At 66.0% G+C, this 115,343-nt stretch carries 98 protein-coding genes and 3 tRNA genes (1 of these 101 running past the window's edge); 69 read left to right on the top strand and 32 right to left on the bottom strand.

The features are described 5' to 3' along the window. A tRNA-Arg gene (locus VVS03_RS09045) sits at positions 1–10 on the bottom strand (it extends 63 nt beyond the left edge of the window). Between the two features lie 68 nt (positions 11–78). Further along, positions 79–1,017: a LysR family transcriptional regulator gene (locus VVS03_RS09040; protein WP_368534360.1), complete on the bottom strand. Its 939-nt coding sequence runs from the start codon at positions 1,015–1,017 to the stop codon at positions 79–81. A 73-nt stretch (positions 1,018–1,090) separates the two neighbouring features. On the opposite strand from VVS03_RS09040, the gene VVS03_RS09035 reads away from it, so the two are divergent. From VVS03_RS09035 to VVS03_RS09010, 6 genes are all read left to right on the top strand, one after another. Next, positions 1,091–3,169: a cytochrome c oxidase assembly protein gene (locus VVS03_RS09035; protein WP_368534359.1), complete on the top strand. Its 2,079-nt coding sequence runs from the start codon at positions 1,091–1,093 to the stop codon at positions 3,167–3,169. 200 nt (positions 3,170–3,369) lie between these two features. Further along, positions 3,370–3,954 (top strand): single-stranded DNA-binding protein, encoded by a 585-nt coding sequence (locus VVS03_RS09030; RefSeq protein ID WP_368534358.1) that lies wholly within the window; start codon positions 3,370–3,372, stop codon positions 3,952–3,954. A gap of 134 nt (positions 3,955–4,088) precedes the next feature. After that, entirely contained in the window at positions 4,089–5,759 is a 1,671-nt protein-coding gene (gene ettA, locus VVS03_RS09025; RefSeq protein WP_296206630.1) for an energy-dependent translational throttle protein EttA, read from the top strand. A 32-nt stretch (positions 5,760–5,791) separates the two neighbouring features. Next, a complete protein-coding gene (locus tag VVS03_RS09020) occupies positions 5,792–6,196 on the top strand; it encodes an acyl-CoA thioesterase (RefSeq protein WP_368520371.1) in 405 nt (134 codons plus the stop codon). Continuing rightward, on the top strand, positions 6,197–6,835 hold the full coding sequence (locus VVS03_RS09015) for a hypothetical protein (RefSeq protein ID WP_368534357.1): 639 nt from the start codon (positions 6,197–6,199) through the stop codon (positions 6,833–6,835). A gap of 116 nt (positions 6,836–6,951) precedes the next feature. Continuing rightward, entirely contained in the window at positions 6,952–7,950 is a 999-nt protein-coding gene (locus tag VVS03_RS09010) for an HNH endonuclease signature motif containing protein (RefSeq protein ID WP_368534356.1), read from the top strand. A gap of 101 nt (positions 7,951–8,051) precedes the next feature. On the opposite strand, the gene VVS03_RS09005 is transcribed toward VVS03_RS09010, so the two are convergent. Beyond that, a complete protein-coding gene (locus VVS03_RS09005; protein ID WP_368520368.1) occupies positions 8,052–8,441 on the bottom strand; it encodes a globin in 390 nt (129 codons plus the stop codon). Beyond that, on the bottom strand, positions 8,442–9,452 hold the full coding sequence (locus VVS03_RS09000) for a mechanosensitive ion channel family protein (protein ID WP_368520367.1): 1,011 nt from the start codon (positions 9,450–9,452) through the stop codon (positions 8,442–8,444). Positions 9,453–9,618: 166 nt separating this feature from the next. Here VVS03_RS09000 and VVS03_RS08995 point away from each other — a divergent pair, with 166 nt between their 5' ends. Beyond that, entirely contained in the window at positions 9,619–10,782 is a 1,164-nt protein-coding gene (locus tag VVS03_RS08995) for a cystathionine gamma-synthase (RefSeq protein WP_368534355.1), read from the top strand. On the opposite strand, the gene VVS03_RS08990 is transcribed toward VVS03_RS08995, so the two are convergent. Continuing rightward, entirely contained in the window at positions 10,774–12,600 is a 1,827-nt protein-coding gene (locus VVS03_RS08990) for an FAD/NAD(P)-binding protein (protein WP_368534354.1), read from the bottom strand. The two genes, VVS03_RS08995 and VVS03_RS08990, sit on opposite strands and share 9 nt — an antisense overlap. A 123-nt stretch (positions 12,601–12,723) precedes the next feature. Here VVS03_RS08990 and VVS03_RS08985 point away from each other — a divergent pair, with 123 nt between their 5' ends. The 7 genes from VVS03_RS08985 to VVS03_RS08955 are packed head-to-tail and all read left to right on the top strand — an operon-like array spanning position 12,724 to position 20,380. After that, positions 12,724–14,346, top strand: coding sequence for a TIGR04028 family ABC transporter substrate-binding protein (locus tag VVS03_RS08985; protein ID WP_409338396.1), 1,623 nt, complete (start codon positions 12,724–12,726; stop codon positions 14,344–14,346). Next, positions 14,346–15,317: an ABC transporter permease gene (locus VVS03_RS08980; RefSeq protein WP_368520364.1), complete on the top strand. Its 972-nt coding sequence runs from the start codon at positions 14,346–14,348 to the stop codon at positions 15,315–15,317. The genes VVS03_RS08985 and VVS03_RS08980 overlap by 1 nt, the downstream gene beginning before the upstream one ends. Next, positions 15,310–16,116, top strand: coding sequence for an ABC transporter permease (locus tag VVS03_RS08975; protein WP_368534353.1), 807 nt, complete (start codon positions 15,310–15,312; stop codon positions 16,114–16,116). Before VVS03_RS08980 ends, VVS03_RS08975 begins: the two co-directional genes overlap by 8 nt. A gap of 19 nt (positions 16,117–16,135) precedes the next feature. Further along, a complete protein-coding gene (locus VVS03_RS08970; RefSeq protein WP_368534352.1) occupies positions 16,136–17,728 on the top strand; it encodes a dipeptide ABC transporter ATP-binding protein in 1,593 nt (530 codons plus the stop codon). Between the two features lie 55 nt (positions 17,729–17,783). Further along, on the top strand, positions 17,784–18,974 hold the full coding sequence (locus VVS03_RS08965) for an alkylhydroperoxidase domain protein (protein ID WP_368534351.1): 1,191 nt from the start codon (positions 17,784–17,786) through the stop codon (positions 18,972–18,974). A 19-nt stretch (positions 18,975–18,993) separates the two neighbouring features. Beyond that, on the top strand, positions 18,994–19,653 hold the full coding sequence (locus VVS03_RS08960) for an SDR family oxidoreductase (protein WP_368534350.1): 660 nt from the start codon (positions 18,994–18,996) through the stop codon (positions 19,651–19,653). A 49-nt stretch (positions 19,654–19,702) separates the two neighbouring features. Next, entirely contained in the window at positions 19,703–20,380 is a 678-nt protein-coding gene (locus VVS03_RS08955; RefSeq protein WP_368534349.1) for a GntR family transcriptional regulator, read from the top strand. Between the two features lie 25 nt (positions 20,381–20,405). On the opposite strand, the gene VVS03_RS08950 is transcribed toward VVS03_RS08955, so the two are convergent. Beyond that, positions 20,406–21,791 (bottom strand): anaerobic C4-dicarboxylate transporter, encoded by a 1,386-nt coding sequence (locus VVS03_RS08950; protein WP_368534348.1) that lies wholly within the window; start codon positions 21,789–21,791, stop codon positions 20,406–20,408. A 160-nt stretch (positions 21,792–21,951) separates the two neighbouring features. Then, the gene (gene pepN / locus VVS03_RS08945; protein ID WP_368534347.1) at positions 21,952–24,459 is read right to left on the bottom strand and encodes an aminopeptidase N; all 2,508 of its coding nucleotides are present in this window, start codon (positions 24,457–24,459) and stop codon (positions 21,952–21,954) included. Positions 24,460–24,583: 124 nt separating this feature from the next. Here pepN and VVS03_RS08940 point away from each other — a divergent pair, with 124 nt between their 5' ends. Both VVS03_RS08940 and VVS03_RS08935 read left to right on the top strand, forming a co-directional pair. Next, complete coding sequence (locus VVS03_RS08940) at positions 24,584–25,201, top strand: disulfide bond formation protein DsbA (protein ID WP_368520356.1); 618 nt, start codon at positions 24,584–24,586, stop codon at positions 25,199–25,201. 22 nt (positions 25,202–25,223) lie between these two features. After that, complete coding sequence (locus VVS03_RS08935) at positions 25,224–25,697, top strand: ribose-5-phosphate isomerase (protein WP_368520355.1); 474 nt, start codon at positions 25,224–25,226, stop codon at positions 25,695–25,697. A 91-nt stretch (positions 25,698–25,788) separates the two neighbouring features. Here VVS03_RS08935 and VVS03_RS08930 read toward each other — a convergent pair whose 3' ends face one another. Further along, positions 25,789–26,592, bottom strand: a complete 804-nt coding sequence (locus VVS03_RS08930) for a DUF1542 domain-containing protein (RefSeq protein WP_368521404.1) — start codon at positions 26,590–26,592, stop codon at positions 25,789–25,791. Between the two features lie 215 nt (positions 26,593–26,807). On the opposite strand from VVS03_RS08930, the gene VVS03_RS08925 reads away from it, so the two are divergent. The 9 genes from VVS03_RS08925 (at position 26,808) to clpX (ending at position 34,758) form a co-directional block, all read left to right on the top strand. Continuing rightward, positions 26,808–26,882: transfer RNA gene (locus tag VVS03_RS08925), tRNA-Gly, on the top strand. 107 nt (positions 26,883–26,989) lie between these two features. Next, positions 26,990–27,595 carry a CadD family cadmium resistance transporter gene (locus VVS03_RS08920; protein ID WP_368520353.1) on the top strand — a complete coding sequence of 202 codons (606 nt, stop codon included), beginning with the start codon at positions 26,990–26,992 and terminating at the stop codon, positions 27,593–27,595. A gap of 28 nt (positions 27,596–27,623) precedes the next feature. Beyond that, positions 27,624–28,457 carry an aldo/keto reductase gene (locus tag VVS03_RS08915; RefSeq protein ID WP_368520352.1) on the top strand — a complete coding sequence of 278 codons (834 nt, stop codon included), beginning with the start codon at positions 27,624–27,626 and terminating at the stop codon, positions 28,455–28,457. 143 nt (positions 28,458–28,600) lie between these two features. Next, positions 28,601–28,674 (top strand) — tRNA-Pro (locus VVS03_RS08910). A 105-nt stretch (positions 28,675–28,779) separates the two neighbouring features. After that, a complete protein-coding gene (gene tig / locus VVS03_RS08905; RefSeq protein ID WP_368520351.1) occupies positions 28,780–30,135 on the top strand; it encodes a trigger factor in 1,356 nt (451 codons plus the stop codon). A gap of 182 nt (positions 30,136–30,317) precedes the next feature. Next, the gene (locus VVS03_RS08900; RefSeq protein ID WP_070769070.1) at positions 30,318–30,917 is read left to right on the top strand and encodes an ATP-dependent Clp protease proteolytic subunit; all 600 of its coding nucleotides are present in this window, start codon (positions 30,318–30,320) and stop codon (positions 30,915–30,917) included. 44 nt (positions 30,918–30,961) lie between these two features. Next, positions 30,962–31,585, top strand: a complete 624-nt coding sequence (locus tag VVS03_RS08895) for an ATP-dependent Clp protease proteolytic subunit (RefSeq protein WP_368520350.1) — start codon at positions 30,962–30,964, stop codon at positions 31,583–31,585. Positions 31,586–31,856: 271 nt separating this feature from the next. After that, positions 31,857–33,377, top strand: a complete 1,521-nt coding sequence (locus VVS03_RS08890; RefSeq protein ID WP_409338395.1) for a peptide MFS transporter — start codon at positions 31,857–31,859, stop codon at positions 33,375–33,377. 79 nt (positions 33,378–33,456) lie between these two features. After that, on the top strand, positions 33,457–34,758 hold the full coding sequence (gene clpX, locus VVS03_RS08885) for an ATP-dependent Clp protease ATP-binding subunit ClpX (RefSeq protein WP_368520348.1): 1,302 nt from the start codon (positions 33,457–33,459) through the stop codon (positions 34,756–34,758). A gap of 119 nt (positions 34,759–34,877) precedes the next feature. Here the strand turns inward: clpX and VVS03_RS08880 are convergent, their stop codons facing one another. Then, complete coding sequence (locus VVS03_RS08880) at positions 34,878–35,594, bottom strand: TetR family transcriptional regulator (protein WP_368534345.1); 717 nt, start codon at positions 35,592–35,594, stop codon at positions 34,878–34,880. 252 nt (positions 35,595–35,846) lie between these two features. On the opposite strand from VVS03_RS08880, the gene VVS03_RS08875 reads away from it, so the two are divergent. The 6 genes from VVS03_RS08875 to ndk all read left to right on the top strand — a co-directional run bounded on the left by VVS03_RS08875 (position 35,847) and on the right by ndk (position 42,511). Beyond that, positions 35,847–36,866 (top strand): malate dehydrogenase, encoded by a 1,020-nt coding sequence (locus tag VVS03_RS08875; RefSeq protein ID WP_368520346.1) that lies wholly within the window; start codon positions 35,847–35,849, stop codon positions 36,864–36,866. A 75-nt stretch (positions 36,867–36,941) separates the two neighbouring features. Beyond that, positions 36,942–39,674: a valine--tRNA ligase gene (locus tag VVS03_RS08870; protein ID WP_368520345.1), complete on the top strand. Its 2,733-nt coding sequence runs from the start codon at positions 36,942–36,944 to the stop codon at positions 39,672–39,674. A 62-nt stretch (positions 39,675–39,736) separates the two neighbouring features. After that, the gene (gene folC / locus VVS03_RS08865) at positions 39,737–41,242 is read left to right on the top strand and encodes a bifunctional tetrahydrofolate synthase/dihydrofolate synthase (protein ID WP_368520425.1); all 1,506 of its coding nucleotides are present in this window, start codon (positions 39,737–39,739) and stop codon (positions 41,240–41,242) included. Further along, the gene (locus tag VVS03_RS08860; RefSeq protein ID WP_368520344.1) at positions 41,239–41,676 is read left to right on the top strand and encodes a DUF4233 domain-containing protein; all 438 of its coding nucleotides are present in this window, start codon (positions 41,239–41,241) and stop codon (positions 41,674–41,676) included. The genes folC and VVS03_RS08860 overlap by 4 nt, the downstream gene beginning before the upstream one ends. Positions 41,677–41,686: 10 nt before the next feature. Beyond that, positions 41,687–42,019 carry a hypothetical protein gene (locus VVS03_RS08855; RefSeq protein WP_368520343.1) on the top strand — a complete coding sequence of 111 codons (333 nt, stop codon included), beginning with the start codon at positions 41,687–41,689 and terminating at the stop codon, positions 42,017–42,019. Positions 42,020–42,100: 81 nt separating this feature from the next. Beyond that, positions 42,101–42,511, top strand: a complete 411-nt coding sequence (ndk, locus tag VVS03_RS08850; RefSeq protein ID WP_368520342.1) for a nucleoside-diphosphate kinase — start codon at positions 42,101–42,103, stop codon at positions 42,509–42,511. Positions 42,512–42,622: 111 nt separating this feature from the next. Here ndk and VVS03_RS08845 read toward each other — a convergent pair whose 3' ends face one another. Continuing rightward, on the bottom strand, positions 42,623–43,399 hold the full coding sequence (locus VVS03_RS08845; RefSeq protein ID WP_368520341.1) for a hypothetical protein: 777 nt from the start codon (positions 43,397–43,399) through the stop codon (positions 42,623–42,625). Positions 43,400–43,659: 260 nt separating this feature from the next. On the opposite strand from VVS03_RS08845, the gene VVS03_RS08840 reads away from it, so the two are divergent. From VVS03_RS08840 to VVS03_RS08735, 22 genes are all read left to right on the top strand, one after another. Beyond that, positions 43,660–47,151 carry a translation initiation factor IF-2 N-terminal domain-containing protein gene (locus VVS03_RS08840; RefSeq protein ID WP_368534344.1) on the top strand — a complete coding sequence of 1,164 codons (3,492 nt, stop codon included), beginning with the start codon at positions 43,660–43,662 and terminating at the stop codon, positions 47,149–47,151. A gap of 226 nt (positions 47,152–47,377) precedes the next feature. Further along, entirely contained in the window at positions 47,378–47,683 is a 306-nt protein-coding gene (gene rplU / locus VVS03_RS08835) for a 50S ribosomal protein L21 (protein WP_290222882.1), read from the top strand. Positions 47,684–47,728: 45 nt separating this feature from the next. Further along, positions 47,729–48,007, top strand: a complete 279-nt coding sequence (gene rpmA, locus VVS03_RS08830) for a 50S ribosomal protein L27 (RefSeq protein ID WP_368520339.1) — start codon at positions 47,729–47,731, stop codon at positions 48,005–48,007. Between the two features lie 371 nt (positions 48,008–48,378). After that, positions 48,379–49,914: a SpaH/EbpB family LPXTG-anchored major pilin gene (locus VVS03_RS08825; RefSeq protein ID WP_368520338.1), complete on the top strand. Its 1,536-nt coding sequence runs from the start codon at positions 48,379–48,381 to the stop codon at positions 49,912–49,914. 71 nt (positions 49,915–49,985) lie between these two features. After that, positions 49,986–50,882, top strand: coding sequence for a class C sortase (locus VVS03_RS08820; RefSeq protein ID WP_321113375.1), 897 nt, complete (start codon positions 49,986–49,988; stop codon positions 50,880–50,882). Positions 50,883–50,906: 24 nt separating this feature from the next. Beyond that, positions 50,907–52,313 carry a hypothetical protein gene (locus VVS03_RS08815; protein ID WP_368520337.1) on the top strand — a complete coding sequence of 469 codons (1,407 nt, stop codon included), beginning with the start codon at positions 50,907–50,909 and terminating at the stop codon, positions 52,311–52,313. 67 nt (positions 52,314–52,380) lie between these two features. Beyond that, positions 52,381–58,392, top strand: coding sequence for a DUF5979 domain-containing protein (locus VVS03_RS08810; RefSeq protein WP_368534343.1), 6,012 nt, complete (start codon positions 52,381–52,383; stop codon positions 58,390–58,392). A gap of 20 nt (positions 58,393–58,412) precedes the next feature. Next, positions 58,413–59,300: a class C sortase gene (locus VVS03_RS08805; protein ID WP_035107383.1), complete on the top strand. Its 888-nt coding sequence runs from the start codon at positions 58,413–58,415 to the stop codon at positions 59,298–59,300. A 52-nt stretch (positions 59,301–59,352) separates the two neighbouring features. Beyond that, a complete protein-coding gene (gene obgE / locus VVS03_RS08800; protein ID WP_368520335.1) occupies positions 59,353–60,882 on the top strand; it encodes a GTPase ObgE in 1,530 nt (509 codons plus the stop codon). Positions 60,883–60,988: 106 nt separating this feature from the next. Continuing rightward, complete coding sequence (gene proB / locus VVS03_RS08795) at positions 60,989–62,245, top strand: glutamate 5-kinase (RefSeq protein WP_368520334.1); 1,257 nt, start codon at positions 60,989–60,991, stop codon at positions 62,243–62,245. Positions 62,246–62,310: 65 nt separating this feature from the next. Further along, the gene (locus tag VVS03_RS08790; protein WP_368534342.1) at positions 62,311–63,246 is read left to right on the top strand and encodes a D-isomer specific 2-hydroxyacid dehydrogenase family protein; all 936 of its coding nucleotides are present in this window, start codon (positions 62,311–62,313) and stop codon (positions 63,244–63,246) included. A 3-nt stretch (positions 63,247–63,249) separates the two neighbouring features. Continuing rightward, positions 63,250–64,176, top strand: coding sequence for a D-isomer specific 2-hydroxyacid dehydrogenase family protein (locus VVS03_RS08785; protein WP_368534341.1), 927 nt, complete (start codon positions 63,250–63,252; stop codon positions 64,174–64,176). 82 nt (positions 64,177–64,258) lie between these two features. Continuing rightward, the gene (locus VVS03_RS08780) at positions 64,259–65,557 is read left to right on the top strand and encodes a glutamate-5-semialdehyde dehydrogenase (RefSeq protein WP_368521407.1); all 1,299 of its coding nucleotides are present in this window, start codon (positions 64,259–64,261) and stop codon (positions 65,555–65,557) included. A gap of 22 nt (positions 65,558–65,579) precedes the next feature. Further along, on the top strand, positions 65,580–66,191 hold the full coding sequence (gene nadD, locus VVS03_RS08775) for a nicotinate-nucleotide adenylyltransferase (RefSeq protein WP_368534340.1): 612 nt from the start codon (positions 65,580–65,582) through the stop codon (positions 66,189–66,191). Between the two features lie 100 nt (positions 66,192–66,291). After that, entirely contained in the window at positions 66,292–66,762 is a 471-nt protein-coding gene (gene rsfS, locus VVS03_RS08770; protein WP_368520329.1) for a ribosome silencing factor, read from the top strand. Positions 66,763–66,776: 14 nt separating this feature from the next. Further along, positions 66,777–67,475 carry a histidine phosphatase family protein gene (locus VVS03_RS08765; RefSeq protein WP_368534339.1) on the top strand — a complete coding sequence of 233 codons (699 nt, stop codon included), beginning with the start codon at positions 66,777–66,779 and terminating at the stop codon, positions 67,473–67,475. Further along, on the top strand, positions 67,475–68,359 hold the full coding sequence (locus tag VVS03_RS08760; protein WP_368520327.1) for a DegV family protein: 885 nt from the start codon (positions 67,475–67,477) through the stop codon (positions 68,357–68,359). Before VVS03_RS08765 ends, VVS03_RS08760 begins: the two co-directional genes overlap by 1 nt. Positions 68,360–68,529: 170 nt before the next feature. Then, entirely contained in the window at positions 68,530–69,312 is a 783-nt protein-coding gene (locus tag VVS03_RS08755) for a ComEA family DNA-binding protein (RefSeq protein ID WP_368520326.1), read from the top strand. A 14-nt stretch (positions 69,313–69,326) separates the two neighbouring features. Then, positions 69,327–71,024 (top strand): ComEC/Rec2 family competence protein, encoded by a 1,698-nt coding sequence (locus tag VVS03_RS08750; RefSeq protein ID WP_368534338.1) that lies wholly within the window; start codon positions 69,327–69,329, stop codon positions 71,022–71,024. Between the two features lies 1 nt (position 71,025). Next, positions 71,026–72,003 carry a DNA polymerase III subunit delta gene (holA, locus tag VVS03_RS08745; protein WP_368520324.1) on the top strand — a complete coding sequence of 326 codons (978 nt, stop codon included), beginning with the start codon at positions 71,026–71,028 and terminating at the stop codon, positions 72,001–72,003. A gap of 52 nt (positions 72,004–72,055) precedes the next feature. Beyond that, positions 72,056–72,436 (top strand): ankyrin repeat domain-containing protein, encoded by a 381-nt coding sequence (locus VVS03_RS08740; RefSeq protein ID WP_368520323.1) that lies wholly within the window; start codon positions 72,056–72,058, stop codon positions 72,434–72,436. Beyond that, on the top strand, positions 72,433–73,083 hold the full coding sequence (locus tag VVS03_RS08735) for a LysE family translocator (RefSeq protein WP_368534674.1): 651 nt from the start codon (positions 72,433–72,435) through the stop codon (positions 73,081–73,083). Before VVS03_RS08740 ends, VVS03_RS08735 begins: the two co-directional genes overlap by 4 nt. Here the strand turns inward: VVS03_RS08735 and VVS03_RS08730 are convergent. From VVS03_RS08730 to VVS03_RS08715, 4 genes are all read right to left on the bottom strand, one after another. After that, the gene (locus tag VVS03_RS08730; RefSeq protein WP_368534337.1) at positions 72,979–74,448 is read right to left on the bottom strand and encodes a type II restriction enzyme; all 1,470 of its coding nucleotides are present in this window, start codon (positions 74,446–74,448) and stop codon (positions 72,979–72,981) included. The genes VVS03_RS08735 and VVS03_RS08730 overlap by 105 nt on opposite strands. Next, positions 74,445–75,299, bottom strand: a complete 855-nt coding sequence (locus VVS03_RS08725) for a DNA adenine methylase (protein WP_368534336.1) — start codon at positions 75,297–75,299, stop codon at positions 74,445–74,447. Before VVS03_RS08725 ends, VVS03_RS08730 begins: the two co-directional genes overlap by 4 nt. Positions 75,300–75,463: 164 nt before the next feature. Then, positions 75,464–75,727, bottom strand: coding sequence for a 30S ribosomal protein S20 (gene rpsT, locus VVS03_RS08720; protein ID WP_070769038.1), 264 nt, complete (start codon positions 75,725–75,727; stop codon positions 75,464–75,466). A 208-nt stretch (positions 75,728–75,935) separates the two neighbouring features. Further along, positions 75,936–76,499, bottom strand: coding sequence for a type II toxin-antitoxin system PemK/MazF family toxin (locus tag VVS03_RS08715; RefSeq protein WP_368534673.1), 564 nt, complete (start codon positions 76,497–76,499; stop codon positions 75,936–75,938). Between the two features lie 86 nt (positions 76,500–76,585). Here VVS03_RS08715 and lepA point away from each other — a divergent pair, with 86 nt between their 5' ends. Continuing rightward, a complete protein-coding gene (lepA, locus tag VVS03_RS08710) occupies positions 76,586–78,433 on the top strand; it encodes a translation elongation factor 4 (protein WP_368520318.1) in 1,848 nt (615 codons plus the stop codon). On the opposite strand, the gene VVS03_RS08705 is transcribed toward lepA, so the two are convergent. Beyond that, positions 78,430–78,744: a hypothetical protein gene (locus VVS03_RS08705; protein ID WP_368534334.1), complete on the bottom strand. Its 315-nt coding sequence runs from the start codon at positions 78,742–78,744 to the stop codon at positions 78,430–78,432. The two genes, lepA and VVS03_RS08705, sit on opposite strands and share 4 nt — an antisense overlap. 106 nt (positions 78,745–78,850) lie before the next feature. On the opposite strand from VVS03_RS08705, the gene VVS03_RS08700 reads away from it, so the two are divergent. Together VVS03_RS08700 and VVS03_RS08695 are read left to right on the top strand one after the other, a co-directional pair. Beyond that, entirely contained in the window at positions 78,851–79,096 is a 246-nt protein-coding gene (locus VVS03_RS08700) for a hypothetical protein (protein ID WP_368534333.1), read from the top strand. A gap of 100 nt (positions 79,097–79,196) precedes the next feature. Further along, positions 79,197–80,606, top strand: coding sequence for a M20 family metallopeptidase (locus tag VVS03_RS08695; RefSeq protein ID WP_368534332.1), 1,410 nt, complete (start codon positions 79,197–79,199; stop codon positions 80,604–80,606). Here the strand turns inward: VVS03_RS08695 and VVS03_RS08690 are convergent. Next, the gene (locus tag VVS03_RS08690) at positions 80,488–81,459 is read right to left on the bottom strand and encodes a type II CAAX prenyl endopeptidase Rce1 family protein (protein WP_368520315.1); all 972 of its coding nucleotides are present in this window, start codon (positions 81,457–81,459) and stop codon (positions 80,488–80,490) included. The two genes, VVS03_RS08695 and VVS03_RS08690, sit on opposite strands and share 119 nt — an antisense overlap. A gap of 85 nt (positions 81,460–81,544) precedes the next feature. On the opposite strand from VVS03_RS08690, the gene VVS03_RS08685 reads away from it, so the two are divergent. The 3 genes from VVS03_RS08685 to VVS03_RS08675 are packed head-to-tail and all read left to right on the top strand — an operon-like array spanning position 81,545 to position 84,383. Then, positions 81,545–82,678 carry a sensor histidine kinase gene (locus tag VVS03_RS08685; RefSeq protein WP_368534331.1) on the top strand — a complete coding sequence of 378 codons (1,134 nt, stop codon included), beginning with the start codon at positions 81,545–81,547 and terminating at the stop codon, positions 82,676–82,678. Further along, positions 82,675–83,307, top strand: a complete 633-nt coding sequence (locus tag VVS03_RS08680) for a response regulator (RefSeq protein ID WP_368520313.1) — start codon at positions 82,675–82,677, stop codon at positions 83,305–83,307. The genes VVS03_RS08685 and VVS03_RS08680 overlap by 4 nt, the downstream gene beginning before the upstream one ends. Positions 83,308–83,327: 20 nt before the next feature. After that, positions 83,328–84,383, top strand: coding sequence for an LD-carboxypeptidase (locus VVS03_RS08675; protein WP_368534330.1), 1,056 nt, complete (start codon positions 83,328–83,330; stop codon positions 84,381–84,383). Here the strand turns inward: VVS03_RS08675 and VVS03_RS08670 are convergent. Further along, the gene (locus VVS03_RS08670) at positions 84,346–84,777 is read right to left on the bottom strand and encodes a hypothetical protein (RefSeq protein ID WP_368520311.1); all 432 of its coding nucleotides are present in this window, start codon (positions 84,775–84,777) and stop codon (positions 84,346–84,348) included. The genes VVS03_RS08675 and VVS03_RS08670 overlap by 38 nt on opposite strands. A gap of 69 nt (positions 84,778–84,846) precedes the next feature. Further along, a complete protein-coding gene (locus tag VVS03_RS08665) occupies positions 84,847–86,715 on the bottom strand; it encodes a BCCT family transporter (RefSeq protein ID WP_368520424.1) in 1,869 nt (622 codons plus the stop codon). A gap of 250 nt (positions 86,716–86,965) precedes the next feature. Here VVS03_RS08665 and VVS03_RS08660 point away from each other — a divergent pair, with 250 nt between their 5' ends. Next, positions 86,966–88,333, top strand: a complete 1,368-nt coding sequence (locus VVS03_RS08660) for a YeeE/YedE thiosulfate transporter family protein (RefSeq protein WP_368520310.1) — start codon at positions 86,966–86,968, stop codon at positions 88,331–88,333. Between the two features lie 185 nt (positions 88,334–88,518). Here the strand turns inward: VVS03_RS08660 and VVS03_RS08655 are convergent, their stop codons facing one another. Then, on the bottom strand, positions 88,519–90,207 hold the full coding sequence (locus tag VVS03_RS08655; RefSeq protein WP_368520309.1) for an FUSC family protein: 1,689 nt from the start codon (positions 90,205–90,207) through the stop codon (positions 88,519–88,521). Between the two features lie 214 nt (positions 90,208–90,421). Between VVS03_RS08655 and VVS03_RS08650 the strand changes: the two genes are divergently transcribed. Both VVS03_RS08650 and VVS03_RS08645 read left to right on the top strand, forming a co-directional pair. Beyond that, positions 90,422–90,889, top strand: coding sequence for a hypothetical protein (locus tag VVS03_RS08650; protein WP_368520308.1), 468 nt, complete (start codon positions 90,422–90,424; stop codon positions 90,887–90,889). A gap of 169 nt (positions 90,890–91,058) precedes the next feature. Then, positions 91,059–91,427, top strand: coding sequence for an HNH endonuclease signature motif containing protein (locus tag VVS03_RS08645; protein WP_368534672.1), 369 nt, complete (start codon positions 91,059–91,061; stop codon positions 91,425–91,427). A 128-nt stretch (positions 91,428–91,555) separates the two neighbouring features. Here the strand turns inward: VVS03_RS08645 and VVS03_RS08640 are convergent, their stop codons facing one another. The 5 genes from VVS03_RS08640 to VVS03_RS08620 are packed head-to-tail and all read right to left on the bottom strand — an operon-like array spanning position 91,556 to position 97,016. After that, on the bottom strand, positions 91,556–92,962 hold the full coding sequence (locus VVS03_RS08640; protein ID WP_368534671.1) for an ATP-binding cassette domain-containing protein: 1,407 nt from the start codon (positions 92,960–92,962) through the stop codon (positions 91,556–91,558). Then, positions 92,959–93,750 (bottom strand): ABC transporter permease, encoded by a 792-nt coding sequence (locus tag VVS03_RS08635; protein ID WP_368534670.1) that lies wholly within the window; start codon positions 93,748–93,750, stop codon positions 92,959–92,961. Before VVS03_RS08635 ends, VVS03_RS08640 begins: the two co-directional genes overlap by 4 nt. Then, positions 93,750–94,694, bottom strand: coding sequence for an ABC transporter permease (locus VVS03_RS08630; protein WP_368521686.1), 945 nt, complete (start codon positions 94,692–94,694; stop codon positions 93,750–93,752). The genes VVS03_RS08635 and VVS03_RS08630 overlap by 1 nt, the downstream gene beginning before the upstream one ends. Further along, complete coding sequence (locus VVS03_RS08625; protein WP_368521687.1) at positions 94,691–96,202, bottom strand: ABC transporter substrate-binding protein; 1,512 nt, start codon at positions 96,200–96,202, stop codon at positions 94,691–94,693. Before VVS03_RS08625 ends, VVS03_RS08630 begins: the two co-directional genes overlap by 4 nt. Positions 96,203–96,260: 58 nt before the next feature. After that, positions 96,261–97,016, bottom strand: coding sequence for a GntR family transcriptional regulator (locus tag VVS03_RS08620; RefSeq protein ID WP_368534329.1), 756 nt, complete (start codon positions 97,014–97,016; stop codon positions 96,261–96,263). A 598-nt stretch (positions 97,017–97,614) separates the two neighbouring features. Here VVS03_RS08620 and VVS03_RS08615 point away from each other — a divergent pair. Next, on the top strand, positions 97,615–99,402 hold the full coding sequence (locus tag VVS03_RS08615; protein ID WP_368520301.1) for a BCCT family transporter: 1,788 nt from the start codon (positions 97,615–97,617) through the stop codon (positions 99,400–99,402). On the opposite strand, the gene VVS03_RS08610 is transcribed toward VVS03_RS08615, so the two are convergent. From VVS03_RS08610 to VVS03_RS08595, 4 genes are all read right to left on the bottom strand, one after another. Further along, on the bottom strand, positions 99,399–100,385 hold the full coding sequence (locus VVS03_RS08610) for an LLM class flavin-dependent oxidoreductase (RefSeq protein ID WP_368520300.1): 987 nt from the start codon (positions 100,383–100,385) through the stop codon (positions 99,399–99,401). The genes VVS03_RS08615 and VVS03_RS08610 overlap by 4 nt on opposite strands. A 53-nt stretch (positions 100,386–100,438) precedes the next feature. Continuing rightward, the gene (gene brnQ, locus VVS03_RS08605) at positions 100,439–101,776 is read right to left on the bottom strand and encodes a branched-chain amino acid transport system II carrier protein (RefSeq protein WP_368520299.1); all 1,338 of its coding nucleotides are present in this window, start codon (positions 101,774–101,776) and stop codon (positions 100,439–100,441) included. Between the two features lie 159 nt (positions 101,777–101,935). Beyond that, positions 101,936–103,057 carry a MalY/PatB family protein gene (locus VVS03_RS08600; protein WP_368520298.1) on the bottom strand — a complete coding sequence of 374 codons (1,122 nt, stop codon included), beginning with the start codon at positions 103,055–103,057 and terminating at the stop codon, positions 101,936–101,938. Between the two features lie 20 nt (positions 103,058–103,077). After that, positions 103,078–104,964, bottom strand: coding sequence for an ABC transporter ATP-binding protein (locus VVS03_RS08595; protein ID WP_368520297.1), 1,887 nt, complete (start codon positions 104,962–104,964; stop codon positions 103,078–103,080). Between the two features lie 167 nt (positions 104,965–105,131). Here VVS03_RS08595 and VVS03_RS08590 point away from each other — a divergent pair, with 167 nt between their 5' ends. Both VVS03_RS08590 and idi read left to right on the top strand, forming a co-directional pair. After that, positions 105,132–105,680 (top strand): hypothetical protein, encoded by a 549-nt coding sequence (locus VVS03_RS08590; protein ID WP_368520296.1) that lies wholly within the window; start codon positions 105,132–105,134, stop codon positions 105,678–105,680. Then, the gene (idi, locus tag VVS03_RS08585) at positions 105,677–106,243 is read left to right on the top strand and encodes an isopentenyl-diphosphate Delta-isomerase (protein ID WP_368520295.1); all 567 of its coding nucleotides are present in this window, start codon (positions 105,677–105,679) and stop codon (positions 106,241–106,243) included. The genes VVS03_RS08590 and idi overlap by 4 nt, the downstream gene beginning before the upstream one ends. On the opposite strand, the gene VVS03_RS08580 is transcribed toward idi, so the two are convergent. Next, complete coding sequence (locus VVS03_RS08580) at positions 106,216–107,352, bottom strand: carboxylesterase family protein (RefSeq protein ID WP_368520294.1); 1,137 nt, start codon at positions 107,350–107,352, stop codon at positions 106,216–106,218. The genes idi and VVS03_RS08580 overlap by 28 nt on opposite strands. Positions 107,353–107,370: 18 nt before the next feature. Here VVS03_RS08580 and VVS03_RS08575 point away from each other — a divergent pair, with 18 nt between their 5' ends. Further along, positions 107,371–107,553 carry a hypothetical protein gene (locus tag VVS03_RS08575; RefSeq protein ID WP_368520293.1) on the top strand — a complete coding sequence of 61 codons (183 nt, stop codon included), beginning with the start codon at positions 107,371–107,373 and terminating at the stop codon, positions 107,551–107,553. An 11-nt stretch (positions 107,554–107,564) separates the two neighbouring features. Beyond that, a complete protein-coding gene (locus tag VVS03_RS08570; RefSeq protein WP_368520292.1) occupies positions 107,565–107,855 on the top strand; it encodes a hypothetical protein in 291 nt (96 codons plus the stop codon). On the opposite strand, the gene malQ is transcribed toward VVS03_RS08570, so the two are convergent. Continuing rightward, positions 107,836–109,947 (bottom strand): 4-alpha-glucanotransferase, encoded by a 2,112-nt coding sequence (gene malQ, locus VVS03_RS08565; RefSeq protein ID WP_368520291.1) that lies wholly within the window; start codon positions 109,945–109,947, stop codon positions 107,836–107,838. The two genes, VVS03_RS08570 and malQ, sit on opposite strands and share 20 nt — an antisense overlap. Positions 109,948–110,069: 122 nt before the next feature. On the opposite strand from malQ, the gene VVS03_RS08560 reads away from it, so the two are divergent. After that, a complete protein-coding gene (locus VVS03_RS08560; RefSeq protein WP_368520290.1) occupies positions 110,070–111,905 on the top strand; it encodes a long-chain fatty acid--CoA ligase in 1,836 nt (611 codons plus the stop codon). A gap of 122 nt (positions 111,906–112,027) precedes the next feature. After that, positions 112,028–112,714, top strand: a complete 687-nt coding sequence (locus VVS03_RS08555) for a hypothetical protein (RefSeq protein ID WP_368520289.1) — start codon at positions 112,028–112,030, stop codon at positions 112,712–112,714. Here VVS03_RS08555 and VVS03_RS08550 read toward each other — a convergent pair. Together VVS03_RS08550 and VVS03_RS08545 are read right to left on the bottom strand one after the other, a co-directional pair. After that, complete coding sequence (locus VVS03_RS08550) at positions 112,711–113,889, bottom strand: PepSY-associated TM helix domain-containing protein (RefSeq protein ID WP_409338212.1); 1,179 nt, start codon at positions 113,887–113,889, stop codon at positions 112,711–112,713. The two genes, VVS03_RS08555 and VVS03_RS08550, sit on opposite strands and share 4 nt — an antisense overlap. Positions 113,890–114,165: 276 nt before the next feature. Then, positions 114,166–115,110, bottom strand: coding sequence for a hypothetical protein (locus tag VVS03_RS08545; protein ID WP_368520288.1), 945 nt, complete (start codon positions 115,108–115,110; stop codon positions 114,166–114,168). Positions 115,111–115,343: the final 233 nt, after the last annotated feature.

Genomic DNA, 115,343 nt, shown 5'->3' with positions numbered 1-115,343 from the left:
CTATAGGGGCGAGGCCGGCGCCAGCCGCCAGCAGGACAGATTTTACTCGACCCGTCCGGGCCGGCGGCGCACGGGCGGCTAGCTGGTCGCGGCGCCGTTTTCGGCGCGCTCCTTCCCGACCTTCTTGACCAGCTCCATAAGCCTGCGGGCGGCCGGGGAATAATCCGCGTCGCGCCGCGAGAGCAGGATGCCGCTCATCATCGGCAGCTCCTCCTTGAGCTGGCGGTAGTGGATGCCCTCGGACTTGAAGGTGCGGGCGGTCTCCGGGAACAGAGCCACGCCCAGACCGCCGGAGACCAGCGGGATGGCGGTCTGGAGGGTGGAGATTTCCTGCCGGCGGGCGGGCACGGCATCGGGGTGGGCCTCCCAGAGCTCGTCGAGCAGCTCCGCGAGCCCGATAAATTCCGGGTTGCGGGGCACGACGACCCAGGTCTCGTCTTGGATGTCGTACAGCGAGACCGGATCGGGCAGATCGGACAGGCGCTCGGGCAGGCCGACCACCCAGGGGAAGCGGGCGAACTCGACGACGTCGAGCTGGCGGGAGAAGCGCCGCGCGACCGCCGCGGGGTCGGTGACCGGCAGCAGACCGAAGTCGACGGTGCCGTCCAGGACCCGCTCGAGGGTGAGGCTGGGGGAGGGGTCTTCGACGTAGACCTCGACGTCGGGGGTCTCCTGCAGCATCTGGTGCAGGACGGCGGGCATGACGGTCCAGTTGAACTCGGGCGCCGAGCACACTGAGACGGAGCCGGCCAGCCCTCCGGCCATTTCCTTGATGCGCTGGGCTGTCTGGGACAGCAGGGCGTCGAGCTTGACTGCGCTCTTGTAGAGATAATCGCCTGCTTCTGTCGGGGTGACGCCGGCGCGGCTGCGCTTGAGCAGCTGGATGCCGAGCTCGTCCTCGAGCTTGCGGATGGATAGGCTCAGCGAAGGCTGGGTCATCTCCATCGCCACCGCGGCATGTGTGAATGCGCCGTGGTCAACCACGCTGCGGAAGTAGTGGAGTTGCCGAGAATCCATAAATCCCATCGTGCCAGAAAATAGACCATTAATCATTTTCGTTATGGAAACGTCGCCGAAGTAGAATAGCGGCATGTCTTTCAGCCACGCCACCGACGCGGATGCGACGAAGAAGCCTCGCCCCAGTTCCGGCACCCCAGCGGTGCGGTCCAGCTGGGGTATTTACGCGGCAGCCACGGTCTTTGCCGGGGTGGTCGGAGGGTTCATCTCGATGTTCTTCCTCGCCGACTCGCTGCAGGCCCTGGGCATTCCCGATCCGGGCCGCCTGACCACCGTCGGCCTGCCGGCTTTCCGGGGTGCGGCCTGGATGCTCATGGCCCTGGCCGTGGGCTCCTACCTGACCTCGGCGTTCCTCATCTCCCCGGCCGTGCCGGAGGGGGACAACGAACGGCTTATCGATGCCCCCTTAACCGTCGACGGCCACCTCGCCGCCCGCACCGGCATGTTTGCTTCCTTCGGCGTGGCCATTGTCTCCCTGCTGGAAATCCCGCTGGTCATGTCGGACGTTTCCGGCACGCCTTTCGTCCAGGTCCTAAGCCCGGACATGCTGGGCCTGGCGCTGTCCCAGGTGGCCACCGCTCAGGCGTGGCTGGCCACCGCGGTGATCGCGGCGCTGGTCGGCGTGCTGACCCTTTTTAGCCAGCAGTGGTCCCTGCAGCCGGTGCTGCTCTTTTTGTCGATCACCATGGTGGTGCCCCTGGGGTTTGACGGGCACTCGGCCTCCGGCGGCGATCACGACTACGGCACCAACTCCTACCTCTGGCACCTGTTGTTCGTGGTGCTCTGGGTCGGCGGCCTCATGGCGCTCATCGCGCACGGCCGGCGCCTGGGCCCGGAGATGGGGCAGGCGGTGCGCCGCTATTCCACGCTCGCGCTCGTCGCCGCGCTGGCTATGGCCGCCTCCGGCGTGGTCAACGCCGCCATCCGCGTGGAGTGGTCGGACTGGCTGACCACCCGCTACGGGCTGATTATCACCACCAAGACGGTGCTGCTGGTCGTGCTGGCCTTTCTGGGCTTTGTCCACCGCCAGCTGACCATCCCGCAGCTGGACAAGCGCCCGCGCCTGTTCCTGCGCGTGGCGGTGGTGGAGGTGGCCGTCATGGCCGCCACCGTCGGCGTGGCGATTACCATGGGCCGCACCCCGCCCCCGCCGCCGCGGGATCCCAACTTGAACTCCATGCAGATCCAGCTGGGCTACGAGCTCTTCGAGCGACCCACCTTCTGGAACGTGTGGACCTTTTTCCGCTTTGACATCATGTTCGGGGTTATCGGCCTGGTGCTGGCGGGCCTGTATATCTACGCCCTCTACCGGCTGCGCAAGATCGGGCTGAGCTGGTCGCCTGTGCGCACCACCTGGTGGATGCTCGGCTCGCTGGGGATGACCGTCGTGATGTCGACGGGCATCGGCCTGTACTTCCCGGCCATGTACTCCATGCACATGTTGGGGCACATGGTCCTGTCCATGGTCATCCCGTTGTTCCTGGTGCTCGGCGCGCCGCTGACCCTCATCATGGAGGCCTTCCCCGCGGGGCGCCCGGGCCGGCCCAGCCTGCACGACTACGCCGCGGCGGTGACGAAGTCGCGGATCCTGCGCGCCATCACGCACCCGGGCGTTAACCTCCTGCAGTTCCTCGTGGTCTTCTACGCCATCTACCTCTCCTTCGACTTCTACGAGTTCGCGATCTCCGAGCACGCCGGCCACGTCCTGATGAACTGGATGTTCCTGCTGTCCGGCTACCTCTACTTCTGGGAGGTCATCGGCCCGGATCCGCTGCCTCACCGCGCGCCGGTGCACATCCGGCTATTCGTGCTCTTTTTGTCCATGCCGGTCCACCTCTACATGGGCGTCTACCTCATGCAGCTCAACGCCATTCTGGGCGAGGAGTTCTACAATTCTCTGAACCTGCCGTGGGACATCGACCTGCTGGCGGACCAGCGCGAGGGCGGCGGCATCGCCTGGGGCTTCGGGCAGTTCCCGCTGGTCATCGTCTTCGGCAAGCTCTTCGTCGACTGGCTGCGGGAGGATCGCAACACCGCCGCCCGCCACGACGCGAAGGCGGACGTGGATCACGACGCCGATTTGGAGGAATACAACCGCATGTTGGCCGGGCTGAGCGAGGATGGTGACATTAGTCGTTTCCGGCAGATGTAGGTACCTCACCAGCACCCATAGTGCTTAACGATGCCACCCCGCCCCAGACATAGGCATATTTCTTGCCGTGGGGGCGGGGTTTATCCACAGGTGCGGCTGGCGGCGGTTTACAGCCGCGGCGACCTCGGCGAGCATGAACACCAGCGGCCCGCGACCGCGGGGCGCGAAGAACACTATTTGCTCGAGGGGAATCCAACCTAATGTCTCAACTTTCTATCACCGTTTTCGGCCACCTCACCCACAACCCGCAGCTGGTTAAGTTCAACGACGAGACCATGAAAACCAACCTGCGCGTCGCCTCCTCGCGGCGCGTGCGCGACAACTCCACCCAGACCGCCGACACCTGGAAAGACTCCGACCTGGTGTTCATGGACGTCGAGGTCTGGGGCCAGCTGGCCCAGTCCTGCCGCATCACCTTGCAGAAGGGGATGCCGATCATCGCCGTCGGCTCGCTGGTGACCAGCCAGTGGACTACCGAGGCCGGCGAGGCCCGCAGCCGCATCTACCTGAAGGCCTCCTGGCTGGGCCTGGACATGAACCGCTGGGTCATCGGTGCCCGCAAGATCGAAACCGTCACCAACGCCGCCGGGGTGGAGATCCCGGGCGAGAGCGTTTTGGACTACCCGGTGGACAAGGACCTGTCGAAGTCCGCGCCCAAGCCGCCGGAGCCGGCGGAATCCGCAGAAGCTGCGGAGTCCGGGGACGATGGCAACGGGGAGGGGGATACCGCTACCGATACCGCCGGGGACCGCGCCGCCGCCAGCGCGCGCAGCGTCCTGAACTAAAACACCACCTACGGAAAAGACCCGTCAGCGCCGAGCGGCGCGGGCGGGTCTTTGCCTTAAGGGGTAGCCAGCGGGCGACTTGCGGTAGTGTTTGTGGTGATAAAAACCTGACCCAATGGACGAAAAGGGGAATGATGGGCGAGTTCATCTACACGATGAAAAACGTGCGCAAGGCTATCGGCGACAAGGTCATCTTGGACAACGTCACCATGGCCTTCTACCCGGGCGCCAAGATCGGCGTCGTGGGGCCAAACGGCGCCGGCAAGTCCTCGATCTTGAAGATCATGGCCGGGCTGGACCAGCCCTCCAACGGTGAGGCTTTCCTGGATCCCGGCGCCACCGTCGGCATCCTGCAGCAGGAGCCGCCGCTGAACGAGGAGAAGACGGTCCGCGAGAACGTCGAGGAGGGCCTCGGCGACATCTTCGAAAAGAAGCAGCGCTTCGAGCAGATCGCGGAGGAGATGGCCACCAACTACACCGACGAGCTCATGGAAGAGATGGGCAAGCTGCAGGAAGAGCTCGACGCCGCCGACGCCTGGGAGGTCGACTCCAAGATCGAGCAGGCCATGGAGGCCCTGCGCTGCCCGCCGTCCGATGCCCCGGTTACCAACCTCTCCGGTGGTGAGCGCCGCCGCGTCGCGCTGGCCAAGCTGCTGCTGAGCGAGCCGGACCTGCTGCTGCTCGACGAGCCCACCAACCACCTGGACGCCGAGTCCGTCCAGTGGCTGGAAAAGCACCTCCAGGACTACCCGGGCGCCGTGCTGGCCGTGACCCACGACCGCTACTTCCTGGACCACGTCGCCGGCTGGATCTGCGAGGTCGACCGCGGCAAGCTCTACCCGTACGAGGGCAACTACTCGACCTACCTGGAAAAGAAGCAGGAGCGCCTCGAGGTTGCCGGCAAGAAGGACGCCAAGCTGCGCAAGCGCCTGAAGGACGAGCTGGCCTGGGTGCGCTCCGGCGCGAAGGCCCGCCAGGCCAAGAACAAGGCCCGTCTGGAACGCTACGAGGAGATGGCTGCCGAGGCCGAGAAGTACAAGAAGCTCGACTTCGAAGAAATCCAGATCCCGACCCCGCCGCGCCTGGGCAACAAGGTCGTCGAGGTCAAGGACCTGGTCAAGGGCTTTGGCGACCGCGTGCTCATCAAGGACCTGTCGTTCACGCTGCCGCGCAACGGCATCGTGGGCGTTATCGGCCCGAACGGCGTGGGCAAGACGACCCTGTTCAAGACCATCGTCGGGCTGGAAGAGCCGGACGCGGGCTCCGTGGAGGTCGGCGACACCGTCAAGCTGTCCTACGTGGACCAGAACCGCGAGAACATCGACCCCGAGGCCACTGTCTGGGAGGTCGTCTCCGGCGGCTTGGACTACATCCACGTCGGCCAGAACGAGATGCCGTCCCGCGCCTACCTGTCCGCCTTCGGTTTCAAGGGCCCGGATCAGCAGAAGCCGTCCAAGGTGCTCTCCGGCGGTGAGCGCAACCGCCTGAACCTCGCGCTGACCCTGAAGGAGGGCGGCAACCTGATCCTCCTGGACGAGCCGACCAACGACCTCGATGTCGAGACCCTCGGCTCCCTGGAAAACGCCCTCGAGAAGTTCCCGGGCTGCGCCGTGGTCATCTCCCACGACCGCTGGTTCCTGGACCGCACCTGTACCCACATCCTGGCGTGGGAAGGCAACGTCGAAGAGGGCAAGTGGTTCTGGTTCGAAGGCAACTTCGGCGACTACGAGAAGAACAAGGTCGAGCGCTTGGGCGAGGAAGCCGCCCGCCCGTCCCGCGTGACCCACCGCAAGCTGACCCGCTAGACAACGCAGTTAACCGCAGTTAAAGGAGCAGGATGTCCATCCACACCCACGAGGTACCGGTCCGCTGGTCGGATTTCGACCGCTACGGCCATTTGATGAACGCGAACTACGTCGAGCTCGCCCAGGAAGCGCGGCTGGCGTTCGCGGAAGACAAGTTCTACTCGCAGGGGCACGAATTCGCGGCTTTCGTGCGGCACCTGGACCTGGACTTCCGCCTGCCCATCGAGCCCCGCGGCACCACCTCCGTGGTGGTCGAGACGCAGGTCGTCGAACTGGGCAACAGCTCCCTGACCACCCGCCAGGAGATCAAGGACAAGAACGGCCGGGTCGCCTGCGTGGTGGAATGCGTACAGGTCGCCGTGGATCTTAAGACCCAGCGCCCGCGCCCGCTCAGCGATGCCGAGCGCGACATCCTCACCCAGGTAGGGGAAGAGTAGGTGCCGAACGAGTCGCTGGACCTGCGCAACGGGGGCAAGGGCCTCCAGGTGCTGGTCAGCCGGGCGATCGGCGTTGATGGCGGGTGCTCCGCGCGGCTGCGCCAGCTGACGGAGCACGAGGTCGATGTCTTCGTCACCACGCCTTTCGAGGTCGTTGTCTCGCGCCGCGTGGAGGGGAAAGTCTCCCGCGACGGGGCCGTGGTCTCCGCCTATCTGCTGCAGCAGGAGCTGCTGAAACACAACGCCGCCGGCAAGCTGGAGCTGGGCCCGGCCCGCGATCCGGTCTGGCCGGGCGCGCTGCCGCCGATGAACGGCTTCCGGCTGCTGGACCATCTTCCAGTGGAGGTCGTGCGCGAGCTTGCCGATGCCGGCCAGGACCTCGCGCGCCAATTTTCCGGTCCGCTGGGCCCGCCGTCGAGCCTGCTCAACCAGACCGTGGTGACCGTCGAGGGGCAGGGCAAGCAGGTCGAGGTGCCCATGCGCATGATTTTCGCCTGCACCAGCCTGGGCCTCATCCCCGGGGTCTCCGCGCCCATGGAGGTCCCGCGGCACCTGCGGGTCGCGGCGAAGGGGCGCTGGGTGCGCCTCGATGCCCCTTTCGGCACCGTCTACCACTCGAATCGCCTGTCCTTGTTCTAGGTAGTCCACAGGCCGTGGTTCCCGAGCGTTAACTATTTCACTCGGTCGGTGGAGTTATCCACAGGCGCGAATTTGTGCCCTTGTGGGGGTTGACGCGTGCTTCTAGCGTGTGGGGCATGACAGCAACGACAGCCATGGACACTTTGAAAGCAGCGCACTCCATCTTCGCGGACGGGATCTCCTACGTGGGCCTGTGCCGCGAGCTGAGCCTGCCTGCCCTGAAGGCTGTCATGTCCGACGTTGCCGCGGCCGCCCACTACCGCGCCTGCCAGACCTTCTTCGGACACACCACCTACACGAGGAAGCAAGCCGCCGCGAGGAAAGGCGCCGCGGAATCCGGACACCACCTCGACACACTGCTGGTGTTGGACAACGCCTTCCGCCGGGTGCGCAACCAGGGCGAGGCCTGGGCCATGCTCATCGAACTGTGCAACACCCCCGGCACCACCAAACAACTCCGTCGCCTTGCCAACCGCAAGGTCCTGGAGCTTAACCGCCCGGCCCCACCGGCCGAAGGCGTGCGGGTCACCCGCCGCAAAGACGGCCCCAGCACGTTTTCGGTGACCGGGGACCCGGAGTTGGTGGAAAACCTCTGGGCGTCAATTAAGACCATCCCCGACGTCGAAGCCTTGTTTAGCGGCGGGCTGAACAAGCAGCCGAAGGCCACGCACGTGGTCATCTCCCTGCCCGACTGGGTACGCATCCTGTCAGGTGACGGGGACGAAATCACCCTGCAGCTAACCAACGGCACCACGATGACGGGTGCCGAATACGTCCGCCAATGTCTTCTGGATGCGGGTCTTGCCACGCTGGTGGATCCGAGGCGTGGCCCGGTCAACCAATACCGCTACCAGCGCCATGCTTCCTCCAAGCAGAAGGACATGGCCAAGGCCGAGACCACCACATGTGCCTGGCCAAACTGCCGCAAGCCGGCCGACGAGTTCCAGGTCCACCACATCCACCCGTGGGCCGATGGCGGTGAGACCAACCAGGAGAATCTCACCTTGTTGTGTGAGTTCCATAATTCGTGGAACGACGACGACCCGGCCTACCCCAGGCACGGCCGGGTCAACCGAAGACACGGCCACATCACCTGGGATCCTCCCTGGGGCTGACATAAAGTCAGCCGAGCCCCACGGCTGTCGGGCCACTAGCAAAGGCACAAGAAAAGGCGCCACGGAAACTACTCCGTAGCGCCTACTCGGCGTGCCCGAGGCTAATCCGGGCGGTTGATGAGCATCGCGGCGACGCGCTGCATGTGATCCCAGATCATCGCGCGGTACGCCGGCGGGATGGTCTCCTCCTCGATCTCGTCCAGGGAGGCACCCATCAGGTCCAGCCAGCGCTGGGCGGCGGCGGAATCGATGGGGAAGGAGAAATGCCGCATTCGCAGCCGCGGGGCGCCGCGGTTGGCGTTGAACTCGGCGGGGCCGCCCCAATACTGGGCGAGGAACCACTGCAGTCGCTGCGCGGCGCCGTCGAAGTCATCGGCCGGGTACATGGGCGCCAGGATGTCGTCGTCGCGCACGCGGGCGTAGAAACCTGCGACCAGGCGGCGGAAGGTCTCCTCGCCCCCGATGGCATCGTAAACGCTGCTGGGCTGCATCTAGCTCTCGTCCGCCTTCCGCATGATGCCCACGCCGTAGGGGTACGGGGTGGAAATGCCGGCCTCCTGCATGGCGTCCAGGATGTGCGCCTGGGCGTGGCGCTGGACGTGCCACTGCTGGCCGGGCATCGTCTTGATGGAAATGCGGTAGGAGATGTAGTCCGGCTCCCAGTCGGAGATGCCGTTGATGACGGGCTCGTCGATGACCTCGTTGACAATCTCCGGGTCCTTGACCGCCTCGGCGACGGCCGCCTCGATGACGCGCCAGGCCTCCTTCGCGTTGTTCGACAGGCCCACCGGGATCTGCAGGCGGCAGATGGCGTAGTGATCGGAGAAGTTACCGATGCGCAGGATCTCGCCGTTGCGGACCGTCCACAGGGTCCCGTCGATGTCGCGCACCTTGGTCACGCGCAGGGTGATGTCCTCGACGTCGCCGATGATGTCATCGCCCACGTCGATGGTGTCGCCGATGCCGTACTGGTCCTCCAGCAGCATGAAGACACCGGACAGGAAGTCCTTGACCAGTGACTGGGCGCCGAAACCAAGGGCGACACCAACCACACCGGCGGAAGCGATAAGCGGCGCGATATTCACGCCGAGCTGGTCCAGTATGAGCAGGGCGGCCAAGCTCCAGATGACGATGCCCACGGCCGACTTGCTGACCCCGGCCAGCGTCTTGATGCGGGACTTGCGCCGGTTTTCCTGGCTGCGGTTCATCGCGGCCTGCTGGCGGCTTTCCTCTTCGCGCTGCGCCTTGGTGGGCTTAACGGTCAGGGGCAGCCGCGGGATGGCGGCGCCGCTGGGGGTCTGCGCGGCCTTGCTGGCCAGCTTGTTGATGACGCGCCGCAGCACCCACTGCGAGACGACGGCGATCAGCAGGATGACCACGATCTTGACGGGGCGTTCGATGACCCACGAGCGGACCTGTTCGTCCTCCCACCAGTTGCTGACCGTGTCGACGGCGTCGACGGCAGTCGTGCCGGCGGAACTAGCTAACACTGTGAGACTCATGCACTCTCTTTCTCTTAGTTGACTCGTTGATCGATTGTAATTGCCGGCTCTGAGTGCCGACTGAATGATGGGGGCGGCGCCGCTGGCTGCCGGATGAATAACCGGATGAATAAAAGGGCGGCAGCGGCGGGCCAAAACTGGACAGCTTGGTCTAGGGTTGGGTGGCATGACGCAGCAGACGAAGCAAGACCTCGCCCAGGGATTTACTTCCCGCGCCATCCACGCCGGCTACCACCCGGACGGACACATGGGGTCCATCAACGTGCCCATCTACGCCTCCACGACGTTCGCGCAGGACGGCCTCGCGCAGCTGCGCGGCGGCTTCGAATACGGCCGCGTGGCCAACCCGACGGTCCGCTCCCTGGAGCAGACCCTGGCGGCCCTGGAGGACGCCAGCTTTGCCCGCGTGTTCTCGTCGGGCATGGCGGCCATCGACACGCTCATCCGCATCCTGGCCCGCCCCGGCGATCACGTCATCCTGGGCAACGACGCCTACGGCGGCACCTACCGCCTGCTGCACCACGACTTCGGGGAGTGGGGCATTCAGCTGAGTGTCGTGGACACGACCAACCCGGACGAGGTCGCGGCCGCCGTGCGCGACAACACCCGCATCATCTGGCTGGAAACGCCCAGCAACCCGGCGCTGTCGGTCACGGATATCGCGGCCGTAGCGGAAGTGAAGAAGCACGCCGCGCTGGTGGTGGACAACACCTTCGCCACGCCCTACCTGCAAAACCCGCTGGCCCTGGGCGCGGATCACGTGGTCCACTCGACCACCAAGTACCTGGGCGGCCACTCCGACGTCCTCGGAGGCGCCGTCATCACTAACGATGCGCACGTCGACGAGCGCCTCCTGTACTTCCAGGGCTGCGTCGGCGCGGTGTCCTCGCCTTTCGATGCCTACCTCACCGCCCGCGGCATCAAGACCCTGGGCGTGCGCATGGAGCGCCACTGCTCCAACGCGCAGGCGGTCGCCGAATACCTGGCCGCCCGTCCCGAGGTCAGCCAGGTCTATTACCCGGGGCTGGAAGACCACCCCGGCCACGCGACGGCCGCGGGCCAGATGCGCGGCTTCGGCGGCATGCTCTCGGTTCGCTTCCACAGCCCCGAGCACGCGGAGCAGTTCTGCCTGAACACCCGCCTGATTTGTCTGGCGGAGTCGCTGGGCGGGGTTGAGTCCCTGGTCGAGCACCCGCAGAAGATGACGCACGCCTCGGCGGAAGGCTCCGAGCTGGTCCCGCCGGCGGATATGGTGCGCTTGTCGATTGGTATTGAGGACGAGGCCGACCTGCTGGCCGACCTCGCCCAGGCGCTGGACGCCCTAAGCTAGCAGGTCGCCGGCCGTGCGGTCGGTCTCCTGCAGCATCAGGGGATCGGTCCCCGGCATGGGGGAGATGGTGGTATCCGGCCACTGGGCATAGGTGGGGATACCAATGATGTGCAGCCGCTCGTCCACCGCGCCGTCGGGGTGGACGGTGCGGCGCTGCCACGTGGTCTCCGGCGAGCCCGTCGGGTGCCCGTGGTCGTAGAAGGGCCGCGTGCGCGCCTGGATCGACACCGACATCGGGTCGACGGCGTGGCGCACGTCGGGCTGGTGCATCCAGGCATCGACGAGCCAGTCGGAACTGGCGGCGCCGAAACGGGTGCGCAGGGTGAACTCGTCGCCGATTTCCAGCTGCGGGTGATCGCCTAAGAAGGTGACCAGGCCGGCATCGATGAGCGCGAGCAGTTGCTGGGTGCGGAACAGCGGCGGGCCGGAGCCAATCATCTGGCCAAAGGCCATGAATTCGCGGTAGGAACCCGTGCGCGAGTCCCAGCTCATGCGGCCTTCCGAGCCCGCAATAGAGGCGGGCTTGCGCGCTGCCGAAATCGCCCACAGGGCGGCCTTGAGGTGGGAGTCGCGCCCGGCCTGGGACTCGGCGATGTCGCGCTCCAAGCCGGCGGCGATGAAACCGGTCGGGTCGTCGCCGTCGTAGGCGGCCAGCGGGTTCATCCAGTAGTCGAGGCGGAACTCGCAGCCCAGCGCCGCGGTGAGCTCGGCGGCTAGGGCGGGCAGGGTGTCGGCGTGCAGCTCGGCGGCATCGATGTCGGCGGCGCGCTCCGGGTAGTAGGCGGCGTAGGCGTCGCGGACCAGGGCGGGCAGGACCTCGGCGCCGAAGTCGAAGTCGTCGCTCAGGCCCGCCAGTGCGGCCTTAAAGCGGGACAGATCGGCCTTCGGCGGCAGGGAGTGGTACTGGGACTTCGGCAGGTAGGGGTAGCCGCGTCCGGAGGAAACGACCAGCTGGGGCTCGCGGCCGGACGGCTGGTAGCGCAGGCCGCCGCGGGCGGAGTCGTCGGCGACGAACTCGCCGCCGCGGTTGATAGTCACCAGCGCCATGACGTCGAAGAAGCCCATACCGAGCCCGCGCACGAGCACCTTCTGGCCGGCCGGGATCTCCTCGACGGGCTGCTCGACGGGGTTGTCGGGGCGCACCCAGTTGAGGTCGGCGGCGGCGGCCAGGCGCTGCTCTTCGTCGTTAGCCGCCGGCACCTGCCAGCCGTAGGCCAACACCGTCTTGTCGGCGGTGACCTGGGAGCCGTCGGCCAGGGTCACCACGTCGTGGTCTCCGGCGTCGGCGATGCCGGTAGCGCGGCTGAAGTGGTGGACCACCTGGACGTCATCGGGCAGCTGCGCCAGCGCGACGGTCAGCACCCAGCGCAGGTAGGCGCCGTAGAGGGCGCGGGAGGGGTGGGACTCGGGCCGGGACTCGTCGAGCTCGGTGGCAAAGGCGCGGTCGACGGTGGGCGGGAACTGGCGGAACAGCTTCACCTTGGCGTCGCTGATGCCGGCCGCGGCCGGGTCGTCGCCGCGCAGGAGCTGGATCCACTCGTAGAGGATGGGGCCTTCCAGCGCCGGGGCAGAAAGGGTGGACTCCGGCTCGGTGAACAGGGTGACCGCGCCGGCCAGGGTGTTCATGCACAGGGTGCGGGTCTGGTCGGTCTCCCAAATGCGGCCGGCGCCGTGCTCGGCGTCGTCGATGATGTGCAGGGTGATAGGTGGGGTGGAGGGGTGCTCGTGGAGGTGAGCGGCGAGGCGTTCAATGACGGAGATTCCCCGCGGGCCCATTCCCACGATGGCCACGGCTAACGGTGCTGACAATGTCTTCATCCTTCAGAGACGAGAGAATAAATTAGACTAGTTGGTCTACAGTAATGATACTAAACGGTCTAAACTGTGTTAAATTCGCAGACAAGTTAAGAGTTGAACTAAACCCGAAGAAGCATCATCACCGTGAAACTACTCAGAACCCTCACCAGTCTAGTCGCCTCGGCAGCGCTGGCCGCGGGGTGCGCCACCGCGCCGGATGGGGAAGGCGGCAGCTCCGACAACGTCCTGACGTACCTGGAGCCGCAGTTCTTCCGCACGCTCTACCCGCCGGCCGCCGGCTTCTACCCGAACGGCGGCGTGGTCAACCAGATCACCGACCGGCTGCTCTACCAGGACCCGGAAACCCTGGAGCTTTCTCCCTGGATCGCCACGGAGCTGCCCGAGGTTAACGAGGACGCCACCGAATACACCTTTAATATCCGCACGGACGTGACCTATTCCGACGGATCCCCGCTGACGGCGGAGAACGTCGTGGCGAATTTCGACCTCTACGGGCTGGGCGACAGCGACCGCACGCTGACCGCCTCCGAGCAGATCTCCAACTACGAGCGCGGCGAGGTCATCGACGAAGACACCGTGCGTTTCCACTTCTCCGCCCCCTCGCCGGGCTTTTTGCAGGCCACCGCCTCGTACAACTCCGGCCTGCTGTCCGATGAGTCGCTCAAGCTGGACAACGAGGGCTTCGGCCCCGGTAACGCGCGCAACGTCATCGGCTCGGGCCCCTTCGTCGTCGAGCACGAGGAGATCGGCACCGACCTGGTGCTCAAGACCCGCGAAGACTACGACTGGGCGCCGCCTCAGGCGCGCCACCAGGGCCGGGCCGCCATCGATGGCGTCCACTACATCCTGGCCGCCGAGGAATCCGTGCGCACGGGCGCGGTGCTGTCCGGCCAGGCGGATATCGCCCGCCAGATTTCGGCGCCGCAGGAAAGCCTGCTGGAATCCCGCGGGGTGAATATCGTCACCCGCGGCACCAACTCGATGAACAACCAGCTGGCCTTCCGCTTCGACCACCCGCTGCTGCGCGACCAGCGGGTGCGCGAGGCGATTATCCACGGCATCGATAGGCAGGAAATCCTGCGCGTGCTCTTCTCCGACTCCTACCCGCTGGCGACCTCCACCGTGGCCGAAACGGGGCTGGGCTACAAGGACCAGGGCGACGCCTATGCCTACGACCCGGAGGCCGCGCGCGAGCTGCTGGCAGAAGCCGGTTGGGAACCGGGCCCGGACGGCATCCGGGAAAAGGACGGCAAGCGCCTGGTGCTGCGCTCGAACACGGCGCTGCCGCAGCCGCGCTCCAAGGAGGTCATGACGATGATTCAGGACCAGCTGGGGGGGCTCGGCATCGGCGTGGAGATTAACGCCGGCGACCAGGCCACGCAGAACGCGGACGCCAAGGACATCGACAAGGTGCAGCTGTACCACTCCATGGTCGCGCGCGCCGACTACGACGCGATTACGTCCTTCTACAGCATCAACAACCGCGACGCCTTCCTCAACCAGGATTCCGCCGGCGAGCCCATCGACGCCCACCTGGAGCAGCTGCTCGACCGCGTCGTCTCCGTCACCGGCACCCAGGAGCGCGAGCAGGCGGTCCAGGAAGCCCAGGATTACATCACGGAGAAGGCCTACGCGCTGCCGCTGTTCGAGGAGCCGCAGGTTTACGCGGTCGCCGAGGGAGTGGAAGGTTTCCGGCCGGAGGCGGTCGCCCGCCCCTGGTTCTACGAGGTGGAGGAGATTAACTAATGACCGGAAAGCAGATTTTGGCCCGTCTCGGGCAGGCAGTGCTGGTGCTGCTGATTACCTACACGGTCGCGTTCTTCCTGCTGTCCGCGCTGCCGTCCGACGCCGTGCAGTCCCGCTTCGGCGACCCGGCGCTGGGCCTGTCGCAGGCCGAGATTGACGAGATCCGGGACTCGATGGGCATCGATAAGCCCCTGTGGGTCCAGTTCTTTACCTCGCTGGGCGGGTTCCTGGTCGGCGAGTTCGGCAACTCCACCGAGTCCGGCGCGCCGGTGGCCACGCTTATTGCGGACGCGCTGCCGCACACGCTGGCGCTGGCGGCCTCGGCGATCGTGGTCTCTGTCATCGTCGCCCTGCTGGTCGCTTTCGCCGCGACGCTGCCGGGCCTGGGTTGGATCGGCTCCTTCTTCCGCGGGCTTCCCTCCCTGCTGGTCTCGCTGCCGGGCTTCTGGGTGGGCATCCTGCTCATCCAGGTCTTCTCCTTCCAGCTGGGCTGGGTGCGCGTGATTGAGCCGGGCAGCATCGAGGGTCTCATCCTGCCCACGCTGACGCTGGCGGTGCCGATCTCCGCGCCGCTGACGCAGGTGCTCATCCGCTCCATCGAGCAGACGCAGGGCCAGCCCTTTGTCAACGCGGTGCGCGCCCGCGGCGCCTCGGAGTCCTGGATCTTCTGGCGCAACGTGCTGCGCAACTCCTTGCTCCCGGCGCTGACGATGGCCGGCCTGCTCTTCGGCGAGCTCGTCGGCGGCGCCGTGGTCACCGAGACCGTCTTCGGCCGCACCGGCCTGGGGCAGATGACCGCCCAGGCCGTGGCCAACCGAGACACCCCGGTGCTGATGGCGGTAGTGGTGATCGCCGCGGCCGCCTACGTCATTATCAACCTGGTCGTGGACCTGTTGTACCCGGTCCTGGACGTCCGCCTGCGGGGCCAGAAGGCCCCGGCCCGGGTGGCAGGAAGGAAGACCCATGTCTAAGCCCCACAATCCCTGGACCCGCCCGACGTCGATCGTGGCGATTGTCGTCCTGGTCATCGCCGCCCTCGCGGCGCTGTGGCCCAGTCTGCTGGCGAGCTCGGACCCGTACGCGGGCACCGACGTCGCCCTGCTGCCGCCGAGTTCCGAGCACTGGTTCGGCACCGACGCCGTCGGCCGCGACCTGTATGCCCGCGTCGTCTACGCCGCCCGCCAGTCCCTGGTCGGCGCCTTCATCGCCGTGGCCGTCGGCCTGGTGGTCGGCACCATCATCGGCGTGCTGGCCGGCAGCCTGCGCGGCTGGGTGGACACGGTCCTGATGCGCGTGGTCGACGTGCTGCTGTCCATCCCGGGCATCCTGCTGTCGCTGTCCATCATCATCGTGCTGGGCTTTGGCTCCGTCCAAGCGGCGGTGGCCGTCGGTGTCACCAGCATCGCGGCCTTCGCGCGCCTGGCCCGCTCCCAGGTCATCAGCGTGGCCGGGGCGGATTACGTCGAGGCTGCCTACGGCTCGGGCGCGCGCCCGCTGCAGGTGATGGTGCGCCACATCCTGCCCAACTCCCTGACCCCCGTGGTGGCCCTGGCGACCCTGCAGTTCGGCTCCGCAATCCTGCAGTTGTCCATCCTGGGCTTTCTGGGCTACGGCGCCCCGCCGCCCACGCCGGAATGGGGGCTTATCATCGCCGAGGGCCGCGACTTCATGGCCACGGCCTGGTGGCTGATTGTCATCCCGGGCTTGGCGATTGTCGCCGTCGTCATGGCCGCTAACCATCTCTCCCGCAACATTCGGGCGCAGGCCTAAACCACAAGGAGCGGAACTCGTGTCACTGTTAACTGTTACTGACTTGAACGTCTCCTACGACGGCTCCCCGGCGGTCCAGGGCGTGAACCTTGAGGTAGAGCCGGGCCAGATGACCGCGATCGTCGGTGAGTCCGGCTCGGGCAAGTCCACCTCGGCGCTGGCCATCCTGGGCCTGCTGCCGGACAACGCCGCCGTCGACGCCGGCTCCGTGACCTTCCAGGGCCGCGACCTGACCGGGCTGAGCCGCAAGCAATGGCGCAGCATCCGCGGCGCCCACATTGGGCTGGTGCCGCAGGACCCCAACAACTCCCTGAACCCGCTGAAGACCATCGGCGCCGCGGTGGAAGAGGGGATGGAAATCCATGGCCGCGCTGATCGGCGCGCGCGGGCGCTGGAGCTGCTGGAGCGGGTCGGCATCGATGACCCGGAGCGCCGCTACCACCAGTACCCGCACGAGCTGTCCGGCGGCATGAAGCAGCGCGTGCTCATCGCCGCGGCGGTGGCGCTGGAGCCGGAGCTTATCATCGCCGACGAGCCCACCAGCGCCCTCGACGTGACGGTGCAGAAGACGACCCTGGACCTGCTGGACGACATGCGCGCAGAGCTCGGCCTGGGCCTGCTGTTTATTACGCACGACCTGGCCGTGGCCGGCGACCGCGCGGACCAGATCGTGGTCATGGAGGCCGGCCAGGTCCGCGAGTCCGGCCTGGCAGCCACCGTGCTCACCGACCCGCAACACCCGTATTCCAAGCGCTTGCTCGCCGATGCCCCCTCCCTGACCGCAGCTGATTTCACCCGGCAGCAGGCCTCCCCGGTCGCGGCCGGGGCGGAGCCGCTGCTGCGGGTCGACGGCCTGGTGCAGCGCTTCGGCGATTTCACCGCCGTCGACGGGGTCAGCTTCGAGGTCGCCAAGGGCACGACCCACGCGCTGGTGGGGGAGTCGGGCTCGGGCAAGACCACCACCGGCCGGTCGGTGGCGATGTTCAACCAGCCGACCGCGGGCAGCATCCGGCTGGGCGGGACCGAGCTGACCGAGCTGGATGCGGCCGGCCGGCGGGAAGCCCGCCGCCAGGTCCAGCTGGTCTACCAGAACCCGTATAGCTCGCTGGATCCGCGGCGGACTATTGCGGATACCATCGCCGAGCCGCTGGTCAACTTCCGGGGGATGAAGCGGGCGCGGGCGCGCGAGGCCGCGCGCGAGTTCATGGAGCTGGTCGCCCTGGACCCGGACATGGGCCAGCGCCTGCCCGCGCGCCTGTCCGGCGGGCAGCGCCAGCGCGTGGCGATCGCGCGCGCCATGATCATCGAGCCGGAGCTGGTCGTCCTGGACGAGGCGGTCTCCGCCCTGGACGTGACCGTCCAGTCGCAGATCCTGCGCCTGCTCGACGACCTGCAGCAGGAGCTGGGGCTGACCTATATCTTCATCTCCCACGACCTGGCCGTGGTCAACCAGGTCAGCGACACCGTCAGCGTGCTGGGATCCGGCCAGCAGGTCGAATACGGCCCGACCGCCCAGGTCTTTACCAACCCGCAGGCGGATCTCACCCGCCGGCTCATCGAGGCCATCCCCGGCTCCCGCTACCGGGGCGGCGACCTAAACTTGGGCCTGTAAGAGCGAAAACGAAGCGAAGCAACAGCAAGAAGAAGCGAAGAACAGAGGAGAAATAATGACCGATATCATCGACGAGCTGGCGCAGACCAGCACCCAGGTGGGCCAGCTGCGCAACGCCCGCCCGGCGGCGCGCGACAACGCCCAGCTGAGCTTCGAGGCCCTGCTGGAGCCGGCGGAGGCGGGCGAGTTTAGCCAGGCCGAGCGCTACGCCGTGGCCGGCTTCGTGGCCGGGATTACGCAGGCCGGCCGCCCGGCGGAGTTCTATCTGGATCTCCTCGGCGACGAGGACGAGGAGCTTCTCGCCCCGGTCCAGGAGGCCATCGCGGCCGGCCAGCACCGCGGCCCTTACGCGGGCGGGGGCCATAGCACCTTCGCAGGCCTGGGCGAGCGCCTGGGCGCGGCCTTTGACTTCGCGCACCTATTGGTCTTCCACCCGAAGGACGCGGATCCGGCGGCCATCGGCCACCTGGACGCCAGCGGGTGGGGGCCGACCGGCATGGTCAGCCTGGCGCAGTTGATTAGCTTTTTGGCTTTCCAGCTGCGCGTGGTGCGCGGCATCGCGGTACTCAGCGGCGAGGAGCCGGCTGCGCCGGGGGTCGTGGCAGATACCCCGCAGGAGCGACCCGACTGGGAGGTCACGGGCGGGGTAGAGACCCCCGAGGTGGTCCACCCGGGCCGCTTTGTCAACCACGCGCTGGGCTGGAAGCCCTGGGTGCCGGGGCTGAGCAAGGAAGACTTCACCGATGAGCAGCGCGAGGCGCTGATCAAGCCGGAGCGCATCGAGCAGCCCTACTTCCGCCTGCTGGCCCGCGACCCCGCCGCGCTGAAGGCCCGCACCCTGACGGACCTGGACATCTTCTACAACACCGACGGCGGGCTGGGCCGCGCGGAGCGCGAGCTGGCCGCCACGGTGGTCTCGCGCCTCAACGGCTGCGAGTACTGCGCGTCGGTGCACCAGCAGCGCTTCGTCGACGAGGGCGGCGACCGGGAGACCATCGACCGGCTCCTCGACGACGGCGTCGACGTCGACCTGGGGCAGGCGGACTGGGCCGCCATCCGCGAAGCCTCGGTGGCTATCAGCCGGACCCCGCTCGAATTCGGCGCCGAGCACGTCGACGCGCTGCGGAAGGCGGGCCTAGACGACCAGGCGGTCCTGGACGTTATCTACTCCTCGTCCTTCTTTAACTGGGCGAACCGCCTGATGCTGACCCTGGGCACCCCGGACGTGCCCCGGCGCTTCCGCTAGAGCGCCTAGACTGGCCGGTATGACTAACCAAGAACAGACCAAGACCGCAGTCGTTACCGGCGCCACCGGCGGGATGGGCCGCGAGATCGTCGCGGACCTGTCCCGCGATCACCACGTAATCGCCATCGGCCGCAACGCCGAGCGCCTGGCGGAGCTGGAAGGCCCCGGCGTGACCTGCGTGCGCGCGGACCTGACCGAGGACTTTGACCTGCCGGAGTTGGACCGCGTTGACGTGCTGGTCCACGCCGCTGCGATTGCGCAGCGGCGCTCGGTGGCATCGGCCAGCCGGGAGGACTGGGAAGGCCACCTGTCCATCAACGTGGTGGCCCCGGCCATGCTGACCCAGCGCCTCCTGCCGGCGCTCAACCGCGCCGGCGGTACCGTGGTGTTTATCAACTCCGGCGCCGGCCGTGGCGGCTTCGGCGACAACGTGGTCTACGCGGCCACCAAGCACGCGCTCTACGCCCTGGCCGACGGGCTGCGCAAGTCCGAGCACGGCATCCGGGTAAGCACCGTCGCGCCGGGGCCCACCGATACCGAGATGCTGCAGGGGCTGACCGACTACAACCGCGACGAGGTCATCGCCCCGGTGGAGGTAGCCCGCGCTATCCGCGCCGTCGTCGATGCCGGCCCGACCACGCAGCTGACCGAAATTCAGGTGCGCCCGCGCGTGGAATAGGCCGCGTGGGTCGAACAACTCGGGCAGATTCATGCGCTAAACTTAATCTGTGACTAACCAGCCCAGTTCTAAACCGGCGTACCTGGCTATCGCGGATGCTCTGCGGGGGCGTATCGAGCGCGCCGAGCTGCGACCCGGCGATCGTTTTCCCACCGAGCGCGCCCTCGTGCACGAATTCAACGTCGCGCGCATGACGGTGCGCCACGCCCTGGACATCCTCCAGCTGGAGGGGCTTATCGATCGTCGCCGCGGCCGCACCGGCGGCACGTTCGTGCGCACTACGGCGCCGGTGGTGTTTTTGAGCCGCGTCCAGGACCTGGGCGCGCAGCTGAGTAACGACGAAAACGAGCTCGTCATTGACGAGCTCGAGGAATCTCACGTGCAGGTGCCGCCGGCCGTGGCCGAACAGCTAGCGATTGCGGAGACCGAGCGGGTGTGGTCGGTTAAAAGGCTGCACACCGTCGACGGGACGCCGGCGCTGTATTCCCACCATTTCGTGCCGGCGTCAGATCTGCAGGCCCACTGGGCCGGGCGGGAGCCGGCCAGCTACCGGCAGTCTTTGGAGCCGGCGCTGCCGAACGCGGTGGAACAAAAGGCGCTGCGGCTGTCGCGCACCACGCCGATTTTGCGGGTGCAGCGCTGCGCACTCGACGCCGCCGGCCGCCCCCTGGATTTCACCGAGATGGCGTTGCGCGGCGACGTCGCGGAGCTGCACCTAGATATTTAGGGGCGGGCGCTGGCCCGCGCAGGGGCTAGAGGAGCACCTGCGCCAGCAGGGAACCGACCACACACGAGGTCAGCACGGAGATGGCACCCGGGATGATGAACGAGTGGTTGATGACGAACTTGCCGATACGGGTCGTGCCGGTGCGGTCGAAGCCGATGCAGGCCAGGTCCGACGGGTAGGTCGGCAGGATGAAGTAGCCGTAAGCCGCGCCGTAGAAGCCGACGATGACGGCCGGGTCGATGCCCAGCTGCAGGCCGATGGGGGCGATGGCGACCAGGGCCGCGCCCTGGGAGTTGACCAGCTTCGAGACGATAATCAGCACGACGGCGTAGGCCCACGGGGCTTGGGCGACGACGTCGCCGAGGCCGGCCTCCAGGGCATCGATGTGCGCCTGGAAGAAGGTGTCCGCCATCCAGGCCACACCGAAGACGGAGAAGACCGCGGTCATACCGGCCTTGAAGACCGGGGTGCTGGCAATCTTTTTGTGGTCGACCTTGCAGCTCATCAGGATGACGGCGCCGGCGACAAGCATGACCATCTGGATGACCAGGTTCATCGACACCGGCGAGAGCTCGCCGTCCTCGCCCGGGACGAGCGGGCGCAGGAATTCGAAGGCACCGAGGAAGACCACGCAGACGATGGCGACCAGGAAGATGACCACGGAGCGCTTGGCTTCCTTGGGGAATTCCACGCCGATGAGCGAGTGGCTGGTGTTCTTGATGGAGTCCGCGAACTCGGGGTCCTTCATGCGCTCCTGGAAGACCGGATCCTTATCCAGGTCCTTGCCGCGGCGCAGGGACCACAGGGCGGCCAGGAGGACGCCGGACAGGGAGGCCGGGATGGCGACCATGAGGATCTGCGGGATGGAGTAGGCCTGGTCGATGACGCCGGCGTGCTCAGCCAGGATGGAGGCCAGCGAGACGGTAGCGACCGAGACCGGCGAGGCGGTAATACCCATCTGGGCCGAGGTGGAGGCCACGGCCATGGGGCGCTCGGGGCGGATGCCCTTCTTCAGCGCGATGTCCTCGATGATGGGGAACATCGTGTAGACGACGTGGCCGGTACCGCAGAGCACGGTGAGGAACCACGTGGTGAGGGGAGCGAGAATGGTGATGCGCTCCGGGTGGGCGCGCAGGATCTTCTCGGCGAATTGCATCATGACTTCAAGGCCGCGCGCCTGTTGGAGGGTTGCGGCGCAGCCGATGACTGCGATGATGGTCAGCATCACCGATACCGGCGGCTCGCCCGGGGCCAGTCCGAAGACGAAGACCATGAGCAGCAGGCCGATACCGGAAATCAGGCCCAGGCCGAGCCCGCCGTAGCGGGTACCCAGCACCAGGGCAACAAGGATAATGACCACTTGCAGCACGATCGCCAGGACGGAGTCCGGGGCGAGGACAGTGGCTAACATCGAGGTGCCTTTCCACTAATAACAAACAAGGGGGACAGTAAAAATATTATCGAAGCGGACACAATCGGACATAATGAAAGCGGCGAGCTAATAATCACAGCTCGCCGCTTAGTAGTTTCGGGACCAAATCTGCTAAAATCCCAGCGTAACGCCCATACTGTTAGCTGGCGTCCACCGCCCGGTTGCGCACGGCGCGGGCGGTGCGGTCACGCTGTTCGGTGACCACGCGGCGCAGCCCGGTGGGCAGATCGCGGCGCAGGAATTCCTCGGCGCGATCCACGGTGTCCTGGCTGACGTCCCAGGACGGGAAGAGGCCGGTGACCGTCGCCAGGGCGATTTCGTGGGACTGGCCGTCCCAGATCTTCTCCGCCACCTCGAAGTAGTCCTCGCTGGGCAGGTTGTCCTCCGCTCCGGGGAAGACCAGGCCGGCCAGCTTCGAGCCGGTGTCGCGGTTGCCCAGCTGGCCGTCGACGAGCTCGCGCCAGACCGCCTGCTTGTTCTCCGGGGTGTTGACGGCGGCGCGGGCCTTGAGGGAGGCCTGGTAGCCGGTGGCGGAGTTGTCGCGCTCGAGCTCGGCATCGATGAGCTGGCCCGCGTCCTCCCCGGCGCCGTCGGCGACCAGGGCGGCCAGGGCACGCCAGCGCATGCCGTTGTCCTCGGACGTTTCGGTAACCTCGCGGAAGTAGTCGCGGGAGGCCTCGGTCAGCGGCAGGGTGCCCAGGGCCTTGGCGAAGACCAGGCGGCGCTGCTCATCGTCGCTGCGGGCGCCGGCGACCAGGGCATCGGCCAGCAGGGACGAGTCCTGGGCCCAGGCGGGATCGGCGTAGCGCAGCTGGGCCTGCACGGCCTGGGTGAGGATGCGCTCGAGGACCGACAGCTCGGTCTCGGCGGCCGCGCCGCGGGCGACCAGGGCGATGAAGTCGCGGGCGCGCATGCTGCCCGCGCGGGTCATCTCCCAGGCGGCGGACCAGCACAGCGTGCGCGCCATCGGATCGGCGGTCTTGTCGATGTGGTCCACCACGAAGTCGCGGGAGGCCGGGTCCAGATCCTGCAGGGCGTAGGTCAGATCGTCGTCGTTGACCAGGACCAGATCCGCGGCCGGGGCGCCGACCAGTTCGGCGACGTCGGTGCTGGCGCCGTCGATGTCCAGCTCGACGCGCTGGTAGCGGGTGACCTTCTCGCCGTCCAGCCGGTAGAGCCCCACGGCCACGCGGTGGGTGCGCAGGGTATCCCCGGTCTGCTCGACGGCGAAGTCGGTGTAGGCGCCGTCGGCGACGTTAAAGCGGGCCTTGAGCGAGTTCACGCCGGTGGTCTTGAGCCACTGCTGGGCCCAGAAGGAAAGATCGCGGCCGGAGGCCTCGGTCAGGTGGCGCAGGAGATCGTCGAAGGTGGCGTTGCCCCAGGCGTGCGCCGAGAAGTGGCGGCGCACCCCAGCGAAGAAGTTCTCCCGGCCGACGTAGGCCTGCAGCTGCTTAAGCACGCTGGCGCCCTTGGCGTAGGTAATCCCGTCGAAGTTCTGCTCGACGGTCTCGATGTCCGAGGCGTCCGTGGAGATGGGGTGCGTGGTGGGCAGCTGGTCCTGCTGGTAGGCCCAGGCCTTTTCCACGTTGGCGAAGGTCACCCAGGCCGTGTCGTACTGGGTCTGCTCCGCCTGGGAGATGGCCGCGGACCAGGTGGCAAAGGATTCGTTGAGCCACAGGTCGTTCCACCACTGCATGGTCACCAGGTCGCCGAACCACATGTGGGCCAGCTCGTGGAGGATGGTGTCCGCGCGGCGCTCGTACATGTAGTGGGTGGCCTGGGAGGCGAAGACGTACTCGTCGCGGATGGTCACGCAGCCGGCGTTTTCCATGGCGCCGGCGTTGAACTCCGGCACGAAGACCTGGTCGTACTTGCCGTAGGGGTAGGCGAAGCCGAAGTTGCGGTGGTAGAAGTCGAAGCCCTGCTTGGTCTCGGTGAACAGGCGCTCGTGGTCCAGGTGCTCGGCCAGGGACTGGCGGCAGTACAGGCCGAGCGGGACCTCGAGGTCCTGGGCGGGCTGGCCCTCCGGGTGGGCGGTAAGCTGCCCGCGCCAGGTGTCGGTGAATTCGACGTACGGACCAGCGCATACGGCGATGAGGTAGGTCGACAGTGGGTAGTCCAGGTGGCAGCTAAAAGTGTTGCCGCGCTGGGTGGCCGGCCCGTTGGTGATAACCCGCCAGCCCTCCGGCACGGCGAAGGATAGGTCGTAGGTCGCCTTCAGGTCGGGCTGATCGAAGCAGGCGAAGACCCGCTTGGCGTCGGCGGTCTCGAACTGGGTGTACAGGTAGGGCTGGTCGTCGGCTGGGTCGACGAAGCGGTGCAGGCCCTCGCCGGTGCGGGAATAGGGGATGCGCGCGGTGACCTCGACGGTGTAATCGGCGACCTGCAGGCCGGACAGCGGGATGCCGTACTCCGGCTCGTAGGCGGCGGTCGGCAGGGGAGCCCCGCTCAGCCGCACGTCCAGGATTTCCTCGGCGCGCAGATCGAGGAAGGTGCTGCCCGGGCGCAGGCACGAAAAGTCCACGCGGGTGGTGGAGATGAAGTGCGTGTCCGACTGCGTCAGGTCCAAAGCGACGTCGTAATGGTTGACTCGCAGCATCTGCGAGCGATGCTGGGCCTCGTCGCGAGTCAGGTTTGTCGAGGTCATAGCTGTTTTACCTCCTAGGTGGTGAATTTTAGGCTACGGTCCAGCCTAGCCGTCGCCTAGGCTGGGGCGCGCGGAATCCCCATAACCACTACAACAGCCTCTAGAAATTAGGAGAAAAACGATCATGACTCAGCAGGTGAAGTTCTGGTTCGACGTCTCGTGCCCGTTCGCTTGGGCCACCTCGCGGTGGATCAAGGAGGCCGAGAAGGTCCGTGACATCGAGGTCACCTTCGTGCCGATGTCCCTGTCCGTGCTCAACGAGGGCCGCGACCTGGACCCGGCCTACATGGAGGCCATGGAAGCCAACTGGGGTCCGGCCCGCGTCTTCGCCCGCGTGGCCACCCAGGAGCCGGCCAAGGTCGACGAGCTCTACACCGCGATGGGCACGCTGGTCCACGTCGACGGCAACGCCGGCAAGAAGGGCTACGGCGCTTACGACGAGATCATCGCCCAGGCCCTGGACCAGGCCGGCCTGGACGCGGCTTACGCCGAGGTAGCCAACACCACCGACGCCGACGCGGAGCTGAAGCGCTTCCACCAGGAGGGCATCGACTCGGTCGGCGAGGACGTCGGCACCCCGGTGGTCAAGCTGGGCGAGACCGCCTTCTTCGGCCCGGTCATCACCCGCATCCCGCGCGGGGAGGAGGCCGGCGAGCTTTTCGATGCCGCCGTGAAGCTCGCCGAGTTCCCCTATTTCTTCGAACTCAAGCGCACCCGCACCGAGATGCCGGCGGCCGAGTAGGCCCGGCGGTAGGATAAAGATTATGCGCGTATACCTAGGAGCAGATCACGCAGGTTTTGAGACCAAAAACCTGATTGCACAGCACTTGTCCGACGCCGGCCACGAGGTCATCGACTGCGGCGCCCACACCTTCGACCCGGAGGATGACTACCCGGCGTTTTGCATCGAGGCGGCCCAGCGCACGGTCAACGATCCGGGTTCTTCGGGGATCGTGCTGGGCGGCTCCGGCAACGGCGAGCAGATCGCGGCCAACAAGGTCGAGGGCGCGCGCTGCGCCCTGGCGTGGTCGGAAGAGACCGCGCGCCTGGCCCGTGAGCACAACAACGCCCAGCTCATCGGCATCGGCGGCCGCATGCACACCCCGGAGCAGGCCCTGGCCATCGTGGACGCCTTCTTGGATCAGGAATGGTCGGGCGCGGAGCGCCACCAGCGCCGGATCGACATCCTGGCCGACTACGAGCGCACCGGCATCGCCCCGGAGGTCCCGGAGGACTAGGCAACTAGAGTCACCCAGCCAGACAAAAGGCGCCGGGGAGAAGAACTTCAGTGGTTCTTTCTCCCCGGCGCCTTTGAGCGGACGCTCCGGCTTAGAAGTCGAAGTCGAAGCCGTCGCCGCCGAGCAGGCCGCCGTCGAAGATGCCGCCGTCGAACAGGCCACCGCCGTCGCCGCCCATATCGCCAGCATCCCCCATGTCGTCGCCGTCGCCCATATCGCCGGCATCCCCCATGTCGCCGCCGTCGCTGAAGTCGCCCGCTGCGGCCTCCTCGCCGGAGTAGCCGACGCCGGCCATACCGGCGAACATGGCGTTAAACATCATGGAATAGCCCATCATCCACACGCCGGTAGCCATGGCGTCGGCCCACCACGGGCGGGAGTACCAGCCGGCCGGGACCGGGCGGCCGGCCACGGTGCCGCCGGGGTAGTAGTTCGGGGTCTCGTCGGACGCGTACGGGGAGGCGGTGATCTCCTGACCGCCGGCGTCGACCGTGCGGCGCTCGGTGACCTTGCCGGCCTTGCGCTGGCCCTCCAGCGGCGGCAGCTCCGGGCCCGGATCCATGCCCATGATTTCGCGCGCCGCGTTGACGTAGTGCAGGCCCTCCAGCGCGGACTCGCGGGCCAGCTGCGCCTGCTTGGTGGTATTCGCCCGGGAGATGGCGGAATTGGCCGCGGTGAAACGCTCCGAAGCATCCGCCATCGCCTGCTGGGAGGCCTTGTCGGTGCCGGACAGGCTCATCACCTGGCCGCCCAGGCGCTCAATCCAGCGCCGCGCCTCAGCCTGGGCGTCTTCTAATTGCTGCTGCTGGCGCTGCTCGGCCTTTTTCTTGTTGTTGCTGCTGGCCCACCAGGCCACGCCGCCGCCGACCACGATAAGAAGGATGAGCAAATCCATGTCTTAAAAGTTCACTTCCCGATAATCGAGGGTTGTCTCCCGCACCCGGCGGGCCGAGGCCCCGGCGCGGGGTACTTCTCTGGGTACTTACTAGGTTAAACGCCAGCCTATCCCGAAAAGTTCCCTCCCGTTAAGCTTCCGGAGCCGCCCGGGCGGTTTTGGGCGCGGCCCAAACCATGCGCTATTATTGTTCCCACGCCTTTAAACGGGGCAGTGGGAATGTCGTATAGTGGCTAATACCTCAGCCTTCCAAGCTGAAGACGCGGGTTCGATTCCCGTCATTCCCTCCACGCCAACGCCGGAGAAGACCGCACTGGAAAAATCCAGTAGCCTGGTCTCCGGCGTTTTTGATGTGCGGGCCCGAAGCCGAGCCCGCTGTGCTGGGAAGGGGAGTGCGGTGGAGACTATCGTGACCGCGGTCTTGGTGTTTATCTCGACCTCGATAGATTACCTCGTCGTGCTGACCATCCTGTTCGCCACGCAGGGTGCCCGCCACGGCCGGGCCATCTACGGCGGGCAGTACTTGGGCACCGGGATCCTGGTGGCGGCCAGCCTGGTCGCGGCGTCGTTGATGAACCTCATCCCGCACGACTGGATCATCGGCCTGCTGGGGCTTATCCCCATCGTGCTCGGCATCCGGGTGCTGCTGGTGGACGAGGACGTCGACGAGGAGGAGATCGCGGACAAGGTCCGCGGTAGCGGATCGAAGCTGGCCGCCTTCACCGCGCTGACCCTGGCGCTGGGCGGGGACAACCTGGGCGTCTACGTGCCCTACTTCAGCCGGACCAGCGGGGCGCAGATCCTCGTCATCCTGGCCGTCTTCGCGCTGGGGATCTTCCTGCTGTGCCAGCTGGCCCAGCGGCTGGCCGCCGTCCCGGCCATCGGGGAGACGGTGGAGAAATATGAGAAAGTCATCGTGCCCGTGGTCTTCATCGGGCTGGGCGTCTACCTGCTCATCGAGAACGGGACCGTCGACGTCCTCTGGGGCGCGCTGACGTCTTAAAAAGCGCGGTTTCAGTACAGTGGGGCGCATGAACGTACCAATGATTGAGCTCAACGACGGCAACCGCATCCCGCAGCTGGGCTACGGCGTCTTCCAGGTGGACCCGGACCAGACCGAGGAGCTGGTGGCCGAGGCACTGCGCCAGGGCATCCGGCACATCGACACCGCCGCCATCTACGGCAACGAAGAGGGCGTGGGCCGGGCGATTGCCGCCTCCGGCATCCCGCGAGACGAGCTGTTTATCACCACCAAGCTGTGGAACGACAGCCAGCTCAACGCCGAGGAGGCGTTGGATACCTCCCTGGGCAAGCTGGGGCTCGATTACGTCGATCTCTACCTGATCCACTGGCCGGTCCCGGCCGACGGCAACTACGTCGAGGCCTGGAAGCAGCTGATTGAGCTGCGCCAGGCGGGCAAGGCCAAGTCCATCGGCGTGTCCAACTTCTTGCCGGAGCACCTCGACCAGCTGGAGATGAACACGGACGTCACCCCGGCCGTCAACCAGATCGAGCTGCACCCGTACTTCCAGCAGTGGAAGGACATCGACGCCGCCCGGGCCCACGGCATCAAGGTCGAGGCCTGGGGCCCGCTGGGCCAGGGCAAGACCGATATCTTCGAGCAGCCGGAAATCACCGATCCGGCCGAGGCCCACGGCGTCAGCCCGGCCCAGGTGATTATCCGCTGGCACCTGCAGAACGGGACGATCGTCTTCCCGAAGACCGCCACCCCGGAGCGCATCCGCGAAAACTTCGATGTCCTCGGCTTCGAGCTCAGCGAGGACGAGATGGCCGGGATTACCTCGCTGGACCGCGGCGAGGAGGGCCGGGGCGGCGCGCACCCGGCAGAAATGGACGCGAAATAGCGGCTAGACGGCGCCGTCGCGCACCCGGAGCCTGCGGAAACCCGGCCAACCGGGACCCGAAGTTGGGCATTGCGTGGCGGCATCGGTAAGCTAAGGCGAGCAACGCCGGCGCGGGGGCTTCCGCGCTGGCAGGGCAAGCTATACGGGGCGTGGCGCAGCTTGGTAGCGCACCTGCTTTGGGAGCAGGGGGTCGCAGGTTCAAATCCTGTCGCCCCGACGTATAGGGGCCTGTCAGCCACCCTCATGCGAGGTGCTGCCGGGCCCCTTGTTTATACTCTGTACCAGAAATCCTTCTACCAATTGAGAGCCAGGAGAGTTACTCGTGAAGACTACCGTCGACAAGCTGAGCGACACCCGCGTTAAGCTCACCGTCAACGTCCCGTTCGCAGAGCTGGATAAAGAGATTGATCAGGCCTACGCCGCAATCGCCCAGCAGGTTGCCATCCCGGGCTTCCGTAAGGGCAAGGCGCCGCGCCAGCTTATCGATGCCCGCTTCGGCCGCGGCCCGATCCTAGAGCAGGTCGTCAACGACATGCTGCCGTCCCGCTACGAGCAGGCCGTCACCGAAAACGACCTGAAGGTCATCGGCCAGCCGGACGTGGATATCTCCAAGATCGAAGACAAGGACTTCGTGGAGTTCACCGCCGAGGTCGACGTCCGCCCGGAGATCGAGGTTCCGGATTTCTCCGAGCTGTCCGTCACCGTCCCGGCCCTTACCGTCGAGGACGCCGACGTGGACAAGGAGCTGGAGAACCTGCAGGAGCGCTTCGGTGAGCTCAAGGACACCAAGCGCAAGATGAAGACCGGCGACATCGCCGTCATCGACCTGACCGCTGAGGTCGACGGCAAGAAGATCGACGAGGCTTCCACCGAGGGTCTGAACTACCGTATCGGCGACGACGACCTCATCAAGGGTCTGGACACCGCCCTGCGCGGCCTGAAGACCGACGAGGACGCCGAGTTCACCGCCAAGCTGGAGTCCGGCGAGCACAAGGGCGAAGAGGCCACCATCAAGGTCCACGTCCAGCAGACCAAGGAGCGCAAGCTGCCGGCCCTGGACGACGAGTTCGCCCAGCTGGCCAGCGAGTTCGACACCATCGACGAGCTGCGTGAGGCCACCAAATCCCAGGTCGAGGAGCAGAAGAAGGCCCAGCAGGCCGGCAACATCCGCGACGAGGTCCTGAAGGCCGCCCTGGACAAGGTCTCCTTCGAGCTGCCGGAGTCCATCGTGGAAGAGCAGGCGCACGCCCAGCTGCACCAGGTCCTGGGCCAGCTGGCTCACGACGAGAAGGCGCTGGCACAGCTGCTCGAGGCGCAGGGCACCACCCGCGAGGAATTCGACGCTGACGCCCGCAAGTCCGCCGAGGAGTCCGTGCGCACCCAGCTGTTCCTGGACACCGTCGCCGAGCAGGAGCAGCCGGAGGTCTCCCAGCAGGAGCTGACCGACCACATCCTGTTCACCGCGCAGTCCTACGGCATGGACCCGAACCAGTTCGTCCAGCAGCTGCAGTCCAACGGCCAGATCGGCAACCTGTTCGCCGACGTCCGCCGTGGCAAGGCCCTGGCCGCCGCCATCTGCCGCGTTGACGTCAAGGACGAGGACGGCAACAAGGTCGACGTCGACCAGTACTTCGGCGAGATCGACGAAGACGAGGACGAGGCAACCGACTCCGAGTAAAGGCCTTGGCCCACCGCCCCTAGCGGGCGCGGTGGGACCGCCTAGCCCAGCTTCGGCTGGGCTTTTCGTCTGTCTGCGGCGGCTGCAACGCTGACAGCGAACACGTCCCACGGGAGGCGGGAAAGGCAGTATCGTGGGTCGTATTAAGACAAAGATCCGTCACCAAGGAGATTATGAATTCTATGTCTGACAGTATTCAGATGACCTCACCGGCACCGGGCATGAACCTGGGCGACAGCGTCTACGAGCGCCTGCTGCGCGAGCGCATCATCTTCCTGGGCACCCAGGTCGATGACGAGATTGCCAATAAGCTCTGCGCCCAGATCCTCCTGCTGTCTGCGGAGGACCCGACGCGCGATATTTCGCTCTACATTAACTCCCCGGGTGGCTCGGTGACCGCCGGCATGGCCATTTACGACACCATGAAGTACTCGCCGTGCGACGTCGCCACCTACGGCATGGGCCTGGCCGCCTCCATGGGCCAGTTCCTGCTCTCCGGCGGCACCAAGGGCAAGCGCTTCGCCCTGCCGCACGCCCGCATCATGATGCACCAGCCCTCCGCCGGCGTGGGCGGCACCGCCGCGGACATCGCCATCCAGGCCGAGCAGTTCGCCGCCACCAAGCGCGAGATGGCCGAGCTGATCGCTGAGCACACCGGCCAGACCTTCGAGCAGATTACGAAGGACTCGGACCGCGACCGCTGGTTCACCGCCGCGCAGGCGAAGGACTACGGCATCGTCGACCACGTCATCGAGACGGTCAACGGCCCCATCAGCAACTAGGTAGCACCCACCACTAAAGCTCAGAAGCAAGGAGAATTTTTAATATGACGCAATCGCAGATGCCTTCTTCCCGCTACGTGCTGCCGTCGTTCATCGAGCAGTCCGCGCAGGGGACCAAGGAGACCAACCCGTACTCGAAGCTCTTCGAGGAGCGCATCATCTTCCTGGGCACCCAGGTCGATGACACCTCCGCTAACGATGTCATGGCGCAGCTGCTGGTCCTGGAGGCCCAGGACCCGGACCGCGACATCACCATGTACATCAACTCGCCGGGCGGTTCTTTCACCGCGCTGATGGCTATTTACGACACCATGCGCTACGTGCGCCCCGACGTGCAGACCGTCTGCCTGGGCCAGGCGGCCTCCGCCGCCGCGGTCCTGCTGGCCGCCGGCGCACCGGGCAAGCGCGCCGCACTGCCGAACGCCCGCGTGCTGATCCACCAGCCCGCCACCCAGGGCACCCAGGGCCAGGTCTCCGACCTAGAGATCCAGGCCGCCGAGATCGAGCGCATGCGCAAGCTGATGGAAAACACGCTCGCCGAGCACACCGGCCGCACGGCTGAGCAGGTGCGCATCGACACCGACCGCGACAAGATCCTGACCGCTCAGGAAGCGAAGGAATACGGCATCATCGACCAGGTCTTTGAGTACCGCAAGCTGAACTCCTAAATTTAGGGGTAGTTCAGGCCCGTCTCCGGAATAGCATCCGGCGGCGGGCCTTTCGCATGGGGTAGTGGGGCAGCGGCTGCCCCCGTGCCGGGACGGTTACTACCCAAGCGAAAACTATTAATGATCCGCGAAGTTGCCTGCTCAGCCCCGGCGCCGCTGGCTGCAGCGGCCCGTCCCACCGGGTGGGAAGGGCGAGGTAGGCTACCGGAAAATGGGGGTGGAGGATCTCACATTAATTGCGTTGTGGCGTGGAAGGTGGCTATATATTTCTATGTCACGAATCACAAACGCTCACTCAGTGTCAGGTGCGTCCGGCGACGCCTCGGCGGTTGGACAACCATCAGAAAAGGAACGGCAGTTCTTCGGCCACCCGTGGGGGTTGGCCAACCTCTTCGGCGTGGAGATGTGGGAGCGTTTCAGCTTCTACGGCATGCAGGCGCTGGTCCTGCTGTACATGTACTACTCCGTGTCCGAGGGCGGTCTGGAGATCCCCAAGGCGGCGGCGACCTCCATCGTCGGCGCCTACGGCGGCTTGGTCTACATGGCCTGCCTGCTCGCCTCCCTCGTGGCCGACCGCGTCCTCGGCGCGGAGCGCACCCTGTACTACTCGGCCATCATGGTCATGCTGGGCCACCTGGCGCTGGCCTTCATCCCCGCGGTGACGGGCCTAGCCATCGGCCTGGTGCTTATCGCCGTCGGTTCCGGCGGCGTGAAGACCACCGCGCAGGTCGTGCTGGGCGCGCTCTACTCGCGCGATGATCCCCGCCGCGATGGCGGGTTCTCCATCTTTTATATGGGCGTCAACATCGGCGCGCTCTTCGGGCCGCTGATCACCACGCTGCTGTGGGGCTGGCAGGGCTTCCACTGGGGCTTCGGCATCGCCGCCGTCGGTATGTTCTTCGGCCTGGTCCAGTACACCCTCATGCGCGGCAGCACCATCAAGGAGGCCGGCCACGAGGTCCCGAACCCCGTCTCGCGGCAGCAGCTGCTGGTGGCCCTGGCCCTCCTCGCCGTCATCGTCGTTGTGTGCGTGTGGCTTATCGCCTCCGGCGTGGTCAAGCTGGAGTGGCTGTCCAACATCGTCACGGTCGTGGCCTTCCTCGCCGCGGTCACGCTGTGGCTGCAGATGTACCGCTCCCGTCTGACCACCCCGCAGGAGCGCGGCCGCCTGCTCGGCTTCATCCCGATGTTCGTCTCCGGCGTGCTCTTCTTCGGCATCTTCCAGCAGCAGTTCACCGTGCTGACCATCTACTCCGATATGCGCCTGGACCGCCACATCTTCGGCATCGAGATCCCGCCGTCGATGGTCCAGCTCATCAACCCCATCTTTATCGTTATCTTCTCCAGCGTCTTCGCCTTCATCTGGACCAAGCTGGGCGACCGCCAGTGGTCGACGCCGACCAAGTTCGGTATCGCCAACGTCATCATCGGCGTCTCGCTGTTCTTCTTCCTGCCGTTCAGCGGCGGCGGACCGAACTCCACCCCGATGTTCGCCATCATCTGGATCCTCTTCCTGTTCACCATGGGCGAGCTGCTCCTGTCGCCGGTGGGCAACTCCCTGGCGACCAAGGTCGCCCCGGAGGCCTTCCCGTCGCGCATGATGGCGGTGTGGATGATGGCCGTGGCCATGGGCACCTCCCTGGCGGGCACGCTGGCCGGCTTCTACAACCCGGACAACGCCGGCGCGGAAAACACCTTCTTTATCACTCTGGGCATCGTTTCCATCGCGCTGGGCGTGGTTTTGTTGGCGCTCGCCAAGTGGGTCGTTAGCAAGTTCGCTACCTTCCGCTAAGGCGCGCCGGCTGCGTCGGGTGGGCGTGGTACGGTTGCTGGGATAAAGGAAATTGTGCCCTATGTGTTGAGAGGGTTTAATGGCACGTATGCAAGAAAGCGCGGATCTGCTCAAGTGTTCCTTCTGCGGCAAGAGCCAGAAGCAGGTTAAGAAACTCATCGCCGGCGGCGGTGTGTACATCTGCGATGAGTGCATTGAGCTGTGCAACGAAATTATCGAGGAAGAGCTGGGCGCCGCCCAGGCCGAGCAGGCCGAAAAGGAAGAAGTTCGGCTGCCCCGGCCCTCGGAAATCTCGGCCTTCTTGGATAACTACGTCATTGGCCAGGATCAGGCCAAGCGGGTGCTGTCCGTGGCGGTCTACAACCACTACAAGCGCATCAAGGCGGAGGAAGCTGCCGCCGCGCGCGGCGGGAAGCGGGCCAAGAAGGAACCGGAAGACACGGTCGAAATCGCCAAGTCCAACATCCTGATGCTGGGCCCGACCGGCTCCGGCAAGACCTACCTCGCCCAGACCCTGGCGCGCATGCTGGACGTGCCGTTTGCCATCGCGGACGCGACCTCCCTGACCGAGGCCGGCTACGTGGGCGAGGACGTGGAAAACATCCTGCTGAAGCTGCTCCAGGCGGCGGATTTCGACGTGGAAAAGGCCCAGCGCGGCATCATCTACGTCGACGAGATCGACAAGATCTCCCGCAAGTCGGACAACCCGTCTATCACCCGGGACGTCTCGGGCGAGGGCGTGCAGCAGGCCCTGCTGAAGATCCTGGAGGGCACCGTCGCAGCCATCCCGCCGCAGGGCGGGCGCAAGCACCCCAACCAGGAATTTATCCAGCTGGACACCTCCAATATCCTGTTCATCGTGGCCGGCGCCTTCGCCGGGCTGGAGAAGGTCATCTCCGAGCGCGTGGGCAAGAAGGGCCTGGGCTTCGGCGCCAAGCTGGAGACCCAGTCGGAGCAGGAGCGCGTCGACCTCTTCGAAGAGGTCCGCCCCGAGGACCTGGTCAAGTTCGGCCTCATCCCGGAGTTCATCGGCCGCCTGCCCGTCGTGGCGACGGTGGACAACCTGGATCAGGAATCGCTCATCCGGGTGCTCACCGAGCCGCGCAACTCCCTGGTTAAGCAGTACCAGGCCCTGTTCGTCATGGACGGCGCGGAGCTGGAGTTTGATACCGGCGCGCTCGAGGAGATCGCCAACCTGGCGCTGGAGCGCAAGACCGGCGCCCGCGGCCTGCGTGCCATCATGGAGGAGCTGCTGGTGCCCATCATGTACGACATCCCGGACCGCGAGGACATCACCGGGGTACGCATTACTGCAGACGTCGTCCGCGGCGAGGACGGCCCGGAGTTCATCTACGCCGACGCCGAGGAGCAGTCGGCCTAAGCCCCTGACCCCAGCAACACTGTATAGACGTCTATATAGCTGGAGGCAGAAAATTAGCCGGCCCGCGTTTTCGAAAAAGGAAGCGCGGGCCGGCTTTGCGTTTGTACGGCGGGGGAGGGCTAGCCGTAGATGTCGCTGTTGTTGTCGGCGGTATCGACGGCCTCGCGGGCGGTGAGGTAGGAGGCCTCGCCGCTGTCGGGGATGTTGGCGGTCAAAAACGCGAGTACCGCGTCGACCACCATGCGGTGCAGACCGGCGGTGTTGGCCTCGGACTGCATGTCGATCCCCAACAAGTTGTCGATCATGTTGTGGTTGGTCACCCGGTACATGGTCAGCGAAGAGATCAGGGTGAAGATATCGTCCGCCGAGATCCCCGGCCGGAAGGCGCCGGAGTCCTGCCCGTGGAGCAGGAGCTTGTCCAGGTGCAGGGCCACGCCGCTGACGTCGTTGACCGGCTGCCGGCCGACCACGCCGAAGACCTGCTGGGTGGTCTCCATCGCCAGCATGCGCACGGCCTCCGGATGGGCGATGTGGCAGGAAAAGAGGGCATCGACAAGCTTGCGCACGCCCTCGACCGGGACCGCGGAGTCGACCTCGAGATCCTCAATCGGGGGATTGAGCCGTTCTACCGCGGCCTCGAGGGCGCGCTGGTAGAGCCCGCGCTTGTCGCCGAAGTGGTAGTGCAGCATGCGCTTGGACAGGCCGGAGAGGTTGGCGATGGTCTCCATCTTGGTTTCGGTGAAACCGAACTGGGAAAACTGCTCGAGCGCGACGTCGACGGCGCGCTGGGCAGACTCGGCTCCCGTGACGGCGGTGGGAGAATCGGAGTTACCCATAGCAACATGCCCCTCTTTTTAAGAATCGCTTAGACGGATTGGTTCATTCCCTATCGTGCCGCAAATTCGCGAACCCGTCTGCGAATTGCCCCCGGGGGAGGTAAAACGCCAGCACAGACGAGCGAAAGGTGTACTTCTGCTACCTCAATTTGAGGGCAATCAACCAGAACCTGTCGCGTTATCGTTTCTGCGTCTAGACTAGGGAGTTCAGCAAAAACTCGAGGTGTTTTTCTGGGAAGGATGGCACACACTATGTCGAAGCTAACAGCACAGGCTGCACCGAAGCACAACGTTTCAGAACCCGTCAATGTCACGGTCACCGGCGCCGCCGGGGCTATCGCCTACTCGCTGCTGTGGCGGATCGCGGCCGGCGAGGTCTTTGGCAAGGACCAGCCTGTTCGTCTGCGCCTGCTGGAGCTCGACTCCGCGGTGCGCGCCGCAGAAGGCGTGGCCATGGAGCTGCAGGACTCCGCCTTCCCGCTGCTGGCCGGCGTGGAGATCACCGCTGACGAGGACACCGCCTTCGCCGACGCGAACGCCGCCTTCCTGGTCGGCGCGCAGCCGCGCTCCAAGGGTATGCAGCGCGCCGACCTGATTTCGGCCAACGCGGAGATCTTCTCCCGCCAGGGCGCGTCCCTGAACCGGGTGGCCGCCCGCGACGTGCGCGTGCTGGTAGTGGGCAACCCCGCCAACACCAACGCGCTTATCGCCGCCCACCACGCGCCCGACCTGGACGACTCCCAGTTCAGCGCCCTGATGCGCCTCGATCACAACCGCGCGGCTGGGCTCCTGGCCCAGCGGGTGGGCGTGCGCCCGGACGCGATTGAGAAGCTGGCCGTCTGGGGCAACCACTCGGATACCCAGTTCCCAGACATCACCTTCGCCACGGCGGATTCCCGCCCGCTCGCCGAGGCGGTCGAGCAGTCCTGGTACGAGGAGACCTTCATCCCGACCGTGGCCGGGCGCGGCTCCGAAATCATCGAGGTGCGCGGGTCTTCTTCAGCGGCCTCGGCGGCCTCGGCGGCCGTGGACCACATGCACGACTGGCTCTTCGGCACCCCGAACGGCGACTGGCGCACCGCGGCGATTGTCTCGGATGGCTCCTACGGCGTGGACGCCGGCCTGGTGGCGGGCTTCCCGACGGTCAGCCGGGACGGCCGCTGGGAAATCGTGCAGGGCCTGGAGCTTAACGATGTCCAGCGCGCCCGCATCGACGCCTCCGTGGCGCAGCTGCGGGAGGAAAAGGAAGCCGTCGCCCACCTGCTGGGCTAGGCCCGTCAGAAAAACCCGGGGTCTCGACTGGGTGGGGCCCAAAGGGGTTTGACCGACAGGGTAGAATTGGTCGGCGTGACTGAGCGTAAAAATGAGGAACTAGTAGGTACCAACCGCGCGGACGCGCTGCCCAAGTCCTGGGAGCCGCAAGAACAGGAGACCGCCCTGTACGAGGGCTGGGTCGACGCGGGGTATTTCACCCCGGACGCCCACTCCGACAAGCCCGCCTATTCCATCGTGCTGCCGCCGCCGAACGTGACCGGCCAGCTGCACATGGGCCACGCGCTGGACCACACGCTCATTGACTCCATCATCCGCCGCAAGCGCATGCAGGGGTATGCGACGCTGTGGCTGCCGGGCGCGGACCACGCCGGTATTGCCACGCAGACCAAGGTCGAGGCCGCCCTCAAGGAGTCCGAGGGCAAGACCCGCTGGGACTACGACCGCGACGAGTTCATCGGCAAGGTCTGGGAGTGGAAGGAAAAATACGGCGGCACCATCCAGTCCCAGATGCGCGCCATCGGCGACTCCGTGGACTGGTCCCGCGAACGCTTCACCCTGGACGACGGCCTGTCCAAGGCCGTGCAGACCATCTTCAAGATGCTCTACGACGCCGGCCTGATCTACCAGGACTACCGCCTGGTCAACTGGTCGCCGGTGCTGGAGACCGCCGTGTCCGACATGGAGGTCGTCTACGACGACGTCGAGGGCGAGCTGGTCTCCATCCGCTACGGCTCGCTGGACGACAACGAGCCGCACCTGGTCGTGGCCACCACCCGTGTGGAGACCATGCTGGGTGACGTCGCCATCGCCGTCCACCCGGACGACGAGCGCTACGCCGACCTGGTGGGCAAGGAATTCCCGCACCCGTTCCGCGATGACCTGAGCCTGAAGATCTTCGCCGACGACTACGTCGACATGGAATTCGGTACCGGCGCGGTCAAGATCACCCCGGCGCACGACCCGAACGACTACGCCATGGGCCAGCGCCACGGCCTGGACATGCCCATCATCATGGACAAGACCGGCCACATCGCGGATACCGGCACCCAGTTCGACGGCATGACCCGCGAGGATGCCCGCGTCGCCATCCGCGAGGCGCTGGCCGAGCAGGGGCGAATCGTCAAGGAAATCCGCCCCTACGTCCACTCGGTGGGACACTCGGAGCGCTCCGGCGAGGCCATCGAGCCGCGCCTGTCCAAGCAGTGGTTCGTCAACGTCAAGGAGATGGCCAAGTACTCCAGCGAGGCGGTCCGCCAGGGGGATACCACCATCCACCCGGCCTCGCTCGAGCCGCGCTACTTCGACTGGGTCGACGACATGCACGACTGGTGCATCTCCCGCCAGCTGTGGTGGGGCCACCGGATCCCGATCTGGTACGGGCCGGAGGACGCCGACGGCAACCGCGACGTGGTCTGCGTGGGCCCGGACGAAAAGGCCCCGGCCGGCTACGAGCAGGACCCGGACGTCCTGGATACCTGGTTCAGCTCCGCGCTGTGGCCGTTTTCCACCCTGGGCTGGCCGGAAAAGACCCCGGACCTGGAGAAGTTCTACCCGACCAACGTGCTGGTCACCGCCTACGACATCCTGTTCTTCTGGGTCGCCCGCATGATGATGTTCGGCACCTTCGCCGCCACCCAGACCCCGGAACTGCTGGGGCAGGGCAGCGACGGGCGCCCGCAGGTGCCCTTCGCGGATCTCTACCTGCACGGCCTGGTGCGCGACGAGCAGGGCCGCAAGATGTCCAAGTCCCTGGGCAACGGCATCGACCCGATGGACTGGGTCCGCGACTACGGCGCGGACGCGCTGCGCTTCGCCCTGGGCCGCGGCGCCAACCCGGGCGTCGACCTGCCGCTGGGCCCGGACGCGGCGGCCTCGGCGCGTAACTTCGCCACCAAGCTCTTCAACGCCACCAAGTTCGCCCTGCTCAACGGCGCCGGCGTGGCGGAGCTGCCGGAGCGCGAGGCGCTGACCGATGCCGACCGCTGGATCCTGGACCGCGCCGAGCAGGTCCGCGCCCGCGTCGACGCCTACCTGGACGACTTCCAGTTCGCAAAGGCCAACGAGCTGCTCTACCACTTCGCCTGGGACGAGCTGTGCGACTGGTACGTCGAGATCGCCAAGACCCAGATCGCGCGCGAACCGGCCGACGAGGCCGAAAAGCAGCGCGCCCGCACCACCCAAATCGTGCTGGGCCGCGTGCTCGACGTCGTGCTGCGCCTGCTGCACCCGACCATGCCTTTCGTCACCGAGGTCCTGTGGAAGGCCCTGACCGGCGGCGAATCCCTGGTTGTGGCCGACTGGCCGACCGCCGCGGACACCAACGGCGGCGCCGAGACCGACGAGATCGCCGCCCGCCGCATCCAGGACGCGGAAAAGCTCATCACCGAGCTGCGCCGCTTCCGCTCCGACCAGGGGGTTAAGCCTTCCCAGAAGGTGCCGGGCCGCCTGGACTTCGCTGCTGCGGACCTGGCCGGCCAGGAGGACCTGGTGCGCAACCTGGCCAAGACCACCGAGCCGGGCGAGGACTTTACCGAGTCCGCCTCCATCGAGGTCCGCCTGTCGCAGGCCACCGTCGAAATCACCCTGGACACCTCCGGGGCCGTCGACGTCGCGGCCGAGCGCAAGCGCCTGGAAAAGGACCTAGCCAAGGCCAACAAGGAACTGGAACAGACCACCAAGAAGCTCGGCAATGAGAACTTCCTGTCCAAGGCGCCGGAAGAGGTCGTGGAAAAGATCCGCACCCGCCAGACCGTGGCGCAGGAGGAAGTCGACCGCATCAGCGCGCGTCTGGAGGCGCTCAAGTAGTGACTGACCGTACCGGACACGGCGAGAACGGCCGCGAGAAGGACCAAGAGACCGAATACGAGATCGTCGACGCCCTCAAGGAGGGCACCGATGGCTCCCCGGTGGAAATCACCGAGTCGGGGCTCACGCTCAACCTGGGCGGGGCGGAGGATTATTCCGCGCCCGCGCCGGAGACCGTGAGCGCCGAGGAACTGCGCGAGCTTGCCGAGGTCGAAGAAGAGCTCAACGCCCGCTGGCCGGAGACGAAGATCGAGCCCTCGCTCGAGCGCATCGAGAAGCTCATGGACCTGCTCGGCCACCCGGAGCGGGCCTTCCAGGCCATCCACGTGGCCGGCACCAATGGCAAGTCCTCGACCTCGCGGATGATCGATTCGCTGCTGCGGGCCTTCCACCGTCGGGTCGGCCTGTTCACCAGCCCGCACCTGCAGCGGGTGACCGAACGCATCGGCATCGACGGCAAGCCCATCCACCCGCGCGACTACGTGCGCATCTGGCGCGAAATCCGGCCTTACGTGGAGATGGTCGACGCCGAGTCGCTGGCCGCCGGCGGCCCGGCCATGTCCAAGTTCGAGGTTCTGGTGGCCATCGCCTATGCCGCCTTCGCCGATGCCCCGGTCGACGTCGCTGTCATCGAGGTCGGCATGGGCGGGCGCTGGGACGCGACCAACGTGGTCAACTCCGAGGTCGCGGTCGTCTGCCCGGTGGGCATGGACCACACCGATTACCTGGGCGATACCCTCGCCGAAATCGCCGGTGAGAAGGCCGGCATCATCAAGGCCCGCCCGGACGCCGACGACCCCATCACCCCGGCCGAGAACATCGCCATCCTGGCGGAACAGGAGCCGGAAGCCATGGAGGTCCTGCTGCAGCAAGCCGTGGCCGTGGACGCGGGCGTGGCGCGCGCCGGCAGCGAGTTCGCCGCGCTGGAATCCACCATCGCCGTAGGTGGCCAGCAGCTGCGCATCCAGGGCTTGGGCGGCCTTTACGAGGACGTCTTCGTGCCCCTGGCCGGCGAGCACCAGGCCCGCAACGCCGCGGTCGCCCTGGCGGCCGTGGAGGCCTTCTTCGGGGCCTCGGCCGGGCACCCGCTGGATGCGGCGAGCGTGCGCAACGGCTTTGCCCAGACCATTTCGCCGGGCCGTCTGGAGCGCATGCGGCAGTCGCCGACCACGTTCATCGACGCCGCGCACAACCCGCACGGCGCCCGCGCCCTGGCCCAGGCCCTGGGCCGCGATTTCGACTTCGCCCGCCTAGTCGGCGTGGTCGCCATCCTGGGCGACAAGGACGCCGCCGGGATCCTCACCGCGCTGGAGGACGTGCTGACCGAGGTAGTCATCAGCCAGAACAGCTCCCCGCGGGCGCTGGACGCCTGCGAGCTGGCCGAGCTGGCCCGGGACATCTTCGGCGAGGAACGCGTCTACGTCGAGCCCGACCTGCAGTCGGCTTACGCCCAGGCCGTCGAGCTGGCCGAGGATGCGGAAATCCAGTCCGGTTCCGGTATTGTCATCACCGGATCGGTGGTCACCGCCGGTGAGGCACGCGCGATGTTTGGAAAGGAGCCGGCATGACGGAGCAACCCAAGGACGTCGGGCCCCTGGGCATGGGGCACAAGCCCGTCAAGGACCCGATTAAGGGCTTTAACGGGATGGTCATCTCCAGCACCCTGACGCTGGAGGCGCTCACCCTGGTGCTGGCGCTGCCGATGCTGCGCATGCTCTACAGCGGTGAGCTGTGGACCGGGGTCAACATCGCCATCGTCGTGGCGCTGATGGTCTTCCACCTGGTCATGCTGGTCTTCGCCAGCCGCCGGTGGTCGCTGAATGTCATCCTGGCCGTGCAGGTGCTCGGCATCATCGCCGGCCTGTTTATCCACTGGTCGATCGTGGCCATCATGGTGGTCTTCGGCCTGGTCTGGCTGCTGGCGGCCTACCTGCGCTCTAACCTCATCGCGCGCATGGAGCGCGGCCTGCTGACCACCCAGCACCTGGATCAGAAGGGTTAGGGAGGCCGCCGTGCGCTACGTGTATTCGCTGCTGGCCGCGCTGGCCTGCGTGGTGGTCATCCTGGCGCGCGCTTTTAACTGGCCGGGCGCGGTCATCGTGGTGGGCCTTATCGTGGCGGCCGCCTTCCTGGCGCTGGCCCTGTTCCGCGGGGATCAGGACCGCCCGGGCAAGGACCGGCCGCTGCGTCAGGCGGATTTCTCCCCGGAGCGCGAGGAAGAAATCCGTGAGCTCGTCTCCGCCGGCAAGTACGGCACCGCGGTCAAGCAGGTCCGGCTGTGGTACCGGCACGTCGGCCACGACGAGGCCGAAGCCATGGTCAGCCAGCTGACCACCGGCCGCTAGCGCGACCGCGTTCCGCGGTCGCGGCCGATTTTTGGCGGCTCCAGTGCGAAGGATCGCGCGGTATTCGGTACGATGGCCCGTATGACTGAACGTACTCTTATTCTCATCAAGCCGGACGGCGTCAAGAACGGCCACGTAGGCGAAATCATCTCCCGCATTGAGCGCAAGGGTCTCAAGCTGGTGGAGATGGATCTGCGCACCGCAGACCGCGAAACCGCAGAAAAGCACTACGCTGAGCACAAGGACAAGCCGTTCTTCGGCGAGCTCGTGGACTTCATCACTTCCGCTCCGCTGGTCGCAGGCATCGTCGAGGGCGAAAGCGCCATCGCTGCCTGGCGTCAGCTGGCCGGCGGCACCCACCCGGTCGAGAAGGCCACCCCGGGCACCATCCGCGGTGACTTCGCCCTGACCGTCGGTGAGAACGTCGTTCACGGCTCCGACTCCCCGGAGTCCGCTGAGCGCGAGATCGCCATCTGGTTCCCGAACCTCTAAGACGCAACCTCTTTACTGCCCCCCGCCCGCGGTGCCCCGGAATTCCGGCCGCCGCGCGGGGGTTTCGTGCATTCAAAGCACCACTACGCGGCCACACTGCGGGGCCTGGATTTAGCGCCGCTGCGACTCGGTCAGTGCGTGCACGCCCAGGGGAGTAATACTCATGTCCCAACGGGCGGATTGTCCCTGCCAGGTGGGCGCGCGGAGTTTAATCAGCTTGACGCTGTCTAGCTCCTGCAGGCGCTCGCGCAGCGCCTCCTCGTCTGCGCTCATCGCGGGGTCCAGAATCCATTGCAGCCCCTTCAAGCTCACCTCGTTGCCGTCGACGGCGCCGATGGCGATAAGCGCGGCGAGGATATCAGTATTCTCCTCGGCCAAGCGCTGCGTGGTGGTGGTCAGCTCGGTCAGCTCGAAGTCCATCCGCTGGATGCGCCGGCGGCCGATGCTGAAGGAGCGCCGGAAGAGCACGGTGCCGGAAAGAAACAGCCCCACGCTGTAAAACGCCGCCGTGGACAGCGTGGCAACCGCCGGCGGCACCGAAAAATCCCAGCCCAGCGCCTGCACCGGCAGGACCAGCAGGGGCGCGACGATGGGGATGAACGGGGCGAAGTAGGCGACGGCGGGGTAGTCGCCGTCGCGGAATTCCGTCTGCGGCACGGCCACGGCCTTCGGGAAGTGACGTGCGATTTTGACCCCGCAGGCCACCGCCGCAATCAACAGCAGCGCGCCCAGGACGGAGAAGGCCGCATGGTCCAGGAAGAAAAAGCCCACGCCGAAGCTCGCCGTGGTGGTGAAGGCAAGCAGCTCGCGCGGGTTGAACTCGTTGCGGCGGCGGAAGTGCCGGATCGCTGCTGCCGGTGAGGTGGGCACGAGTTTGCCGTCGGACATGGTCTTAAGCTAACACAGGGCGAAATTCCGCGCGTCCGGGCAGGTGCGCCAAGAAGCGGGCGCCCAAGTGTGCCACAATAGGAGCCAGAGCCTTTAAGACAGGCTTGCAGTTGTGCATAACTAAATACTCAATCTTTAACACTTAAACTTTCGGCGCTGAGAGGGTAGACAGCCCCGCGGTGTGCTTGCCTGCAGCTTGGATGACTTGCGCGGCCCCGCGGCGAGCTTGCCCTCGCGCCACTAGACGTCAGGAGTAGCCCGTGGCTGCAAAGACTAAAAACGAACAGAATACGGATTTATCAGCGGCCGCCGCATTGGCCGAGCGGATCGATCGGAGCCAGCTGGGGGAGAAGACCCGGCTCTACGCCCTCGCGAAGCAGCTGGGGATTTCCTCCAAGGTCCTGGTGGAACAGTTCGCCCAGCAGGGAATCAAGAAGGCCCCGCAGTCCGGCCTGAGCAAGGCGGAGGCCGAGCAGATCCTCGACCACATCCAGGCCGCCGGCTCCCAGGCCCCGGCTAGCGATGCCCCCTCCGAGCCCGCAACCGACGCGGAGTCCGAGGCCCAGGACGCGCCCCCGGCCAAGAAGAAGTCGTCCAAGGCCACCAAGAAGGCCAAGGCGACCAAGAAGACGAAGCGCAAGGCTACGACCAAGAGCAAGCGCGCCGCCGCCCAGGACGAAGAGACCAAGGCCGAGGAAACCAAGACCGATAAGGCCGACCCGGCTGAGGACCAGGCCGAAGATAACACCGCCGACAAGCCTAAGAAGGCCACGCGCAAGCGCGCGTCCCGCAAGTCCACCAAGAAGCGGGCCGTGCGTGCTGCCGCGCCGGCAAAGTCGCAGCAGCCGGAGGAGGAGAAGCGCGAGCAGACCGCGGATACCGAAACCGCTGCCGGCGCCGAGGCCCCGGCAGTCGACGACTCCGGGCAGGAGGACTCGGCCGACGCCGTGGCCACGGCCGCCGAGAAGAAGCTGCGCGACCGCGTGCGCAAGAACGTGGAAAACGAGTTCAACCAGATCGCCGACAAGGTCGAGTCCGAGCTGCAGAACCTCGCCACGGCCGAGGGTGCTGAAGACGGCGGCATCGACAGCGCAGAGGCAGACGACGAGCCCGCCGAGCTTGACCACGACGAGGACCTGGAGGAGCTGGTCGCCGCCCTGACGCCGCCGCACCACGCGGCAGCCAAGGACAACGCCGCGGACTACGCGCCGGTATTCATCGCCCCGCAGGCGAATGCCGCCAAGCCGGCCCGGCAGGCTGAACCCGATGATGCGGACGGCGATGACGACGAGCCGGAGCGCATCGAGGCCCCGCGCGGCATCAAGGGCTCGACCCGTATCGAGGCACAGAAGCGCCGCCGAGCGGAGATGCGCGAGAAGGGCCGCGAGCGCAAGCACATCGTCTCCCAGGCGGAGTTCCTGGCGCGCCGGGAATCCGTCGAGCGCACCATGGTGGTGCGCGAGCGCCAGCGCGTCGACCACGCCGGTTCCGTCACGCAGGTAGGCGTCCTGGAAGACGACCTGCTGGTCGAGCACTTCGTGACCTCCGACTCGCAGGCCTCGTTGATTGGCAACATCTACTTGGGCCGCGTCCAGAACGTGCTGCCGTCGATGGAGGCCGCCTTCGTGGACTTCGGCGAGGGCCGCAACGGTGTGCTTTACGCCGGCGAGTTGAACTGGCGCGCCATGGGGCTCAAGGGCCGCTCCCGCAAGATTGAGCAGGCCCTAAAGTCCGGCGACCAGATCCTGGTCCAGGTATCCAAGGACCCGATTGGGCACAAGGGCGCGCGCCTGACCACGCAGATTTCCCTGGCCGGTCGCTTCCTGGTCTACGTGCCGAAAGGCCGCAGCGCCGGTATTTCCCGCAAGCTGCCGGCTCCGGAGCGCAAGCGCTTGAAGGAGATCCTGCAGCGTGTCGTGCCGGGCGAGGGCGGCACCATCATCCGCACCGCCGCGGAGAACGTCTCCGAGGAGGCCATCGCCACGGACGTGGGCCGTCTGCACGGGGTCTGGGAGGACATCCAGGACCGCGCGGAGAAGGAGAAGAAGTCCAAGGGCGCGAAGCCGGTGACCCTCTACGAGGAGCCGGATATGTTGGTCAAGGTCGTCCGCGACCTGTTCAACGGCGACTTCAAGCACTTGGTCGTGGACGGCAAGAAGGCCTTCAACACGGTCAACGCCTATATCCAGTCGGTCGCCCCGGATCTGGCGGACCGGGTGGAGCGCTTCGATCGGAACAAGCACGGCGGCCAGGACGCTTTCGCGGCCTACCGGATCGACGAACAGCTGCAGAAGGCCCTGGCCCGCAAGGTGTGGCTGCCCTCGGGCGGCACGCTGGTCATCGACCGCACGGAGGCCATGACCGTCATCGACGTCAACACCGGCAAGTTCACCGGCTCCGGCGGCGATCTCGAGGAGACCGTGACCCGCAACAACCTCGAGGCCGCGGAAGAGATCGTGCGGCAGATGCGCCTGCGCGACCTGGGCGGGATGATCGTCGTCGACTTCATCGACATGGTCCTGCCCGAAAACCAGGAGCTGGTCCTGCGCCGGCTGAAGGAGGCCCTGGGGCGCGACCGCACCCGTCACCAGGTCTCCGAGGTCACCTCCCTGGGCCTGGTGCAGATGACCCGCAAGCGCCTAGGCGCGGGCCTGCTGGAGACCTTCTCCACCGAGTGTGAGCACTGCCAGGGCCGCGGCATCATCATCCACGATGACCCGGTCGAGCACACCGACGATCATTCCGGCCACGGGCACCACGACCGCCGCAACCACAAGCACGCGGATACGGGCCAGGATCGCAACCTGCGCTCCCACGAGGAGCAGGACTCCCCGGCGGAGACGCGCGGCGACGCCAAGCAGCTCGACGAGCTGGTAGCCAGCGTGGTCAAGGACGAGGGTGCTGCCAACGACGGCGAAGAGCGCGACGAACGCAACGATAGTGATTCCGAGGACCGCAAGGGCTCTTCCTCGCGCCGTCGCCGTCGCCGCGGCAGTCGGGGCGGGCGCTCGAACCGCTCCCGCGACGAGCAGTCCCGTGACGATCAGTCCCAGGACTCGGTCAGCGACATCGAGAAGATCGCTTTCGCCGCAGCGGACAACGCCGCCGACAGCGACGACGTCGCCGAGTTAAAGGACTACGTGCCGGACGAGGACGTGCAGCCGGCGCAGGCTGGTGGATCCACCACCTACGAGGACGCAATCGAAGAATTCGAGGCCTCCCCGCGCCGCAAGCGCAAGACCCGCGGGAACTCCCGCTCCGATCACCGCCCGCGCCGGGAGGATTTCCCGGACCGCGAACGTCACTCCGTGCCGGCCGACGCTGAGGACAAGGCCGCAGCGCCGGAGAAGGCCGACGCGGGTGCCGACGATGCCGGCAGCTCCCGCGAGGAACAGCCGGCGCGCGGCAAGCGCGGCCGTCGCCGGGCCACTCGCCGCACCGCCGGACAGCGCGGCGGGCGCGGCAATCGCGCCGGCGGCCACGACGCGCCGACGCAGGCCCCAGCAGAGAACCCGCGGGATGATTTCGCCGCCCAGGCAGAAGACAGCACCAAGACCGTGGTGCGCGGGCGCCGCCGCCGGGCCGTGCGCCGCTCTGCCAAGGCCGCCCAGCCGACGCAGTCCGATTCCGGCGGTGGTCGGGAAAGTCAACCGCGGCAAACCGCCCCGGCAGAACAGAACGACGCCGGCGCTGAGTCCCGGAAGCACACCGGCCGGGGCCGCCGTCGGGCGACCCGCCGGAGCGGGAAATAGGCAGAAATTGGTGTGACCGGCGGGTGCAGGAAAGACGCGGTTTGTCTTTTCTGGTCCCGTCGGGGTAGGATTTCCAAGTCGCCGTTTAAGTCCAGTTGAGCCGCGCCAGAAGTCTCATGACTTACGTGTAGCGCTGGCACTGGACTCAAGCGCAAAATGTAATTGTCCATTCAGGGGTTGGGTCTCGCCTGCCCCTGAGCCGAGTTTAGATAAGGGGTAACCCTCTATGTACGCGATCGTCAAGACCGGCGGAAAGCAGTACAAGGTTGCCGAAGGTGACCTCGTTAAGGTCGAGAAGATCGAGGGTGAGCCAGGCTCTGCCGTGGCTCTCACCCCGGTTCTGCTCGTCGATGGCGCGAACGTCAAGTCGAAGGCCGATGACCTGGCTAAGGTCAAGGTCGACGCTGAGATCGTTGATCAGGCCAAGGGCCCGAAGATCAACATCATGAAGTACAAGAACAAGACTGGTTACAAGAAGCGCATGGGCCACCGCCAGCCGCTTACTGTTCTGAAGATTACCGGTATCAAGTAAGCTGCGAGGCTTGCACTAAAGACCCCTTGAAGGAGGGAAACCACAATGGCACACAAGAAGGGCGCATCCAGCACTTCTAACGGTCGTGACTCCAACCCGAAGTACCTCGGCGTTAAGCGCTTCGGCGGTCAGCAGGTCAAGGCCGGCGAGATCATCGTCCGCCAGCGCGGCACCAAGTTCCACCCGGGTGAGAACGTTGGCCGTGGCGGCGACGACACCCTGTTCGCTCTCGAGGCCGGCTCCGTTGAGTTCGGTGTCAAGCGCGGGCGTCGCATCGTCAGCATTGTTCCGGCTCAGGAGGCCGCAGCTGAGGCTTCTGCCTAAGCAATAACTTCTGCTAAGACCCAAGGACTTTTGGTCCTTGGGTCTTTTTCTATGCCCAATCAGTATTAAAGGTCTATCCCGCGTGCATTTCCCCTTGTTAGTAGGTGGATCTCACTTACTGAGAACAACAAGCGAATTTTAATTATCGATACAATGCAAACCTTGCAAAACCTGGTCTTTCACTGACTGCAAGGCTGTACGCTGGGCTAATAAAATCCTGAGATTCATACAAGTTAAAAGGTGTATGAAAATTTCCTCTTGCAAACATGAGCAGATCGCTATATGCTAAGCGCGTAGTTAACACTGGAGAAGGCTGACAAGACTTATTGATTGGCCTTCACTAACCCTGCTTGGAAGGAAAAGGTCGGGTTATGACCTCTCTCAACTCTCGCATCGCCAGCGTCATCACCGCTAGCGCGCTCGCCATCATGGGCACCGGCTTCGCCGCTCCTGTTGCCATCGGCCAGGAGGCAACCCCTACTCCTACTGGGGAAGTAGGTGCTGAGACCACCCCATCCGCTACTCAGAACGCTGACCGCATTGATCCGAATGCGACCGTCACTCTGAATATCCACAAGAAGCTTGGTGACCCAACTAGTGCCGATGAGGCAGCGGGTTTGCCAGGGCTAGAGGGTGCAACGTTTGAGATCGGACGTGTGGCAGACGTGGACCTGACTACTCAGGCTGGTCAGGCTCAAGCGAGCCGACTCGGTGGTCTGGACCAAGCGGAAATTGCTGGTCTAACAGTCGAAAATGTTGTCGAAGTTAAAACCGATGCAAACGGCGAAGCAAATTTCGAGGGTCCTATTGGTCTGTACCGCGTTACTGAGCGTAACAACCAGGGCTACACCACTGCGCCTGCTTTTCTGATTGCGCTCCCGTACGCGAATAGTGACGGCAACTGGACTTACACTCGCGACGTCTACCCGAAGAACCAGCAAATCATTCCTTCTAAGCAGGTTGATGATAATGGTGTCACCCTCGGTGAGGACTTGACCTACACGATCAACGCACCGGTTCCTGCAGGCACCTTGTCCCGTTTCAATATTGTTGACCCGTTGATTTCTGCACTTACCTTGAAGCCAGAAGGCATTGAGGTCGCCACAAGCCCAGTCGGCGCAGTGTCCTTCGATGATGGCGATTACACCGTCACGACCAACGACAACACCCTTAGGGTGGACTTCAGTGAAGCAGGTCGTGAAAAGCTGCAGGAGGCACGTAAGGGCAACCCGGACCTGAAGGTCACCGTTAAGTTCAACGCGACTGTGAACTCGATTCCTGCGAATGGTCAGATTACTAACACCGCGACGATTGAGCTGCCGAATGGTGCATTCGTAAATACCGATGGCCCGGACCCGAATAACCCTGAGGGTGGCGATCAGCCGACCTCGACTACTTTCGGCAATTTGACCATCACTAAGACCTCCCAAAATGGTGATTCCACGCTGAACGGTGCAGAGTTTGAGCTCTACCTCTGCCAGGCTGAAGAAGATGGCACCTACACCTCGCTAGGCGAGGCCTTGCCGGTGGCTACTACTGAAACCGGCAATGTTTTGAACAAACTGACTACCTCTGGCGGTAACGATTCAGGTGGAGACGCTACCGCTAATGGCTATGCCATCCCGATGACCTCCTTCGCAGCGGGTACCGGTGCCGTTGAAAACCAGTACTGCGTGCTGGAGACCAAGGCGCCAAGAAACTACGCACGTAACCCGGAGCTGCAGCCGGTTAACGCTGACATTGAAAACCTCGCTCTGACTGTGTCTGTGGACAACCGTAAGGACACCATTGCGGGCATGCTGCCGGCTACCGGTGCTTGGGGCATCCTGTTGGTCTTCCTGGTTGGTCTGTTGCTGCTGGCCCGCGGTATCTACACCTCCTACAAGGATTCCCGCGCAACTGCGTAAACACTCCCTATGCCGGGGCGCGTTGAGCCTAACCGCTCTGGTGTTCCCGGCCAGGTAGGAAGGAGCACGCCATGGCACGACATAGTCGAAGTGCCGTGCCCGTGGCTTCGCCCGCCCAACCGAAGAAGCGTCGAATTCGCTCAGTGGTGTACTTGCTTCTGGCGCTGTTGGTCTTTCTTACTCCGGTGGTGCTGACCACCTACAAGAATGCAGAGCAGCAGCGGATTGCTGATGAGTACTCCGAAGCGGTTCGTAACTTGGAAGATGGGCAACGCGAAGCAGAGTTCGTCCGGGCGCAGGAATACAACAAGACGCTTCCTGAGGTTGGCGCCCCGGATCCGTGGATTAATGGTGTGGATACGCAGTCGCCGGAATATCAGGAATACGAAGATATTTTGAGCGTGATGTTGCCCATGGCGCGTTTGCGTGCACCCTCGGTAGGCATTGATTTGCCGGTTTACCACGGCACATCCACTGGTGTGCTGGCCCACGGTGTGGGACACCTCTACGGAACTGCACTTCCCGTAGGAGGGGAGGGCACCCGCGCGGTGCTGACTGGCCACACGGGACTGACCACGCTGACGATGTTTGACAACCTCACCCACATGAAAAAGGGTGACGTGTTCACCGTCGAAGTCATGGGTGAAGCACTTGCTTACAAGGTCACAGACATCGAGACAGTGCTGCCGGAGGAAATCGAAAAGATTAAGCCGGTCGAGGGCAAAGACATGCTCACCCTGATTACGTGCACGCCTTATGGCATCAATTCCCACCGTTTGTTGGTTCATGGCGAGCGCACCGAATTGCCAGCCGGATACGACGACAAAGTCAATTCACCGTGGCAGCTGTGGATGACCATCGCGATTGCGATTGCGCTGTTCATCATCCTGTATTTGCTGTGGTGGCTGTACCGCCAGCGCAAGAAGCAGAAACAAGCTGAAGAAGCAGCGATGGCAGTCCAGGAATAGAAGTTCAAGAAAAGGTACAAAGACATGGTGATGAAGCACGCAGAGCGCCGAGGACTACTCGGGTTGTTTCTGGCGTTCGCTGTAGCGTGCCTGTGTGTGGTTCCGGTGGGCAATTCGCCGGCTGCGAATGCACAGGAGACAGGGTCGCTGCGCATCACTAAGGAAGCCGGTAAGGGTTTTAATCCGGCTGTGGACACTGCTTACTTCCAGGCCCGACAGTTGATTGGGTTGAAAGAGACGGACATCGAAAAGCTGGGGGAGTTGTCCCAGCGTCGCCCGGAGCTGCTGACTGCTGAGCCAGGCTACGAGCTGGGCCCGGAGCATGAGGCAGCCACCAACGCCTCGGGCGTGGCGCTGATAAATGGTCTGCCTGCCGGTGCTTATCAGGTCACTGAGGTGGCCAAGCACCGCGGCAACTATTCGTCGGAAGAATCCGCGCCTTTCCTGATGTATGTCACTGCCGGTGCAGTTACTGAGGTCAAAGCCAAGCCGCAGGCATTGTCGGTGAGCAAAGAAGCGCTTATCGATGCCGCCCGCCCCGGCGACGAAGTGCCTTTCAAGGTGAGTGCCAACGTCCCGCGCGTGGATGTCGATGGGCGTCTGCACCAGTACGTTTTCTTCGATGGTTTGGAACCGCGTTTAGCGTTTGAGGCTATTCGCAACGCCGTGATCCGCAATGCGGCCGGTGAGATTCATGCGGCCGGTGAGATTCGCTTGGACCCGAATACGGACTTCCAGGTTCGCCAGGTCGGCAACACCGTGGTGATGTCGCTGACGCAAGCCGGCCTGGACAAGCTGGCTGCGGCACGCGCTGGTCACCCGGAGACCATGGTTGAGTTCGACCTCCTTACGCGCCTGCGCCCGGACGCAACCGGGTCGGCGCCGCTGCGCAATGCCATTAACTTCGCCCCGGATGGTTACTGCATCCCGGACCAAGACATTGCCGATGCCGCCTACACCCGCGATGAGCTTTCTTGCACTGAAGCACACTCTCCGGAGCACTCCGAAGCGGTGACCGTGTTGGTACTGCCAGAAGATTCCGACGGCGGATCCAGCAAGGGTGATCCCTGGTGGGTCATCGTTTTGGGCGCTCTTGGTTTGGGCGCGCTGGTAGGCAGCAGTGATGGATCCTCTGATGGCTCCTCTGGTTCCTCGGAACCAGGTGCCGAAGGTGAGGTGCCTGGCGATGGCTCCACCACCCCTGGCCAGCCAGGTTCTACCGAAGACGGTCAAGTCCCGGGCGAGGCAGGGGAGACGTCGCACAGCGATGGCTCTGATGCCCAGTCCACTCCAGCCCAACTGGCACGAACCGGTGCCGCAGTGATCGGCATCGTGGTTATTGGTCTGCTCGCAGTGCTGCTCGGCATTTGGCTGATGCGACGCAAGACCGACGAAGACGAGGAAGAGGTGGACGCAGCCGATGCCAAGTAAATCTTCCACCTTTATCTTCTTGCCCCAGAACCTTTCACATACGAGGAGAACGACGATGTCCCATAGAATGCAATTACGCCGCGTGATGGCGATGTTTATCACGCTGCTAGTTGTGTTTACCGTCGCGGTATCGCCAATCTCACCGATCAATCAAGCGGTGACCCCGGAGGCCGACGCGCAGACTTCCCGCAATTGGTCTACCAGTGACACCGCCTTCAAGGATTGTTCCTTCCGCCGCGGCACCGCCGAAGCCGGCCCATATGCGAACCAGTTGTGCTGGTTGGATATGAAGGGCTTGCTTAACGGCCTGGGTACGACGCCTAAGCCCATGACGAAGGACTTGGGGCGCTACGAACTTAGCTTTGACGTGAATCTGCTCGACGAGAACAACAACTACCGTGACTGGACTCGTTGGTACACCGATACTGAGCGCCTGTCGGTCTCGAAGGACCGCATGGGTAATTCCGTTTTTGGTGGAAGCGATGGAACCACCGATTACTTCACTCCGTATGCTGACGATACGGTTTCGCCGATAGTGAGCTTTACCGGTGATACCACCGCAATAGACCGCGACCAGATGGCGAAATTCCAATTCCGTAACATCCGTCTGCTGGATAAGGCTACTGGTCAATATGTGAACAACTATCGCATCACTGCTGCCGATGCCCAGATGACCCGCAACCCGTGGGGTGCCAACGCGGAGGCGGTCTCTATGCACGTTCCAAGCGGTGGCCAGAGTATGCGCGCGCTGACGCGTTTTACCCCAAACGGATACCGTCCAGCCTGTGACCCTGCCCGGGATGGCCGTAACGTCTTTGGCCCGGGGGAAGAGGAGTACTACCTCGAAGGTGCTCTGGCGAATGTGAATTTCTTCTGTCGCGAATTCGCTGGCGGGAATACCGGTAGCTACCTCGTTGGTGGCGATGGTGTTAGGAACCTGGATGTTGGTCTGTTCTCCCGTAAGGACATTCAGGCATTTGCACTGTCAATCAATATGGGGCGTATGACCGGTGGCGTGAACCCCGTGGATACTTCCATGGAGCGTGCCGCAACGAACCAGGCAACGCAGTTTGAATTCTCGATGGCGATGCGCCAGGGCGGTACTGATACTCCGGTTCCATGGCAGGGCCAGGGTACGTACACCCAGGCAGTTCGTCAGATGGATCCTGCAGATCCCGTAGGCCGCAATGCAAGCGACTCGATGGTCTTTAAGTCCACCGCTACGGGTGCACAAAAGAACAAAGCCCTGCTGCGTTATACCCCAGAGTGGCGTTGCAACCTCGGTGGCAGCAATAGTAGCAATTTCACTATCCGTGAAGGACAGGTGCCCGCAGGATTTAGCCTGAATAACAACGTGGCGGCGGGTACATCTGAGGTTGTTTATCAGAACCCGCAGTCGCGTCCGACCTCTTGTGTGGTGACTTGGGTTCCGAAGTTTAAGCCATCCTCGCTGACTATGCGTAAGAACGTCACGGGTACCGCTCAAAACTTCAACGATGTGGAGAATCGTCGTTTCGATCTGGGCTACGAGTGCAAGGTGTCGCAAGACTATGCCGCTGCTTATGACGCGATTGAAGCCAAAGATACTCGCCGGGTGGCTTCCGGCGGTAGCTTCACCGTTGCCGGTCTGCCTGCTGGTACCGAGTGCACTCTGACCGAGGGCTTTGCTGGTCAACCACGTGTAGTGGAAGGCAAGCAGTTGACCACGCAGTGGACAGGCACAGGAGTGCAAACACTGTCGGGGACAGATTTGCCGACGGCGAAGATTACGCTGCGCGAGGGTGCCAACAATGCGGTTGGTACGAATGATGTCGCTATTGAGAACAAGTATGACTACCGCCCGGGCACGGTGACTATTAACAAGCACATCCGTGGTGAGGCCGTTAGTGACTTGGGAAGTCCGCGTGAATACCAGTTTGAGCTGGCTTGTGAGGCAACCGATTACTCGCAGATTGCCACGCTGAATGCCACGGGTAGTGGGGATAACCTGGACGGTTCGTTGACCTTTGAAGACGTGCCGGTCGCGCGTGATTGTTCGCTGCGACCACTGTCGGGTCTGTCGAATACGGAAGGCCAGACGATCTTGTTCGAAGGCCGCGATGTGACCGTTAATGGTCAAGCGACCGAGGCTGAAGAAGATGGCTCCTACACGGTGCGTCTACCGGATTACCCGGCAGGTGGCACGCCAACCTCGAGCAACGTCGAGATTCAGGCAAACTACGCCTACAAGACTCGTGACGTTGCCATTGTGAAGGAATTGGCTGGTTCGGCAGCTGGTCTGATGGACAACGACGCTACCTACCCGGTGCGTTATCGCTGTGAGGTGCCAGGGGATAGCTCGAGCCTGCGCGAAGGTCAGATGAACATCACCACTAACTCGGATGAACCTGAGGTCATCCCGGAGGTGCGTGTGCAGTCGGAGTGCTTGGTCTACGAGTCGGATACTCCCGAATCTGACAATGTGGAGCTGGACCGCACGACGATTTCTGCTAGCGACCCGAGCGATACCGTCACCACGTTGACCAATGAGGAAGCTCAGACTCAGCCGGTGCTGTCGGTGAATACCTCGACCGCGCCGACGCAGAACCGCGTGACGGTGACCAACCACTACGTCAACCGCTTGGGCACGGTGAATGTGACCAAGCAGGTCACTTCGGAGATTGCCGCAGGACAGCTGCCGAGCACGTTCGAGCTGGCATTCCGCTGCGGTACCCGTTCGGTGGAGGTTTCCGAAAATAACTACCAGTCGGTCGCACTGCAGGGCACGGTGGAGCTCACCAATGGTGGTAGCGCCACCTTGGTGGGTACTGCGGCAAACCCGAGGTTGGAAGCACTGATTAATGACCAAAACGGCAGTCTCGGTGTGCCTTATGGCAACACCTGTACTTTCACCGAGACCACCCCGCAGGTTGGCTCTGGCATTTTGTGGAGCACCGACGCCGGTGAAATCGATGCCGTTGTTGACTCCGAGCAGGAAAACGTCACCGTCAACAACACCTTTAATGCCGCTGGTAATGGTGTGACCGTCAACCAGCAGCAAACTGGTGTGACGGAGATGTACGAGCCAATCGATTACACGATCCGCTGTACGGATGAGTCCGGCTTGCCGCTGGACCTGGGCCAGTACGCCAACTTCACCCTCGGCGGTGGCGTTAACAGCGTCGAGATACCCGCCGGCGTGATCCTGGAAGGCAGCGAGTGCTCGCTCGAAGAGCAAGGCCGCGATTCGGGTACTCGTACCGATAATGGCGACACCTTCGAGATTGACCGTGATGTCACTGCCACGGTGGATGGTGAAGCTTCCAACTTCGAAGATGAAGCACCGATTGAAGTTTCTAACTTCACTGTCGGTGAGCAGACTGTGGTCTCGATTGCGGCGAACTATGACTACGTCGATCGTCCGGTGAACGTGACCAAGAACGTGCAGTTCGACCCGGCCACCGCGCAGTACATTTCCCAGGTGCGCAAGGACGTGAAGTACAACCGCAAGTTCAACATGACGTTGATTTGTACGGTGCCGTACTCCGATACCCCGCTGAGCTTGGGTGGTGTGGTCAGCTCCCCGCAGTCGAATGACCCGGCATCGCAGCGCCTGGAGTTCGACAACATTCCCGATGGTGCGAACTGTACTGCCACCGAAGGTGCAACCACTGCTGCTGAAGGCATTGACTTCACCCAGGAAGTTGCTGCTGGTGGCAACCGCGGTAACAGGACCGTCGACTTTGTAGTCGGCACAAACAATGACGTGGAGTTGATTAACACCTACTCCCGTCGTCTGGCAGACGTGCAGGTCAACAAGATTGCTAATGCCCCGATTGATATTGAAGGCGCACTTCCGGAGAAGTCGAAGGAAGAGATTTACTACACCCACAACTTCAACCTGGTGTGCCGTGACCCAGAAGGTGACGCCAATGGCAGCGGCAACCTGCCGGTTATTCCTACACAGACCATCACTGGCCCTGGAACGACCACGTTTACCAACGTGCCAGTGGGTGCTGAGTGCGACATCACCGGTGATCAGTTTGGTCAGTTGGACCTAACGAAGGATGATCCGTCTGGCCGTACGCTGGAGACGTTGCTGAAGCCGAACCAGGTTATTTGGCAGTTGCGTCGTGACGACCAGTCAGCATTCACGGATACGGATCTCGATGATGGTGAGACGACTTCACCGAAGATGACCGTGGATGACAATGTGGGTTCCGGCGGCGACGGTAACGTCGTGGACCTGACCAACTACTACCAGTTCGTCCCCACGCAGATGCAGATGACGAAGAAGGTCAACGCCAGCGACAACGCATGGCAGAAGCTGCAGGAAGCAGATACCTCCTTCCGCTTTGCTTACCAGTGCCAGGGTGTTGGCTACTCGCTATCGAATGTGGGCCTTCCAGGATCTGTAGGGGTTACTGAGGACGGTAACTTCGACAATGCGGATCGTCGCTTTACCAGTGACACTGTTCAGATTCCTGCCGGTGCATGGTGCACCATGCAGGAGCTGGAGCCGGAGAACAAGCCAGCTGCGCTGGATTGGGAAGCTGACGAAACTGAGATTTCCAAGCAGGTCGGACGTGCCGAAGATGACGTTGAGTCCTATGACTTCGTCAACAACTTCGACCAGCGCACCGTTCCGGTTCGCTTGGCTGCGTTGCAGGATGGCTACATCGCTGGTGCGGAGGATGCTTCCTACAACTTCAACATCCGTTGTACTGATGAAGAAGGCACGACCCTGACTGAGAACTTCACTGTTGGTCAGGCATACTCGTCGGCGACCGTGGCTGACGATGCCCCACCAATTAGCAACCGCGTCGTCCAGCTTCCGGTGGGCGCGGACTGCACCTTGGACTTGAATGATTCGTCGGCACTCGCTGCCCGCCCGCATTTGGAGGTCACCAATGGTGCGCGTACGCCTTACGTGGCCTTCGGTAAGTGGGTCGGCGGTGTCGCCGAAGAGGACAACCCGGATACCAAGCTGGTCGACCTGAAGGCAGATCAGGTGGGGCAGAACCTCAAGAACTACTCTTACGACTTCAGCGTCAGCGATGAGCTGGTATCGGCTAATGGTGCACCTGTGATGACGATTGCTGCTGAGGCAATGCACCTGCGCGCCAAGGTGGATGTCAGCTTCAAAAAGACGTCAGAAGGTGCTGCTGGTGAGGGACGACAGTTCCACTTCAGTACTACCTGTGGATCGGACTTCAACCTGACTGCCAACCAGACGCAGCTGCTTCGCGACATCGAAGTCGACCGCGATTGCTTCATCCAAGAGCGTCCTATCCTGACGGGAGATACTGAGGAAGGCGCCGAAGAAATCAATGCTGTCGCCAGTGTGGAAAGCGCTGGTGCGAACTTAGGCGACTCGACGGCGGGCAATCTGACTGCCACTGAGGATGGGCGCCTAGGTGCGGCATTCTGGAACTTTGGTGTGCAGCCAGTGGGCAACGCCAGTGACACTAGTCGTTCGGGCCCGCCGTGGACCCTGGTGGCGAAGAACTCCTTCCCAGGCTTTGAGTTAGACAAGCACATCGAAGGTGCGCCGATTAGTGCGGTTACCGGTGCGGTGGCTGATACGGCGGTGCTGCCTGATGAGGCAGAGACCATGCGCTTTAACTACACCGTTCGAAACAATGGTGCAGTTCTTGCCGGGGAGTTCAGCATCCGCGAGCCGGAACTGGCTGGCTACACGGTCCGCGATGCCGCCGGTGGCGAGTATGTCATCGATGACAACGGCACTATCCCGGCTGAAGTGTGCAACCTCAACGATGGTGGCGAGTTGCCCAAGGGTGAAGAGCGCACCTGTTCCTTCGATGTGGTGATTAACGCCCCAACCGATGAGTCCTATAGCTACCGCGGTACTGCGGTAGTCACGGGTACGGCTGCGGGTGCGACCTTCACCGCGGAAGATACTTATGGTGCGTTCCGCCTGAGCGCGGCTCTGGGCTTCCTGCTGCCGGATACCGGTATGCAAACTCTGGTCTGGGTGCTGCTTATTGCACTGCTAGTGTTGGGCCTGGGACTGTGGTCTTACCTGCGCAATCGCAATGAGGAAGACGAAGAGCTGGCTGCACAGACCAGCGAGCAGTAATCGAGAAACCAGGATGGTTGATGGCTAATTCCACGAAGGTGCAGCGTCCGCCGCGCAAGCGGCGGCGCTCACTGTGGCTGATTCTGGCCGGCATTCTGCTTCTGCTGTACCCGATCGTCGCCACGCAGATTAACGACTACAACCTGCAAAAACAGGCAGAGTTGTACGAGGATTCGGTGCGCCAGATTGACCCGCCGAGCCAGCGCGAGCAGTACCTGCGCGAGGCAGAGGAGTACAACGAGTGGCTGGCCGGCCAGGGCCACCACGCGTACCCGCCGTTACCAGGTTCACCAGGCTATGAGCGCTACATGCAGACCCTGGATGCGCCGGAGACCCACGGTGTGATTGCGCGTCTGCGCATTCCTTCCATTGAGGTTGACCTGCCCGTTTATCACACCACGGCACCAGACGTGCTTTACGATGGCGCCGGGCACATGTTTGGCTCCTCCCTTCCTGTAGGCGGCGAGGGCAACAATGCAGTGTTGTCAGCGCATACCGGCATGGTGGATGCCTCCATGTTTGATAATTTGCCGCGGCTCAAAGATGGCGAAATTGTCAGCATCGAAGTCATGGGCCGGGTGCTGCACTACAAGGTCACCGGCCGCGAGGTCGTCGCCCCGGATGACTACGAGGCGGTCGAATACGTCGAAGGCGAAGACCGCCTGACGTTGATTACGTGTACGCCTTATGGCATCAACACCGATCGCCTGCTGGTACACGCAGAGCGCGTGTACCTCGGCAACGAACTTGACGATGGCGGTTGGGTACCGAAGCTGTCCTGGTGGATGATCGCCGCACTCATCGTCATCGCGTTGGTGCTGTTGATTGTCGCCTGGAACGAATACCGCCGGAAGCGCCGTGCCCGTGCGGCGAAGGAGGCCCGCGAGGCTTCGGAGGAAGCCGAATAGGCTGCTAGACTGGGGCCTTCACGTTTTAGATTTTTGCGGAGGAATTTCTACCATGGCTCGTTTTATTGACCGCGTCGTGCTGCACTTGCAGGCAGGCGACGGTGGGCACGGCTGCGTGTCCGTCCACCGCGAAAAGTTCAAGCCGCTCGGCGGCCCGGACGGCGGCAACGGCGGCCACGGCGGGGACATCGTCCTGGAGGTCTCCAACCAGATCCACACGTTGATGGACTTCCACTACCGCCCGCACATCAAGGCCGAGCGTGGCGGCAACGGCGCGGGCGATAACCGCAACGGCGCCCGCGGCAAGGACCTGGTGCTGGAGGTGCCCGCCGGCACCGTCGTCCAGGACACCAAGGGCCGCGTGCTGGCGGATCTCACGGTCCCGGGCACGCGCTTCATCGCGGCCGAGGGTGGCTACGGCGGCCTGGGCAACGCTGCGCTGGCTACCGCCCAGCGCAAGGCCCCGGGATTTGCCCTGCAGGGTGAGCCGGGGCAGGCGCACGACCTGGTCCTGGAGCTGAAGTCCATGGCCGATGTCGGGCTGGTCGGCTTCCCCTCGGCCGGCAAGTCCTCGCTGATTTCGGTGCTTTCCGCCGCCAAGCCGAAGATCGGTGACTACCCGTTTACCACCCTGCAGCCCAACCTGGGCGTGGTGGACATGGGGGATTCCTCCTTCACCATCGCGGACGTGCCGGGGCTTATCCCGGGCGCGTCCCAGGGCAAGGGGTTGGGCCTGGACTTCCTGCGCCACATCGAGCGCACCGCGGTGCTGGTCCACATCGTGGACACGGCCAGCATCGAGCCCGGCCGCGATCCGGTCTCGGACATTGAGGCGCTGGAAAACGAGCTGGCCCAGTACAAGTCCGTGCTCGACGAGGACACGGGCCTGGGCGATCTGCGCGACCGCCCGCGGCTTATCGTCCTCAACAAAGCCGACGTGCCCGAGGCCGCGGAGCTGGCGGAATTCGTCAAGGAGGACCTGGAAAAGCAGTTCGGCTGGCCGGTATTTATCATCTCCGCGGTGGCCCGCAAGGGCCTGGATCCGCTGAAGTACGCCCTGATGGAAGCGGTGGACAAGGCCCGCCGCGAGCGGCCGAAGAAGAAGGCCGACCCGAACCACACGGTCATCCGCCCGAAGGCGGTCGGCCCCCGCACGGGTGGTTCCTTCGCCCAGTTCACGGTCGAAAAGGATCCGGAGGTCGAGGGCGGCTTCATCGTCGAGGGCGACAAGATCGAGCGCTGGATTACCCAGACCGACTTCGAAAACGAAGAGGCCGTGGGCTACCTGGCCGACCGCCTGGCCAAGGCCGGCGTGGAAGACCAGCTGCGCAAGGCCGGTGCCGTCGAGGGCGCGCCGGTGACCATCGGCGGCATCACCTTCGAGTGGGAGCCGATGACCGCCGGGGATCCGACCCTGGCCGGCCGCGGCCACGACGCCCGCCTGCAGGGCACCTCGCGCGTATCTGCCGCCGAGCGCAAGCGCGCCTCCCAGGCCCGCCGCGGGCTTATCGACGAATACGACTACGGCCAGGACGAAGAAGTCACCCGCGAGGGCGCCAACCGCGACCGCTGGCAGGGCTAGTCAATGCCCTTTTTCGCCAGTGCGGGGGCCGTGCTGGCGCGGCGAGGTGGGCCAAAAGTAGGTAAGGCCTGCACACCGGCGCGGTAGGTTTGTATGATCGGTGGGCATGACTGCGCAATCGGACAATCACAGTACTTCTGCCGACCAGCCTTCCCGGCCCCTGCCGCTGGAACCGTATGCGGACCAAGCTCCGGAGACTCCCTTCCCGGATCCGGCGCCGCAAGCCGACGAGTCCCTGGCGATGGGGCACGAATCCCAGCTGCGCGAGGAGATCGCCAAGGCCAAGCGCGTGGTGGTCAAAATCGGTTCTTCCTCTCTAACGGGCGATGATTTCTCGGTCGCCCCGGAAAAGATCGACCGGATCGTCGACGCCATCCAGGCCCGCATGGAGGTCTCCGACGTCATCGTGGTCTCCTCCGGCGCCGTGGCCGCGGGCATGAAGCCGCTCGGGCTGACCCAGCGCCCCACGGACCTGGCCACCAAGCAGGCCGCCGCCGCGGTCGGCCAGGTGCACCTGGCCTACGAGTGGTCGCGGTCTTTCGCTCGCTACGGCCGCACCGTGGGCCAGGTCCTGCTGACGGCTTCCGATGCCGGCAAGCGCGACCGCGCCCGCAACGCCCAGCGCACCATCGAGCGCCTGCGCCACCTGCGCGCCGTGCCGATCGTCAACGAGAACGACACGGTGGCCACCTCCGAGATGCGGTTCGGCGACAACGACCGGCTCTCCGCCCTGGTCGCCCACCTGACCTCGGCGGACGCGCTCTTCCTGCTCTCTGACGTGGACGGGCTCTACGACCGCAACCCGGCGGAGCCGGACGCCCAGTTCGTTGACGAGGTCCGCACCGGCAAGGATCTCAAGGGCGTGGCCGCCGGCGACGGCGGAAAGGTGGGCACCGGCGGTATGGCCTCGAAGGTCTCGGCCGCGCGCCTGGCCGCCCGCGGCGGGGTGCCGGTGCTGCTGACCTCGGCCGATAACATCGGCCCGGCCCTGGAGGATTCCCGCGTCGGGACGGTCTTCCACACCCGCGAGGAGCGCCGCCTGTCCGCCTGGAAGTTCTGGGCGCTGTACTCGGCGGACTCCGGCGGAACCCTGCGCTTGGACGCCGGCGCGGAAGAGGCCGTCACCCGCGGCGGCAACTCCCTGCTCGCGGTCGGTATCACCGACGTGGACGGCGAGTTCCGCGCCGGGGAGATCGTGGACATCGTTGGGCCGGAGTCCAAGGTCATCGGCCGCGGTGAGGTCAACTTCGACTCGAGTACGCTGCGCGAAATCATGGGCCGGCACACCGACGAGCTGCCGGTGGAGATGCAGCGCGCCGTCGTCCACGCGGACTACCTGTCCAACTACGCCTCCCGCCTCTAAGGCGGCGGCGAAAAGAATGCGCAAGGCGCCAGCGCGAGCTGGCGTCGTCGCGTAGCGTGGGGCCCATGAAGTACTTTATGGGCCCCTATATTTGGGAAGAGACGGTTGCCGATATCGACGCCGCCGGCCATGAGCGCGTCGACCGGCTGGAGGACGCGGAAGCGTATATCAACACCTCGCCGAACCCCGCCAAGATTCCGCAGATGCCCGACAACATCGGCTTTGTCCAGCACTGCTTCACAGGGGTGGAGGGCCTTATCGAGGCCGGGGTGATTAGTGAGGGCGGGCTGCGCTGGGCGAATTCGGCCGGCGCCTTTGCCACCCCGGTCGCCGAATCCGCGCTGGGGCTGCTACTCTCCCAGGCCCACCAGCACAAGGCCTTCGCCCTGGCCGCGGACTGGAGCGTGGCCGGCGAGCTGGACAAGCAGCAGGCGTGGCTCTACAGCCCGGGCGGCCGCGACCCAAAGACGGTGGTGGTGCTGGGCGCCGGCGGCATCGGCAAGCGCCTGATTGAGATGCTCGCCCCGTTCGGCATGCACGTTATCGCCGTGAACAATTCGGGCCGCGAGGTCGCCGGCGCGGGCGAGACCTTCGCCCTCAGGGAATCCGAGCAGGTCTGGGGCCGCGCCGATTTCGTCGTGAACATCCTGCCGCTGACGCAGGAGACCAAGGGGCTTATCGATGCCTCCTTCTTCGCTCGCCTCAAGCCCAGCGCTATCTTCATCAACGTCGGCCGCGGGGCCACCGTGGTCACCGACGACTTGGTGCAGGCGCTGCAGGACGGCACCATCGCCGGGGCCGGCCTCGAGGTCGTGGACCCGGAGCCGCTGCCGGACGGGCACCCGCTCTACGCGCTGCCGAACTGCACGATGACCCCGCACATCGCGGCCTCCCAGCGGGTGGCGCGCTTCCACATGGGCCCGGTCTTCGACGCGAACGCCCGGGCCTTTGCCGCCGGCGAGCGCATGCCCACCGAAGTCAACCCGGAAGCAGGTTATTAGGCCATGAAATACGTGATGCACCCGCAGCGCTGGGAGGCGGCCCAGGCCGCCTTCGACGAGGCCGGTTTCACCCAGCTGGGCATGGACCAGCTAGGCGAGGCGGACTTCCTGTTTTTCACCGGCGGCGCCGAGGATCTGCCGGATAGCCTGCCGGAATCCCTCGGCTTCGTGCAGCTGCCGTTTGCGGGCGTGGACGCGCTGCTGCCGCAGATGCGCGAGCTGACCCGCACTTGCGGCACGCGTTGGTCGAACGCGGCCGGGCTCTACGATGAGACCGTGGCCGAATCCGCCATCGCCCTGCTGCTGGCGCAGCTGCACGCCCACCGCCGCGTGGGGGATAGCTGGGGCAACCGCGATGAGGTGGAGGCGCACACCTCCTTCCTCTTCGAGGACAGCACGGTCGCTATCGTCGGCGCCGGGGGCATCGGCAAGCGGCTGATCGAGATGCTGCGCGGTTTCGGCCCAAAGATCATCGCGGTCAACCGCAGCGGCAAGGACGTGCCGGGCGCGGACCGCACCATCCCGACCGATCAGCTGGAGAAGGTCTGGCCGGCAGCCGACTACTTCGTTCTCCTGCTGCCGCTGACCGATGAAACCCACCACGTGGTGGATAGCCACGCCCTGGAACTGATGCCGGAGCACGCCGTGGTCATCAACGTTGGCCGCGGGCCCCTGGTGGACACGGATGCGCTGGTTAAGGCCCTGCGCGAGGGGTCCATCGCCGGCGCCGGCCTGGACGTGACCAACCCGGAACCGCTGCCGGACGGGCACCCGCTGTGGGAGATGCCGCAGGTGGTCATCACCCCGCACGTGGCCAACCCGCCGTATTCGGTCAAAAAGCGCAGCGGCGCCCACACCGTCGAGGTGGCCCGGGCCTTCGCCCACGACGGCAGCCTGCCCACCGAGGTCGACGTGGACGCCGGTTATTAACGGCGCGGAGGCGACAGCTTCCGTGTGACCCAGTGCATCAATCCGGGGGATGAGCGGGCGGGGGTTACGTACACTGGGACGCATGACTCAATCTACGGATGAACTGAGCCCAGAACGCCAAGCCGAGCGCGACGAGGTGCTGACCAAGGCCCGCGCGGCCAAGGAGGTCGCCGCGCAGATCGCGCAGCTGACCACCCCGCAGAAGAACGAGATCCTGCGGCAGGCGGCGAAGGACTTGGTCGCGGCCACCGAGGAGATCCTCGCGGCCAACCAGAAGGACATCGACGCCGGCCGCGAGGCGGGCATGTCGGATTCGCTCATCGACCGCCTGAGCCTGGACGCCGACCGGGTCGCCGGCATCGCCGACGGCCTCAACCAGGTGGCCGGCCTGCAAGACCCGGTGGGGGAGGTGGTGCAGGGCCGCACCATGGATAACGGCATCCAGATGCGCCAGATCCGCGTGCCGCTCGGTGTCATGGGCATGGTCTACGAGGCCCGCCCGAACGTCACCGTCGACGCCTTCGGCCTGGCATTGAAGTCCGGCAACGTGCCGCTGCTGCGCGGCTCGAAGTCGGCGCGCAACTCGAACGAGAAGCTGGTGGAGATCCTGCAGTCCACCCTGGAGGGCGCGGGCCTGCCGCGCGCCGGGGTCCAGCTGCTGCCGTGCACCACCCGCGACTCGGTCCAGGACCTGATTACCGCCCGCGGCCTGGTCGACCTGGTCATCCCGCGCGGGGGCGCCGGCCTGATTAACGCCGTGGTCACCGGCGCGACCGTGCCGACCATCGAGACCGGCACCGGCAACTGCCACTTCTACGTGGACGCCTCCGCGGACCTGGACAAGGCCATCGACATGGTCATCAACGGCAAGACCCGGCGGACCTCGGTGTGTAACTCCACCGAGTGCGTGCTGGTCGATGCCGCCCTGCCGGCCGCCGACCAGCTCCGCGTCATCCAGGCCCTCCAGGACGCCGGGGTGACCATCCACGGCGACACCGAAGAGCTAGCCGCCCTCGGCGTCGAGGGCGCGGTGCAGGCCAGCGAGGAAGACTGGGCGGAAGAATCCCTCTCGATGGATATCTGCGCCAAGGTCGTCGACGGTGTAGGCGGGGCCATCGAGCACATCCGCCGCTATTCCACCGGCCACACCGAGGCCATCGCGGCCCAGGACGCGGACGTCCTGCTGCGCTTTGCCAACGAGGTGGACGCCGCCGCGGTCATGCTCAACGCCTCGACCGCCTTTACCGACGGCGAGGTCTACGGCATGGGTGCGGAGATCGGCATCTCCACGCAGAAGCTGCACGCGCGCGGGCCCATGGCCCTGCCGGAGCTGACCTCCACCAAGTGGGTGCTGCAGGGCAACGGCCACACCCGCCCCTAGCCGGGACGTATACTCATCATCCATGAGCAACCGTATAGGGATTATGGGTGGGACCTTCGATCCCATCCACCACGGCCACTTGGTGGCCGCGAGCGAGGTAGCGCACCGCTTCCAGCTGGACCAGGTGGTCTTCGTGCCCACCGGCCAGCCCTGGCAGAAGGCGGACCGGCAGGTAACCCCCGCCGAGCACCGCTACCTGATGACGGTGGTGGCCACCGCCTCCAACCCGCGGTTTACCGTCTCCCGCGTGGACATCGACCGCGGGGGGCCGACCTATACGATCGACACCCTGCAGGACCTGCGGGAGTACTACCCGGAGTCCGAGCTGTTCTTCATCACCGGCGCGGACGCGCTCAGCTCGATTATGAGCTGGCGGGACTGGGAAAAGATGCTGCAGATGGCCCGGTTCGTCGGCGTGACGCGCCCGGGCTACGAGTTGACCGATAAAATGCTGCCCCGCGAGTCGCGGCAGGGGATAGAGTTGGTGGAGATCCCCGCGATGGCTATTTCCTCCACCGACTGCCGTGAGCGCGCCGCCGCCGGCCGGCCGGTGTGGTATTTGGTCCCGGATGGGGTAGTGCAATATATTGCCAAGAACAATCTCTACCGGATCAACCCCGATCAGCCGCTCTAGCAGCGCGCCGCGAGTAGGAAAATGTCCGAAAACGTGGGACACTAGTATCGATAATTGGTAGAAATTAACGTCTGCAGAATTTGTTAAAGGATTTCCCGCATTGTCTATTACTGACGTAGCCCGGAGCATGGCCGAGGTAGCCGCGCGCGCTGCCCAAGAGAAGCTGGGTGGCAACATCGCCGCTATCGACGTCTCCGACGTGCTGGCGGTCACCGAGGTCTTCGTGATCGCCTCCGCCGATAACGAGCGCCAGGTCCGTTCCATCGTGGACGAGATCGAAGACGAGATGACCGCGGCCGGCTACGAGCCGAAGCGCCGCGAAGGCAATCGGGAAAACCGCTGGGTGCTGCTGGACTACGGCAACGTCGTCGTCCACGTCCAGCGCGAGGGCGAGCGGGACCACTACGGCCTCGACCGCCTCTACCACGACTGCCCGCTGGTGGAAATCCCGGGCGTCGAGGCCCCGCAGCGCCCCGGCCAGTGGGCCGACGAGGTCAACCCGCGCGAGGCGGAATCCGTCGCCGACCTCCCGCTGGCTGACAAGGCCCCGGGCGAACACGAAGAGATCTAGGTAGTCCCCGCATCATGAGCCGCCGCCTGATCCTGATTCGCCACGGACAGACCACCTATAACGCCACGGGCCGCATGCAAGGGCACCTGGATACGGAGCTGTCGGAGACCGGCTACGCCCAAGCCCGGGCAGCCGGCGAGTTGTTGCGCGGGGAAGGCGTGGCCAAGATCGTCGCCTCGGACCTGCGCCGCGCGGCGGAGACCGCCCGCGTCGTGGGCGAGGCCCTGGGGCTGGACTACCAGACCGATCCGCGCCTACGGGAGACCAACCTGGGCAACTGGCAGGGGATGAGCTCCGCTGAGGTGGACGAGCAGTTCCCCGGCGCCCGCGCCCTGTGGCGCCACGATGCCACCTGGGCCCCGCCGGAGGGTGAGTCCCGCGTGCAGGTAGCCGAGCGCGCCCGGCCGGTCATCGACGAACTCATGGAGTCGTTCCACGACTGGAATGACCAGGCGCTGCTGGTGGTGGCCCACGGCGGGGCTATCGCGGCGTTGACCTGCCACCTGCTCGGCCTGGAGCACCGCCAGTACGGCACGCTGTCCGGGCTGAAGAACACCCACTGGGCGCAGCTGACCGCCCGCCCGGTCTTCGACGCGGCACGTCCGCTCGCCCCCGTGCACTTCGATCCCGCCCAGCCGGCTAAGGCCACCTGGTACTTCGATGGCTGGAACATGGGAGGGCGCGTCGTCGGCGACGGCGGGGCTGATATCTAGTGGCGGTACGCGTAGTTACGGATTCTTCGGCCGGGTTGCCCGAGGAGATCGTGGCGGAGCTGGGCATCGGTGTGATCCAGCTCCACGTCATGGACGGCGAGGGCAAGGACGGCACCGAACAGTCCACCGCCGGGGTCAGCGCCATCGAGCTCGCGGCGTTCTACGGCCGCCAGATGGAGCGCGCGGCCTCCGCCGGCGGCGAGGAAGCCGTGCTGGCCATCCACCTGTCGAAGGAACTGTCCTCGACGTATTCTTCCGCCGTGACGGCCTCCGGCGCCTTTGCCGCCGATGCTCTGGCGGTCATCGACTCCGGCTCCACCGGCATGAGCATGGGCGCGGCGGTCATGGCGGCCGCGCGGATGGCGCAGGACGGCGCGGACCTGGCGGAGTGTCGGGCCGCGGCCGAGGACACGCTGGCTCGCTCCAATACCTGGGTCTACCTGTCCAGTACGGACGATCTGCGCCGCTCTGGCCGCATGTCCACCGCCACCGCGATGCTCTCGACCGCGCTGCTGGCCACCAAGCCCATCATGGAGCTCGTCCACGGCAAGGTGGACCTAGTGGGCAAGACCCGCACGCAGACCAAGGCCTTTACCAAGCTGGTGGAGCTGGCCGTCGAGCGCGCCGAGGGCGAGCCAGCCTTCGTGGCCATCCAGCACAACGGCGACGAGGAGGCCGCGGAACGCCTCCAGGACCTGCTAGACGGGGCGCTGCCGGAGGGCTCGTCGTTCATGCTGCTCCCGCTCGGCGGGGTGCTGTCCGTGCACGTCGGCTCCGGCGCCATCGGAGTGTCTGCGGTCTTTGCCACCGAAACCCCGGTTCCGGCCCCGAAGCCGAAGAACCCCTTGGGAACCTTCGCCGCCCGCCACCAGCGCGAGCAATAGCAGCGAAACAGCAATGTAGCCAAGGAGGCCGAAATTTTTCGTGCCTGGATGGGACCATTGCGAGTAACCGATAAAAGGACTTTTATGGTTTCGGGTTAAATTTCGTTTTGTGGCCGGTGTCCTGGGAAAATCCCTTCCCTTTCCGGTGCGGGGACTTTAGTCTCGGCGGCATGAGCGCACCGCATTTGAGCGATAGATTAAGAGAACTGACCCGGCCCACCGGGACCGAGGAACTCATGGACGTCTCCTTCCCGGCTCCCCGGTTTCGCATCCCCGTGGCCCCTGCCGCCGTCCTCGGCGTCGTCCTCATCCTCGGCCTGGTGGTGTGGGTGGGGTGTAGCGCCCTGCGCGACGACCCGGCCGAGGAGGCGCACCTGGCCTGGGAGGAGGGCGGTCCCGAGATCGAGGAATCCAACCTGGCGCTTAGCGCCCACCCCGCCGAGGCCGGCGGGGCGGAGGCAACAACAACTGACCAGGCCGCGCCGACCACCGGCCCGGTGGTGGTCTCCGTGGTGGGCAAGGTCGCCCGGCCCGGTTTGGTCACGCTGGAGCCGGGCGCCCGGGTGGCGGATGCGCTCGCCGCCGCCGGCCCGCTCCCGGAGGCGGACCTGGCGCAAGTCAACCACGCGCAGGTACTCCAGGACGCCCAGCAGATCCACGTGGTCGGCCCCGGCGAGACCCCCGTGGAGCCCGGCGGCCTCCAGGGCGGGGAAGGCGGCAGCGGCGGTGCCAGTACCGACGGCTCCTCGGAAGCCGCCGGAGGGGCGGTGAATATCAACACCGCCAGCGCCAGCGAGCTGCAGACCCTCAGCGGGGTGGGGGAGGTCACCGCCGCGGCCATCGTGGACTACCGCGACAGCATCGGTGGGTTCAGCGCGGTGGACCAGCTGCTGGAGGTCAGTGGGATCGGGCCGGCGAAGTTCGCGCAGCTGGAAGGGCAGGTGACCGTGTGAGGGAGCTGCGCTTAGTGCCCGCGGCCGCCAGCGTCTGGGCGGCCACCCTGGCTGTGGTCCTGGGCTGGCCGCTGGTGGCCCTGGGCGTGGTGGGAGCAGTGGTCGTGGCCGCCGCGCTGCGCCGGCACGTCGGACAGGCGTTGGTCGTGGCGGCAACCGGCGGCGTGGCGCTGGCGGTGGCGCTGGTGCGGCAGGCTCGGGCCGCGAGGTTTTCGCCGACCGGGCGGGTGGAAGGCGAGCTGCAATCGGCTCCGGTGGCCCTGGACAGCGGTGGGTGGCTGCTGCGCCTGGACGTGGACGGGGTGCCGGGAACGGTGCCGGTTTTTAGCGAGTCCCTTCCCACGGTCGACGGGTTTAAAAACCCGCCGGCGGGCACGCGGGTGGCCGTGGAGGGCACTGTGAGTGAATCGAACCGTCCCGGCGTGGTGGAGGTCGTGATAAACGGCGACGCCGCGGCCCTGGCCGCCCCGCAGGGCTGGGCCGGCTGGGCCGCCGGGGTGACCGAGAAGTTCCAGGCCGTGGTGCTGGACACGGTAGGCCCGGCCAGCCAAGGCCTGCTGCCCGGGATGGTCCTGGGGGACGTGGGGTTGCAGGACGCGGCCGAGCGGGCCCTATATATCGAGACCGGCCTGAGCCACCTGTCGGCGGTCTCCGGGGCCAACGTCGTGGTGGTCACCGCGGCGGCGGCCCTCGTGGCGCGCTGGGCGCGGGCCTCGCCGCGCGGGCAGGTGCTGAGCGCGCTCGGGGCGCTGGCCGTCTTCGTGGCTTTGGTGGGCGCGGAGCCTTCCGTGCTGCGCGCGGGAGTGACCGGCCTGGTCGGGCTGTTGGCGGTGGTCAACTCGTCGCGCATGGAACCTGTCCACGGCCTGTGCCTGGCGATCATCGGTCTGCTGTGGTGGGACACGGAGCTGGCGGTCAACTACGGCTTCGCCCTCTCGGTGGCGGCGACGGCGGGGATCGTGGCGCTGCAGCCGGTCTTTTATCGCTGGCTGGCCCCGCTCGGCCTGCCGGACCTTATCACCCGCGCCTTCGCGGTGGCGGTGGCGGCCGATATCGTGACCATCCCTATCGTGGCGCTGATGGCCGGGGAGGTCTCGGTGGTCTCTATCGTGGCGAACGTGGCCGTCGCCTCGGCCACCGCGCCGGTGACGGTGGTGGGGCTGGCGGCCGCCATCGCGGTTAACATCCCGGGGATCGGGGCGCCGTTGGCGGGCGTGCTGCTCAAGGTGATAGAGCCGTGCACGTGGTGGATCAATTCCGTGGCGTACGCGGTGCGGGATTTGCCCCTGGCGGTGGTGAGTACCGGCCCGGTGGCGGTCGCGCTGGTCTACGGGTGGGTCGTAGCCGGCTTCCTCTTCCACCGGCCGCGACTGACCGTCACGCTGGTGCTGAGCCTGGCCGCGGTGCTGGGGATTGCGGGGTCGCTGGGGCACGCGCCCGCCTGGCTCCAGGCCCGGGGCGGGGCGCGCGTGCACACCAGCGCCCCGGAAGTTAACCTGGCGGACCTGCGCGCGCACGTGGTGGACACGGACGACGACATCGAGCCGGTCCCGCCCGGCACGCAGGTGATCGTGGTCTTATCCGGCGAAGGCCCCGCGGCGGACCGGCCCACGCGCACGCCGGACTATATCCCGGTGCTCTACCCGGCCCGGGACGGTCCCGTGCGGGTCTATGTGGACGGCACCCAGCACGCGGTGGACGGGAGGTTCTAAGATGAAGGGCATGCCAGCTTCACCGGTCCACCTCATCGTCGGCGACGACGAATTCCTCACCGAACGCGCCCGCCGCACCATCACCAAGCAGGTCGCGGCGGATACCGGACAGACCCCGGAGACGACCACCCTGCGGGCCAGCGAGGTCACCGAAGGCGAACTGGCCGAGGCCACCAGCCCGTCGCTATTCGGCGACAACCGGCTCATCGTGGTCACCGACGCCGAGAAGGTCGGTAAGGAGCTGACCGGTCTGCTGATCAACTGCGCGAAGCAGCTCGCCCCCGGGATGACCCTGGTGGCGGTCTACAGCGTGACGGCCAAGACGCTCAAGAACAAGAAGAAACAGCCCGAGCTGATCACCGCATTCCAGAAGCTGGGGGAGCGCCACGACGCCTTTTCCCTCTACCCGAACGAGCTGGGCCGCTGGGTGACAAAGGAATTCTCCCGGCACAAGGTGCAGCCGACCCCGGACGTGGTCAACGCGGTGCTCCAGGGCGTGGGCTCGGACTTGCGTGAGCTGGCCTCAGCCGTTAGCCAGCTGGTCGCGGACACCGGCGGCAATGTCACCATGCAGGCGGTCCAGGAATACTATTCCGGGGTGGCCGAGGTAGCCAACTGGGATATCGCGGACGCCGCGGTCGCGGGCAAGACCAACACCGCGGTCGCCACCTGTCGGCGCGCGCTGCAGCTGGGCGCTAGCCCGGTGGCCATCGCCAGCGCCCTGGCCAACAAGGTCAGCGCCATCGCCAGGCTGTACTCCGCCCGCGGCGACCAGTATTCCCTGGCTAAGCAGACCGGCCTGAACCCGTACGTGGTCAAGCTGACCCAGCCGGTGGCCCGCCGCTGGTCCGGCCGCGCGGTCACGGAGGCCGTCATCCTCATCGACGAGCTCGACTACGACGTCAAGGGCCAGTCCGGCAAGGACCCGGACTTCGCCGTGGAGTCGGCGGTGCGCCGGATCGCGGAGCTAGCCGGATGAAAACCCGGGCCTAAGGCCGGCCCGCCGGGGGCAAAAGATTAGGCTTAGGGGCATGACTGCACCCGGACCGGAACTCCAAGACCTCGTTAACCGCCTCTTCGACATGGCCCGCCAGGGCGATAAGACCCTGCTGGACTACATCCACCAGGGCGTGAACATCGACCTGGTCAACCACGAGGGGCAATCCTTCGTCATGCTCGCCGCCTACCACGGCCACGCTGAGCTGGTCGCCGCCCTGGCGGAGGAGGGCGCAAACGTGGACCTCCTCAATGATCGGGGCCAGTCGCCGTTGGCCGGCGCCATCTTTAAGAAGGAAGACGCGGTTATCGACGCCCTCCTGGCCGCCGGCGCCGATCCCCAGGCCGGCACCCCCAGCGCCCTGGATACCGCGCGCATGTTTGAGCGCACCGACCTGGTCGAGCGCCTTTCGTGAGCTGGTCATCGTTTCTCGCGATCATCGTGATGAACCTGGTCGGGGCCGCCAGCCCCGGCCCGGACGTCATCCTGGTGACCCGGTACGCCACTAAGTCCCGCCGCCACGCCATTGCCGCGGCCGCGGGCATCCAGGTCGGGGTGCTGATGTGGTGCACGCTGACCGTCTTCGGCGCAGCCGCGCTGCTGAGCACCTTCCCGTCCGTTTTAGGCTTCGTCCAAGCCATCGGCGGTGCCTTCCTGGTGTGGATGGGCTGGAAGACCATGCGTTCCGGGTTGGCCGAGCGCCGCAACCCGCTGCAGAGCTTGGATGACGCCGTGCAGCGGCTGGGCCGCATGCGCCAGGCCTTCCGCCTGGGACTGGCGACCAACCTGTCCAACCCGAAGATCGTGCTGTTTTTGGCCGCGATGATCGCCCCGCTGCTGCCGGCGCACCCGCCGCTGGGGCTATCGGTCGCGCTGGTGCTGTCGCTGTCGCTGTCCAGCTTCCTTCTCTTCGTCGCGCTAAGCTGCGTGATTTCCACCAACGCGGTCCGGCGGAAGCTACTGGCGGCCGGCCCCTGGATCGACATCGCCGCCGGTGCCTTCTTCCTCGTGGCCGGCGTCCTGTTGGCCGTCAACGGCCTGCGGGAGATCCTCTTCCCATAGGCCCGGCTGCCCGGCCGCGGGCTCGGCCTGGGCGGCCTGGGCCAGGTCCCGGACCCACTCGGTCCAGGCGGCGACGGTGGCCGCGCGCCGCTTGAGGGTGCTCTCGCCCAGGCCCAAGTCTGCGGTGCGCATGATCTCCGCGGCCTCGTCGCGGCCTATTTTCTCCCCGCCCAGCGCACGCCGGGCGGCTGTGCGGAAGACCCCGCGGGCGGCCAGGCGCTCCACGATGGCGAAGTTGCGCGCGTCTAGGTCATCGAGCGCCATGACCTGCTCGCCCAGCTCGGTCAGGGCCACGCCCTGCGCGTCGATGCTCACCAAGCCGAGGTAGGCCGCCGCGTTCCCGTAGTAGTCCGCCTGCCGGGAGGTAAAGCCGTAGGCGGTGTGGATATAGTCCTTCGTCAGCGGCTCCTCGCTGGCGGCGAGCAGCTCGCACAGGTTGACCACGCGCGCGAAGGCATCCGCCTGCGGAAAGGGGGCTGCGGCCGGCTCAGGTTCCACGCGGGTGCGCTCGATGGCGTCGAGGAGCGAGTCGGCCGACAGCTGCGTGCTGCCCAGGCAGTAACGCGCCGAGCGCACCTGCCGGATGCTGCGCGGATCGTTCTCGTCGTCGAAGGCGTAGAGGAACAGGTGGAAAACGCCGTTCGAATAAAGCAGGTAGACCGGCAGCACCGGTTTGGAGACCACCTGCCGGAAGCGCCGGTAGGGGAAATACAGCTGGCGGATGTTGAAGTCCTCGGGCAGGTGGTTTTTCGCCTCGATGAGCACCAGGCAGTCCGCGGACTCGTAGCCGCCGTCGATCTCCATCTGCGCGCGGTCCACGGTGAAGTCCCGGCCTGCCAGCCGCAGCAGGATCTGGTGGGTGGACATGCGCCCCGAGACCGTCGAGCGCAGGGGGCTGCTGCCGATGAAGTCTTCCAGAATGCCGCTGAGATCCGCCGCAGCCAGGGCCAGCGACTCGGAGGTGATTTGGGAAAAGTCCAGGGACTCGATGTCCGCCGGCACCGGCAGGCGCCGGGTCGGCTGCGGCCCGCGCTCGAATGCCTGATAGAGGCCGAACTTGCCGACCAGGTAGGAATCGCGCGACAGCGGCACCACGGACAGGCCGTGTTTCCGGAATGGCCACGGCCGCGAGCTGGAGTAGTCGTGCTTGGCCATCAGCCGGGGCTCGCGGCGGCTGATCTCCTTCAGGCGGGAGGCGGTAATGCAGGCGAAGCCGTCGCGCTCCAGGGGCCCGGCGAATTCCTCGGCGGCGAAAACGCGCAGCCAGCCGATGTCGTTGACGCCGAGTTTGGTGTCCTTGCTGATCTCGAAACGGTCGCGCAGCTCGGCTATTTCGGCGGCCTCGGCGTCTGTAGCCCGGCTCATGCGGTGCCTCCTCCCACAGTGTCGGTGTAGTTGCGGACCAGGACCTCATCGACCTTCCCGCGCTTGGAAGCCACGGAGTTGATAGCCCGGGTGGCGCCCACAATCTCCGTGGGGTAGTCCGCATACAGGTCCCGGATGAAATCCGTGGCGGAGTTCGACAGGAGGAAATTGACCCCGCGCGCGTCCAGCTCGTCGCAGGCCTGCTTGAGGCGTTCCTGCTGGCTGCGGTCGAAGCCGCCGGCGGCGTAGCCGGTAAACGAGCTGGTGACGTTGACCGGGTCGTAGGGCGGATCGAGGTAGACGAAGTCGCCGGCCTGGGCCGCCTCCAGCAGCACCGCGTAGTCGCCGTTGAGCAACTCGACGTCGTTGTCGCGCAGGTAGGCACCCACCGCCCGCAGGGTGGGCTCGTCGCAGATGGTCGGGTTCTTGTAGCGGCCGAAGGGCGCGTTGAACTGGCCGGCGGAGTTGACCCGGTACAGGCCGTTGTAGCAGGTCCGGTTCAGATAGACCGTGCGGGCGGCGCGCTCGACGTCGCTTAGCGCCGCGAAGACCTCCGGGTCGCGGTCCAGGGCGCGCAGCTCGTAGAAGAACTCCGGGGTGTTCGGGTAGCCCGCCAGCAGGCCGATGAGCTCGTCGACGTGGTCGCGGGCGACCCGGTAGACGTTGATGAGCTCGGTATTTAAGTCGTTGACCGTGGCCTTTCCCGGGGCCAGCGCGAGCAGTACCGCGCCGCCGCCCAGGAAGGGCTCGAAATAGCGCTGAAACCCGGCCGCGGGGAGGGCGGACCGAATGGCTGGTAGGAGCTGGCGTTTGCCGCCTACCCATTTCATCAAAGGCTTCAGGTTGTTCATCGTGGCAATATCTTAGCGCCCCGGCCGACCCGCCGGCCGCGCGGCCCGCCTTGCGGGGAACAGGTGTTCGCCTGGAGGGTTAAAAATAAAGGGGGCCAGCCCGCGGGGAGGAATCCTCCTTACCGTGCGGGCCGGCGGCCAGTATTTATGAAGCCGGGGTGGGCCTAGGCCATCTTGTTGAAGGCGTTAGCCATGCCGGACTTCTTGTTAGCAGCGGTGTTGCGGTGGAACACGCCCTTGGACACGGACTTGTCCAGGGAGCGGGAAGCAACGCGCAGCTGCTTCTCAGCGGCAGCCTTGTCACCGGAGGCGACAGCCTCGCGGAACTTGCGGATCTCGGTGCGGACCGCGGAGCGGATGCCCTTGTTGCGACGGCGAGCCTTCTCGTTGGTGATGACGCGCTTCTGCTTGGACTTGATGTTAGCCATAGCTGAAAATACCTCTTAAGTAATCGATCTGATTGACAACGAAACTTGGGGCACTCTCCGGACATGGCTCCAGGCCACAGATGCAGCCGCGGCGCCGGCGTACAAGGCGAACCCAAGGTCCTGCCCGCCCGGCCGACGCGCCCGGAGTCCAAGTAACCCGGCTATCTTAGCAGCCGGGTGCCTGCCCGGACAAAACGCACTCTAGCGCCTACGCCCAGTGGTAGACGGCGCGCAGGCGGTTGGCGATCCGCTCGAAGCGGCGCTGCGGGAACAGGATGCCTTGGCGGCGGACTTGCTCCTCGCTGATTTCCAGCAGGCGGTCCAGGCGGATCCAGCACTGGCGGCCGGACTCGTCCCATTCGCCGGAGCCGATCTCCAGCCAGCAATCGTCCTCGGCGTGCTCCGGGTTGGGGGAGATGAGCAGGCCTAGCACCGTGGTGCGGGTGCGGCCGACCACGAGGACCGCGCGCTCGGTGGGCGGGGACTGCGCCCCGCCGGTCGGCGCCCAGACCCAGACGACCTCCCCGGAGTCGGCCTGGCCGTCCATGTCCGGGGCGAAGAAGATGGACCGCGCGCGGTCCTGGGTGGCCTCCACCCGGATGTCGGCGGGCTTGCGCGGCTCCCAGCTCGTGCGGTGTCCGTGCAGGCCCAGGCTCTGGTTGATGTGGCTTAGGCCCTTGTCGATGGGTTCCTTGTCGCCCACGCCCAGCGCGTGCAGGACTTTCCGGCCCCAGGAGGGTGAGGAGGTGCGAGCAGACTCGGGGTTAACCATGTGTCTATCCTACTTGCCGGTAGCGCCCGTGTCTTGGGTAAGCTGGGACGGACTACCTATTTACTCGAGGAGATTAAGGGACATCGTTGTCTGAGAATTTTGCGGCCACTACGTTCACGGATCCGTCCAAGATCCGGAACTTTTGCATCATTGCTCATATCGACCACGGGAAGTCGACCCTGGCCGACCGCATTCTCCAGCTGTCCAAGGTGGTAGAGGAGCGCGACATGCGCGACCAGTACCTCGACAACATGGACATCGAGCGCGAGCGCGGTATCACCATCAAGGCCCAGAACGTGCGCCTGCCGTGGGTCCCGCAGTCGGGCGAGCTGGCGGGCACCCAGATGGTCCTGCAGATGATCGACACCCCGGGCCACGTGGACTTTTCCTACGAGGTCTCCCGCGCGCTCGAGGCCTGTGAGGGTGCCATCCTGCTTGTCGATGCCGCCCAGGGCATCGAGGCCCAGACCCTGGCCAACCTCTACCTGGCCATGGAAAACGACCTGGAAATCATCCCGGTGCTCAACAAGATCGATCTGCCGGCTGCCGATCCGGATAAGTATGCCCTCGAGCTGGCCAACATCATCGGCTGCGAGCCGGAGGAGGTCCTGCGCGTGTCCGGCAAGACCGGCGAGGGCGTCGTCGAGCTGCTCGACCGCCTGGTCGACCTGGTGCCGGCCCCGACTTCGGAGGGCGGCTCGGATGCCCCGGCCCGCGCGCTGATTTTCGACTCCGTCTACGACACCTACCGCGGCGTGGTCACCTATATCCGCATGATGGACGGGACCCTGAAGCCGCGTCAGAAGGTGCTCATGATGAACACGGGCGTGGAGCACGAGATCCTGGACATCGGCATCGTCTCGCCCACGCCCACCTCCTGCAAGGGGCTGGGCCCCGGTGAGGTCGGCTACCTGATTACCGGCGTGAAGGACGTGCGCGAGACCAAGGTGGGCGACACCGTCACCTGGGCCAAAAACGGCGCGGACAACCCGCTGCGCGGCTACGAGGACCCGAAGCCGATGGTCTATTCCGGTCTGTTCCCCATCTCCCAGGCGGACTTCCCGGACCTGCGCGACGCGCTGGACAAGCTCCAGCTCAACGACGCCTCCCTCACCTTCGAGCCCGAGACCTCCGTGGCGCTGGGCTTCGGCTTCCGCTGCGGTTTCTTGGGCCTGCTCCACATGGAGATCACCCGCGACCGCCTGCAGCGCGAATTCGACCTGGATCTCATCTCCACCGCGCCGTCGGTGACCTACCGCGTGGTCAAGGAGGACGGGGAAGAACAGATCGTGCACAACCCCTCCGACTGGCCGGGCGGCAAGGTCGGCGAGGTCTACGAGCCCATCGTGAAGATGACGGTCATCGTGCCGGAGGAATTCGTCGGCCCCACCATGGAGCTGTGTCAGTCCAAGCGCGGCCAGATGGGCGGCATGGATTACCTGTCCGAGGACCGCGTCGAGCTGCGCTACACCATGCCGCTGGGCGAAATCATCTTCGACTTCTTCGACATGCTCAAGTCCCGCACCAAGGGCTACGCCTCCCTCAACTACGAGGAGGCCGGCGAGCAGCTGGCCGACCTGGTCAAGGTGGACATCCTGCTGCAGGGCGATCCCGTGGACGCCTTCTCGGCCATCGTGCACCGCGATCACGCCCAGCACTACGGCAACAAGATGACCAAGAAGCTCAAAGAGCTCATCCCGCGCCAGCAGTTCGAGGTGCCGGTGCAGGCGGCCATCGGCTCGAAGATTATCAGCCGTGAAAACATCCGCGCCATGCGCAAGGACGTGCTCGCCAAGTGCTACGGCGGCGACATCTCGCGTAAGCGCAAGCTGCTAGAAAAGCAGAAGGCCGGTAAGAAGCGCATGAAGTCCATCGGCTCGGTCTCCGTGCCGCAGGAAGCCTTCGTCGCCGCGCTGTCGACCGACTCCGACTAGTAGAACGCCACGCGCGCGTTATTCCCGCCGGTGCACTCCATGGACTTATCTCCCAACACGCTGCACTGCATGTTATAGGTCTGGCCAGTGGCCGGGCTGGCCACGGAGATTTCCGGCTGGTAGAAGTCGCGGACGTTCTCGCCGGTGGGGTTGTGGCCGGCGGTCTGGGCGTCGAAGACGGCCCTGCCGAATTCGCAGCTGGTGTTCTCGCCGGCCAGGACGGTGTTAATGCCGAAGCCGTCGCCTAAGATGCAGACCTCGTAGTAGGTGCCGGCCACGGTGGCGGTCTGACCGGGGTTGGGGTTGTGCATGACCAGATCCATGTAGTCGGAGGCAACGTAGTCGACCGCGCGGTTGCTCGCGCCGGCTCCGGCACCCGCTCCGGCTTCCTGGTTGTTCTCGGCGGCGGGTTCCTGGGTGCTGTCGGCAGCCGCGGTGTTGTCGGCGGAGGCCTCGGCGTCGGCATCGCCGGCTTTGGAGCTTTTTTCTTTGGCCTTCGAGCTGGACTGGGTGGAGGACTGGGCGGAGTTCTCCGCCGCGCTGGATTCCTGCGTGACGGTGCTGCCGGCCTCGGGGGTGGGGGTGTCTTGGGCGGATTCACCGGAGGAACAGGCGGCGACGAAGAAGAGCGGGGCGAGGGCAAAAGTGTTATACGTCTCATAAAAGGCAGATTAGTGTGTATACAAGTGAGATAAAAGGGTAAGCGAGAAAAACTTGGTACGCTCGGTTGCTAAACGCCAGTAACAAGGAGTGAGAAGTCACGATGACGGTGCCTCAGTCCCCGCACCAAAAGGACTCGCGAACCGCCTACCGCACCGGCCCCTACCGGCAGCCCTCCCCGGAACAGTCCGTGCCCCGGCAGGGCCAGCAGCTGCCCCCGCTGCCGGTCACGCAGGCGACCCTGGGCGAGCGCCCCGCCGGCGAGGTCCTGCGCGAGGACGGAGCGCAGCTGCTCGAGCAGCTGCAGGTGCTGCGCCGTGACCTGCACCAGAACCCGGAGATCGGCAACCACGCGCCCTATACCCAGGCCAAGGTGCTCGAGGAGCTCTCCGGCCTGCCGCTGGAAATCACCACGGGCGTCTCGGTGACCTCCGTGGTGGCCGTCCTGCGCGGCGGCAAGCGCGGCGAGCACCCGGTCTCCGTCCTACTGCGCGCGGACATGGACGCCCTCGAGGTCGCCGAGCGCACCGGCTCGCCGTTCGCGGCCACCAACGGGTACATGCACGCCTGCGGCCACGACCTGCACACTGCCGCACTGGTCGGCGCGGCCAAGCTGCTGAGCCAGCACCGCGAGGAGATCCCCGGCGACGTCATCTTCATGTTCCAGCCCGGCGAGGAGGGCCCGGGCGGGGCCCGCCCCATGATCGAGGAGGGCGTGCTGGATGCCGCCGGCCGCCGCCCAGTGGCCGCCTACGGCATCCACGTCGGCCCGCAGGACTACGGCAACTTCTACCACGTGCCCGGCCCGCTGATGGCCTCCTCGTCCAACCTGCGGCTGACCGTCCACGGCAAGGGCGGGCACGGCTCCCGCCCGCACGACGCCATCGACCCGGTCGCCGCCATGGCCGAAATCCAGGTAGCCCTGCAGACCGCCGTCACCCGCCGCTTCGACGCCATGAACCCGGTGGTCATCACTGTAACCAACCTGTGGGCCGGCGACGGAGCCATCAACGCCATCCCGGACAAGTGCGGCTTTTCTGCCACGGTCCGCGTGCTGGACGATGCCGCCATCGACCGCGTCCGCCAAGTCATCACCGAGGTGGCCTCGAACGTGGCGGCGGCGCACCGCTGCGCGGTGGACATCGACTTTGAGATCCTCTATCCGACCACCAAGACCAACCCGCGTGAGAACGCCTTCGCCGCGGGCGTATGGTCGCGCCAGTTCGGCTCGGACCGGGTGGTACCGATGCGCTCGCCGATGATGGCCAGCGAGGACTTCGGCTTCGTCCTCCAGCAGGTGCCGGGCACCTTCGTGTGGCTGGGTACCGCCAACCCGGAGACCCCGCAGTCCAAGCGCGAGTGGAACCACTCGCCGCTGGCGCGCTTCGACGACTCTATTCTGGGCGATCAGGCCGCCGCACTTGCCGGGGTGGCCTTTGAGCGGCTGGTGGCCGAGGAGCTGCTCCCGTCGCCGACCATTCACGCGGCCCGGCAGGCAGCCCAGCAGGGCTAGCCGCCACCAGCTGCGGGCGGCGGCGCACGAGGTAGAGAATCCAGGCAGTCGCGCCCACGGAGAAGACGACCTCGGCGCCGACGGAGGCCCAGCTCACCTCCACGGCGTTGGGGTCCGAAATGCCCACGGCCGCGGTGCCAAAGGCCAAGACGTTGCCCACGGCATGGACCACCGCGGCGGCCTCGATGCCGCCGGTGGACCACGTCAACACGGTCGCGGCCGCGGCGAAGACTGCGATGGCGGCCAGCCCCTTGGCATCGTAGGCATGCCCGGCGATAAACAGCCCGAAGCCGGGCAGGTAGGCCAGCCACGGCGAGCGGATCCAGCGCCCCAGCCACTGGGGGAGGAGTGCGCGGAAGATGAGTTCTTCGCTGAGCGCCTGCAGCGGAACCAGCGTCACCGTGAGGGCCAGGAGTACGGCCGCGGTGGAATCCCACCGCGGGGAATGGCCCTCGATGACCGTGATTGGGAGGTAGGCCACCGCCCAGGCGACCACGGCCGGCAGCACGGCCCGACCTGCCAGCCCCCAGCGCACGCGGCCGGCAACCGACCACAGCCCGCGGGCCCCGCGCCGGGCAGCGGGCACGTTCCGACCGCGGCGGCAGATGCTCGCCGCCACCCAGGCGGCGGCACCGAGGGCGATGATAAGCCCCAGGCTGACGGCGAAGGGGCCGGGCCGGGACATGTCATCGATAGCGTCGATAGCCTCGCCGCCCAGGCTGAGCCCGGCGACCAGGGCGAAGCCAAAGAAAAAGACCACCGCGATAGCGATGAAGACTGCGGCTTCTAGCAGCGGGCGCCACCAGCTGCCCGGCAGCACACGGTGAAAAGAACTCTGCGTTAATTCGTCCATACCTTCTACGGTGTCAGGTTTCGGGCCGCGGAGTCTCCTCCCCGGGGAGGATTTCGCGGCCGGGGACGCGGCCTATACTGAGCCCATGACTGTGGGACCGGAGACCGTGCGCCGGATAGGCATCGTTGTGCTGTGCGCCCTGTGCGACCTGGTGGTGGGCCTGGTGCTGGTGGGCATTGACCTGGAGGATTCGCCCGCCGCCGACACGCCGGAGTTCGACGCCTACGTGGCTATCATGGCGCTTTTTGGCGTGGCGGGCTGGCCGCTGCTGTTTATCGGCCTGCGCCACGAGCCGGGAGAAGATTCCGCCCACCCCGGCCCCCGATCAGCGCTGGTCTGCAGCGCGCTGGTGGCCTTGGCCGGCTTCTCCTATTTCGGCTGCGTCTCCTCCGCGGTGGCGTTTATCTCCCTGGTCGGGCGCGGTTCCACGCGGTGGTCCGTGGTCGGGGTCCTCGCGATGGTCGGGGGTGTGCTGGTGGATTGGGCGTTTAACCCGAGCGGCGCCCCGCCCCTGGACGACTGGTATTTCCTGGCCGCGCTCGCGGTGGTCATGGTGCCCATGCTGCTCGTTGGCATGGGGCGCGCGGCCAGCAAGCGGGACCAGCGCGCCCGGTTCGCGGCCGCCGCCACCGTCGAGCGCGAGCGCCTGTCCCGCGACCTGCACGACAGCCTCTCGCACCGGCTCAGCCTGATCTCCCTCTACGCCGGGGCCCTGGCCGAGCGCGAGGACTTGAGCCCCGAGCAGCAGCGCCGCTCCGCCGAAACCATCCGCACCGAGGCCGCCCACGCCGTCGACGACCTGCGGGAGGTACTGCGGTCCATCACCTCGCGGCAGGCCCCTGGCCCCGGCGTCCGCGAGATCATAAGCTCCGCTCAGGAGGCCGGCGATGCCATCACCTTTACCAGCGACGGCGCCACCTCGCGCCTGTCCACCGCGGCTGCCCAGGCCCGGGCCCGCGCGCTGCAGGAATGCCTGACCAACGCCCGCAAGCACGCGCCCGGCCAGCCGGTCACCGTGGTCGAGGCCACCGAGCCCAAAGCCGGCACCTACACCTGCCGCGTCAGCAACCCGCTCCTGGCAGGCTCGAAGGGGGCAGGCACCGGCCGCGGGCTGGACGGCATGCGCCAGCGGCTCAAGCTGGTCGGCGGTAGCCTGGACATCCATCAGGGCCGCGAGTTCTGCGTGGGCATCACTCTGCCGCTAAAGGAGGCGCAATGATAAGGGTCGTCATCGTCGACGACGAGGAGCTGGTGCGCGGCGGCGTCCAGCTGGTGGTGGAATCCGATCCGGAGATCCGGGTCGTCGGCGAGGCCAGCAACGGCCGCGACGGGGTGGCGGTCGTCGCCGACCTGCAGCCCGACGTGGTGCTCATGGACATCCGCATGCCGGTGCTCGACGGCATCGCCGCGGTGGAAAAGATCGACCCAGCCGTGCCGGTCATCATGCTCACCGCCTTCGACACCGACGAGTTCATCGCCGCCGCCCTGCGCGCCGGGGCCGTGGGATTTCTGCTCAAAAACACCCCGCCGAAGGCCCTGACCTCCGCGGTGCGCGCCGCGCACGAGGGCCATCAGATCCTCTCGCCCGGGGTGGTGGGATCGCTGCTCGAAGCCGAGCCCAAGGCCACCCCGAAGCAGGACGCCGCGCGTGCGAAGCTGGCCAACCTCTCCGAGCGCGAGCTAGAAATCGCCCGCCTAGTCGCCAAGGGGCTGAGCAACGCCGAGATCGCCGCGGCCGAGTTCGTCTCCATCACCACGGTCAAAACCCATGTCCAGCACATCCTGCGCAAGCTGCCGGCGCGCAGCCGCATCCACATCGTCATCACGGTGCTGGATGCGGGACTATAGAGAAGTGAAGGCAGAACAACATGACTGAACTGCATTCATTAGTCATCAACGGCAAGGGCTACGTTGCGGTCGTGGCGCCGTCGGTGGCGGTCTCCGTCATCGGCCCCGCAGTTCACCGGCAGGCCATGGCCCGCGTGAAGGAACTATTCCGCCTGCCGATCAAGGAGGGCGCCTCCGTTTGGGACGGGGCTAGCCCCGAGCAGCGCGCGGCGGAGATCAACCACGCGATGACGGATCCTGAGTGCGCGGCGGTGCTGGCCGTAGCCGGCGGCAACGACTCCATCCGGCTGCTGCGCCACCTGGACCCTGAGGCGCTGGCCGGCAGCGCTGTTCCCTTCATCGGCTACAGTGACAACACCGCCATTCACAATTTCCTCTGCCGATTGGGGAAGCGCTCGTTCTACGGCGGCTCCACCCAGGTGCAGGTGGGGCCAGGGCCGGGGATGGATCCGGAACACGTGGCATCGTTGGGTGCCGCCGTGGCTGGTCGGGGAGCAATAGAACTGTCTGCGCCCGCGGCATATGAAGTCCGCGGCGTTGAGTGGCAGAATCCGCGGGCGTTGGACAGCTACGGTAACCGCGTGGAGTTTCCGCCCTATGTCTGGGAAGGGGCCCGCAGGGCAGTGCGCGGTCGCACGTGGGGAGGATGCCTCCAGACGTTGGTGCAGCTGGCCGCGATGGGGCAGCTTCCGGAGCCGTCCGAGCTTGCGGGGGCCGTTATGTTCCTCGAGCTTTCCGACGAGCCGCTCGGAGATGGCAACGTGTGCAAGCTCGTGCGTGCCCTAGGCGAGGCGGGGTATTTCGACGCGGTCGCGGCCCTCGCCCTGGCCTTGCCCCCGCACTCCGTGACCGGCCCCGGCGGGCAGGTGAGTCCCGATCCGGCGAAAGCACACGCGTTGCTGGCCGAGATGTCCGAGCAGGTCGGCGCCTATAACCCGGATCTAACCCGGGTGCTAGGGCTGCCCATCGGGCACCAGCGCCCTCAGTACGTCATCCCCTACGGCGGCGAGCTGCTCATCGATGCCCGCCGCCGGGAGGTTACGGCCTTCTACGGCGACGGCCCCGCGGGCCAATGATGAGGACGATAAGCGCGGCGACGAGGCCGATGGCCGCTATCACCACCGACGCCCACCCGGCCGCGCCCCAGTAGGTGGGGTAGTAGCGCAGGGCGTAGCCAAAGACCTGGCCGTCGTCGAACTGCTGGACCAGCGAGATGGCCAGCCACCACAGCTTCGCCGTGGCCAGCACCGCCCCTACCACCAGGGTGGTGGCGATGCCGGCGCGGCTGCCGCGGCGGAAGGCCCAGCACAAAAGGCCGACGGCCACCAGGACGATGCCTACCATCGTGGCGGCGAACCACAGCGGGGTCTGGATGGAAAACGGCGAACCGTTCAGCAAGAACTCGTGGTCGACGCGGTGCTGGTCAATGAGTGTGAATCCGTCGAGGACGACGTCTGCGGGAAGGCCCATACCTTGAAAGCCTAGCGGCGCCCGCTCCAGCCCGGGCGGGATAGCGCTGTAAGCCTGGCCACTACGGCGCTAGTCTTTCTGGGCTTTCCCGTTGGCCTGGCCGGCGTGGTCTTCTTGGTCGCCGATGTAGTCCGGGTGCGAGGCGTCGTGCTTCGGGTCGTAGCCGTCGGACCAAGTGTTGGTGGAAAAGTCGTAGTCGACGGCGTCGCCGGCCTCGTCGGTGCGCTGGTACCAGCGGGTGTAGCGGCCGGCCGCGGAGTCGAAGTCGGAGCCGGCGCCGCGCCCGTCGGAGGCTTCCTCGACGGAGAACTCAAAGTCGTCGCCGTGCTCCTCGATGCCACGGATCACCGCGTTTTCCACCGCCGTGCGCGCGTACTGGCGGCGGATGAACATCGGGTCGCTGCGCAGATCCACGATGAAGGCGACCATCATCACCAGCAGCACCACGCAGAAGGGAAGTGCGGACAGGATGGTCAGGTTCTGCAGGCCGGACAGGACCTCCTCGCCGCCGGTGAGCAGCATGACAACGGCGATGCCCATCATGCATAGGCCCCAGAAGACCACCAGGGCCTTGTTCGGGGAGGGGTTGCCCTTCGAGGCCATGGTGCCCATGATGACCGAGGCCGAGTCCGCCGAGGTGACGAAGAAGATGGCCAGCACGCCCAGCAGGATGAACGGGGTGATGGTGCCCAGCGGCAGGTTGCTGAACATGTTGAACAGGACGGCCTCGCCGGAGGCGTCGGCGTCGAAGCCCGGGATGCCGGCGTCGTGGAAGGTGATAGACGTCCCGCCGAAGATGGTAAAGGCCAGGATGAGGATGATGGTGGGTGCCAGGATGGTCACCGCCGCGTACTGGCGCAGGGTGCGACCGCGCGAGATGCGCGCGACGAACATGCCGACGAACGGTGCCCAGGCGATCCACCAGGCCCAGTAGAAGGCGGTCCAGTAGGACTGGAACTCGACCGTCTCATCGCCCCAGGACAGCGACTTAGACATCATCGGCAGCAGCTCGTCCAGGTAGGTGACCATGCCGGACGGCAGCAGGTTGAGCAGCAGCAGGGTGGGGCCGGTGATAAAGACGAAGGCCACCAGCGCCAGCGTCAGCGTGATGTTCAGGTTGGACAGGTAGCGGATGCCGCGGGAGACCCCGGAGACCGCCGAGATGACAAAGCCCACGCCGAGCACGGCGATGATGACAAGCAAGATGCGGTTGGGCAGCGGCCCGGCGCCGGAGATGATCTCCACACCCTGGCCGATCTGCACGGCGGACACACCCAGGGTCGCGGCGGTGCCGAACAGCGTGGCGATGAGCGCCATAATGTCGATGACCTTGCCCAGCGGGCCGTCGGTGTCCTTGGAGCCGAACAGCGGCTTGAAGATGGAGGAAATCAGCGGCACGCGCCCGCGGCGGTAAGACGAATAGGCGATCGCCGCGCCGACCAGCGAGTACATCGCCCACGGGGAAATGCCCCAGTGGAAGTGGGACTGCGCGACGGCCTGGTGGAGGGCCTCGACCGTGCCGCCTTCGTCCACGGTGTGCGGCGGCGGGGTCAGGTAGTAGCTCAGCGGCTCGGAGGGGCCATAAAAGAACAGCCCGACGCCGATACCCGCGCCGAACATCATCGCCACCCAGGAGAAGAAACCGAACTCCGGCTGTTCGTCGTCGGTGCCCAGCTTGATGCGGCCCAGCTTCGACAGGCCCACGTACGCCATCACCACGATGGCCAGGATCATCGTGATATTCAGCAGCCAGCCCGCGTTGGTAATAGCCCAGCCAAAGGCCGCCGATGCCGTCTGCGCCACCTGGTCGGGCATCGTCACGCCCCAGGCGATGAAGCCGACGACGAGCACCGCAGTCACGCCGAAGATGATCTTGTCCAGGCCAAAGGTGTTGCGCTGGTCTTCGACCCCGATGCCCGGGACCAGGCCCGGGTGCATGTTGTGGGGGTAGAGGCCCACCGCGGGGCCGGTGCTGCCGGTCGGCCCGGCGTTGCGCGGCTGGGGCTCGCGGGAGGCAGCGGAAGAGGTAGACGGGGTGGACGAGGAGGACGCGGATTCAGGTTCGGATTTCGACACGAAGGTCAATCATTCAGGAAATTGGCATAAGTCACAACTCAGGCACGCCGAGTCGACCGCCTAGTCTAGGCATACTAGACAAGCTCGTCTGTGGAGGAATAGGGTGGGCGCCATGTTGATTTCCGGACTTCTCGTGGGCGGCGTCTTCGGCGCCGTACTGCAGCGCGGGCGCTTCTGCGTGACCGGCATGCTGCGCGATATCTATCTGAACAAGACCTGGCGCGGGTTTACCGCGCTGATGTTCCTCATCTCCGTGCACGCCTTCGGGCTGACCCTGCTGACCAGCCTGGGCGTTATCCAGCCCGAGGTCGCCAACTTCACCCCGGTGGCCATCATCGTGGGCGGCTTCATCTTCGGCCTGGGCATCATCCTGTCCGGCGGCTGCGCCTCTGGCACGTGGTACCGCTCCGCCGAGGGCCTGGTCGGCTCCTGGATCGCGCTACTGCTCTACGGCCTGTCCGCCGCGGCGATGAAGTCCGGCCCGCTGGCCGAGGTCGACGGCTGGTTCAAGCAGTGGGAGATGCCCCTGACCACCATCCACGGTGCGCTGGGGATTACGCCCTGGCTGCTGGTGGCCGTGGTCTGGACCGTGACGTTCATGCTGTGGAGCCACTACCGCCGCAAGGACGCCGGCCGCCCGACCTTGGACCTGGGCCAGCCCTGGTGGGCCCGCCCGCTGTCGCTGAACACCGCGGCCATCCTGGTAGGCCTTATCGCCACCGTGGCCTTCCCGCTGTCGGCCGCGACCGGGCGCAACAACGGCCTGGGCATTACCACCCCGACCGCCGATGTCATGCGCTACACCACCACCGGCGACGGGCAGTACCTCAACTGGGGCACGCTGCTGGTCGTCGGCCTGTTCATCGGCGCCTTCATCGCCGCCAAGGCGACCGGCGAGTTCCGCGTGCGCGTCCCGGACGCCCAGACCGCCTACCGCGCCGTGGCCGGCGGCGTCATGATGGGCGTGGGCGCGTCCCTGGCCGGCGGCTGCACCGTCGGTAACGGCATGGTGGAGACCTCCCTGTTCAGCTTCAAGGGCTGGGTCGCCCTGCTGTTCATGGGCCTGGGCGTGGCCGTCGGCGCCAAGCTGTGGCTCAAGCCCCACCGCGTTGCCGAAACCCCGGCCTCGGCCGAAGACGCCGTGCTTAACGATGCCCCCACGGTCAACCAGCCCTTCCCAGTCGCCACCGGCGCCGTAACCCTCAAGCCGCAGGCAGCCACGTCAACCCAGAAGGCCCGCCCGCTCGGCGGGGGCCGCTACGCGCTCGACACTCTGGGCGCGGTCTGCCCCTTCCCGCTGATCGAGGCCAAGCAGGTCATGGACGAGCTGGAAAACGGCGAGGCTTTGGTCATCGACTTCGACTGCACCCAGGCCACCGACTCCATCCCCGCCTGGGCAAACGATGCCGGCCACCGCATCACCGACTTCCACCGCGCCAGCGATGCCGGCTGGCAGGTTACCGTCGTGAAAGGAGGCTAATCACACGGGTGTGAGTTAGGATGAAGGGGCATCGCAGGCGTTTGTGATGCCCCTTTAACTTTGTCTCAGCGAGGTATCCCACCATGCAGTTCCCAGATTCCGTCGTGGCCGAACTGGAAGAGCTTTTCGCCCCGGTGGCCCAGGAGCATCTCCTGGACGCCTCACTGTTGTTGCAGCCGCGCTAGCTAGCGGGCCTGCGGACTGGCCATACGCACCTTGTCCGCCAACTGCTGGATATCCGCCGCGCTGGGTTGGGTATCCGGCGCCAAGTTACAAAAGTCTAGCAGCTGGTAGCCAGCGTGCTGGATGGCCTCGTGCTGGGCGCTGAACTCGCCCACGCGATCGGGCTGGTTGGCCTCCACCGACTGGATGGAGCGGCGCTCGGACAGCAGCTCGTACTGCAGGTCGCGGCGCTGGCTCAGCGATTGCTGCGGCGTCTCCGTCAGCAGGGCGCCCAGCAGCGCGCCCATCGACTCGTAGCAGCGGATCTGCAGGCGGTGGTGGTTCAGCGCCGCCGATGCCGGCCGGTACAGCCACAGCACCAGCAACGCGAAGAGGATGGACAGGGAAATCTCCGCCATGCGCGCGCCGACGACGGGGGCGAGCTCCGGCGCCTGCGAATTGCCCATCAGCAGCGCCAGCGGGGTGGAGAAGATGACGCAGAAGGCGTAGTTTTTCACCACGAAAATCTCCGCGAAGAACTGGCAGGCCGCCAGTGCGATCAGCAGCGACCAGCCCCACACGCCGAAGTAGTGGAAGGTGGCGAACAGGCACACGCCCAGCACCGAGCCGGCCGCGCGGTGGATGGCGCGCACCGTGCCCGGCACCCGGTCCGGGCCCCACTGCAGAATCAGCAGGACCGAAATGGCACCCCAGTCCGGACGCCCCAGGCCGAGGGCCACGCCCAGCAGCGCGGTGACCAGGCCGGCGAAGAAGACGCGCTCGGTGGTGATGAAGGCGTGCCCGTTGCGCACCGCGGAGCGGTAGAGGCGGTAGGTCACCGTCGGGCGGCTATGCGGGATGACGGTGCGGCTGGGGTCGATGTCGTTGGGGGTGTCGGTGAGCAGAGCCTCGGCGGCGCCGAATTCGTCGCGCAGGTTATGCCTGACGATGCTGCGCTGCGCCGCCAGCGTGCGCCGCACCAGCTCGGACTGGGACTGGTTGATAATGCGCCCACCGCTAACGATGCCCGCATCCGCCAGCGACTGCCACGCATTCGACAGCGCCGTCTGCGCCTGGTGGTGGCGGGCCAGGTGGTCCTTATCGGCGTTGGCGTAGTCTTCGGCCGCGCGCTCCAGGATGGCGACGACGCGCCGCTCCGGGCCGTGCTTGTCCAGCAGCGCCGGGGCCATGCCGAGCAGCCAGGCCGTCGCCGCGCCGACGCAGGCCCACAGGATGACCTCGCCGACGTGAGTGCCGCTGCGGGCGAGCATCGTGGACCCGCCTGAGACCATCACGATGAAAAAGCCGCCCGGCGGGGGCAGGCGCAGGGCGTTTTGGACAAAGGCTGCCGTGGTGGCCAGCACCACGGTAAACAGCGCCGAGAGGATGAGCCACCAGTGCCCGTGGCCGGGCGCGAAGACCAGCGTGCCCACCAGGGTGCCGGTCGCCGATCCGAGGACCAGCAGCGTGCCGGCCACCGCGATGATCCGGGCGCGCGTGCGGTAAGGGTGGCCCTCGCCGTAGATGACGGAGAACGCGCCGGTGGCGATGAGCAGGATGGCGTTGGGATAGCCCAGCAGCAGGGCCACGCAGCCCGGCAGGAGGATGGCCAGCGCGGCGCGCAGCGCGCCGGGCCACCGCGGGGCGGAGGAGTGGAAGGTGGTCAGCAGCTGGAGGGTACTTGGTCTTTGGGGAGTAGGGTTGTCCGTCACGGTGCTGCTACACGTTCCTTTCTCGTATCAAATTTGTTCGGCCTATACAGCGTACTCTTCCTGTGGGTTTTCGCGAACTTTTGTACTCCTAGTTATCTGTTGTCCACAGGCGGTGGTTCCCGAGCGTTAACTATTTCACTCGGTCGGTGGAGTTATCCACAGGCGCGAATTTGTGCCCTTGTGGGGGTTGACGCGTGCTTCTAGCGTGTGGGGCATGACAGCAACGACAGCCATGGACACTTTGAAAGCAGCGCACTCCATCTTCGCGGACGGGATCTCCTACGTGGGCCTGTGCCGCGAGCTGAGCCTGCCTGCCCTGAAGGCTGTCATGTCCGACGTTGCCGCGGCCGCCCACTACCGCGCCTGCCAGACCTTCTTCGGACACACCACCTACACGAGGAAGCAAGCCGCCGCGAGGAAAGGCGCCGCGGAATCCGGACACCACCTCGACACACTGCTGGTGTTGGACAACGCCTTCCGGCGGGTGCGCAACCAGGGCGAGGCCTGGGCGATGCTCATCGAACTGTGCAACACTCCTGGCACCACCAAGCAGCTGCGCCGACTGGCCAACCAAAAGGTCTTGGAGCTCAACCGCCCGGCACCGCCGGCCGAAGGCGTGCGGGTCACCCGCCGCAAGGATGGGCCCAGCATTTTTTTGTTACCGGTGATCCGGAGTTGGTAGAAAACCTCTGGGCGTCAATTAAGACCATCCCGGATGTCGAGGCGTTGTTTAGCGGCGGGCTGAACAAGCAACAGAAGGCCACGCACGTGGTCACCCCCTGCCCGACTGGGTACGCATCCTTGCCGGTGACGGGGACGAAATCACCCTGCAGCTCACCAACGGCACCACCATGACGGGTGCCGAGTACGTCCGCCAATGCTTGTTGGACGCGGGCCTGGCCACCCTGGTGGATCCGAGGCGGGGTCCGGTCAACCAGTACCGCTACCAGCGCCACGCCTCCTCCAAACAAAAAGACATGGCGAAGGCGGAAACCACCACCTGTGCCTGGCCGAACTGCCGGAAACCAGCCGACGAATGCCAGGTCCACCACATCCACCCGTGGGCCGATGGCGGTGAGACCAACCAGGAGAATCTCACCTTGTTGTGCGAGTTCCATAATTCGTGGAACGACGACAACCCGGCCTACCCCAGGCACGGCCGGGTCAACCGAAGACACGGCCACATCACCTGGGATCCTCCCTGGGGCGGCGGGCCCTGACGGCTGACGGCGGACGGCTGACACGGGGGTCAGCCGCAAACCCAAGGAACACACCCAGCCAAAACATGCGAAAGGCGCCACGGACCACGTCCGTAGCGCCTACTCGGCGTGCCTAAATGCCTAAATCCCTAAACCGAGGAATCCTCCACCGCGGCCAGCAACTCGCGCGTGTAGTCGTGCTGCGGGTTCTCCCATACCTCGGCCGTCGGCCCGGCCTCCACGACGCGGCCTTCGTGCATGACCACCACGGTGGGGCAGAGGTAGCGAATCACGGACAAGTCGTGGGAGATGAAGACGACGGTGAGATCGTAGGCATCGATGAGCGAGTCGAACAGGTCCAGCACCTGCCGGCGTACGGACACGTCCAGCGCGGAGACGGCCTCGTCGGCGAGCACGATGTCGGGCCGGCCCACCACGGCGCGCGCGATCGAGATGCGCTGGCGCTGCCCGCCGGAAAACTCGTGGGGGAAGCGGGAGGCATCGCTGGCTTTGAGCCCGACCTGCTCGAGCACGCGGGCGACCTCCTGAGGCCCGGCGCCGCCCTCGACGATGGAGCGGCCCACCGTCAGCCGCGGGTTGAGCGAGCCCTGCGGATCCTGGAAGACCATCTGCACGCGCCCGTCAACGCGCACCGAACCGCTGTCGGGGCGCTCCAGCCCCGCGATGAGCTTGAGCACCGTCGTCTTGCCGGACCCGGAGCCGCCGACCACCCCGACGCGCCCGCCCCGCGGCACCGCCAGGTCGACGTCTTCGACCGCCGCCGCGCCGCCGAAGGTCTTGGTGACTGACTCCAGCGCGATGACGGGGTCTTGGCGCGAGGGGGCGGCATCGCCGGCCGGCAGCCGCGAGGCGCGCACGAGCTGCTGGGTGTACGGGTGCTGCGGGCGGTCCAGCACGTGCTCGCCGGCCTCGACGATGGCCCCGTCGCGCAGCACCGCAATCTCGCCGCACATCCGCTGAGCCACCCGCAGGTCGTGGGTGATAAACAGCACGGCGGTGCCGTTCTCGGCGGCCAGGGCGTCGATAAGATCGAGGACCTCGGCCTGCGTAGTCGCATCCAGGGCGGTGGTCGGCTCGTCGCAGATGAGCAGGTCGGGGGTGCGCGCCATCGCCATGGCAATGAGCACGCGCTGGCGCTGCCCGCCGGAGAGCTCGAAGGGGTAGCGCCGCGCCACCGATGCCGGCAACAGCACCTTCTCCAGCATCTCCGGCCGTCCCCCGGCCAGGCGCAGCTGCCGGCCGATGGTCATCGACGGGTCCAGCGCGCTCATGGGCTCCTGGAAGACCATCGCCATCCGGTTGCCCCGCAACCGCCGATGCCGCTTATCCGCCAACCCCACCAACTCCTGGCCGTCGAAGCGGATGCTGCCGCTAACCGGCAGGTCGTGCAGCCCCATCACCGACAGGGCGGTCAGGGACTTGCCGGAACCGGACTCACCGATAAGGCCCAGGCGCTGGCCGCGGTCCAGGTGCAGGGTGACGTCGTCGACGAGCCTGTCGCCCACGCGCAGGCCCTCGATGGCAAGCAAAGTCATGCGTCCTCCTTCGGATCCCAGGCGTCGCGCAGCCCGTCGCCCAGCAGGTTAAAGCCCAACACGGTCACGGCGATGGCCAGCCCCGGCGCCCACACCAGCCACGGGGCGGTGCCCATGAGCGTCTGGGAGTCCTGCAGCATCCGCCCCCAGGACGCGGCCGGGGGAGCAGTGCCCAGCCCCAGGTAGGACAGGGCGGCCTCGGCGAGCACGGCTAAGGCGAAGTAGACGGAGGCCTGGACGATGATCAGCCCGCGGATATTCGGCAGCACGTGGCGCCAGGCGATCCGCGGCGCGGACACGCCGGAGACCCGGGCGGAGGCGATGTAATCCTGGTGGATGACCTGCAGCGTGCCGGAGCGGGCCACGCGCGCAAACGCCGGGATGCCCGCGATGCCGATGGCCACCATCGCCGTGACCGTCGACGGGCCCCACACGGCGCCGGCAACAATCGCCAGCAGCAGCGCCGGGAAGGCTAGTACCAGGTCGGAGGCGCGCATGATGAGCCAGTCGCCGTAGCCCATGCCGGCCATGATCCCCAGCGGCACGCCCACTACCGCCGCGATGCCGACCGCGAGCACGCCGACCAGCAGCGTGACCTGGGATCCGACCATGATGCGCGCGGCCACGTCGCGGCCAAACCGGTCGGTGCCCAGCAGGTGGTCGGCCCCGGGGCCGACCAAGCGGGCGGCCGTGTCGGCCAGGTCCGGCGGATAGGGCGTCCACACCAGGGACACCAGCGCCAAGACGACGGGGATGGCCACCAGGACGGCGCCTAAGTACTTCTGCATTACGCGGCCTCCTTAACGCCCGCGCGGGTCCGCGCCAGGCGCGGATCAATCAGGCGGTAGGCCACGTCGACAAGCAGGTTCACCGTCAGGGTGAAGGCGACCAGGAGCATGACCAGCGTCTGGACGGTGGTGAGATCGCGGTTGGCGACGGCATCGAGCAGCATACTGCCCAGGCCGGGGACCACGAAGACGGATTCGATGACGACGGCGCCGATAACCAGCGTGGTCAGCTGCACCCCGGCGACAGTCAGCACCGGCAGGGCCGCGTTGCGCAGCCCGTGGCGGATAAGCGCGCGCGTCGGCGAGGCCCCCAACGCCCGGGCGGTGCGGATATAGTCCTGCCCCATGACCTCGCGGACGGCGGCGCGCACATACCGGGTCAGCATGGCCGCCTGCACCAGCGCCAGGGAGACCACCGGCAGGATAAGGTGCGCCACGAACTGGCCGAAGCCCTGGTTGGGAGGCACCCACCCGCCGGCGGGCAGCCAGCGCCCGAAGGCGCTGATGAGCAGCAGGCCGACCAGGAAGTTCGGCAGCGCGATGCCCAGCTGGCTCAGCACGGATAGCCCCGGGTACCGCGCGCTGGCAATCCCCAGCGGCACCGCGATGATAAGCGCCAACAGCAGCGCCAGCCCCACCAGGATGAGCGAGACCTGCGCGCGGTCGAGCACCTGGGCAGTAATCGAGGTCTGCGAGGCCAGCGAGACGCCAAAATCGCCGCGCAGCAGCCCGCCCATCCACTCGGCGTACTGGGCCAGCAGCGGCTGATCCAGGCCGAGGGTGGCGCTGAGCTCGGCGACGGCCTCGTCGGTCGCGTTGATACCCAGCGCCACGCGGGCCGGGTTGCCGGGCACCGCCCGCATCATGGCGAAGATGACCACGCTGGCCACCGCCAGCACGAAGACGTAGCGGCCCACCAGCTTCACGATGCCCCCTGCCCTCACCGCGCGCTCACCTCCGTCAGGTCGACCGAGTCGGTAACCATGTCGGGGCGCAGCCCGGTCACGCCGGGCCGGGTGAGCACGATATTGGGCATGTTCATCAGTGTTACGGCGCCGGCCTCGGCCATGATCTGGTCGACGGCCTGGGAGGTCAGGGCGCGGAATTGCTCGGGAGAGTCGGCGGTATCGGCGGCGGCGAAGAGCTCGCGCACGCGCGGCGAATCGTAGCCCAGGTAATAGTCCGGGCTGCCGAACAAGGTGGTCAGATCGCGCGGCTCGACGTGGGAGACCAGCGAGACTTGGTAGTCGCGGGCGCCCATGACCTGGCCCAACCACACCGCGGGGAATTCCGCGGACTCGAGCCGCACGTCGAAGCCGACCTCCGTCAGCTGCGAGTAGATGAGCTCGGCGGCGGTCTGCGCGTACGGCAGGGTGGGCACGGTGATGGTGATGGGGGCGCCGACGGCTCCGGCATCGTGTAGCAGCTGGCGCGCCCGCTCCGGGTCGAAGGGGTAGTAGTCCTCGCCGCTGAACCAGGGATCGGTAGGTGCCACGGGGGCGGCGCCGGTGTCGGTGGCCAGCCCGCCGAAGAGGATGTCGCTGGCGGCCTGGCGGTCGATGGCATAGGCCACGGCCTGGCGCACCCGCGGGTCGTCGAAGGGGGCGGCCTGGTTGTTCAGCGACAGCAGCACCTCGCCGTTGGTGGTGCCGACTTGCTTTTCGATGCCGTCCGGCAGGTCGTCAAGCAGCTCCGGCGACTGGACCGCCCAGACCACGTCGGCCCCGCCGGAGCGCAGCGCGTTGAGGGCGGTCAGCGAATCCGGGAAGTAACTAATCGTGACCGGCTGGGCGGCCGGGGTGCCCCAGTAGTCCTCGCGGGGGCTTAAGGCCACGAACTCGTTGGGGCTGAACTTGCTGACCGCGTAGGGGCCCGTGCCGACGGGGTGGCTGGCGAGCTCGTCGACGCCGTCGGGAGTCATCATCGCGCCGACGGTGGTGCCCAGCTGCCACAGCCAATTGTTGGAGCGGTGCTCCAGGTCGACGGTGAGCTCGTAGTCGCCGGTCGCGCGGGCGCTGGTCACCACGGCCATCTGCGAGGACAGCGCGTTCGACCAGTGGTTTTTGACGTAATTCAGGCTGAAGGCCGCGCTCTCGGCGTTGAAGGGCGAGCCGTTGGAAAAGCGCACGCCCTGGCGCAGCTGGAAGACGTAGTGGGTGCCGTCGGCGGAGACCTCCCAGTCGGTGGCGAGCTGGGGCACGACTTCGCCGGTCTCGGAATCGATGGCCACCAGGGTCTCGTAGACGTTGTTCATCAGGGCGGCCGGGATGGCCGCGCCGCCGACGGTGGTGAAATCCAACGAGGTGGCGGGGGAGGTGGTGGCGACGGTGAGGGTATCGGCGGCCTGGCCGGCGGGGGCCGGGTCGACGACGGTGGTGTGCCCGGCCGCGCACCCGGACAGCAGGGTGGCGGCGAGTGCCAGCGACGCGCTGCGTCTGCCTCGGAAAGTCATAACGAAAGGTTAGTGCACCGCGTCACTTTTTGGCGAAATTGCCACGCTTTCGCTGCCGCTAGACCCCCGGGAATACCTCCAGTGGGGAGGCGCCGCCGCGCACCGAGGACAGGCTCACCGACAGGGCGTCGGCGCGGTAGCGGTAGACCGCCAGCTCGACGGGGCGGCCCTGGTGGTTGGCGATGAGCAGCTCCACCGTCCAGATGGGGGAGCCGGGCTCGATGTCGAGGGCTTCAGCATCGTCGGCCGAGGCGGCGCCGATGTGGATGCGCCGGTTGACATTGTCGAAATCGACGCCGGCGGCCCGCAGGTGGGCGTGCAGCGAGCCGGAGTCGGCGTCGAAGTTGAGGACTTCCTGCCCGATGTCGATCGGGAAGTAGAGGCGCTCGATGACCAGCGGGCGGCCGTTGGTGCTGCGCAGGCGGTGGACGTAGACTACCTGCTCGTCGGCGCCGATGCCCAAGCGCTGCGCGACGTCCTCCGGGGCGGGGCGGCGGGCCAGCCAGAAGGTCTTCTGCTGCGGGGTGTAGCCGTGTTGGCTGAGCCAGGAGCTTACGGAGATGATGGAGTCGAAGGTTTCGGCGTTGAAGTTGCCGAGCACGACGGAGCGCCGGCCGCGGCCGGAGGAGATGGCGCCCTCGGTGCGCAGGACGGCCATCGCCTGGCGGACGGGGCCGCGCGACGAGTTGAACTGCGCACATAGTTCGGCCTCGCTGGGCAGTTGATCTCCTGGTTGAAGTTCGCCGCTGCGGATCTGCTCCTTCAGATAGTTGCAGATCTTGAGGTGCTGCTTCGGTTCTCGGTGCTGCCTCATTAGTTGTTCGGTACTCCCTTCAATCCAGGCAGGCTGGAAAACGCCGACGCTTCCGCCACCTGGGGTGGCAGGCGTCGGCCGGCCCACGAGCTGGGGAGAACGTGGGTTTTAATAACGGTTTGTCTTAGTTATGTCAAGTGTAACGAATGACGGTTTTATAAAAAACGACATACAAGTAATTATTGGGATGTAGACAGGCTTTGTCTAGGTCAAGGCGATGGGATGGTGTCCATCTGGAGGGGCTTGCCGGCGCGCTGTTCGCCCCCTAGCTAGCGCGATTGCAGGGTTGCTGGGGTGCGTATCTAGGGCGCGAGAGCGTGCGTGAAACTAAGAAAACCTAGAAGGATAGATAAGTCACATAGTCGGCGTGGAGACACCAGGGGTGGGAAGTGTATACAAATCCGCTTCCATGCTGTTTGAGTGTGGCACAACTGTGGCACCTTGATCTGTGTACATATCTACATCTGTAGATTTTTTGCTTCCGTCGGTGGGTCAATCGGGCGGGGGTTGATTATTAATTCTCAGTTTCGTCGATTCGGGCGGTGGCGTCCGCTACTCTGGTAACGAAATATTTCGTCCAAGGAAAGGATCATTCCCCATGTCTTCCGATCGGTCCAAGAGGTTTCTTGGGCTCAAGACCGACCCCTTTGTCTTCTTAGTGGCCGCCGGTTTTATCGTCGTCTTCGTGGCCGGCACCCTGTTGTTCGGGGCCCGGGCCCGCGATCTCTACGCGGTCGCCTCCAATTCCTTGCTTACCAACTTGGGCTGGCTGTACATCGGCGGCTTCTCAATTATTTTCGTCTTTTTGATTGGAATCTTCGTCTCTCGTTATGGCAATCTGCGCCTCGGCGACGACGATGACGAACCCGAGTACTCCCTGCCGGTCTGGTTCTCCATGCTCTTCGCCGCCGGCCTGGGCGCGACCCTGCTCTTCTGGGGTGCGGCCGAGCCGCTCCACCACTCCTTTAACCCGCCGCGCGGGGGACTGGAGCCGATGAGCCAGGAGGCCATCGATCGGGGCTTCCACTTCACCTACTACCACTTCGCGGTGCACATGTGGGTCCCGTTCGCCCTGCCGGGCCTGGCGATGGGTTACTTCGTCTACAAGCGCAAGATGCCCGCCCGCATGTCCTCGGTCTTCTCGCCGCTGCTCGGCAAGCGCGTCTACCGCTGGCCCGGCAAGCTTATCGATGCCCTGTCCATCATCGGCACCGTCTTCGGCCTCGCCGTCTCGGTGGGCCTGGGCGTGCTGCAGATTAATGCCGGCCTGAACATCATGTTCGACGTTCCGCTGGTCGGCTGGGTAGAGGTGCTCATCATCGTGGTGGTTACGGCTATCGCCTCCATCTCCGTGGCGTCTGGCCTAGACCGCGGCGTGAAGATCCTGTCGAACGTCAACATCGTCGCCGCCTTCGTGCTGATGTTATTCGTCCTCGTAATGGGCCCAACGCTGACTCTGCTCAAGCATACGGTGGAGGCCTTCGGCGGCTACGCCAGCTCCCTGCCGGAGCTGATGTTCTGGACGGACTCCTTCGAGGAGAACCCGGGTTGGCAGGGCACGTGGACGGCCTTCTACTGGGCCTGGACCATCTGCTGGGCCCCGTTTGTGGGTATGTTCATTGCACGCATCTCGCGCGGGCGCACGGTGCGCCAGTTCATCGGCGGCGTGCTAGCGCTACCGACCATCGTGGTCGTGGTCTGGTTTTCCATCTTCGGCCGCGCGGCCATCGAGACGGAGCTGGGCAATCCCGGCATTTTGACCAAGCCGGTGGTCGAGGACGGGGATACCCCGGTCGCGCTGTTTGCCCTGTTGGAGCAGTACCCGCTGTATATGCTCTCCGGCACGCTTGCGCTGGCGGTCATCATCGTCTTCTTTATTACTTCGATGGACTCGGCGGCCCTGGTCATGGACACCTTCGCTAGCGGCGAGGAGAACAAGACCCCGACGTATTACCGAGTTTCGTGGGCCTGCGCGGTCGGCCTGGTGACCGCGGCGCTGCTGTTTATCAACGACACGGGCATCGAGGCCATCCAGGAAGTCGTTATCGTGGTTGCGCTGCCGTTCTTCCTGATGGAATTCGTCATGATGTACTCCCTGGTCAAGGGCATGAACGACGACTCGGCGGCCCAACGTCGTACCCGCACCCGCCACTGGAGCAAGACGGACACTCCGGAAAAGTACGAGGCCGCCGATGCCCGCCCCGCCCCTGGCTACGACAGCGAGGGCAACGAACTGGATCGCCCCGAGCTCGAATACGACGAGGAGGGCAATATGCGCATCCCGGGCAATATCATCGTCGAAGGCGACTTGGGGGTCGGCGGCGACTTCGACGACGATTGGGACGGCGATAGCCCCGCCGGCTCGGGGGACCGGCCCCGGGCTTAAAACCAGGCCTGGGCCAGGATGTCCAGGGACTTGAGCGTCTCGGCGCGGCTGCTGGTCTGAATGGAGACCATCAGCTCGTCGGCGCTGGCGTGATCCTGGAACCACTCGAGGTACTCGCGGACCTCGTCGCCGGTGCCGACGGCGGAGTAGCGCAGCATCTCCAGGATCTGCTGGCCCTGGTAGGAGCCGATGATCTGGTTGACCTGTTCATCGGTCAGGAACTTGCCGCGGCCGGCGAAGGACTTGACGCGGTTGAAGCCGACTCGCTCGAAGATTTCGGCGGCCTCTTCGGAGGTATCGCCGGCGGTGACGTTGACCGCGGCGATGACATAGGGCTCGGCTAAGACGTCGGAGGGCTGGAAATTGTCCCGGTAGTACTTGGTCGCGGCCTCCAGGTGCTGCGGCGCGAAGTGCGAGGCGAAAGAGTAGGGCAGGCCGTACTTGGCGGCCAGCGATGCCCCGAACATCGACGAGCCCAGGATGTAGACCGGCACGTGCGTGTAGGCGCCGGGCACGGCCTGGACGCCCGGGATGATGGACTTGCCGGCCAGGTACTTGGTCAGTTCGCGGACGTCCTCGGGGAAGCGCTCGGCGGCGTTGCCGTCGCGGCGCAGGGCGCGGCCCAAGGTGTGCATGTCGGTGCCGGGGGCACGGCCGACGCCCAAGTCGATGCGGTCCGGGTAGAGCTCGGCCAGCGTGCCGAACTGCTCGGCGATGACGTAGGGGGCGTGGTTAGGCAACATCACCCCGCCCGAACCCAGCCGGATGCTGTTGGTGTGGGCACCAATATGGGAAATCAGCACCGCCGGGGCGGACGAGGTGATGGTGGACATGTTGTGGTGCTCGGTGTACCAGAGGCGCTTGTACCCCAGCTCCTCGGCCCGCTGGGCGAGGGTGACCGAGTGGGCCATGGACTGGGCGGCGGTCTCCCCCTCGTAGATGGTGCAGAAGTCCAGAACGGAAAGCGGTGCGTGGGTAGTCAATGGTGCTCCTTCGGAAGACGACATCTTGCTACCCACGGTACCTGCGGCGGATTTTATTCGGCGGCGGGGCGCACGAGGGCATCGATAACCGCGCCGATGACGAACGCAATCACGGTGGGAACGACCCAGCCCAGCGACAGCGCCTGGCCCGGCGAGAGGTTGAGCATCGGCTCCAGGGCGCTGGCCCAGCCGAGGTCGGCGAGGACCGTCAGGGCGGACCACAGGACGGAGACCCACAGGCTCAAGCGGTAGCCCCAGTAGAAGGTCACGGCCTTTTTCACCAGCGGCTGCAGCAGCGTGATGAAGATCAGCGTGATGGCCGGCGGGTACAGGAAGGTAATAAACGGCACGGCCACCGACAGCACGGTGTCCAGGCCCTGGAAAGCCAGCAGGATGGACAGGGCGGTAAAGACCACGGCCCAGAAGTGGTAGGTGGTCTTGGGCACCAGCATCTCGAAGAAGGCGGAGCAGGCGGTGATAAGGCCTACGGCGGTGGTCATGCACGCCAGCAGTACGATGGTGGAGAAGACCGCCTGGCCGACCGTGCCCATGGTCATATTGGCGGAATCGGCCAAAAGGACCGCGCCGGACTCGTAGTCCTGGCCGTTGGGCAGGGTCTGCGCCAGCCAGGCCAGGCCCAGGTAGATGGCCGCCAGCAGGCCGCCGGCGACAAGGGTGGCGGTGATGGTGCCGCCCATCAGGGACTTGGTGGACTTGAAGCCCTTGCTGCGCAGGGAGCCCACGATGACGATGGAAAACGCCAGGCCCGCGATGGCGTCCATGGTGTTGTAGCCCTCGAACAGGCCGGTGACCATGGGGGAGCTGGAGTAGTCCTCGGTAGGCACGCCCGGGTTCCGCGGGTTGGCGGTGGTGGCCAGGATGATGAGCAGCGCCAGCAGGGCCACCAGGGCCGGGGTCAGGAACTTGCCCAGGGTGTCCATGATGGAGTTCGGCTTCCAGGACAGCGCCAGCGCGATCAGGAAGAACACAGCGTTGAAGATGCCGTTGGCGGAGGTGCCTTCCCAGCCCAGCAGCGGGGTGATGGCGGTTTCCATGGAGACCGCGCCGGTACGCGGCAGCGCGTAGAAGGCGCCGATGGCCAGGTAGGCCATGGCGGAGAAGACGACGCCGAACCAGGCGCCGCCGTGGGCTCCCAGGTCACGGACGCTGCGGCCAGACAGCGAGACTGCCACGACCGCCAGTACCGGCAGCAGCACGCCGGCGGCGAGGAAGCCTAGGACGGCGGGCCAGAAGTTAGTGCCGGAGGACACGCCCACCATGGGCGGGAAAATGAGGTTGCCGGCGCCGAAGAACATCGAAAACAACATGAGCGCCGCCACGACGATGGTCACAGCGGGCCGCTTCGGTGCGGACGTAACGGGTTGAGCCATTGCTTAAGCCCTTCATTGACAGGGGTCGTATAGTATCGCTCCCGCCACCGAGCCCCACGGGGGTGGTGTGGGGCCGTGCGGCGGGTTATGGCCGGCGGGTCGCGCCGTTCGCATAATGAGACAATACCGCCCACTGTATGAGAAAGTAAAGACGGGGTGCTAGTTTTCGAAGGCGCAGCCCAACCGCTCGAGCGCCTCCTGCAGAATCTCCCGGGAAGTCGCGAAATTCAACCGCGCGTGGTGCTCGCCGCCGGTGCCGAAGGTGGAGCCCTCGTTGAGCGCGACGCGGGCATTGTCCAGCACCCAGCGGGCCGGGTGCGGATCGGAGCCAATCTTAGTGTCGGAAAAGTCCAGCCACAAAAGGTACGTCGCCTGGGGGCAGGCGGTCTTAACGCCGGGCACGCGCTGGAGAAGCTCGGCTAGCAGCCAGTCCCGGGTCTGCTTCAGATAGGCCAGCTCTTCGTCGAGGTGTTCGCCGCCGTCGCGGTAGGCCGCCTCGGCGGCGATGACGCCCAGGGTGCCGGTGCCGTCCTTGGCCACCCCGGTCAGCTTTTTCCAAGTAGCGATGTCGGCGGGGTTGGAAAAAATCATCTGCGCGCACTTGAGCCCGGCCACGTTGAAGGCCTTCGACGTCGAGGTCGCCGTGATGGTCACGTCCGGGCCCAACGATGCCACCGGCGTGTGCTGGCCGTCAAAGACCAGCGGGGCGTGGATCTCGTCGGCCAGGATGCGGGCATCGTAGGTACGCGCGAGATCGACCAGGCCGCGCAGGAAGTCCTCGTCCAGCACGCGGCCCAGCGGGTTGTAGGGGTTGGCCAGCAGGACGGAGCCGGCGCCAGCGGCGAAGGCGCGCTCGATTTCGCCCAAGTCCAGCTCCGCCGAGACCTCGACCTTGTCCCGGCTGGCGGTGGCAGGTACCTCCAAAAGCGGCGGGTAGGACGGCACCGGCACGACGACCGGGGAGTCCGGGCGGGTGAAATACTGCACGCCCAGCAGCATGCCGCGCACGACGTCGCCGATCCAGAAAATCCCCTTCTCGTCCGGGCGCCAGCCGAAGCGCTCGGCGTAAAAATCCGCGAGCGCTCCCGGCAGATCGCTCAAGCGCGGGGCCGGGGTATAACCGAAGGTCTCGCGGTCCACCATGTCCTGGATGGCGTCCTTGACCGCGGGAGCGGTGGGGAAGTCGGATTCGGCAATCCACAGGGGGATGACGTCGGAGTCGTAGACGGTCCACTTGCGGGTGCCGCGGGCGGCTAGTTGCTCAAGACTCGGAAATTCCATGGCCCCCAGCCTAGTAGCGCTTAGTCCTCGGCTTCCTCTTCCGGCTCGCGCTCCGGGCTGCCGTCGACGAAGCCGAAACGCTTCAACCTCCGCCTATCCGCCGCAGACGCCGACTGAGTCAGCTGCAGCAGCTGTGCATAAATTCCGCCCGTCTGGGCCAGCTCGGCCGGCGAGCCGATCTCCTGGACTCGGCCGCGGTCCAGCGTGACGATCGTGTCCACGCCCGCGATGGTGGACAGGCGGTGGGCGATGATCAAGGTGGTGCGGTCCTTCATCAGCTCGTCCAGGCCGGCCTGGACGGCGCGCTCGGCCTTGGTATCCAGCGCCGAGGTCGCCTCGTCGAGGACCAGGATGGGTGCGTCCTTGAGCATCGCGCGCGCCACCGCCACGCGCTGCTTCTGCCCGCCGGACAGGCGCAGGCCGCGCTCGCCGACGACGGTGTCGTAGCCGTCGGGGAAGGCGGTGATGAAATCGTGGGCGTTGGCGCGCTGGGCGACGGCGATGATTTCGGCATCGCTAGCGCCCGGCTTGCCGTAGGCGATGTTCTCGCGCACCGTGCCGGAAAACAGGAAGGGCTCCTGGAAGACCACGCCGACGGAGGCGCGCAGCTGCTCCGCGGTCAGGTCGTGGACCGGATGGCCGAGCACCTCGAGGTTGCCCTCCGTCGGCCGGTACAGGCCCAGCAGCAGGTTGACCAGGGTCGACTTGCCACCGCCGGACTCGCCGACCAGGGCGACCTGCTGGCCCTCGTGCGCGGTGAAGCTGACGTCGTCGACCACCGGCTTGCCCTCCTCGTAGGAGAAGGAGACGTTGTGGAAAGCAAAGCCCGCTTGTCCCGGGGTCTGCGCCAGCGGTGCGACGTCTTGGGAGCCGGGCTCGGTGGCATCGGCGGCGCGGGCGGCGCGGATAAGCGCCGGGTTGGCCGTCGGCTCGACGTCCTCGCCCATGACGCGGAAGTAGTCGCGGGAGCCGGCGATGGCTCGCTGCGCGGAGTCGACGATCCAGCTCATCATGAACACCGGCTGCTTGGCCATGGTGACCATCTGGATGAGCATGACCATGTCACCCAGGCTGAAGTGGCCGCCCAGGGTGCGCCAGAAGATGACGGCGTAGATGCCGAAGAAGATGGCGGCCATCGCCAGCCCGCGCAGGCCGTCCATGGTGTGCCACCAGCGCGACTGCGGGCGGGTGGTCTCCACGTACCCGCGGTAGTGGCGGGCAAAGCTGGTCAGCTCGCGCAGCTCCGCCACGAAGGACTTGGTGACCTTGACCTGGCCGATGACCTCGGCGAAGCGGCCGTTGGCGACGTCGATGTGCTCGTTTTTGACCGCCTCGAAGCGCTGCCAGCGCTTGGAGGTCAGCGCCGTGAGCCACATATAGATAGGGAAGAGCAGCGCCAGCATGATGGCCAGTGGCCAGTAGTAGAAGGCGGTGATAATCAGGATCGCCACGACCTGCAGCAGCATGGAGATGAAGTTGTTGGAAAAGGACTGCAAAAACTGCGTGACGAACATGATCGAGCGGTCCAGCCGCGCGATGATTGTGCCGGTGATTTGGTTGTCGTAGTAGCGCTGCGGCAGGGACAGCAGCTTGGCGAAGTAGCGCGTGGACAGGATCTGCCTCAGCCGCGAGACCATGACGTCGCCGACGTAGCCGCCCAGGTTGTTGAAGATGGAGCCTAGGGCATCGGCGGCAAAAAGCAGCAGGGCGAGCCAGAGGACGGTGCGCAGGGCGGTCTCGGCGGGGCTGTCGCCGGACACGGCCGCGACGATGGTGTCGGTGGCCTCGCGCACGATAAACGGCGAGGCCAGCGACAGCGCGGCGGCCAGAGTGGCGGTCGACACCACCCCGAGGTAATAGGGCCACAGTGCCCACGCGCTTTTGACGATCCGGGCCAAAGAATTCATGCCCTGCCTCCACTACCTTGAGCGTTGTTTTTGATTAAGTCACGGGAACCCACAGATACTAGGCCGGTCCGGCACGCCAGGCAAACGGGACGTCGATGCTATAAATGCCGGCTGCGTCGGTTAAGCTTACGGCGAGCAAGTACTACACGGACGGGAGATAATCCACGGTGAATAACTCGCAGTGGCGGGCCCTCGGGCTGGTGCCGGTGTGCGCGCTCGGGCTTGCGGCCTGCAGCGTGCTCGAGCCCGGAGAAGCTGGACTGAGCCCCGACGAAGAAATCACGGTCACCTCCTCCGAGATGCCCGATTTCGAGCCGGAGGACGTGCCCGACAAGGAAGTCAAGGACGACCTCACCCAGACCGTCAAGGACGAGGGCCTCAACGTCGAGTGGACCCTGCAGGGCGTTTACGCCGACAGCGTCCAGGGCTCCGTGGTCACCGTGGCGCTGAAAAACCTCAACGACGTGCCCCTGCCGGCCGATGCCATCGGCGAGCCCAAGCTCGAATACCGCTCCGGCAGCAGCTACGAGGAGGTCGACCTGCTGGACTACGACCCGGAGGTCAACTCCGACGTCAACCCGCCCGGGCTCGATTACCCGCTGGGGGAGAAGGCGACCACCAACGTCCAGTACCGCGTCGACGCGTCCCCGACCGCGCTGACCGATGCCCGCCTAAACCTCGGCAACGTCACCTGGGTGGGGAACCTGAACCTATGACGCCCAAGACGCCCGCCCCGGAACTAGTCGTCCTCGCCGACGCCGCCGGCCAGCCGGCCGGAACCGCCGACAAGGCCACGGTCCACACGGACAACACGCCGCTGCACTTCGCGTTTTCCGCCTGGGTCCACCGCGGCGACGAAGTCCTCGTCACCCGCCGCGCCCTGGGGAAGAAGACCTGGCCGGGCGTGTGGACCAACGCGTTTTGCGGGCACCCCGGCCCCGGCGAAGACACCGCCGATGCCGTCCTGCGCCGCGCCGCCTTCGAGCTGGGCCTGCGGGATGTCGCCCGGCCGGAGTGCGTGCTGCCCGATTTCTCCTACCGCGCGGTGGATTCCTCCGGTGTGGTCGAAAACGAGATCTGCCCCGTCTTCGTCCTGGAGCTGGACCCGGCCGCCGAGCTGGCGCCCAACCCGGACGAGGTGGACTCCTACCAGTGGGTTACTGCCTGCGCGCTCATCGATGCCGCCTGCGCCACCCCGTTTGCCTTTAGCTCCTGGATGGTCGAGGAGCTGGCCGAGCCGGCCCTGCGCGACTACCTGTTGGGCGTGTCCGGGCGGTAGCAGGCCCACAGGTAGTCCAGAGGGCCCGGGTGTTCCGCGTGGGCGCCGGTGGCGAGATCGAAGCGCCGGGCCGTGCCGGCCGGGAAGCCGGCGTCGCCGGTGCGCGCGAAGCGGGCCAGCCAGTCGGCGAAGACCCCGTCGGCGGGGTCGAAGAGGGCCGGCAGGTCGTCGCAGTGGCGCGCCGGCGCCCCGTCGGAGCGGACGAACTCGATGTGGCGGACCAGCTCCGGGTGCGGGTGCTGGTGGGCCACGGCGGCGACCCAGCGGCGGATGGCGGCATCGCCGACCACGGCGCGGTTTGTGACCGAGTGGGTCCCCGCGCGCCAGGTGGCAAAGCGCGGCAGGCTCAGCGCCGCGGCCAGCGGGCGCGGCGGGATATGGAACCGGTCGAGGCGGCGCGCGCCGGGCTGGTCCCACATCTCCTCGCGGGTGCTGCTAATAACCAGGGGGACCGCGGCGAGCTCCGCCGGCTCCAGCGGCCACGGCCCGAGCGCGATGTCCAGGGCGTGGCGGGCGCGGAAGCGCCGGTAGCCGCGCTCCAGGCGGCCGCTTTGCGCGAGCTTGGACAGGCTGCGGCGGGTCACCGGGGCGCTCAGCGCGGTGCGTAGGCTGGCCTTGCGGCGGGAAAACGGGGCGCGCGGGAAGGCCGGTGAGAGCGCTACGGCCCGGCGGAAGCCGCCGCGAAAGTGATCGCGCCGGCACAGCCACAGCGCGATCGCCGCCCCGGCAGACTGGCCTACCAGGGTCACGTTGGTCGGATCCCCGCCGTAGGCCTCGATGTTCTTTTGCACCCATTCCAGGCCCGCCAGGCAGTCGTTGATGCCGCGGTAGGAGCGCGGTTCGTCGCGTTCAAAGCGGGCGAAGCCGGCCAGACCCAGCCGGTAGCTGAGCTGGACCAGGATCAGGCCGGCGCGGGCCGGCGCGTCGCCGATGGTCTCGCGGTGGGAGCCGGAATCAAAGCCGCCGCCGTGGATGAAGACCACCACGGGCAGGTCCGCGCCCGGGCGCGTGCTTGTAGGCCGGGTGATGGTCAGCGCGCCGACCTGCGGGGCGGCATCGAAGGGATCTGCCGGGGCAGCTGCGGGAAGCTCGAGGGATTCTGGCGCCATGCTATAAGATCATAGGCCATGGACCTTCTTACGCAGCTTGCCGATGCCACCTCCCAGGCCGTGGCCTCGGCCCCCATGTGGCTGCAGGTAGTGATCATGCTGCTGACGGTCGTCCCGGCGCTCGTCGTGGCGGCGTGGGTGCTCATGCTGGTCATCGACTGGTGCGCCCGCCGATTCCACCGCCGGCCCGGACAGCACTAGGATGAGACGTTATGGATGACAAGCACTCCGCGGACGCCCCGGAAGAGGTCGGGCGTTCCCACCGCCCGTATTCGCCGGTGGACCCGCAGGTAAACCCGTCGGCGGATCAGTCGCGCCCGGATTACCAGCCGCGCGAGGGCTTGTCCGGGTCCCAGGTGCCCGAAACAGGCGAGGCGGCCGAAGCGAGCGGGGCGGCGCAGCCGAAGCGCAAGCGCGCCCTGCCGCGCTCGCAGGTCACCCCGACCCTGCGCCTGCTCATCGCCTTGGTCATCGTCGCCGCGCTTATCGGGCTGTTCGTCTAGCGGCCGCCGCCAGGCGGGCAAAGAGCGGCTGGCGGGGGATCTCTTCCAGCAGCACGGGGCGCTGCTGGCTATCGCACAGCGGCACGCACCAGTTGGGGTAGACCTCGTGCGTGGTGCCCGGCTGGTTTTGGGCGCGGGTGTCGCCGACCATGTCCACCAGGTTCGTCACCGTCAGCGCGGCCGGGGTGGCCGCGGCGAAGCGGTGCAGGGCCTCGATAACGGCCAGCTCGTCGTCCGGGCGCGGGCTAACCGCCGGGTCGAGGAAGCCCTCGGCGGCCAGCTGGTTAAAGACGGCCTGCTGCCAGGCGCGGTCCTCGGCGTCTTCCACCTCGGCCGGGCGGGTGAGCACGCCTAGCTCCTCGCGCAGGGTGATGTGCCCGCCGCGCAGGTAGGACAGCGTTGGCGGCATGTCGTGCGTGCCCACGGCTACCAGCGCCAGGCGCCGGTAATCCGCCGAGGGCCGGGCGTTTTCCGTGTCCCCGGCCTTTTCAAACCAGACCACGTTGGTGCCCAAAATCCCGTAGCGGGCCAGCTCGTCGCGCACCGATTCTTCCACCGTGCCCAGGTCCTCGCCGATGACCACGGTGCCCGTGCGCTGGGCCTCGAGCGCCAGGATGCCCACCATGGCGCGCGAGTCGTAGCGCACGTAGGTCCCGGCCGTCGGCGGCAGGCCGCGCTGGATCCAGTAGAGGCGGAACAGCCCCAGGATGTGGTCGACGCGCAGGCCGCCGGAGCGGCGCATGGCCGTGCGCAGCAGGTCCCGCCACGGCCCGTAGCCAGCCTCGGCCAGGCGCACCGGGTGCCACGGCGGCTGCGACCAGTACTGGCCCAGCTGGTTGTACGCGTCCGGCGGCGCGCCCACCGACGCCAGCGGCGCGAGGTACTCGGCCAGGTTGACCGCGTCCGCCCCACCCGGGTGGATGCCCACGGCCAGGTCCATGATGATGCCCACCCGCATGCCGGCCGCCCGCGCCCGGTCCTGGGCCGCGGCCAGCTGCTCGGCGCACAGAAACTGCAGCCAGCTGTAGTACTCGGTCAGCTGGTCCAGCCCCGCCTGCTGCCGATGCCGCCTGCCCGCCTGCGCCGCCAACTCCGCCTCGGCGCACCAGCGGGCAAACTCCGCCAGGCCCGCGCCCTCGGTGCGGGTGAACTCGCGGAACTGCGCGCGGCGGTCCTCGGTGTGCTCCAGGAAGAACAGCTCGCGCAGCACCTGCAGCTTGGCGTCGAAGATGGCGTCGCGATCGATGAACTCGCCGGTGGTGTTGGCCAGCTGGAATTCGGCGGCGAGTTCGGCGACGTCGGCGCGGGTGTCGGCATCGAGAAGCTTCAGCTCCGGCACGTCCTCGACGCGCAGGTAGAGCGGGTTGATGAAGCGGCGGGTCGTTGGCAGGTAGGGCGAATCCTCCACCGGCGGGAAGGGCTCGGCCGCGTGCAGCGGGTTGACCAGCAGGAAATCCGCGCCCGCGTGCTCGGCCACGAGCTCGGCCAAAGCGCCCAGGTCGTGGAAGTCGCCGATGCCCCAACTGGCGGCCGTGCGCACCGAGTACAGCTGCGCCATGACGCCGGTGCCCGGGTCCGTGAGTAGCTCGTCCGCGGTATCCACGTGGGAGGGCGTGACGATGAGCGGGCAGCTGGCCTCCAGATCGGCGCTGGAAAGGTGCAGCTCGTGGTAGCCCAGCGGCAAGTCGCCGGGCACGTGGAAGCTGGCCTCGCCCCAGGCCTTGCCGTCGACCTCGACGTCGGGGGAGTCGTTGGGATCCTGGTAGGTCGGCGCGGTGCCGCCATCTTCCAAGTGGACGGTGACCTCGGCCGGCGCGCCGGCGGGGACGTGGACCACGAAGGGCTCCTCGTGGCCGGCGGTGGCGACCACGCAGGCCGGCAGCGGGCGGGAGGCGGAGTCCTGGTAGTCCCAGTAGAGCTGCAGGGTGAGATCGTCGTCGCTGGGCTCGGCGGGGATTCCGACGCCGAGGGCGCGGAGGGTGCCGATGATGGTGGGGGAATCGATAGCAATGTGCTCGCCGGACTGGGCGGTGTAGCCCGTCGCGACCCCGTGGTGGGCGGCGAGCTCGTCGAGGAGGTGGCGGGAAGTCACGGTGCTCATTGTGCCATGAAAACTGCGGTGTTGCTGGCTGACTGGGAGGCGACAATTGGTAGAGTGGACCACGGTTTATGAGGAAATGGTCATGTTCTTAAAGCAGGCCTGAAAGGAAAATTGTGACCCTACCGGAAGTACATACCCCTGCAGAATTCGAGATCGAAGAGGGCGAGACCTGCCTGACCGCCCTTATCGCCACCGCCAAGGCCCGCCCGCACGGGGTCATGTTCACCCGCCCGGCCAACTACGAATGGGTTAACGTCACCGCCAAGGAATTCATCGCCGAGGTCTTCGAGGTTGCCAAGGGGCTGATGGCCTGCGGCGTGGAGAAGGGCGACCGCATCGCGCTGATTTCGGCCACCCGCTACGAGTGGTCGCTGCTGGACTACGCCATCTGGGCGGTAGGCGCTAGCTCCGTGCCGGTCTACCCGTCTTCGTCGATGTCCCAGGTCCAGTGGATCATCGAAGACTCCGGCGCCGTGCTGGCCATTACCGAAACCCGCGAGCACTCCGAGCTGGTGCGTCACCTGGTCCTCCAGGACGACGGGCAGCCGATGCTCAAGGACTCCCCGTCCCAGCTGCGCCGCGTGCTGGAGATTAACTCCGCCGCCATTGACACGCTCAAGTTCGAGGGCCGCGGGATCGAGGACTCGGCCATCGAGGAGCGGATCGCCGCCACGCGCACCGACGACCTGGCCTCGCTGGTCTACACCTCCGGCACGACCGGCCGGCCGAAGGGCTGCATGCTCACCCACCGCAACTGGCTGGCCGAGGTCCGCGGCCTGCTGACCAACCCCATCGGGCACATCGCCGTGCCGGGCACCCGCGTGCTGACCTTCCTGCCGCTGGCGCACGTGCTCTCGCGCGCGGTCTCGCTGGCCGTGGCCATCGGCGGCGCCACCCAGAACCACTGGTCCGACTTCTCCACCCTGTCTATCGAATTCGCCCGCTCCCGCCCGAACCTCATACTGGGCGTGCCGCGTGTGTTCGAGAAGGTCTACAACTCCGCCGCCGCCAAGGCCGCCGACGGCTCCGGCGTCAAGGCCGCCCTGTTCAGCCAGGCTGAGAAGGTCGCCCAGGACTACTCGCGCGCCCAGGACACCCCGGAAGGGCCCAACCGCCTGCTGCGCGCCCAGCACAAGCTCTTCGACAAGCTGGTCTACTCCAAGATCCGCGAGGGCGTGGGCGGGCAGGTGCGCTACGCGATTACTGGCGGCTCGGCCATGAGCCACGACCTGCTGCACTGGTTCCGCGGCATCGGCCTGCCGGTCTACGAGGGTTACGGGTTGACCGAGGTTGCCGCGGCCGCCGCCGTGGACTTTGAGGACCAGAAGATCGGCACCGTCGGCCGCCCGCTGGAGGGCGTGACCATCCGTACCAACGAAGAGGGCGAAATCTGCATCAAGGGCGACATCGTCTTCGCCGGCTACTGGAACAACCCGGAAGCCTCCGAGGCCGCGCTCGAGGACGGCTGGTACAACACCGGCGACCTAGGCGAAATCCTGGATTCCGGCCACATCATGATCACCGGCCGCAAGAAGGATCTCATCGTCACCGCCGGCGGCAAGAACGTCTCGCCGGGGCCGATGGAGGACATGCTGCGCTCCCACCCGCTGATTTCACAGGCGATGGTCGTCGGCGACGGCAAGCCCTTCGTCGGCCTGCTGCTGACCCTGGAGCCGGAGGCGCTGGAGCGCTGGAAGCGCGAATACAACATCCCGGCCAACCGCAGCGCCCAGGACGTGGCCACCGACCCGACCCTGCGCGCCGAAATCCAGGACGCCATCAACCAGGTCAACGCGACCGTCTCCCACGCGGAGGGCATCAAGAAGTTCTATATCCTGGAATCCGACCTGACGGAGGAGGAAAACGAGCTCACGCCGACCATGAAGGTCAAGCGCAACGTCGTCGCTCAACGCTACGCGTCCGCGATCGAGCACATCTACAAGCGCTAGAGATAAAAATCTTCTCGGAGTGTCGCCCAGAAAGTTGCCAGGTTCTCGCCTAAAGTCAGCAAGCGTCAACGGTAAGTCTCAACCTTTACTTCAGGATTGGGTTTGTTCGCGGAAAGGACGATATGCACAAACTGGCTGCTGAATTGCGCCACCGCGAATTGACGCAGGAGATCTACAACATCGGCGACGAGGTGGCCGAGTACATCGAGCACCTCATCGAGGCGCTGGAGGACTGGGACGTCGAGCTGGTCGTGGACTGCGTGGCCGAGCTCGACGACATTATCGCCGACGCCCGCGTGGACGCCGGCCGGTGCGTGGGCGAGCTCATCGGCCTGCGCCAGGCGCTGGTCTCCGGGGTGCGCTCCGGGACCATCTCCGCGGCGGCGTCGGGGGAGTTCGACGTGGCCCCGCCGGCCGGGCTGACGGCCGCGCGCCTGGAGGCTGACTACGCCGTGGCGGGCCCGCCGGTCGACGTCCACCAGCTGGCCACCGCGCTTAACGCCCGCACCCGGGCGACGGCCGAGAACCTGCGCGAACAGGTCGACTACGTCCTCGCGCAGACCGATGCCGTGGCGCGCAACCTCGACATGGTCTCCCTGCCGCACCTGTACAAGCGCGTGGGACAAACCGTCGGCGTGGCCTTGCAGGCCTGGCAGCACTGCGTTGCCGATGCCCACCCCGGCTACGTCCGCGCCATGCGCGGGCACAACCCGCCGCCGTTTTTGGAAGAGCGCGCCCGCGTCCAGGCCGTCGTGGCCAAGGTGGCGGCCAAGCGCGCCGCCCAAAAGGCGAGCAACGCTACCGCTTAGGGCTTAACTAGACTTCCTTCCTTCTGGTCTGAGGGAAGGGCCGACGCCGTTGGATTCCCTCTCCAGCGGCGTTTCATTTTCCACTGGTCGACGGCGATAAACAGCACCAGGGTCGCGCCGAACAGCGGCAGGAAGGTGCCCGCCGTCGCCACAAAAAGCCCGACGATGGCCCACTCGCCCCAGCTCAGCTGCGGGTGGCGGCCCGGAATCCGCGTCGGGCGGCGCTTGAACCACATCGCGTAGCCCGCGCCGATCATCACCGCGATGGCGACCGCCGAGGCCAGCAGCAGGATCTGCAGCGGCAGGCCGAACATGATGCCCATGTGCAGGTAGGTGCCCCACGAGGTCAGCTTCGAAAACAGCGGCAGGTCGCTAAACGGCAGGGAGGCGGTGACGGTCTGGGTGGTCGGATCGACGGCGACGGCATCGGAGGCCAGGCGCCAGGGCACCCAGCGCTCGGCGGCCTGCCAGCCGTGGGCGGTGTCCTCGCCGGGGAAGAGGCGCAAGGGGCCGGTCAGCCCGGCATCGCGGGCGGTGCGCCAGACCCCGTCGGCCTGGTCGGCTACCTCCGCGTCGAACCACTGGCCGGCGACGACGGGCGGGTTAGGCAGCGCGGTATCGACCGGGTCGGCGCTACCGCGCAGGGCGCTAATCGTCGTTGCCACGTTGGCCCCGGCGACATTCGACCAGGTGATGCCGGTCGCGGACAGACCGAGCAGGACCACCAGCAGCCAGGTGCCTAGGGTGCCGTGCAGGCGCAGCAGGCCGCGGCGGCCGGACCACGTGGTGCGCGGGCGGCGGTAGCACAGCCAGATGGCCAGGCCGCCGAGGGTGACGAACCACATCCAGGACACCGCCAGCTCCGAGTACAGGGCGCCGACATCGCCCAGGTGGAGCGACTTGTGCAGCTGGGAGAACCAGTAGCGCACGGGCAGCTCGCCCACGCCCGAATAGGACGGCTGCGCGCCCAGCACGTGGGAGTCGTAGGGGCTGACGAAGACGGCCAGCAGCCGGGACTCGCCCAGCGCCGGGTCGGCGACTAGCACGCGGGTGGTGTCCGTGGCGGCATCGGCCGGCCAGACCTGTTCGACGGGGAAGTCCGGGTAGGCCGCCTGGGCGGCGCGGACTTGGTCGCTGAGCGGCTGGGGTGGGGCATCGCTGGCGCTGACGTGCAGCAGATCGCGGTAGACGACGTTCTCGATCTGCGGGGCGGCGGCATAGCCGCCCCGCTGATGGCCGCGACCAGGATGAACGGTGCGATGAAAAGCCCGGCGTCGAAGTGCAGGCGTTTGGTCAGGGCCCGAGGCCCGTGTTGATAAAGTTCACGCGAGTATCCCTTGTGGAAGGAAGAAACGGTTAAGGACAAGGAGTATCGCGTCTGCAGCCGGAAACTCTTCTAAGAAGTCGTTATCGATTCCCGAAAAGTTCCCGGTTGTTGAAAATTGGTGCGTTTAGGCAGCGTGCGCGCGGAAATTACCTGGCGACTTCAGGTGGCTCAGCAGCAGGGCCTCCGTCCGGCGCGGGTGCTCGGTGAGGTCTTCGAAGCGCAGCCTGAGCGGGCGGTAGGCGGCGTGGCGGAGGGCATCGTCGCGCTGCTGCAGTGCCGAGGCGTGCAGCCGACTGGTCCCGCACGCCGGGTCCTCGACCTCGATGGCGAGCCAATTGTTTAGCAGGATGCCGATGAGCGCCCCCGTGCTGGCGAACGTGCATAGCTTCATGTCGTTGAGGTGGGGCCGCAGGAGCCCGGAGGCGAGGATGAGCGCGCGGGCGTAGGACTCGCCCACGTGGCGCACCGACGGGTTCGACAGCTCCGCCACGCGGCGGGCGACCTGGATGTTGCGGGCCTTGCCCAAGAATTGGATCTCGCGGCGGAAGTCGGTGGGGGTGACGCCGAGGGCGCGGGCGGCATCGCCGGCGATGAGTCCGGAGAGGAAGCCGTGGAAGCGCGCCACGTCGACGACGGCGCGGGCGGCGTTAACGCAGCGGATGCCGTCGATGATGTCGTACTGGTTCATCCGCGTCTTGCGGAACATGATGCCGGGGATTTGCCGGTCGTGGGGTGGGAGATTGTGTTTGGTCAGTGACATCTCAGTCGGCGCGTTGGCCGCCGGTCCGGCCACCGGCAAACGATGCATATGCGCCGCCGCCGCAGAAATCGCCACGGCGCTGTAGGAGCTCCGGCCCGCGGCGATGGCGCGCAGGCGGCCCTGCTCCTGGTGGTCGAGGGAGTGGAAATAGCGCGCGGAGACGGCGAAGCGGCCCGCGACGCGCAGCAGCGCCCCGGTTTCGAGGCGGTGCCAGACGTAAGGGTGGTCGCTGCGGGTCTTGGAGAGGTTGATTAAAGCGTTGCTGTGGTCGGGTGCGGGCGAGCGGAAATACTGTGGTGAAAAGTTCATGGTTCCTAGCCTCGCGGGCTACCCTCCCCCGCGGAAGGGACCCCACCCGCCGCCTGTGGACAACTTGAGTGTTCGTGTGCGGTTTGTCACCTCTGCGCCCGCGCGGAGGCACATTTCTGTGGATAACTCGCGATTGGGCACGCCGAGTAGGCGCTACGGACGTGGTCCGTGGTGCCTTTCGCGTGTTTTGGCTGGGTGTGTTCCTTGGGTTTGCGGCTGCCCCCCGTCTCAGT

It is taken from the genome of Corynebacterium sp. LK2537 (assembly GCF_040946485.1).
In the GTDB taxonomy this organism is placed as follows: domain Bacteria; phylum Actinomycetota; class Actinomycetes; order Mycobacteriales; family Mycobacteriaceae; genus Corynebacterium.
This window is presented reverse-complemented; position numbering and strand designations above follow the sequence as displayed.

Excerpts from the sequence above, each read along its gene's own strand:
- VVS03_RS09040 (WP_368534360.1), bottom strand. The coding sequence starts at position 1,017 with ATGGATTCTCGGCAACTCCACTACTTCCGCAGCGTGGTTGACCACGGC.
- VVS03_RS09035 (WP_368534359.1), top strand. The coding sequence starts at position 1,091 with ATGTCTTTCAGCCACGCCACCGACGCGGATGCGACGAAGAAGCCTCGC.
- VVS03_RS09030 (WP_368534358.1), top strand. The coding sequence starts at position 3,370 with ATGTCTCAACTTTCTATCACCGTTTTCGGCCACCTCACCCACAACCCG.
- ettA (WP_296206630.1), top strand. The coding sequence starts at position 4,089 with ATGGGCGAGTTCATCTACACGATGAAAAACGTGCGCAAGGCTATCGGC.
- VVS03_RS09020 (WP_368520371.1), top strand. The coding sequence starts at position 5,792 with ATGTCCATCCACACCCACGAGGTACCGGTCCGCTGGTCGGATTTCGAC.
- VVS03_RS09010 (WP_368534356.1), top strand. The coding sequence starts at position 6,952 with ATGACAGCAACGACAGCCATGGACACTTTGAAAGCAGCGCACTCCATC.
- VVS03_RS09005 (WP_368520368.1), bottom strand. The coding sequence starts at position 8,441 with ATGCAGCCCAGCAGCGTTTACGATGCCATCGGGGGCGAGGAGACCTTC.
- VVS03_RS09000 (WP_368520367.1), bottom strand. The coding sequence starts at position 9,452 with ATGAGTCTCACAGTGTTAGCTAGTTCCGCCGGCACGACTGCCGTCGAC.
- VVS03_RS08995 (WP_368534355.1), top strand. The coding sequence starts at position 9,619 with ATGACGCAGCAGACGAAGCAAGACCTCGCCCAGGGATTTACTTCCCGC.
- VVS03_RS08990 (WP_368534354.1), bottom strand. The coding sequence starts at position 12,600 with ATGAAGACATTGTCAGCACCGTTAGCCGTGGCCATCGTGGGAATGGGC.
- VVS03_RS08980 (WP_368520364.1), top strand. The coding sequence starts at position 14,346 with ATGACCGGAAAGCAGATTTTGGCCCGTCTCGGGCAGGCAGTGCTGGTG.
- VVS03_RS08975 (WP_368534353.1), top strand. The coding sequence starts at position 15,310 with ATGTCTAAGCCCCACAATCCCTGGACCCGCCCGACGTCGATCGTGGCG.
- VVS03_RS08965 (WP_368534351.1), top strand. The coding sequence starts at position 17,784 with ATGACCGATATCATCGACGAGCTGGCGCAGACCAGCACCCAGGTGGGC.
- VVS03_RS08960 (WP_368534350.1), top strand. The coding sequence starts at position 18,994 with ATGACTAACCAAGAACAGACCAAGACCGCAGTCGTTACCGGCGCCACC.
- VVS03_RS08950 (WP_368534348.1), bottom strand. The coding sequence starts at position 21,791 with ATGTTAGCCACTGTCCTCGCCCCGGACTCCGTCCTGGCGATCGTGCTG.
- pepN (WP_368534347.1), bottom strand. The coding sequence starts at position 24,459 with ATGACCTCGACAAACCTGACTCGCGACGAGGCCCAGCATCGCTCGCAG.
- VVS03_RS08940 (WP_368520356.1), top strand. The coding sequence starts at position 24,584 with ATGACTCAGCAGGTGAAGTTCTGGTTCGACGTCTCGTGCCCGTTCGCT.
- VVS03_RS08935 (WP_368520355.1), top strand. The coding sequence starts at position 25,224 with ATGCGCGTATACCTAGGAGCAGATCACGCAGGTTTTGAGACCAAAAAC.
- VVS03_RS08930 (WP_368521404.1), bottom strand. The coding sequence starts at position 26,592 with ATGGATTTGCTCATCCTTCTTATCGTGGTCGGCGGCGGCGTGGCCTGG.
- VVS03_RS08915 (WP_368520352.1), top strand. The coding sequence starts at position 27,624 with ATGAACGTACCAATGATTGAGCTCAACGACGGCAACCGCATCCCGCAG.
- VVS03_RS08900 (WP_070769070.1), top strand. The coding sequence starts at position 30,318 with ATGTCTGACAGTATTCAGATGACCTCACCGGCACCGGGCATGAACCTG.
- VVS03_RS08895 (WP_368520350.1), top strand. The coding sequence starts at position 30,962 with ATGACGCAATCGCAGATGCCTTCTTCCCGCTACGTGCTGCCGTCGTTC.
- VVS03_RS08890 (WP_409338395.1), top strand. The coding sequence starts at position 31,857 with ATGTCACGAATCACAAACGCTCACTCAGTGTCAGGTGCGTCCGGCGAC.
- clpX (WP_368520348.1), top strand. The coding sequence starts at position 33,457 with ATGGCACGTATGCAAGAAAGCGCGGATCTGCTCAAGTGTTCCTTCTGC.
- VVS03_RS08880 (WP_368534345.1), bottom strand. The coding sequence starts at position 35,594 with ATGGGTAACTCCGATTCTCCCACCGCCGTCACGGGAGCCGAGTCTGCC.
- VVS03_RS08875 (WP_368520346.1), top strand. The coding sequence starts at position 35,847 with ATGTCGAAGCTAACAGCACAGGCTGCACCGAAGCACAACGTTTCAGAA.
- VVS03_RS08860 (WP_368520344.1), top strand. The coding sequence starts at position 41,239 with ATGACGGAGCAACCCAAGGACGTCGGGCCCCTGGGCATGGGGCACAAG.
- ndk (WP_368520342.1), top strand. The coding sequence starts at position 42,101 with ATGACTGAACGTACTCTTATTCTCATCAAGCCGGACGGCGTCAAGAAC.
- VVS03_RS08845 (WP_368520341.1), bottom strand. The coding sequence starts at position 43,399 with ATGTCCGACGGCAAACTCGTGCCCACCTCACCGGCAGCAGCGATCCGG.
- rplU (WP_290222882.1), top strand. The coding sequence starts at position 47,378 with ATGTACGCGATCGTCAAGACCGGCGGAAAGCAGTACAAGGTTGCCGAA.
- rpmA (WP_368520339.1), top strand. The coding sequence starts at position 47,729 with ATGGCACACAAGAAGGGCGCATCCAGCACTTCTAACGGTCGTGACTCC.
- VVS03_RS08825 (WP_368520338.1), top strand. The coding sequence starts at position 48,379 with ATGACCTCTCTCAACTCTCGCATCGCCAGCGTCATCACCGCTAGCGCG.
- VVS03_RS08820 (WP_321113375.1), top strand. The coding sequence starts at position 49,986 with ATGGCACGACATAGTCGAAGTGCCGTGCCCGTGGCTTCGCCCGCCCAA.
- VVS03_RS08815 (WP_368520337.1), top strand. The coding sequence starts at position 50,907 with ATGGTGATGAAGCACGCAGAGCGCCGAGGACTACTCGGGTTGTTTCTG.
- VVS03_RS08810 (WP_368534343.1), top strand. The coding sequence starts at position 52,381 with ATGCAATTACGCCGCGTGATGGCGATGTTTATCACGCTGCTAGTTGTG.
- VVS03_RS08805 (WP_035107383.1), top strand. The coding sequence starts at position 58,413 with ATGGCTAATTCCACGAAGGTGCAGCGTCCGCCGCGCAAGCGGCGGCGC.
- obgE (WP_368520335.1), top strand. The coding sequence starts at position 59,353 with ATGGCTCGTTTTATTGACCGCGTCGTGCTGCACTTGCAGGCAGGCGAC.
- proB (WP_368520334.1), top strand. The coding sequence starts at position 60,989 with ATGACTGCGCAATCGGACAATCACAGTACTTCTGCCGACCAGCCTTCC.
- VVS03_RS08790 (WP_368534342.1), top strand. The coding sequence starts at position 62,311 with ATGAAGTACTTTATGGGCCCCTATATTTGGGAAGAGACGGTTGCCGAT.
- VVS03_RS08785 (WP_368534341.1), top strand. The coding sequence starts at position 63,250 with ATGAAATACGTGATGCACCCGCAGCGCTGGGAGGCGGCCCAGGCCGCC.
- VVS03_RS08780 (WP_368521407.1), top strand. The coding sequence starts at position 64,259 with ATGACTCAATCTACGGATGAACTGAGCCCAGAACGCCAAGCCGAGCGC.
- nadD (WP_368534340.1), top strand. The coding sequence starts at position 65,580 with ATGAGCAACCGTATAGGGATTATGGGTGGGACCTTCGATCCCATCCAC.
- VVS03_RS08765 (WP_368534339.1), top strand. The coding sequence starts at position 66,777 with ATGAGCCGCCGCCTGATCCTGATTCGCCACGGACAGACCACCTATAAC.
- VVS03_RS08755 (WP_368520326.1), top strand. The coding sequence starts at position 68,530 with ATGAGCGCACCGCATTTGAGCGATAGATTAAGAGAACTGACCCGGCCC.
- holA (WP_368520324.1), top strand. The coding sequence starts at position 71,026 with ATGAAGGGCATGCCAGCTTCACCGGTCCACCTCATCGTCGGCGACGAC.
- VVS03_RS08740 (WP_368520323.1), top strand. The coding sequence starts at position 72,056 with ATGACTGCACCCGGACCGGAACTCCAAGACCTCGTTAACCGCCTCTTC.
- VVS03_RS08730 (WP_368534337.1), bottom strand. The coding sequence starts at position 74,448 with ATGAGCCGGGCTACAGACGCCGAGGCCGCCGAAATAGCCGAGCTGCGC.
- VVS03_RS08725 (WP_368534336.1), bottom strand. The coding sequence starts at position 75,299 with ATGAACAACCTGAAGCCTTTGATGAAATGGGTAGGCGGCAAACGCCAG.
- rpsT (WP_070769038.1), bottom strand. The coding sequence starts at position 75,727 with ATGGCTAACATCAAGTCCAAGCAGAAGCGCGTCATCACCAACGAGAAG.
- VVS03_RS08715 (WP_368534673.1), bottom strand. The coding sequence starts at position 76,499 with ATGGTTAACCCCGAGTCTGCTCGCACCTCCTCACCCTCCTGGGGCCGG.
- VVS03_RS08705 (WP_368534334.1), bottom strand. The coding sequence starts at position 78,744 with ATGCACAACCCCAACCCCGGTCAGACCGCCACCGTGGCCGGCACCTAC.
- VVS03_RS08695 (WP_368534332.1), top strand. The coding sequence starts at position 79,197 with ATGACGGTGCCTCAGTCCCCGCACCAAAAGGACTCGCGAACCGCCTAC.
- VVS03_RS08690 (WP_368520315.1), bottom strand. The coding sequence starts at position 81,459 with ATGGACGAATTAACGCAGAGTTCTTTTCACCGTGTGCTGCCGGGCAGC.
- VVS03_RS08685 (WP_368534331.1), top strand. The coding sequence starts at position 81,545 with ATGACTGTGGGACCGGAGACCGTGCGCCGGATAGGCATCGTTGTGCTG.
- VVS03_RS08680 (WP_368520313.1), top strand. The coding sequence starts at position 82,675 with ATGATAAGGGTCGTCATCGTCGACGACGAGGAGCTGGTGCGCGGCGGC.
- VVS03_RS08675 (WP_368534330.1), top strand. The coding sequence starts at position 83,328 with ATGACTGAACTGCATTCATTAGTCATCAACGGCAAGGGCTACGTTGCG.
- VVS03_RS08670 (WP_368520311.1), bottom strand. The coding sequence starts at position 84,777 with ATGGGCCTTCCCGCAGACGTCGTCCTCGACGGATTCACACTCATTGAC.
- VVS03_RS08665 (WP_368520424.1), bottom strand. The coding sequence starts at position 86,715 with ATGCACCCGGGCCTGGTCCCGGGCATCGGGGTCGAAGACCAGCGCAAC.
- VVS03_RS08660 (WP_368520310.1), top strand. The coding sequence starts at position 86,966 with ATGTTGATTTCCGGACTTCTCGTGGGCGGCGTCTTCGGCGCCGTACTG.
- VVS03_RS08650 (WP_368520308.1), top strand. The coding sequence starts at position 90,422 with ATGACAGCAACGACAGCCATGGACACTTTGAAAGCAGCGCACTCCATC.
- VVS03_RS08645 (WP_368534672.1), top strand. The coding sequence starts at position 91,059 with ATGACGGGTGCCGAGTACGTCCGCCAATGCTTGTTGGACGCGGGCCTG.
- VVS03_RS08640 (WP_368534671.1), bottom strand. The coding sequence starts at position 92,962 with ATGACTTTGCTTGCCATCGAGGGCCTGCGCGTGGGCGACAGGCTCGTC.
- VVS03_RS08635 (WP_368534670.1), bottom strand. The coding sequence starts at position 93,750 with ATGCAGAAGTACTTAGGCGCCGTCCTGGTGGCCATCCCCGTCGTCTTG.
- VVS03_RS08625 (WP_368521687.1), bottom strand. The coding sequence starts at position 96,202 with ATGACTTTCCGAGGCAGACGCAGCGCGTCGCTGGCACTCGCCGCCACC.
- VVS03_RS08620 (WP_368534329.1), bottom strand. The coding sequence starts at position 97,016 with ATGAGGCAGCACCGAGAACCGAAGCAGCACCTCAAGATCTGCAACTAT.
- VVS03_RS08615 (WP_368520301.1), top strand. The coding sequence starts at position 97,615 with ATGTCTTCCGATCGGTCCAAGAGGTTTCTTGGGCTCAAGACCGACCCC.
- brnQ (WP_368520299.1), bottom strand. The coding sequence starts at position 101,776 with ATGGCTCAACCCGTTACGTCCGCACCGAAGCGGCCCGCTGTGACCATC.
- VVS03_RS08600 (WP_368520298.1), bottom strand. The coding sequence starts at position 103,057 with ATGGAATTTCCGAGTCTTGAGCAACTAGCCGCCCGCGGCACCCGCAAG.
- VVS03_RS08595 (WP_368520297.1), bottom strand. The coding sequence starts at position 104,964 with ATGAATTCTTTGGCCCGGATCGTCAAAAGCGCGTGGGCACTGTGGCCC.
- idi (WP_368520295.1), top strand. The coding sequence starts at position 105,677 with ATGACGCCCAAGACGCCCGCCCCGGAACTAGTCGTCCTCGCCGACGCC.
- VVS03_RS08580 (WP_368520294.1), bottom strand. The coding sequence starts at position 107,352 with ATGGCGCCAGAATCCCTCGAGCTTCCCGCAGCTGCCCCGGCAGATCCC.
- VVS03_RS08575 (WP_368520293.1), top strand. The coding sequence starts at position 107,371 with ATGGACCTTCTTACGCAGCTTGCCGATGCCACCTCCCAGGCCGTGGCC.
- VVS03_RS08570 (WP_368520292.1), top strand. The coding sequence starts at position 107,565 with ATGGATGACAAGCACTCCGCGGACGCCCCGGAAGAGGTCGGGCGTTCC.
- VVS03_RS08555 (WP_368520289.1), top strand. The coding sequence starts at position 112,028 with ATGCACAAACTGGCTGCTGAATTGCGCCACCGCGAATTGACGCAGGAG.
- VVS03_RS08545 (WP_368520288.1), bottom strand. The coding sequence starts at position 115,110 with ATGAACTTTTCACCACAGTATTTCCGCTCGCCCGCACCCGACCACAGC.